Origin of the sequence: Paracoccus everestensis (assembly GCF_021491915.1) — a bacterium.
GTDB lineage: Bacteria > Pseudomonadota > Alphaproteobacteria > Rhodobacterales > Rhodobacteraceae > Paracoccus > Paracoccus everestensis.
Genome location: NZ_CP090836.1, coordinates 673,499 through 787,500 on the forward strand (window position 1 = coordinate 673,499; position 114,002 = coordinate 787,500).

The 114,002-nt window shown below is 65.4% G+C and carries 108 protein-coding genes and 1 tRNA gene (2 of these 109 running past the window's edge); 52 read left to right on the plus strand and 57 right to left on the minus strand.

Features of this window, described 5'->3' with window-relative positions; all coding sequences use genetic code 11:
• On the minus strand, positions 1-364 hold the 5' portion of the coding sequence (gene efp / locus LZ585_RS03385; protein WP_234855043.1) for an elongation factor P. Its footprint begins 200 nt before the window's first position; only the first 364 of its 564 coding nucleotides appear in the window; its start codon is at positions 362-364; the stop codon falls past the left edge of the window.
• Between the two features lie 350 nt (positions 365-714).
• Here efp and LZ585_RS03390 point away from each other — a divergent pair, with 350 nt between their 5' ends.
• Positions 715-1,041 (plus strand): DUF6280 family protein, encoded by a 327-nt coding sequence (locus LZ585_RS03390; RefSeq protein ID WP_042251710.1) that lies wholly within the window; start codon positions 715-717, stop codon positions 1,039-1,041.
• Between the two features lie 51 nt (positions 1,042-1,092).
• Here LZ585_RS03390 and LZ585_RS03395 read toward each other — a convergent pair whose 3' ends face one another.
• Both LZ585_RS03395 and LZ585_RS03400 read right to left on the minus strand, forming a co-directional pair.
• Complete coding sequence (locus LZ585_RS03395) at positions 1,093-2,061, minus strand: 1-phosphofructokinase family hexose kinase (RefSeq protein ID WP_234855044.1); 969 nt, start codon at positions 2,059-2,061, stop codon at positions 1,093-1,095.
• A complete protein-coding gene (locus tag LZ585_RS03400; protein ID WP_234855045.1) occupies positions 2,058-2,465 on the minus strand; it encodes a metallopeptidase family protein in 408 nt (135 codons plus the stop codon). Before LZ585_RS03400 ends, LZ585_RS03395 begins: the two co-directional genes overlap by 4 nt.
• A 79-nt stretch (positions 2,466-2,544) precedes the next feature.
• Here LZ585_RS03400 and gltX point away from each other — a divergent pair, with 79 nt between their 5' ends.
• The 3 genes from gltX to LZ585_RS03415 all read left to right on the plus strand — a co-directional run bounded on the left by gltX (position 2,545) and on the right by LZ585_RS03415 (position 4,827).
• On the plus strand, positions 2,545-3,870 hold the full coding sequence (gene gltX / locus LZ585_RS03405; protein ID WP_234855046.1) for a glutamate--tRNA ligase: 1,326 nt from the start codon (positions 2,545-2,547) through the stop codon (positions 3,868-3,870).
• A 112-nt stretch (positions 3,871-3,982) separates the two neighbouring features.
• Positions 3,983-4,059, plus strand: a tRNA-Met gene (locus LZ585_RS03410).
• Between the two features lie 180 nt (positions 4,060-4,239).
• Positions 4,240-4,827, plus strand: coding sequence for an outer membrane protein (locus LZ585_RS03415; protein ID WP_234855047.1), 588 nt, complete (start codon positions 4,240-4,242; stop codon positions 4,825-4,827).
• A gap of 57 nt (positions 4,828-4,884) precedes the next feature.
• Here LZ585_RS03415 and LZ585_RS03420 read toward each other — a convergent pair whose 3' ends face one another.
• Positions 4,885-5,343, minus strand: a complete 459-nt coding sequence (locus LZ585_RS03420; protein ID WP_234855048.1) for a Fe-S cluster assembly transcriptional regulator IscR — start codon at positions 5,341-5,343, stop codon at positions 4,885-4,887.
• A 164-nt stretch (positions 5,344-5,507) separates the two neighbouring features.
• Here LZ585_RS03420 and LZ585_RS03425 point away from each other — a divergent pair, with 164 nt between their 5' ends.
• A complete protein-coding gene (locus LZ585_RS03425) occupies positions 5,508-6,170 on the plus strand; it encodes an alpha/beta hydrolase (RefSeq protein ID WP_234855049.1) in 663 nt (220 codons plus the stop codon).
• Positions 6,171-6,173: 3 nt separating this feature from the next.
• Complete coding sequence (locus tag LZ585_RS03430) at positions 6,174-7,301, plus strand: HD domain-containing protein (RefSeq protein WP_234855050.1); 1,128 nt, start codon at positions 6,174-6,176, stop codon at positions 7,299-7,301.
• A gap of 3 nt (positions 7,302-7,304) precedes the next feature.
• Here the strand turns inward: LZ585_RS03430 and LZ585_RS03435 are convergent, their stop codons facing one another.
• On the minus strand, positions 7,305-8,450 hold the full coding sequence (locus LZ585_RS03435) for a Hint domain-containing protein (protein ID WP_234855051.1): 1,146 nt from the start codon (positions 8,448-8,450) through the stop codon (positions 7,305-7,307).
• A gap of 235 nt (positions 8,451-8,685) precedes the next feature.
• Here LZ585_RS03435 and LZ585_RS03440 point away from each other — a divergent pair, with 235 nt between their 5' ends.
• The 6 genes from LZ585_RS03440 to folE2 all read left to right on the plus strand — a co-directional run bounded on the left by LZ585_RS03440 (position 8,686) and on the right by folE2 (position 16,784).
• Positions 8,686-9,897 (plus strand): NADP-dependent isocitrate dehydrogenase, encoded by a 1,212-nt coding sequence (locus LZ585_RS03440; protein WP_234855052.1) that lies wholly within the window; start codon positions 8,686-8,688, stop codon positions 9,895-9,897.
• A 146-nt stretch (positions 9,898-10,043) separates the two neighbouring features.
• Complete coding sequence (gene purQ / locus LZ585_RS03445; protein WP_234855053.1) at positions 10,044-10,712, plus strand: phosphoribosylformylglycinamidine synthase subunit PurQ; 669 nt, start codon at positions 10,044-10,046, stop codon at positions 10,710-10,712.
• Positions 10,713-10,880: 168 nt separating this feature from the next.
• Entirely contained in the window at positions 10,881-12,566 is a 1,686-nt protein-coding gene (locus LZ585_RS03450; RefSeq protein WP_234855744.1) for a sensor histidine kinase, read from the plus strand.
• A gap of 22 nt (positions 12,567-12,588) precedes the next feature.
• Complete coding sequence (locus tag LZ585_RS03455; RefSeq protein WP_234855054.1) at positions 12,589-13,914, plus strand: sigma-54-dependent transcriptional regulator; 1,326 nt, start codon at positions 12,589-12,591, stop codon at positions 13,912-13,914.
• 620 nt (positions 13,915-14,534) lie between these two features.
• Positions 14,535-15,722: an O-succinylhomoserine sulfhydrylase gene (metZ, locus tag LZ585_RS03460; protein WP_234855055.1), complete on the plus strand. Its 1,188-nt coding sequence runs from the start codon at positions 14,535-14,537 to the stop codon at positions 15,720-15,722.
• 99 nt (positions 15,723-15,821) lie between these two features.
• Entirely contained in the window at positions 15,822-16,784 is a 963-nt protein-coding gene (gene folE2, locus LZ585_RS03465) for a GTP cyclohydrolase FolE2 (protein WP_234855056.1), read from the plus strand.
• Here the strand turns inward: folE2 and LZ585_RS03470 are convergent.
• The 9 genes from LZ585_RS03470 to LZ585_RS03510 form a co-directional block, all read right to left on the minus strand.
• Positions 16,781-19,108 carry an aldehyde dehydrogenase family protein gene (locus LZ585_RS03470; RefSeq protein WP_234855057.1) on the minus strand — a complete coding sequence of 776 codons (2,328 nt, stop codon included), beginning with the start codon at positions 19,106-19,108 and terminating at the stop codon, positions 16,781-16,783. The genes folE2 and LZ585_RS03470 overlap by 4 nt on opposite strands.
• Positions 19,109-19,116: 8 nt before the next feature.
• The gene (deoC, locus tag LZ585_RS03475; RefSeq protein ID WP_234855058.1) at positions 19,117-20,058 is read right to left on the minus strand and encodes a deoxyribose-phosphate aldolase; all 942 of its coding nucleotides are present in this window, start codon (positions 20,056-20,058) and stop codon (positions 19,117-19,119) included.
• Positions 20,055-20,618, minus strand: a complete 564-nt coding sequence (locus LZ585_RS03480; protein WP_234855059.1) for a DUF1523 family protein — start codon at positions 20,616-20,618, stop codon at positions 20,055-20,057. The genes deoC and LZ585_RS03480 overlap by 4 nt, the downstream gene beginning before the upstream one ends.
• 13 nt (positions 20,619-20,631) lie before the next feature.
• The gene (locus LZ585_RS03485) at positions 20,632-20,913 is read right to left on the minus strand and encodes a hypothetical protein (RefSeq protein ID WP_234855060.1); all 282 of its coding nucleotides are present in this window, start codon (positions 20,911-20,913) and stop codon (positions 20,632-20,634) included.
• A gap of 60 nt (positions 20,914-20,973) precedes the next feature.
• Entirely contained in the window at positions 20,974-23,349 is a 2,376-nt protein-coding gene (locus LZ585_RS03490) for an ATP-dependent helicase (RefSeq protein ID WP_234855061.1), read from the minus strand.
• A 69-nt stretch (positions 23,350-23,418) separates the two neighbouring features.
• Positions 23,419-24,414 (minus strand): ABC transporter permease, encoded by a 996-nt coding sequence (locus LZ585_RS03495; protein ID WP_234855062.1) that lies wholly within the window; start codon positions 24,412-24,414, stop codon positions 23,419-23,421.
• Positions 24,407-25,414: an ABC transporter permease gene (locus tag LZ585_RS03500; protein WP_234855063.1), complete on the minus strand. Its 1,008-nt coding sequence runs from the start codon at positions 25,412-25,414 to the stop codon at positions 24,407-24,409. The genes LZ585_RS03495 and LZ585_RS03500 overlap by 8 nt, the downstream gene beginning before the upstream one ends.
• Positions 25,415-25,433: 19 nt before the next feature.
• Entirely contained in the window at positions 25,434-25,592 is a 159-nt protein-coding gene (locus tag LZ585_RS03505; RefSeq protein ID WP_234855064.1) for a hypothetical protein, read from the minus strand.
• Positions 25,593-25,699: 107 nt separating this feature from the next.
• The gene (locus LZ585_RS03510) at positions 25,700-27,400 is read right to left on the minus strand and encodes a peptide ABC transporter substrate-binding protein (protein ID WP_234855065.1); all 1,701 of its coding nucleotides are present in this window, start codon (positions 27,398-27,400) and stop codon (positions 25,700-25,702) included.
• 255 nt (positions 27,401-27,655) lie between these two features.
• On the opposite strand from LZ585_RS03510, the gene LZ585_RS03515 reads away from it, so the two are divergent.
• The 3 genes from LZ585_RS03515 to purU all read left to right on the plus strand — a co-directional run bounded on the left by LZ585_RS03515 (position 27,656) and on the right by purU (position 31,732).
• Positions 27,656-29,488, plus strand: a complete 1,833-nt coding sequence (locus tag LZ585_RS03515; RefSeq protein WP_234855066.1) for an ABC transporter ATP-binding protein — start codon at positions 27,656-27,658, stop codon at positions 29,486-29,488.
• Positions 29,489-29,563: 75 nt separating this feature from the next.
• Complete coding sequence (locus LZ585_RS03520; RefSeq protein ID WP_234855067.1) at positions 29,564-30,730, plus strand: M20 aminoacylase family protein; 1,167 nt, start codon at positions 29,564-29,566, stop codon at positions 30,728-30,730.
• A 117-nt stretch (positions 30,731-30,847) separates the two neighbouring features.
• Entirely contained in the window at positions 30,848-31,732 is an 885-nt protein-coding gene (purU, locus tag LZ585_RS03525) for a formyltetrahydrofolate deformylase (protein ID WP_234855068.1), read from the plus strand.
• A 103-nt stretch (positions 31,733-31,835) separates the two neighbouring features.
• Here the strand turns inward: purU and LZ585_RS03530 are convergent.
• From LZ585_RS03530 to LZ585_RS03550, 5 genes are all read right to left on the minus strand, one after another.
• A protein-coding gene (locus LZ585_RS03530; RefSeq protein WP_139086627.1) for an IS630 family transposase occupies positions 31,836-32,793 on the minus strand; the annotation gives its coding sequence in 2 pieces (ribosomal slippage) (positions 31,836-32,450 and positions 32,452-32,793; 957 coding nt in all).
• Between the two features lie 238 nt (positions 32,794-33,031).
• Positions 33,032-34,111 (minus strand): BMP family ABC transporter substrate-binding protein, encoded by a 1,080-nt coding sequence (locus tag LZ585_RS03535; protein ID WP_234855069.1) that lies wholly within the window; start codon positions 34,109-34,111, stop codon positions 33,032-33,034.
• 28 nt (positions 34,112-34,139) lie between these two features.
• Positions 34,140-35,030 (minus strand): ABC transporter permease, encoded by an 891-nt coding sequence (locus tag LZ585_RS03540; RefSeq protein ID WP_234855070.1) that lies wholly within the window; start codon positions 35,028-35,030, stop codon positions 34,140-34,142.
• A complete protein-coding gene (locus LZ585_RS03545) occupies positions 35,027-36,103 on the minus strand; it encodes an ABC transporter permease (protein ID WP_234855071.1) in 1,077 nt (358 codons plus the stop codon). The genes LZ585_RS03540 and LZ585_RS03545 overlap by 4 nt, the downstream gene beginning before the upstream one ends.
• Entirely contained in the window at positions 36,100-37,620 is a 1,521-nt protein-coding gene (locus LZ585_RS03550; protein WP_234855072.1) for an ABC transporter ATP-binding protein, read from the minus strand. The genes LZ585_RS03545 and LZ585_RS03550 overlap by 4 nt, the downstream gene beginning before the upstream one ends.
• Positions 37,621-37,717: 97 nt before the next feature.
• On the opposite strand from LZ585_RS03550, the gene dnaE reads away from it, so the two are divergent.
• Genes dnaE through ruvB form a run of 5 tightly spaced genes read left to right on the plus strand, consistent with a single transcriptional unit; the run spans position 37,718 to position 44,370 of the window.
• On the plus strand, positions 37,718-41,188 hold the full coding sequence (dnaE, locus tag LZ585_RS03555) for a DNA polymerase III subunit alpha (protein ID WP_234855073.1): 3,471 nt from the start codon (positions 37,718-37,720) through the stop codon (positions 41,186-41,188).
• Between the two features lie 60 nt (positions 41,189-41,248).
• Positions 41,249-41,746 carry a crossover junction endodeoxyribonuclease RuvC gene (gene ruvC, locus LZ585_RS03560; RefSeq protein ID WP_234855074.1) on the plus strand — a complete coding sequence of 166 codons (498 nt, stop codon included), beginning with the start codon at positions 41,249-41,251 and terminating at the stop codon, positions 41,744-41,746.
• The gene (gene ruvA / locus LZ585_RS03565; protein WP_234855075.1) at positions 41,743-42,429 is read left to right on the plus strand and encodes a Holliday junction branch migration protein RuvA; all 687 of its coding nucleotides are present in this window, start codon (positions 41,743-41,745) and stop codon (positions 42,427-42,429) included. The genes ruvC and ruvA overlap by 4 nt, the downstream gene beginning before the upstream one ends.
• Before the next feature lie 10 nt (positions 42,430-42,439).
• Positions 42,440-43,342, plus strand: coding sequence for a zinc metalloprotease HtpX (gene htpX, locus LZ585_RS03570; RefSeq protein ID WP_234855076.1), 903 nt, complete (start codon positions 42,440-42,442; stop codon positions 43,340-43,342).
• On the plus strand, positions 43,339-44,370 hold the full coding sequence (ruvB, locus tag LZ585_RS03575) for a Holliday junction branch migration DNA helicase RuvB (protein WP_234855077.1): 1,032 nt from the start codon (positions 43,339-43,341) through the stop codon (positions 44,368-44,370). The genes htpX and ruvB overlap by 4 nt, the downstream gene beginning before the upstream one ends.
• Positions 44,371-44,560: 190 nt before the next feature.
• Here the strand turns inward: ruvB and folD are convergent, their stop codons facing one another.
• The 17 genes from folD to tldD all read right to left on the minus strand — a co-directional run bounded on the left by folD (position 44,561) and on the right by tldD (position 63,156).
• A complete protein-coding gene (gene folD / locus LZ585_RS03580; protein ID WP_234855745.1) occupies positions 44,561-45,436 on the minus strand; it encodes a bifunctional methylenetetrahydrofolate dehydrogenase/methenyltetrahydrofolate cyclohydrolase FolD in 876 nt (291 codons plus the stop codon).
• 14 nt (positions 45,437-45,450) lie between these two features.
• Positions 45,451-45,750: a chorismate mutase gene (locus LZ585_RS03585; RefSeq protein ID WP_234855078.1), complete on the minus strand. Its 300-nt coding sequence runs from the start codon at positions 45,748-45,750 to the stop codon at positions 45,451-45,453.
• 95 nt (positions 45,751-45,845) lie between these two features.
• The gene (gene ftsH / locus LZ585_RS03590; protein ID WP_256445644.1) at positions 45,846-47,735 is read right to left on the minus strand and encodes an ATP-dependent zinc metalloprotease FtsH; all 1,890 of its coding nucleotides are present in this window, start codon (positions 47,733-47,735) and stop codon (positions 45,846-45,848) included.
• A gap of 56 nt (positions 47,736-47,791) precedes the next feature.
• Positions 47,792-49,027 carry a tRNA lysidine(34) synthetase TilS gene (gene tilS, locus LZ585_RS03595; RefSeq protein WP_234855079.1) on the minus strand — a complete coding sequence of 412 codons (1,236 nt, stop codon included), beginning with the start codon at positions 49,025-49,027 and terminating at the stop codon, positions 47,792-47,794.
• Between the two features lie 7 nt (positions 49,028-49,034).
• Positions 49,035-49,916 carry a tol-pal system YbgF family protein gene (locus tag LZ585_RS03600; RefSeq protein ID WP_234855080.1) on the minus strand — a complete coding sequence of 294 codons (882 nt, stop codon included), beginning with the start codon at positions 49,914-49,916 and terminating at the stop codon, positions 49,035-49,037.
• Positions 49,913-50,449, minus strand: coding sequence for a peptidoglycan-associated lipoprotein Pal (gene pal / locus LZ585_RS03605; RefSeq protein ID WP_234855081.1), 537 nt, complete (start codon positions 50,447-50,449; stop codon positions 49,913-49,915). Before pal ends, LZ585_RS03600 begins: the two co-directional genes overlap by 4 nt.
• A gap of 25 nt (positions 50,450-50,474) precedes the next feature.
• Positions 50,475-51,791 (minus strand): Tol-Pal system beta propeller repeat protein TolB, encoded by a 1,317-nt coding sequence (gene tolB / locus LZ585_RS03610; protein ID WP_234855747.1) that lies wholly within the window; start codon positions 51,789-51,791, stop codon positions 50,475-50,477.
• 41 nt (positions 51,792-51,832) lie between these two features.
• Positions 51,833-53,746 carry a hypothetical protein gene (locus tag LZ585_RS03615; protein ID WP_234855082.1) on the minus strand — a complete coding sequence of 638 codons (1,914 nt, stop codon included), beginning with the start codon at positions 53,744-53,746 and terminating at the stop codon, positions 51,833-51,835.
• A 4-nt stretch (positions 53,747-53,750) separates the two neighbouring features.
• Positions 53,751-54,206, minus strand: coding sequence for an ExbD/TolR family protein (locus tag LZ585_RS03620; RefSeq protein ID WP_234855083.1), 456 nt, complete (start codon positions 54,204-54,206; stop codon positions 53,751-53,753).
• Position 54,207: 1 nt separating this feature from the next.
• On the minus strand, positions 54,208-54,900 hold the full coding sequence (gene tolQ / locus LZ585_RS03625) for a protein TolQ (protein WP_234855084.1): 693 nt from the start codon (positions 54,898-54,900) through the stop codon (positions 54,208-54,210).
• 145 nt (positions 54,901-55,045) lie between these two features.
• Positions 55,046-55,438, minus strand: a complete 393-nt coding sequence (ybgC, locus tag LZ585_RS03630; protein WP_390625093.1) for a tol-pal system-associated acyl-CoA thioesterase — start codon at positions 55,436-55,438, stop codon at positions 55,046-55,048.
• Entirely contained in the window at positions 55,438-56,013 is a 576-nt protein-coding gene (locus LZ585_RS03635) for a hypothetical protein (protein WP_234855086.1), read from the minus strand. Before LZ585_RS03635 ends, ybgC begins: the two co-directional genes overlap by 1 nt.
• A gap of 98 nt (positions 56,014-56,111) precedes the next feature.
• Positions 56,112-56,738 (minus strand): 3-oxoacid CoA-transferase subunit B, encoded by a 627-nt coding sequence (locus tag LZ585_RS03640; RefSeq protein WP_234855087.1) that lies wholly within the window; start codon positions 56,736-56,738, stop codon positions 56,112-56,114.
• The gene (locus LZ585_RS03645; RefSeq protein WP_234855748.1) at positions 56,738-57,442 is read right to left on the minus strand and encodes a CoA transferase subunit A; all 705 of its coding nucleotides are present in this window, start codon (positions 57,440-57,442) and stop codon (positions 56,738-56,740) included. The genes LZ585_RS03640 and LZ585_RS03645 overlap by 1 nt, the downstream gene beginning before the upstream one ends.
• 327 nt (positions 57,443-57,769) lie before the next feature.
• Positions 57,770-60,445, minus strand: coding sequence for a type I DNA topoisomerase (topA, locus tag LZ585_RS03650; protein WP_234855088.1), 2,676 nt, complete (start codon positions 60,443-60,445; stop codon positions 57,770-57,772).
• A gap of 94 nt (positions 60,446-60,539) precedes the next feature.
• The gene (gene dprA / locus LZ585_RS03655; RefSeq protein ID WP_234855089.1) at positions 60,540-61,628 is read right to left on the minus strand and encodes a DNA-processing protein DprA; all 1,089 of its coding nucleotides are present in this window, start codon (positions 61,626-61,628) and stop codon (positions 60,540-60,542) included.
• Positions 61,629-61,734: 106 nt separating this feature from the next.
• On the minus strand, positions 61,735-63,156 hold the full coding sequence (gene tldD / locus LZ585_RS03660) for a metalloprotease TldD (RefSeq protein WP_234855090.1): 1,422 nt from the start codon (positions 63,154-63,156) through the stop codon (positions 61,735-61,737).
• A gap of 193 nt (positions 63,157-63,349) precedes the next feature.
• Between tldD and coxB the strand changes: the two genes are divergently transcribed.
• From coxB to LZ585_RS03710, 10 genes are all read left to right on the plus strand, one after another.
• On the plus strand, positions 63,350-64,252 hold the full coding sequence (coxB, locus tag LZ585_RS03665; RefSeq protein WP_234855091.1) for a cytochrome c oxidase subunit II: 903 nt from the start codon (positions 63,350-63,352) through the stop codon (positions 64,250-64,252).
• A 40-nt stretch (positions 64,253-64,292) separates the two neighbouring features.
• Positions 64,293-65,213, plus strand: a complete 921-nt coding sequence (gene cyoE, locus LZ585_RS03670) for a heme o synthase (protein WP_234855092.1) — start codon at positions 64,293-64,295, stop codon at positions 65,211-65,213.
• Positions 65,213-65,407, plus strand: a complete 195-nt coding sequence (locus LZ585_RS03675) for a hypothetical protein (protein WP_234855093.1) — start codon at positions 65,213-65,215, stop codon at positions 65,405-65,407. Before cyoE ends, LZ585_RS03675 begins: the two co-directional genes overlap by 1 nt.
• Positions 65,404-65,976, plus strand: a complete 573-nt coding sequence (locus LZ585_RS03680; protein WP_234855094.1) for a cytochrome c oxidase assembly protein — start codon at positions 65,404-65,406, stop codon at positions 65,974-65,976. The genes LZ585_RS03675 and LZ585_RS03680 overlap by 4 nt, the downstream gene beginning before the upstream one ends.
• A 26-nt stretch (positions 65,977-66,002) precedes the next feature.
• Positions 66,003-66,833 carry a cytochrome c oxidase subunit 3 gene (locus LZ585_RS03685; protein ID WP_234855095.1) on the plus strand — a complete coding sequence of 277 codons (831 nt, stop codon included), beginning with the start codon at positions 66,003-66,005 and terminating at the stop codon, positions 66,831-66,833.
• Between the two features lie 71 nt (positions 66,834-66,904).
• Entirely contained in the window at positions 66,905-67,576 is a 672-nt protein-coding gene (locus LZ585_RS03690; protein WP_234855096.1) for an SURF1 family protein, read from the plus strand.
• Positions 67,577-67,586: 10 nt separating this feature from the next.
• Positions 67,587-68,963: a threonine synthase gene (thrC, locus tag LZ585_RS03695; RefSeq protein ID WP_234855097.1), complete on the plus strand. Its 1,377-nt coding sequence runs from the start codon at positions 67,587-67,589 to the stop codon at positions 68,961-68,963.
• Positions 68,960-70,234: a M16 family metallopeptidase gene (locus LZ585_RS03700; protein ID WP_256445646.1), complete on the plus strand. Its 1,275-nt coding sequence runs from the start codon at positions 68,960-68,962 to the stop codon at positions 70,232-70,234. The genes thrC and LZ585_RS03700 overlap by 4 nt, the downstream gene beginning before the upstream one ends.
• Positions 70,234-70,815, plus strand: coding sequence for a GNAT family N-acetyltransferase (locus LZ585_RS03705; RefSeq protein WP_234855098.1), 582 nt, complete (start codon positions 70,234-70,236; stop codon positions 70,813-70,815). Before LZ585_RS03700 ends, LZ585_RS03705 begins: the two co-directional genes overlap by 1 nt.
• A 9-nt stretch (positions 70,816-70,824) precedes the next feature.
• The gene (locus tag LZ585_RS03710; protein WP_234855099.1) at positions 70,825-72,222 is read left to right on the plus strand and encodes an FAD-binding oxidoreductase; all 1,398 of its coding nucleotides are present in this window, start codon (positions 70,825-70,827) and stop codon (positions 72,220-72,222) included.
• Positions 72,223-72,279: 57 nt separating this feature from the next.
• Here LZ585_RS03710 and LZ585_RS03715 read toward each other — a convergent pair whose 3' ends face one another.
• On the minus strand, positions 72,280-72,813 hold the full coding sequence (locus tag LZ585_RS03715; RefSeq protein ID WP_234855100.1) for an adenine phosphoribosyltransferase: 534 nt from the start codon (positions 72,811-72,813) through the stop codon (positions 72,280-72,282).
• On the minus strand, positions 72,810-73,412 hold the full coding sequence (locus LZ585_RS03720) for a flavin reductase family protein (protein WP_234855101.1): 603 nt from the start codon (positions 73,410-73,412) through the stop codon (positions 72,810-72,812). The genes LZ585_RS03715 and LZ585_RS03720 overlap by 4 nt, the downstream gene beginning before the upstream one ends.
• 123 nt (positions 73,413-73,535) lie before the next feature.
• Here LZ585_RS03720 and LZ585_RS03725 point away from each other — a divergent pair, with 123 nt between their 5' ends.
• Positions 73,536-74,141 (plus strand): GNAT family N-acetyltransferase, encoded by a 606-nt coding sequence (locus tag LZ585_RS03725; RefSeq protein ID WP_234855102.1) that lies wholly within the window; start codon positions 73,536-73,538, stop codon positions 74,139-74,141.
• Positions 74,101-74,889 carry an EcsC family protein gene (locus tag LZ585_RS03730; RefSeq protein ID WP_234855103.1) on the plus strand — a complete coding sequence of 263 codons (789 nt, stop codon included), beginning with the start codon at positions 74,101-74,103 and terminating at the stop codon, positions 74,887-74,889. The genes LZ585_RS03725 and LZ585_RS03730 overlap by 41 nt, the downstream gene beginning before the upstream one ends.
• Before the next feature lie 84 nt (positions 74,890-74,973).
• Here LZ585_RS03730 and LZ585_RS03735 read toward each other — a convergent pair whose 3' ends face one another.
• Positions 74,974-76,497 carry an ATP-dependent DNA helicase gene (locus LZ585_RS03735; protein ID WP_234855104.1) on the minus strand — a complete coding sequence of 508 codons (1,524 nt, stop codon included), beginning with the start codon at positions 76,495-76,497 and terminating at the stop codon, positions 74,974-74,976.
• Positions 76,498-76,567: 70 nt separating this feature from the next.
• Complete coding sequence (gene gdhA, locus LZ585_RS03740; RefSeq protein WP_234855105.1) at positions 76,568-77,929, minus strand: NADP-specific glutamate dehydrogenase; 1,362 nt, start codon at positions 77,927-77,929, stop codon at positions 76,568-76,570.
• Positions 77,930-78,105: 176 nt separating this feature from the next.
• On the opposite strand from gdhA, the gene LZ585_RS03745 reads away from it, so the two are divergent.
• Together LZ585_RS03745 and LZ585_RS03750 are read left to right on the plus strand one after the other, a co-directional pair.
• Positions 78,106-78,312, plus strand: coding sequence for a hypothetical protein (locus LZ585_RS03745; RefSeq protein ID WP_234855106.1), 207 nt, complete (start codon positions 78,106-78,108; stop codon positions 78,310-78,312).
• Positions 78,313-78,482: 170 nt separating this feature from the next.
• Complete coding sequence (locus LZ585_RS03750; RefSeq protein WP_234855107.1) at positions 78,483-78,686, plus strand: hypothetical protein; 204 nt, start codon at positions 78,483-78,485, stop codon at positions 78,684-78,686.
• Positions 78,687-78,755: 69 nt separating this feature from the next.
• Here LZ585_RS03750 and ccrA read toward each other — a convergent pair whose 3' ends face one another.
• Positions 78,756-80,048: a crotonyl-CoA carboxylase/reductase gene (gene ccrA / locus LZ585_RS03755; RefSeq protein ID WP_234855108.1), complete on the minus strand. Its 1,293-nt coding sequence runs from the start codon at positions 80,046-80,048 to the stop codon at positions 78,756-78,758.
• 209 nt (positions 80,049-80,257) lie between these two features.
• Here ccrA and LZ585_RS03760 point away from each other — a divergent pair, with 209 nt between their 5' ends.
• Positions 80,258-82,216, plus strand: a complete 1,959-nt coding sequence (locus LZ585_RS03760) for a protein meaA (RefSeq protein WP_234855109.1) — start codon at positions 80,258-80,260, stop codon at positions 82,214-82,216.
• Positions 82,217-82,350: 134 nt separating this feature from the next.
• On the opposite strand, the gene rpmE is transcribed toward LZ585_RS03760, so the two are convergent.
• The 8 genes from rpmE to LZ585_RS03800 form a co-directional block, all read right to left on the minus strand.
• The gene (rpmE, locus tag LZ585_RS03765; protein WP_234855110.1) at positions 82,351-82,572 is read right to left on the minus strand and encodes a 50S ribosomal protein L31; all 222 of its coding nucleotides are present in this window, start codon (positions 82,570-82,572) and stop codon (positions 82,351-82,353) included.
• Positions 82,573-82,583: 11 nt separating this feature from the next.
• Positions 82,584-82,967, minus strand: a complete 384-nt coding sequence (gene rplS / locus LZ585_RS03770; protein WP_234855111.1) for a 50S ribosomal protein L19 — start codon at positions 82,965-82,967, stop codon at positions 82,584-82,586.
• Positions 82,964-83,851 (minus strand): tRNA (guanosine(37)-N1)-methyltransferase TrmD, encoded by an 888-nt coding sequence (gene trmD / locus LZ585_RS03775; protein WP_234855112.1) that lies wholly within the window; start codon positions 83,849-83,851, stop codon positions 82,964-82,966. Before trmD ends, rplS begins: the two co-directional genes overlap by 4 nt.
• A complete protein-coding gene (rimM, locus tag LZ585_RS03780; protein ID WP_234855113.1) occupies positions 83,848-84,348 on the minus strand; it encodes a ribosome maturation factor RimM in 501 nt (166 codons plus the stop codon). The genes trmD and rimM overlap by 4 nt, the downstream gene beginning before the upstream one ends.
• Positions 84,349-84,396: 48 nt before the next feature.
• Positions 84,397-84,753, minus strand: coding sequence for a 30S ribosomal protein S16 (rpsP, locus tag LZ585_RS03785; RefSeq protein ID WP_234855114.1), 357 nt, complete (start codon positions 84,751-84,753; stop codon positions 84,397-84,399).
• A gap of 43 nt (positions 84,754-84,796) precedes the next feature.
• Positions 84,797-85,105: a chorismate mutase gene (locus tag LZ585_RS03790; RefSeq protein ID WP_234855115.1), complete on the minus strand. Its 309-nt coding sequence runs from the start codon at positions 85,103-85,105 to the stop codon at positions 84,797-84,799.
• Positions 85,102-86,598, minus strand: a complete 1,497-nt coding sequence (gene ffh / locus LZ585_RS03795; RefSeq protein ID WP_234855116.1) for a signal recognition particle protein — start codon at positions 86,596-86,598, stop codon at positions 85,102-85,104. The genes LZ585_RS03790 and ffh overlap by 4 nt, the downstream gene beginning before the upstream one ends.
• 177 nt (positions 86,599-86,775) lie before the next feature.
• Positions 86,776-87,363 carry an FMN-dependent NADH-azoreductase gene (locus LZ585_RS03800; protein ID WP_234855117.1) on the minus strand — a complete coding sequence of 196 codons (588 nt, stop codon included), beginning with the start codon at positions 87,361-87,363 and terminating at the stop codon, positions 86,776-86,778.
• Positions 87,364-87,464: 101 nt separating this feature from the next.
• Here LZ585_RS03800 and LZ585_RS03805 point away from each other — a divergent pair, with 101 nt between their 5' ends.
• The 7 genes from LZ585_RS03805 to LZ585_RS03835 all read left to right on the plus strand — a co-directional run bounded on the left by LZ585_RS03805 (position 87,465) and on the right by LZ585_RS03835 (position 95,608).
• Positions 87,465-88,310 carry a LysR family transcriptional regulator gene (locus tag LZ585_RS03805; protein ID WP_234855118.1) on the plus strand — a complete coding sequence of 282 codons (846 nt, stop codon included), beginning with the start codon at positions 87,465-87,467 and terminating at the stop codon, positions 88,308-88,310.
• 55 nt (positions 88,311-88,365) lie between these two features.
• Entirely contained in the window at positions 88,366-88,935 is a 570-nt protein-coding gene (locus LZ585_RS03810; protein WP_234855119.1) for a peroxidase-related enzyme, read from the plus strand.
• Between the two features lie 32 nt (positions 88,936-88,967).
• Entirely contained in the window at positions 88,968-89,852 is an 885-nt protein-coding gene (locus tag LZ585_RS03815) for a DMT family transporter (RefSeq protein WP_234855750.1), read from the plus strand.
• 108 nt (positions 89,853-89,960) lie between these two features.
• Positions 89,961-90,731, plus strand: a complete 771-nt coding sequence (locus tag LZ585_RS03820; protein ID WP_234855120.1) for a division plane positioning ATPase MipZ — start codon at positions 89,961-89,963, stop codon at positions 90,729-90,731.
• A gap of 81 nt (positions 90,732-90,812) precedes the next feature.
• The gene (locus LZ585_RS03825; RefSeq protein WP_234855121.1) at positions 90,813-91,982 is read left to right on the plus strand and encodes an efflux RND transporter periplasmic adaptor subunit; all 1,170 of its coding nucleotides are present in this window, start codon (positions 90,813-90,815) and stop codon (positions 91,980-91,982) included.
• Positions 91,979-95,032 (plus strand): efflux RND transporter permease subunit, encoded by a 3,054-nt coding sequence (locus LZ585_RS03830; RefSeq protein WP_234855122.1) that lies wholly within the window; start codon positions 91,979-91,981, stop codon positions 95,030-95,032. The genes LZ585_RS03825 and LZ585_RS03830 overlap by 4 nt, the downstream gene beginning before the upstream one ends.
• A gap of 57 nt (positions 95,033-95,089) precedes the next feature.
• Complete coding sequence (locus LZ585_RS03835) at positions 95,090-95,608, plus strand: type 1 glutamine amidotransferase domain-containing protein (protein ID WP_234855123.1); 519 nt, start codon at positions 95,090-95,092, stop codon at positions 95,606-95,608.
• A 113-nt stretch (positions 95,609-95,721) separates the two neighbouring features.
• Here the strand turns inward: LZ585_RS03835 and LZ585_RS03840 are convergent, their stop codons facing one another.
• The 7 genes from LZ585_RS03840 to LZ585_RS03870 all read right to left on the minus strand — a co-directional run bounded on the left by LZ585_RS03840 (position 95,722) and on the right by LZ585_RS03870 (position 101,837).
• The gene (locus LZ585_RS03840; protein WP_234855124.1) at positions 95,722-97,080 is read right to left on the minus strand and encodes a pyruvate dehydrogenase complex dihydrolipoamide acetyltransferase; all 1,359 of its coding nucleotides are present in this window, start codon (positions 97,078-97,080) and stop codon (positions 95,722-95,724) included.
• 12 nt (positions 97,081-97,092) lie between these two features.
• Complete coding sequence (locus LZ585_RS03845; RefSeq protein ID WP_234855125.1) at positions 97,093-98,460, minus strand: pyruvate dehydrogenase complex E1 component subunit beta; 1,368 nt, start codon at positions 98,458-98,460, stop codon at positions 97,093-97,095.
• Between the two features lie 15 nt (positions 98,461-98,475).
• Positions 98,476-99,510 carry a pyruvate dehydrogenase (acetyl-transferring) E1 component subunit alpha gene (gene pdhA / locus LZ585_RS03850; RefSeq protein ID WP_234855126.1) on the minus strand — a complete coding sequence of 345 codons (1,035 nt, stop codon included), beginning with the start codon at positions 99,508-99,510 and terminating at the stop codon, positions 98,476-98,478.
• Positions 99,511-99,611: 101 nt separating this feature from the next.
• The gene (locus tag LZ585_RS03855) at positions 99,612-99,905 is read right to left on the minus strand and encodes an FtsB family cell division protein (RefSeq protein WP_234855127.1); all 294 of its coding nucleotides are present in this window, start codon (positions 99,903-99,905) and stop codon (positions 99,612-99,614) included.
• Between the two features lie 65 nt (positions 99,906-99,970).
• Positions 99,971-100,750 carry a 23S rRNA (adenine(2030)-N(6))-methyltransferase RlmJ gene (gene rlmJ, locus LZ585_RS03860; protein ID WP_234855128.1) on the minus strand — a complete coding sequence of 260 codons (780 nt, stop codon included), beginning with the start codon at positions 100,748-100,750 and terminating at the stop codon, positions 99,971-99,973.
• 38 nt (positions 100,751-100,788) lie between these two features.
• Positions 100,789-101,007, minus strand: coding sequence for a hypervirulence associated TUDOR domain-containing protein (locus LZ585_RS03865; RefSeq protein WP_234855129.1), 219 nt, complete (start codon positions 101,005-101,007; stop codon positions 100,789-100,791).
• A 605-nt stretch (positions 101,008-101,612) separates the two neighbouring features.
• Positions 101,613-101,837: a DUF1127 domain-containing protein gene (locus LZ585_RS03870; protein ID WP_234855130.1), complete on the minus strand. Its 225-nt coding sequence runs from the start codon at positions 101,835-101,837 to the stop codon at positions 101,613-101,615.
• A 339-nt stretch (positions 101,838-102,176) separates the two neighbouring features.
• Between LZ585_RS03870 and LZ585_RS03875 the strand changes: the two genes are divergently transcribed.
• From LZ585_RS03875 to murD, 9 genes are all read left to right on the plus strand, one after another.
• Positions 102,177-103,286 (plus strand): Mrp/NBP35 family ATP-binding protein, encoded by a 1,110-nt coding sequence (locus LZ585_RS03875; RefSeq protein WP_234855131.1) that lies wholly within the window; start codon positions 102,177-102,179, stop codon positions 103,284-103,286.
• 614 nt (positions 103,287-103,900) lie between these two features.
• On the plus strand, positions 103,901-104,413 hold the full coding sequence (locus tag LZ585_RS03880; RefSeq protein ID WP_256445647.1) for a division/cell wall cluster transcriptional repressor MraZ: 513 nt from the start codon (positions 103,901-103,903) through the stop codon (positions 104,411-104,413).
• 3 nt (positions 104,414-104,416) lie between these two features.
• Positions 104,417-105,382 (plus strand): 16S rRNA (cytosine(1402)-N(4))-methyltransferase RsmH, encoded by a 966-nt coding sequence (gene rsmH / locus LZ585_RS03885; RefSeq protein ID WP_234855133.1) that lies wholly within the window; start codon positions 104,417-104,419, stop codon positions 105,380-105,382.
• Positions 105,382-105,732, plus strand: coding sequence for a cell division protein FtsL (gene ftsL, locus LZ585_RS03890; protein ID WP_234855134.1), 351 nt, complete (start codon positions 105,382-105,384; stop codon positions 105,730-105,732). The genes rsmH and ftsL overlap by 1 nt, the downstream gene beginning before the upstream one ends.
• A gap of 5 nt (positions 105,733-105,737) precedes the next feature.
• Complete coding sequence (locus tag LZ585_RS03895) at positions 105,738-107,567, plus strand: peptidoglycan D,D-transpeptidase FtsI family protein (RefSeq protein WP_234855135.1); 1,830 nt, start codon at positions 105,738-105,740, stop codon at positions 107,565-107,567.
• A complete protein-coding gene (locus tag LZ585_RS03900; protein WP_234855136.1) occupies positions 107,564-109,063 on the plus strand; it encodes a UDP-N-acetylmuramoyl-L-alanyl-D-glutamate--2,6-diaminopimelate ligase in 1,500 nt (499 codons plus the stop codon). The genes LZ585_RS03895 and LZ585_RS03900 overlap by 4 nt, the downstream gene beginning before the upstream one ends.
• Positions 109,060-110,430 (plus strand): UDP-N-acetylmuramoyl-tripeptide--D-alanyl-D-alanine ligase, encoded by a 1,371-nt coding sequence (locus LZ585_RS03905; protein ID WP_234855137.1) that lies wholly within the window; start codon positions 109,060-109,062, stop codon positions 110,428-110,430. The genes LZ585_RS03900 and LZ585_RS03905 overlap by 4 nt, the downstream gene beginning before the upstream one ends.
• A gap of 16 nt (positions 110,431-110,446) precedes the next feature.
• On the plus strand, positions 110,447-111,529 hold the full coding sequence (mraY, locus tag LZ585_RS03910; protein ID WP_234855138.1) for a phospho-N-acetylmuramoyl-pentapeptide-transferase: 1,083 nt from the start codon (positions 110,447-110,449) through the stop codon (positions 111,527-111,529).
• Positions 111,530-111,603: 74 nt separating this feature from the next.
• Positions 111,604-113,007 (plus strand): UDP-N-acetylmuramoyl-L-alanine--D-glutamate ligase, encoded by a 1,404-nt coding sequence (murD, locus tag LZ585_RS03915; RefSeq protein WP_234855139.1) that lies wholly within the window; start codon positions 111,604-111,606, stop codon positions 113,005-113,007.
• 83 nt (positions 113,008-113,090) lie between these two features.
• On the opposite strand, the gene LZ585_RS03920 is transcribed toward murD, so the two are convergent.
• Complete coding sequence (locus LZ585_RS03920; RefSeq protein WP_234855140.1) at positions 113,091-113,876, minus strand: enoyl-CoA hydratase; 786 nt, start codon at positions 113,874-113,876, stop codon at positions 113,091-113,093.
• Positions 113,877-113,933: 57 nt separating this feature from the next.
• Between LZ585_RS03920 and LZ585_RS03925 the strand changes: the two genes are divergently transcribed.
• Positions 113,934-114,002, plus strand: partial view of a PaaI family thioesterase gene (locus LZ585_RS03925; protein WP_234855141.1) — the start only. The gene runs 357 nt beyond the window's last position; 69 of the gene's 426 nt are visible here — the first part of the coding sequence; it begins with the start codon at positions 113,934-113,936; the stop codon falls past the right edge of the window.

The following is a 114,002-nucleotide window of genomic DNA, read 5'->3' on the forward strand; positions in this document are numbered from 1 at the left end:
CCTCCTCGCCGTAATATTCGATGGTGGCGGTCATGCCGTCCTGCAGGAAGGGGCGGCGGTCGCCCAGCAGGTCGGCGTCCAGTTCCGTCTGCTCAAAGGTTTCGCTGTCCATGAAGACCAGCTTGCCGTCGGATTCATACAGGAACTGCTGATCCTTCTGTTCCAAGCGGACCTGCTCGACCTTGTCTTCGCTGCGGAAACGCTCGTTCAGCTTGCGGCCGTCGCGGAGATTCTTCAGTTCGACCTGGGCGAAGGCGCCGCCCTTGCCGGGCTTCACATGGCTGACCTTCACGGCGGCCCAAAGGCCTCCGTCATGCTCCAGCACATTGCCGGGGCGGATTTCATTGCCGTTGATCTTGGGCATGGAATGCTCTTTGCGGTTCGGGAAAATCGGGCCGTCCATGTTGAACGGCGCTGTGGCGCCCCTATATCGAGGCCTTCGGCAGGAGGCAACCAAAACGGTTTTGCGGTGTTGTCAAGGCGCGGACCCGTACCTAGGGGCGACAATCGCAGGCTGTAATTGCAGATTTCACCTGTTTTTTACACGACATGCATTATGTGCATGGGAGATATGCGGCCAGAGGAATACCGAATCGGCGTCGTTCCGCGTTAAGCAGCGACACCGTCAGAGAAACGGAAACAATAACGATGGGTTGGCATGATGCCGCCCACATGGCTGTTTTGCCCTTGCAGCCCAGAAGATGGACGAATGGTATGCGCGATTTTGTCGACGGATCGGCTTTCAATTTTGAGCAGGGCCAGCGTGCCCGCAAGCTTTTTGCCGCGGTGGTTTTGGCGGCGCTTGATGATGCCATTGCCGATGACAAGAAATATGGCAACGGTCCAGAACAGATTGCCCGTTGGGCGCGGTCGCGTGATGGCCGCGAGGTGCTGTCCTGCGCAGGCATCGACCCCAACGAACGCGTGGTAAAGGGCTTGATGGAATTCGTGTCCAAGGGCGTGCGCACCTCGGTCGCGTTGTCGCGCGAGGAAAGCGAACGCCGCATGGCCGCCGAGGCCGAGGAAGCCGAAGCCGCCTGAGGGCGCTGCGACGGCACCGGAAAGCCGCCCAGTGGGGCGGCTTTTTTCATTTCAAAGCCGCGTGACGATCCGCTCGCCATAGAACCGGTCCACGTCGGCGGCGTGGCACAGTTCGGTGGCGGGCGTCATCACTGCCGCCGATGCGGCTGCCGCGCCCAGGGCCAGGGCCTCTTGGACGGGCCAGTCGCGCGCCATGGCCATGACAAAGCCCGCGACAAAGCTGTCGCCTGCGCCGACCGCGCTGACCACCTTAACCCGTGCCGCCGCCGCGTGCCAGGCGCCGTCAGGCCCGGCAATGACCGACCCATCGGCCCCGCGCGCCACGATCACCGACCGCGCCGCACCGTCCTTGACCAGGCCCGCCGCGAAAGCCGCGCTGTCTTCGCGCGAGGGCAGGGGGCGGCCCGCCAGTTCCTCGGCCTCGTGGCTGTCCATGCGCAGCACGTCGACCGGCGTCGATGATCCCGACAACACCTGCAAGGCCTCGCCCGAGGTATCGACCAGCAGCTTCGCGCCGCTGTTCTTCAACCGCACGGTCAGCATCTGTTCGAACCCCGCCGGCACGCCGGGAGGATTGGACCCCGACACCACGACCCAGCCCCCGGCGCGCGCCCCTTCGGCAATGGCCTGGGTCATGTCGGCCACATGGGCCTTGTGCCATTCGGGACCGGGCAGGACAAAGCGGTATTGCCCGCCGGTGGACCGGTCGGTGACGGCCAGCGATTGCCGCGTCTCGCCCGGGGCGGTCAGGCGGACCAGCGACAGGCCATCCGCCTTCAGCATATCCGCGATGCGCGTCCCCGTGGCTCCGCCAAGCGCCACCATGGCGGTCGATTGGCCGCCCATGTGCTTGATCGCGCGGCTGACATTGATGCCGCCGCCGCCGGGATCCACCACCGGCTTTTCGCAGCGCAGCTTCAGTTCCGGGCGCACCTCGTCCGCGGCCGTGGACAGATCCAGCGCCGGGTTCAGCGTGACCGTCAGGATCGGCGCCTGCCCCTCCGCTGCCTGCACGATCATTCCCACCACCTGTCGATGCCGGCGATGTCGTCGTCGGACCAGCCGAAATGGTGCGCCATCTCGTGCATGACGACATGGGCGACCAGTTCGCCCAGCGTGACGTTCCCGCGCGAGGCCCATTCGTCCAGCAGCGGCCGACGGTAAAGCCAGATGATGTCGGGCTGTGCCGGCTGGTCGGATACCGATTTTTCCGTCAGGGGCACGCCGTCATAGATGCCGGTCAGTTCGAATGGGTCGTCGATCTGCAATTCGTCCAGCACGTCCTCGGGCGGGAATTCAGCCACATGAATGGTGATGTCTTGGGCATGGGTGGCGAATTCGGGGGGCAGGGCGGCCAGTGCGTCGCGCGCCATCGCCTCCATCCGGGCCGCGTCGGGCGCGGTCAGGTCCTTCCAGTCGGTCATCCGCTTCTCCTGCATACCGCCCTGATATGGACAAGAATCACCGCATATGAAAGAGCAAGGCCAACAGGAGAGTTGTGCCATGACCACCACCCGCTTCGCCCCATCCCCCACCGGCCACATCCATGTCGGCAACCTGCGGACCGCGCTGTTCAATTACCTGATCGCGAAAAAGGCCGGGGGAACCTTCATCCTGCGGCTGGACGACACCGACCAGGAACGGTCAAAGGAAGAATATGCCGACGGCATCAAGCGCGACCTGGACTGGCTGGGCCTGCACTGGGACCGGGTAGAGCGCCAGTCGCTGCGTCTTGACCGCTATGCCGAGGCCGCAGACCAGTTGCGCGGGGCAGGGCGGCTGTATGAAGTCTTTGAATCTCCGACCGAACTGGACCTGAAGCGCAAGAAGCAACTGAACATGGGCCGTCCGCCGGTCTATGACCGCGCGGGGCTGAACCTGTCAGACGCCGACAAGGACCGCCTGCGGGCCGAGGGGCGCGAGGGTTACTGGCGCTTCAAGCTGGACCAGGAACGCATCGAATGGCCCGATGGCATCCTGGGCGACATTTCCATCGACGCGGCCAGCGTGTCGGATCCGGTGCTGATCCGGCATGACGGACAGGTGCTGTATACCTTTGCGTCCTCGGTCGACGACACGGATATGGCGGTGACCCATATCGTTCGCGGCGCGGATCATGTGACCAACACCGCCACCCAGATCCAGATCATTCGCGCACTGGGCGGAACGCCGCCCTTCTTTGCCCATCACAGCCTTCTGACCGGCGCGCAGGGCGAGGAATTGTCCAAGCGCATCGGTGCCCTGTCGATCCGCGACCTGCGCGAAGCAGGCGTCGCGCCCGAGGCGCTGCTCTCGATGATGGCACGCCTGGGATCCAGCCAGCCGGTCGAGCTGAAGATGACCCTGGACGACCTGTCCGATGGTTTCGACCTGTCGCACTTCGGTGCCTCGCCCACGAAGTTCGACGCCGAGGATTTGTGGCCGCTGACCCGCGAACGCAACCAGGCGCTGCCCTTCGACGCCGTACAGGACCGGATCAAGGCTCTTGGCGTGCCGGATGAGCTGGGCGAGCGGTTCTGGCGCGTTGCCTCGCAGAACATCACCAGGCTGGAGGATCTGGCCCAGTGGTGGACGATCTTCGCCCAAGGCGCCGAACCGCAGATCGATCCCGAGGATGCCGATTTCATCGCCCAAGCCATGCCCCTGCTGCCGCCGCCGCCCTATACGGACGCAACCTGGGGCGAGTGGACGGCCGCCGTCAAGGATGCCACGGGCCGCAAGGGCAAGGGGCTGTTCATGCCGCTGCGCAAGGCCGTGACGGGCCAGGCCCATGGTCCCGACATGGCGCAGGTGATGCCGTTGTTGCAGGTGGTCAAGGCGCGCGGCTGATCCCATCCTGGCCCCGAAAGCCACGCCGCCCCGCCACGGGCGGCGTTTTCATTTCCAGTCGCGAAAACCGCTTGACGCCCCCCGCCCCCTCGCTTACATCGCGCCCATCTGTGGCGGAGTAGCTCAGCTGGTTAGAGCAGCGGAATCATAATCCGCGTGTCGGGGGTTCAAATCCCTCCTCCGCTACCATTTTCCTGATATTATCCAATAAGCCTGAATCACCGCCCTCGGGCGTTTCTTGTTTTGCATCAATCACTTTTCCGCTAGTGTCGCCCTTCTGCAACAGTTTTTGCACAGTGTGCAAGTTTGCTCTGGCAAAGGCCCCGGCGCGGCCTATCTAGAGGTCACTGACTTAGAAGGAGACTACCCATGAAATTCGTTGCCCTTACGGTTGCTGCCTCGCTGGCCGCCTCGGCTTCTTTCGCTGGCGGCTATGTCGCCCCCGTGGTCGATACCGCGCCCGTTGTGACCCCCGTCGTTCCGGTCCAGGCTGGCCCCGACTGGTCCGGCTTCTATGCCGGTCTGCAGTATGGCCAGGGCAATGCCGAACTGTCGGACAACCTTGGCGACAGCGACTATGACGCCTACGGCCTGCACGCCGGTTACCTGTTCGACTTCGGCCAGGTGATTGCGGGTGCCGAACTGGACTATAACAAGGCCGATCTGGACGACGTGGACGGCGATGCCGACCTGTGGCGCCTGCGTGGCCGTGTCGGCTATGACATGGGCCGGTTCCAGCCCTATGCGACCTTGGGCGCCGCCCGCATCTCGACCGATGATGATGCCGGGGATATTTCGGAAACCGGGATCACCTATGGCCTGGGCGCTGAATACCTGGTCACCGAGAAATTCTCGGTCGGCGCGGAATACAGCCGCAGCGATTTTTCGGATGTGGTGACGGACGGCATCGACCTGGACACTGACCTTGTGCAGGTCCGCGCGTCCTATCGCTTCTGAGACGGCTGAACCTTGTGCCACGACGCGGTCCCGAAAGGGGCCGCGTTTTCCATTGGCTCAGTCGTCAACCACGCTGAGAATGCGTGGCAGCGCAGGGCAGGGCAGCAACTGGTTCTTGGCCACGTCCGCCAGCGAATGGTTGTGCAGGAACACATAGACATGGGCCGACAGGCTTTCCCACAGCCGGTTCGACAAGGTCTGCGCCCGCGATCCCGACACGCCGCCCGATGCGCCCGCGCCGATATGCATGGCGCTGACGGTTTCATCGACCGCTTCCAGGATTTCGGAAATCCGGATGGTTTCGGCTGCCCGGGCCAGCCGGTATCCGCCCCCCGGACCCCGGACCGACGCCACCAGGCCCGCCCGGCGCAGGCGGACGAACAGTTGTTCCAGATAGGGCAGCGAGATGTCCTGGCGGCCCGAAATCTCGGCCAGCGAGGTCAGGTCATCCCCCTTGGCGGTGGCCAGGTCGACAAGCGCGATGATCGCATAGCGCCCCTTGGTGGACAGTTTCATCTGCTGGCTCCCCTCTTGCGGCCGGGTCGGATTGACGACGCGCGCACTGGCGCGCTATGCCCCCATGGCGCGTTTCTTGCGCATTCCGGACCGGCATCCCAGATAGCGGTCTAAGAGCGCCACGCAGATGCGTCAAGAAACCACCGTCATGTCGAAGGAAGACGATGCCAGAGCTGATTTTTCCCGGTCCCGAAGGCCGGCTCGAGGGCCGCTATCACCCGCAGCCGGGCAAGCCCGACGCCCCCCTTGCCATCGTTCTGCACCCGCACCCGCAATATGGCGGGACGATGAACAACCGCGTCGTCTATAACCTCCATTACGCATTCCACAAGCTGGGCTTCACCGTGATGCGCTTCAACTTTCGCGGGGTGGGGCGCAGCCAGGGCGAGTTCGACCAGGGGATCGGCGAATTGTCGGATGCGGCATCGGCCCTGGATTACCTGCAGGCGATGAATCCCAACAGCAAGCATTGCTGGGTCGCGGGCTTCAGCTTCGGCGCTTGGATCGGGATGCAGCTGCTGATGCGCCGCCCGGAAATCACCGGCTTCATCAGCGTGGCGCCCCCCGCCAACATGTATGATTTCAGCTTCCTTGCGCCTTGCCCGTCCTCCGGGCTGATCGTGAACGGCACCGCCGACCGCGTGGCCCCGCCCAAGGACACACATACGCTGGTCAGCAAGCTGCGCGAGCAGAAGGGGATCACCATCACCCACGAGGAAATCGAGGGCGCAGACCACTTCTTCCGCGATGATGAAGCTCACATGAAGCCCATGATCGACCTGGTGCAGGGCTATGTCCGCCGCCGCCTGACCGAAACCACGCGCTGAGCCGTGCCGGACCACATCGCCCGCCAGTTCGACTTTCTGGTCGAATCCGACCGGCTGAAATCAGTCGACCGGGCGAATGTGCTGATGGATCTGTCGCGGCCGGAAAACAGCGCCGAACACAGCTGGCACGTCGCACTGCAAGCCATGACCTTCGGCGCATCCGACCGCGCCATCCAGATGCTGCTGGTCCATGACCTTGTGGAAATCGACGTGGGCGACCAGCCGATCCATCTGGACCATGATGCAGCCGCCCTGGCCGGGGCCGAGGCGCAGGCGGCGGATCGCATCTTCGGCCTGTCGCCCGACCGCGATCGCCTGATGGATTTGTGGCAGGAATTCGAGGCCGGGGCGTCGCCTGATGCCATCATGGCCCGGCGCATGGATCACAGCCAGCCGTTGTTCCAGGTGCTGTCGGCGCCGCGACCGCCGGCCGACCATGTGGTCATTGTCCGCAACAACATGGATGGCGGGCGGGCCGCACGGCTGCGGGACGAATGGCCCGAGATGATGGCCTGGGCCGAGGCCATGCTGGCCGGGAAACCGCTGCCGGGCAACGATCTGTCCCGCCGCCTGCGCTTCCTGGCCGAGGCGGATGCGCTGAAGTCGGTTCTGCGGGCCAACCTGCTGATCGACGGGTCGCGCCGGGAAAACAGCGCCGAACACAGCTGGCACCTGGCGCTCTATGCCCTGGCCTTTGCCGATCTGGCGGGGCCGGGAGTCGATATCGGCCGGGTGATCCGCATGATGCTGATCCACGATCTGGTGGAAATAGACGTGGGCGATGTGCCGCTGCATTCTGCGGCGGGCCAGGCGCATGGATCGCCTGAAATACAGGCGGCCGAGGCACGGGCCGCCCTGCGCATCTTCGGCCTTCTGCCCGATGCCCAGGCGCAGGAGTTTCTGGCGCTCTGGCAGGAATTCGAGGCCGCAGCCAGTCCCGATGCGGTCTTTGCAAAGTCGCTGGACCGCTGCCAGCCGGTGATCCAGAACCTGCTGTCGGGCGGGATCGGCTGGGTGGATTACGGCGTGACCTTTGGCGACATCGAGGCTCGGGTGGGCCGAAAGATCATCCAGGGGGCGCCAGACCTGTGGCACTGGCTGCGTCCCCGGGTGCAGGCCTTCTTCGCCTGAAGGTCAGCTTGCCAGCGGCTTCTGGTTGGCGGCATGACGCGAGGCCAGTTGCCGCGCCTTCTTGCCGGCAACAAAGGGCCGGGCGCCCGGGAAAGCATCGACGGCATCGCGAAGCTGCGGAAACAGCGTGAAAATCTCATGCGCGGCATCGCCAAGTGCCAGCAACGCCTGCGGTCCTGGATAAAGCGATTCGGTTTCCGCCCCGTTCGACACCAGGATCTCATGGGCCTCGAACATCAGGTGGACATAGGTGACGCCGGGGGCGTCCGTCAGGATGTCGATCCCCTCGACCTCGGTCAGGTGCTTGGCGGCGACCAACAGTTCGCGGGCCCCGAACATCCGTGCGGCGATGGCCGACCGGACCAGGACGCGGTGCTGCTGGGACACCAGCAGATCCCGCGTGGGCAGGTTCGGGCCAAGGGAGCCTGCGGCGATGCGCACAGGGGCCAGGGCGGGGTTGGCTGAAATTTCCGGCCCCGTGACAGGACGGGCTCCGATCCAGCGGACGGCCTGCAATCCGTTGTCACGCGTCATCACCAGATCGCCGACCCGGATATCCTCTACCAGGGATTCACCGGCGGCGGTGCGGATCAGCGTCCCGCTGGTAAAGCAGTTGATCGGCAGATCGAAGATCGTCGGCCGGAACGAGATCGTCGCCACATAGGTGTTCTGGCTCAGCGGATCGGCCGACAGGATCTTGACCCCGCGCAGGGCGTCGATGCCGTCCCATTCGCGCAGGGCGTCTTTCGACGGACGAAAGAACATGTCGCCGTTCTTCATCTGGATCAGCACGCCGTCCTGTTCCGACAGACCGCCATCGGGGAAGGCCAGTTGATAGCGGACCGACAGAAAGCCGGTAATGGTGGTGCTGACTGCCTGGCCCGAATGGGGGGCCTGATACGTCATCCGGGAATCCGCGACATCCCGGCCAATGCTGTCGTCGTTATAGGAGGTCGCGAAGGCCTCGACCCGCTTGCCATCGACGGTGATCGTGCGCGTGTCGCCCTTGATCGTTACCGGCTTGATCTGCGCGGTGCCCACGGCGCCATAGCCGGCCATCCGGTCCGCTTCCGCCTCGGTCGAGGGCGTGCCGCTGGTTGCATTGACCTGCGCATGATTGCCAAGCCACATCCATGTGACTGATGCCATGAAAACACCTGATACTCGTAAACACTACCAGGGGTTGATAACACGCATAGGTTGTAAATACATCTACCATTTGCAGTGCGTTTTTATAAAATGTTACACAAAACAGCCGCCTGTCCCGGATCTGCAACACCCCCCCTTATCACGCGACACAATTGCATACCGCTGCATACATTCTTTCCATCCCGATTGTTCCCGGCTATGACGGCAGCCGAATCCAACGCCAAAGGGAATGCCCATGTCGAAGATCAAGGTAGCCAACCCTGTCGTCGAGCTTGACGGCGACGAGATGACTCGGATCATCTGGGACTTCATCAAGCAAAAGCTGATCCTGCCCTATCTGGACGTGGATCTGAAATATTACGACCTGGGGATCGAGGAGCGCGACCGCACCGAGGACCAGATCACCATCGACGCCGCCAACGCCATCAAGCAATACGGCGTGGGCGTGAAATGCGCGACCATCACCCCCGACGAACAGCGCGTCGAGGAGTTCGGCCTGAAGAAGATGTGGAAGTCGCCCAACGGCACGATCCGCAACATCCTGGGCGGCGTGATCTTCCGCGAGCCGATCATCTGCCAGAACGTGCCGCGCCTGGTGCCGCACTGGACCAAGCCCGTGATCGTCGGCCGCCACGCCTTTGGCGACCAGTACAAGGCCACCGACTTCCGCTTCGCGGGCAAGGGCAAGCTGACCATCAAGTTCGTGGGCGAGGATGGCGAGACGATCGAGCACGAGGTCTTCCAGGCGCCGTCGTCGGGCGTGGCGATGGCTATGTACAACCTGGACGATTCGATCCGCGATTTCGCCCGCGCGTCGATGAACTATGGCCTGCAGCGCGGCTTCCCGGTTTACCTGTCCACCAAGAACACCATCCTGAAAGCCTATGACGGCCGCTTCAAGGATATCTTCCAAGAGGTGTTCGACGCGGAATTCGCCGATCAGTTCAAGAAGGCCGGGATCACCTATGAACACCGCCTGATCGACGACATGGTGGCGTCGAACCTGAAATGGTCGGGCGGCTATGTCTGGGCCTGCAAGAACTATGACGGCGACGTGCAGTCGGACACCGTGGCGCAGGGTTTCGGTTCGCTGGGCCTGATGACCAGCGTGCTGATGACGCCCGATGGCAAGACGGTCGAGGCCGAGGCGGCGCATGGCACCGTGACGCGCCATTACCGCGAACACCAGAAGGGCAACCAGACCTCGACCAACTCGATCGCGTCGATCTTTGCCTGGACGGGCGGGCTGAAGCACCGCGCCAAGCTGGATGACAACACCGCGCTGCTGAATTTCGCGCAGACGCTGGAGAAGGTGACGGTCCAGGCGGTGGAGGACGGCCACATGACCAAGGATCTGGCGCTGCTGGTCGGGCCTGACCAGAAATGGCTGACCACCATGGGCTATCTGGAAAAGGTGGACGAATACCTCAACAAGGCGCTGAACTGAGGCGTCATTGCTGAAAAGGGGGCCGGGCATTCGCCCGGCCTTTTTGCCTCCGGCGGGGATATTTGGACCAGGATGAAAGCGCGCCGGTCTTTCAATGAACAACGCGCTGCGCTATGTCGCCCCCATCCCTGGACAGGAGTCGCCCCATGAAAGCCGTTGTCATCACCTTTCCCGGATCGAACTGCGACCGAGACCTGGCCATGGCTTTGGAACAGGCAGGCGCCCAAGTGACGCGCGTCTGGCACAAGGACGACGCCTTGCCCGACGGCACCGATCTGGTGGGCGTGCCGGGCGGCTTTTCCTTTGGGGATTACCTGCGTTGCGGCGCGATCGCCGCGCATTCGCCGATTGCGGGGGCGCTGCGGCGCCATGCCGAACGGGGCGGTTTCATGCTGGGGATCTGCAACGGCTTTCAGGTCCTGACCGAACTGGGCCTGCTGCCTGGCGCCCTGATGCGCAACACCGGGCTGACATTCCTGTGCAAGCCCGCGGTTCTGAATGTCGTGACAACCGACAGCGCCTTCACCGCCGGCTATGACAAGGGTCAGCGGATCGGCATCCCGGTCGCCCATCACGACGGCAATTACCAGATCACCCCCGACGGACTGGCCCGGTTGCAGGACGGGGACCGCATCGCCTTTACCTATGCCCCCGCGATGAACGGGTCGGTCGGCGACATTGCAGGCATCTTGTCGGAAAACCGCCGCGTGCTGGGCATGATGCCGCATCCCGAACGCGCAGCCGATCCGGCGCTTGGCGGCACTGATGGGGCGGCGCTGTTCCGCTGTTTGGTTGACGGGACTGTCAACGCCTGACTTGAGCATGACGGCTTCTCCGCCTAGAGTGCGGCAGTTGTGCAACAGGACCGGGCTTCACAGGTGATCGAGGACAGGGACAGCGTCAGCGCGTCAGAGCGTTCGCGGCCGCGGCTGACCCAACCCGGCAATCCGTGGTGGCTGCGCCTTGCCGTCGCGCTGATCTTCATGCTGGCGATCGTTTCGATCTGGACGACGAATGCCTGGCTGACCACGCGTTTTTCCGAAAACACCCGCGTCCGGTCCGAACTGCGGCTGGCGCTTTACACCGGCAACCTGTTGTCGGAATTGCAGCGCACGGCGGTGGTGCCGCTGCTGCTGGCACGCGATCCGGCCTTGATCGGGTCACTGAACAGCAACGATTTTTCCACCACCTCGGCCCGGCTGATCGCGGCGCAAAAGGAAATCGGCGCGGCCTCGATCCGGCTTCTGGATGCGTCGGGGCGCACAGTGGGGGCGACCGACCGATATCAGCTTGGCAGCAACAACGTGCTGTCGCCCTTTTACGTCGAGGCGCTGCGGTCGCGCGACACGGTCTTTACCTTCGCCAACCAGGGCAGCGGAGGATACGAATTCACCTATTCCCGCGCGGTGGTCGCCGACGGCAGGACGCTGGGGGTGATCGTCGTGGGCGCGGACCTGTCGCGGCTGGAACGGTCCTGGGCGGGCATTTCAGACGCCGTGGCCGTGACCGACAGCGAAGGCCGCATCATCCTGGCGACCGAACCGCGCTGGCGTGGGTTGACCATGCCCGAGGCCCTGGCGGTGCGCGACGCGCCATCCGCCATCCAGCGGGCCTTTCAGGTCACGGCCGACTGGACCGCGCTTCCCATCGACGCCTATGTCCAGGGCCGCGCCGTCATGCAGGCCGAGGCGCGCATCCCCTTTCGCGGCTGGCGCATGATCAGCTTTACCACCTATGCATCCGTCCGCGAACAGGTGAACGCGGTCCTGGCGCTGGAGATCATGGGATTCGCCATCCTGCTGGCCGGGACATTCTATGCCCTGTCGCGCCGGGCACGCAGCCAGTCGGTCGCCTATATGCGCGAATCCGCAGACCTGCGGGCGCTGAACATGCGCCTGACCCGCGAAATCGCCGAACGAGAGCGGATGCAAAAGGAACTGCGGGTCGCCGAACAGACCGTGCAGCAAAGTTCCAAGCTGGCCGCCTTGGGCGAGATGTCTGCGGGCGTCAGCCACGAACTCAACCAGCCGCTGGCCGCGATGAAGACCTATCTGGCGGGCGCGCGGTTGCTGCTGCAGCGCGGCCGGGCCGAGGAGGCGCTGTCCAGTTTCCAGCGGATCGACGATCTGATCGAACGGATGGGCGCGATCACCCGGCAGCTCAAATCCTATGCCCGCAAGGGGGGCGAGGCGGTGGAACCCGTGGACCTGCGCGCTGCCGTCAGCAGCGCCCTGACCATGATGGAGCCGCAGTTGCGCGGCCGCACCATCCGCGTGACCCGCAACCTGCCGCGCCGCCCGGTCATGGTGATGGCCGACCGCATCCGGCTGGAGCAGGTGATCATCAACCTGTTGCGAAACGCGGTGGACGCCGTGCGAGAGCGTCGCGATGCCCGGATCGAGATCACGGTGGAAACCGGCGCCCATGCCCATGTGCTGGTGCGCGACAACGGGCCGGGCATCGCCGATCTGGAAAAGCTGTTCGAGCCGTTCTGGACCACCAAGAAACCGGGCGAGGGGACGGGGCTGGGCCTTGCCATCTCGTCCAGCATCGTGGCCGATTTCGGCGGCCGCCTGACTGCCCATAACGAAGACGAGGGCGCCGTGTTTGCCGTCGAACTGCCCCTGCTGAAGCAGCGGCAGGGCACGCAGCCGCTGGCCGCCGAATGAATGTTCGAGAGAGGAACACACAATGTCCCGCAAATTGAAGATTGCGATTGTCGATGATGAACCAGACATGCGGGAATCCATCAGCCAGTGGCTGGTGCTGTCCGGGTTCGAGACCGAAACCTATCCCAGTGCGGAAGATGCGCTGAAGGTCATCGGGTCCGACTGGCCCGGCATCGTGGTCTCGGATATCCGGATGCCCGGCATGGATGGGATCGCCTTTCTCAAGCGCCTGATGGGGCTGGATTCCGGCCTGCCCGTGATCCTGATCACCGGCCATGGCGACGTGCCCATGGCGGTCGAGGCGATGCGGATCGGCGCCATGGACTTCATGGAAAAGCCCTTCAATCCCGACAAGATGACCGCGCTTGCCAAGAAGGCCACGCAGATGCGGCGCATGACGCTGGACAACCGCGCGCTGCGCCGCGACCTGTCGGAAGGCCAGCAGGTGATGTCCAAGCTCATCGGCACCAGCCCGGTGATGGAACGCCTGCGCGAGGATATCCTGGATCTGGGCCAGGCCGACGGCCATGTGCTGATCGACGGCGAAACGGGCACCGGCAAGACGCTGGTGGCCCATGCCCTGCACGCGGTCGGCCCCCGCGCGTCGCGCAAGTTCGTGCCCGTGTCCTGCGCCGCCTACAGCGACGAGGCGCTGTCGGCCCGCCTGTTCGGCCCGCTGGAGGACGGCATCCCCGCGGTCGAGGAGGCGCGCGGCGGCACCCTGTGCCTGGAGGATATCGAGGCGCTGTCCGAATCGCTGCAAGCGCGCCTGCTGGCCTTTATCAGCGAAGGCGGCAGCCCGGCCGAAACCCGCATCATCGCCATTTCCAATGCCCGGGGCGAGGGCCGCAAGGCCGAGGATTCGCTGCGCCCCGACCTGTTCTATCGCCTGTCCGCGCTGAAGATCACCCTGCCGCCGCTGCGCGCGCGGGGCGAGGACATCCTGTCGCTGTTCACCCGCATGACCGAGCAGTTCTCCGAGGAATACGGCTGCGAGCCGCCGCAGGTTTCGGCGCAGGAAGCCGCGCAGCTTTTGCAGGCCCCCTGGCCCGGCAATATCCGTCAGTTGATCAACGTGGCCGAACGCGCCGTGCTGCAGAACCGGCGCGGGTCGGGATCCATCGCCTCGCTTCTGATGGCGGACGGGGACGACAACCAGCAGGCCACCACGACCGAGGGCAAGCCGCTCAAGGAATATGTCGAAAGCTTTGAGAAGATGCTGATTGACAACACCATGCGCCGCCACAAGGGCAGCATTTCCGGGGTCATGGACGAATTGTGCCTGCCGCGCCGGACGTTGAACGAGAAGATGGCCAAATACGGCCTGCAGCGCGGCGACTATCTTTGAATGTAACAGGGGGCGGATTTCTCCGCCCCCCTGTAGCATTACGGGCCATTACAAAAACAGAAACCGAAATACTCGGCCCAATATTTCCGATCCAAAGGATGACCGGTCAGGTCAGCAAGCTTGTCACCTTTACACGCAAGCGCAGTCGTCCACTGGGTCCGTCGCCGGACCTGCGGGGACTTCGCCGCCACACACCAAATCGGACCTGCCGTCCTGCTTCGTCAATGCCGCACCCTGCACAAGGCTGCGTTCGGAAAGGCTGGAGCCACCGGATGAACGCAACACGGTGTCGGGATATTCGGTTGCATATTCCAACATCGACATCGCGATTTCCGGTCCCTGGTCCAGATCTTTTCCTGTTGCAGTCCAATCGTTGACTGCCCGATCAATTTACTCGTGCGTCATCCATGGCTCAACCTGTCCATTTGGTCAGTTAAGCATATGCTTATTGATATACATCTGATTTTCCAAGAAAATTGCACGGCCTGCAAATATGGATGGACAAAATGGCGTCTTCACTCGCTGCACTTGCATCGGGCGATGCCGGCACGTCCGGGGCATGGCCCTTGCGCCGCAAGCCCGTGGACGCTAACCCGCTGGCGTCAGCACAGGGGCATTTCATGAGCGACAGTTCCGCCAAGGCACCTCACCCGCGCACGCAGGCCGTCCATCACGGCATCCGCCGCAGCCAGTATGGCGAGATGGCCGAGGCGATCTTCCTGACGCAGGGCTTCGTCTATGACAGCGCCGAACAGGCCGAGGCGCGCTTCAAGGGCACCGGCCCGGACGAATTCATCTATGCCCGCTATGGCAACCCCACCAGCCGTATGTTCGAGGATCGCATCGCCGCCCTGGAAGGGACCGAGGATGCCTTTGCCACGGCCAGCGGCATGGCCGCGGTCAACGGCGCGCTGTTTTCCATGTGCAAGCCCGGCGATCACATCGTTGCGGCCCGCGCGCTGTTCGGATCCTGCCTTTATGTCCTTGATCTGCTGGCCCGTTTCGGGGTCGAGGTCACCTATGTGGACGGCACCGACCTGGACCAGTGGCGCGCGGCCCTGCGCCCCGGCACCAGGGCGGCCTTCTTCGAGACCATGTCGAACCCCACGCTGGAGGTGATCGACATCGCCGCCGTCGCCGATCTGGCGCACAAGGTCGGCGCCTTGGTTGTCGCCGACAATGTCTTTGCCACCCCGGTCTTTTCCCGTGCCGCCGATCTGGGCGCCGATGTGATCGTCTACTCCGCGACCAAGCATATCGACGGGGGCGGGCGCGCGCTTGCGGGCGTGATCTGCGGCACCCGCCAGTTCGTGCGAGAGGTGGCCGAGCCCTACCTGAAGCATACCGGCGGCGCGATCAGCCCGTTTCACAGCTGGATCATGCTGAACGGACTGACGACGATGGATCTGCGCGTCCGTGCCCAAGCCGACAGCGCCCTGGCAATCGCCCAGGCGCTGCAAGGCCATCCGGCCCTGTCGCGCGTGATCTATCCGGGCCTGGCCAACCATCCCCAGCACGATTTGGCGATGCGCCAGATGGGGTCGGGCGGCACCATGATCGCCTTCGAGGTCGCGGGCGGCAAGGACGCGGCCTTCGCCGTGCTGAACCGGCTGGGGATCGTCAGCATTTCCAATAACCTGGGCGATGCGAAATCCATTGTGACTCATCCCGCGACCACCACCCATCAGCGCCTGTCCGAGGATGACCGTGCCTATCTAGGCATCACGCCCGGTCTGCTGCGGCTGTCCGTCGGGTTGGAAGATGCGCAGGATCTGATCGACGACCTGCACCAGGCCCTTGGCGCATAAGGGCTGGTCGGCCCCGTTGGCCCGAATGCCGGATTAACGCTTTGGAATCCGCGCCCGAACCCCCATATTATGGCGCGATCCCGCAACAAGGATGCCCACATGACCGAAGCCCGCCCGATGATCCCTGCCTATCCGGCCTTGGCGCGCAGCTATGACGCGGGGTTCCGGGTGGATGACGCCTACAAGGCCGGGCTGCCCGATCTGCAGAACGGTCCTGCCAGCCTGATCATTGGCGCCCGCAAACCGATCCAGCACGTAGGCATCTCGAACTTTCGCCTGCCGATCCGGTACCAGACCCGCGACGGGGGCGAGCTGGCGCTGGAAACCAGCGTGACCGGCACCGTCAGCCTGGAAGCCGATCGCAAGGGCATCAATATGTCCCGGATCATGCGGTCCTTTTATGCCCATTCCGAACATGCCTTCAGCCTCAAGGTGCTGGAGGCTGCGCTGGACGACTACCAGGCCGATCTGGACGCCTATGACGCGCGGATCCAGATGAAGTTCTCTTATCCAATCCGGGTGGATTCGCTGCGATCCGGCCTGTCGGGCTGGCAATATTACGACATCGCGATGGAGGTGCTGGACTTCCATGGTCAGCGCCTGAGGATCATGCATTTCGATTATGTCTATTCGTCGACCTGCCCTTGTTCGCTGGAACTGTCGGAACACGCCCGCGAAACCCGGTCGCGGCTGGCAACGCCGCATTCGCAGCGGTCGATCGCCCGCATTTCGGCGGTGATGCTTGGCCCGGACAAGATCTGGTTCGAGGACATGGTGGAACTCTGCCGCCGCGCCGTGCCGACCGAAACGCAGGTGATGGTCAAGCGCGAGGACGAACAGGCCTTCGCCGAACTCAACGCCTCGAACCCGATCTTTGTCGAGGATGCGGTGCGCGCCTTTGCCCAGCAGATGCTGGCCGATCCGCGCTTTGGCGATTTCCGGGTGGTTGCCAGCCACCAGGAATCGCTGCATTCGCACGACGCGGTCAGCCTGATGACCAGCGGCCCGACCTTTGCTCAGGCATCCCTGGACCCGATGACCTTCGCGGGCCTGCGCGCCTAATAGGCTGCAGACCCGGTGCCTTCGGGCAGCGCGCCATAGGGCAGCCAGATCGTCTTGGTCTGTGTGGCGTGGCGCAGGAAGACCTCTCCCTGCACCTGCGGGCCGGTCCAGTCCCGATGCGCGGGCGCCCAGACGGGCTTGAGGTTGCCGCCTGCTGCCCGTTCCACCGCCGCCAGATCGCCGCCGACCATCCACATCGCCGCCACCTCGTCATGCGCGGCCAGAACCTTGGCCAGATCGTCGCGTGGACCGGTGACGATGTTGACCACGCCCCCCGGCAGATCCGAGGTGTCGAAGACTTGATACAGATCCGTCACCGCTAGCGGATCGTCGGGCGCGGCAAGGGCGATGACGCGGTTGCCCATCGCGATGGCGGGCATGACCAGCGACATGAACGCCGCCAAGGGCTGACTGTTGGGGCAGGCAATGCCCATCACGCCGAAGGGTTCGTTGACGATGTTCAGCAGGTGGCCGGGCTTGGCCTGCACAGTCGCACCGTCGAACTTGTCGGCCCAGGCGGCATAGTGGAAGGCGCGGTCGATGGCGGCTTCGACCTCGGACCGGCTGGTGCGGGCGGCGAATTCATCGGCGCGGGCAGACAGGTTCTCGGCGATGTAATACAGCACCTGCGCGCGGGCATGGCCGCCCATGGCCGCCCATTTGCCCCCCTTGGCGGCGGCCTCGACCGCGTTGCGGATGTCCTTGCGGCTGCCCAGGGGCGCAAGGCCGCCCGGCACGGCATAGCTTGCGCCGCCGTCGGGCCGCTTTTGCGCGCCGCCTATATACAGCTTGGCCGTGCGGTCCAGACCTGAGGCATGGCCCATCCCAGAGGTCGCGGCGACCGGGACTGCGGGGGCCGGTTCGTCCGCCATATCGACCGGCGGCTCGGTCAGGTAGTCCCCCATCCCCACGCGCCCACCCTCGCGGCCAAAGCCGCTTTCGCGATAGCCGCCAAAGGGGGCGGCGGCGTCGAACAGGTTGGCGCAGTTGATCCAGACCACGCCCGCCTTCACCTTGGCCGCGATATCCGTCGCCACTGCGGCGCTTTCCGACCAGATCGAGGCGGCGAGGCCATAGCGCGTGTTGTTGGCCAGTTCGACCGCCTCATCCGCCGTGCGGAAGGTGGACAGCGTGGCGATAGGGCCAAAGATCTCCTGCTCGAAGCCCGGATTGGCAGGGCTGATGTTGCGCAGATAGCCCGGCGCGATGAAGCAGCCGTCCTGCGCCGCGCCGCCGACCAGTTCGGCACCCGCGTCAGTTGCCGCGCGGCAGATCGACAGGATGCGGTCTTTCTGAATGGGATCCACGATGGCGCCCACGTCGGTGGACTTGTCCAGGGGCGATCCGACCCGCAGCCGCGCCATGCGGGCCGACAGCAGGGACTCGAACCGATCTGCCACCCCCTCGGCCACAAGGATCCGCGATCCCGCGCAGCAGACTTGGCCGCCGTTGAACCAGATCGAATCTACCACGCCTTCCACCGCCGCATCCAGGTCGGCGTCGGGCATGACCACGAAGGGCGACTTGCCGCCCAACTCCAGCGTCAGCCGCTTTCCCGTCCCGGCAAGCTGGCCCGCAATGGCGCGCCCCACATCGGTCGAGCCGGTGAAGGCGATCTTGTCCACATCCGCCGCGACAAGGGCCGCGCCGGTGTCGCCGTCGCCGGTGACGATGTTGACGACGCCGGCGGGCAGGCCGATTTCCTGGCAGATCTCGGCAAAGGCAAGCGCGGTCAGGGGCGTGTATTCGGCAGGCTTCAGCACCACCGTATTGCCCGCCGCAAGGGCTGGGGCGATCTTCCAGGCCAGCATCAGCAGCGGAAAGTTCCAGGGGATGATCTGCCCGCAGACGCCGATTGGCCGATGCCCCGGAAAGGCGCTGTCGCGCAGTTCCGCCCAACCCACGTGGTGGTAAAAGTGCCGCGCGACCAGCGGCACGTCGATGTCGCGCGATTCCCGGATCGGCTTGCCGTTATCCAGCGTCTCCAGCACCGACAGGAAGCGTTCGCGTTTCTGCACATGGCGGGCAAGGGCGTAAAGATAGCGCGCCCGCTGCGTCCCGGTCAGCGCCGCCCAGCCGGGCTGTGCCTGCCGCGCCGCCGCAACCGCCGCCGCCACGTCATCCGCCGTGCCCTGCGTCGCCTGTGCCAGAACCTCGACCGTCGCCGGATCGCGGCTGTTGAACAACTGGCCCGGTTCGGTGAAGCTGCCACCGATGAAATGGCCGAATGCGCCGCGCCGCGCCAGCCAGTCGCGCACGGCGCTGCTGTCCTCGACCGAGGGGCCGTATTCCATCGTTTCCATCAATTCGCTCACGCTGGTCATGCGAAACCTCAGGCAATCGCTTGGCGGTAACCGGCGGCATAGCGGCCCGTCACATGGTAGCTGATCTGGCGCTCGATATCGCCCAGAAGGCTGCTGGCGCCGATGCGGAACAGGTCGGGGCGCAGCCAGTCGCGGCCCAGTTCCTCGGCCATCAGCACCTGCCAGTTCAGCGCATCCTTGGCGGTGCGCAACCCGCCTGCGGGCTTGAAGCCCACGACATGGCCGGTCTGGTCGCGATAGTCGCGGATCGCGCGGCACATCACCAGGCTGACGGGCAGGGTGGCGTTCACCCCCTCCTTGCCGGTCGAGGTCTTGATCCAGTCCGCCCCCGCCTGCATCGCGACATGGCTGGCACGCGCCACATTCTCCAGCGATTTCAGGTCGCCCGTGGCCAAGATCGCCTTCATCTTCGCGTCCCCGCAAGCCTCGCGCATGGCGCGAAGCTCGTCGTAAAGCGCCGGCCATTCGCCGCGCAGCACATGGGCGCGGGTGATGACGATGTCGATCTCGTCCGCGCCATGCTCGACCGCATAAAGGATCTCGGCCAGCCGCAGGTTCAGGGGCATCAGCCCTGCAGGAAAGCCGGTGGCGACGCTGGCGACCGGGATGTGGGAATTGCCAAGCGCGCGCTTGGCAGGCGCCACCATCGTGGGATAGACGCAGACCGCGCCCGTGGTCAGGCCGGTGACGCCCATGGCATCAAGCAGGTCGGGTGCGATGGGCTGGCGCGCCTTGGCGCAAAGCCGCGCCACCCGGTCGGGCGTGTCGTCGCCCGCTAGCGTCGTCAGGTCGATGCAGCGCACCGCGTTCAGCAGCCATGCCGCCTGGTGGTCCTTCTTCAGGCTGCGCCGGGCGGGCAGGCTGGCCGCACGGCGTTCGACGGCGGGGGTATTGATGCGGATGTCCGCAAACCCGTCGGTGCGCAGGGCGGTGCCGGGGTTTCGGGTCATGGCTTTTTCCGACGGCCAAAACCGCGTTCCTGGAACTGCGCCCACATCCGCCAAAGCAGCGCCAGCAGCATCAGCAGGACGACGCAGACGATGCTTGCCGCCCAGTTGCGCGGGCGTTCGTCCGGGCCTGCCAGCGTGTCGATGCTGACCGCGTTGGGATAGGTGGACAGGAACGCCATCCGCCAGCCATAGGCGGTGACGCTGACCCATTGCGGGTTGTCGCGGCCCGATTGCAGGTTCGTCGCCTCGGCCTGCAGGTTGGCGCTGTCGTACTTGAAATAGGGAGGCCAAATCCAGCCGGTATCCTCGTTGCGGTAAACGAAGACCTTGCCGTTGGGGCGCACCGTTTCGATGAAGCGCACGTCGCGCTGTCCCGCCGCGTTTTCGACCGTGCCGGTGTTGTCAGAGGCATAGAAGATCGCGTTCGATGCCGTGACCGAGGTCAGGCGGTTATAGGTGTTGGTGATGCGCACCGTGTTCTTGGACGGCAGCGCATAGTCCAGGAACAGGAACACCACCACGCCAAGCAGCACGCCCATCGCGACCTTGAGATAATGCATGAATGTCGCGCCCTTATTGCCAGTTGACCCAATAGATGATGCCCATGATTGCCAGATTGGGCAGAACAAAGACCAGAAGCAACAACCGCGATTTCAGCGTCTTGTCAAAGCCGGTCATGGACCTGCGGACGAACGCGCGGCGCGCAGGGGTGTTCCCCGGCATGGCGGGATGACGGCTGTCCCAGGTTTCCTCCAGCCGTTCGCGGTGCAATGACCGCAAATAGATCCGCAGCAGCAGATAGAACGCCGTTTCGGCGATCAGCAGGAACAGGATCAGGCGGAACAAGGCGGCCAAGGGGGCGGGTCCGATATGATTTCCGGCACGCTAACACCCTGCCGGGCAGGGGACCAGCCGTCAGAACGGAACGTCGTCTGCGCCCACGGGCTGCACATAGGCCGCCTTGATGTTCTTGAAGCCCGCGCCGAATTGGACGGTCAGCGTATCTTCGGCAATGCCCACGATCGTGCCTTCGCCGAACTTGGCATGGGTCACGCGGTCGCCCACGGTGAACTTCGCGGCCGGTTCGGCGTCGATGATGATGGGCGCGCGGTGAACCGGCGCCTTGCGTTCGCCCGCCCGTGTCTGCATCCGCTTCCAGCCGGGCGAGTTATAGACATCGGCCTTGGCTGCGCGTTCGTGCAGCACGTTGACCGGGCCGCCTGCCGCGAATGCCATGGCCGCGCCGTATCCGCCGCCGTAAAGGCCGGGCGGGGTCAGCACCTCGATATGTTCGGGCGGCAGTTCATCGACAAAGCGCGACGGCATGCTGCTTTGCCATTGCCCATACAGCCGCCGGTTGCCCGCAAAGCTGATCGTCGCCAGCCGTTCGGCACGCGTGATGCCGACATAGGCCAGGCGGCGTTCCTCCTCCAACCCCTTGGTGCCGTTCTCGTCCATCGCGCGCTGGCTGGGGAACAGGCCGTCTTCCCAGCCCGGCAAGAAGACAATGGGGAATTCCAGGCCCTTGGCCGCGTGCAGGGTCATGATGCTGACCTGTTCGGCCGCGTCCCCGTCGTCGCGGTCCATGACAAGGGCCACGTGTTCCAGGAAGCCTTGAAGGTTCTCGAATTCCTCGAGCGCCTTGACTAGTTCCTTGAGGTTGTCCAGCCGCCCCGGCGCATCGGGGGTCTTGTCGGCCTGCCACATGGCGGTATAGCCGGATTCGTCCAGAATCCGCTCGGCCAGTTCGACATGGCTCACGCGGTCGTCCAGGGCATCGGCGTGCCAGCGGCCCATGCTTTCCGTGAACTGGCGCATATGGGCTGCGGCCTTGCCGGACAGATCGCCCGCGGACAGCGCAGCAACGGTGCCCTCCAGCAGGGACAGGCCCCGCGCCCGCGCCATGTGCTGAATGGCCTGCAAGCCTTTTTCGCCCAAGCCCCGCTTGGGGGTATTGGCGATGCGTTCGAAAGCCAGGTCGTCGGCGGGGCTGACCACCAGCCGGAAATAGGCCATGGCATCGCGGATTTCCGCGCGTTCATAGAAACGCGGGCCGCCGATCACGCGATAGGGCAGGCCGATCGACATGAAGCGATCCTCGAAGGCGCGCATCTGGTGGGATGCGCGGACCAGGATCGCGATGTCGTTCAGACTGGTGCGGCCGATGCTGGCGCGGTGGCCGCCGTGGAAGGCCTCGATTTCTTCGCCGATCCAGCGGGCCTCGGCCTCGCTGTCCCAATGGCCGATCAGGCGCACCGGCTCTCCGGTCTCGGCATCGGTCCACAGGGTCTTGCCCAGCCGGCCCTGGTTGGCGGCGATCAGGCCCGATGCGGCAGCCAGGATCTGCGGGGTGGACCGATAGTTCTGTTCCAGCCGCACCACCTGGGCACCCGGAAAGTCGTGTTCGAAGCGCAGGATATTGCCGACCTCGGCGCCCCGCCAGCCATAGATCGACTGGTCGTCGTCACCCACGCAGCAGATGTTGCGGTGCCCCTGCGCCAGCAGCCGCAGCCAGAGGTATTGGGCCACGTTGGTGTCCTGGTATTCATCCACCAGGATATAGCGGAACCGGTCCTGCCAGCCGCGCAGCACGTCGGGATGCGCCTGGAACAGCGTCACGCAATGCATCAGCAGATCGCCGAAATCGACGGCGTTCAGCGTCAGCAGCCGATCCTGATAGGCCTTGTAAAGCCGCCCGCCCCAGCCGTCGAAACTGGCAGTCTCGCCCTTGGGCAGGTTCGCCGGGGTCAGGCAGCGGTTCTTCCAGCCGTCGATCAGCCCGGCAAGCTGGCGGGCGGGCCAGCGTTTCTCGTCCAGGTTCTCGGCCTGGATCAGCTGTTTCATCAGACGGATCTGGTCGTCGGTGTCCAGGATGGTGAAGGAGGGCTTCAGATGCACGTCGCCATTGCCGATCAACTCGGCATGGCGGCGCAGGATCTTGACGCTGATGGAATGAAAGGTGCCAAGCCAGGGCATTCCTTCGACCGTCTCGCCTAGCAGGCGGGCGATGCGGTTCCTCATTTCCCGCGCGGCCTTGTTGGTGAAGGTCACGGCCAGGATCTGCCCAGGCCGCGCACGGCCCAGCATCAGCAGATGCGCAATCCGCGTGGTCAGCGCGCGGGTCTTGCCCGTGCCCGCGCCCGCCAGCATCAGCACCGGGCCGTCCAGCGTTTCCACCGCCGCCCGCTGCGCCGGGTTCAACCCGTCCAGATAGGGGGCAGGGCGCGCGGCCATTGCGCGGCGGGACAGCGGGACATCGCCCATATCGTCGGAATCGTCCAAAAGCTCCATCCCGCCAACATAGGCGCAAGGGCAGGGCATGGAAAGCCCGTGTTCTGCCTTCGTTCGTGGCCCTTTGAATTACCGCCCCCGGATCCGCGGATCCATGGCGTCGCGCAGCCCGTCGCCGATATAGTTCACGCACAACACCGTCAGAGAGATGAACAGCCCTGGCAGGATCACCCGCCACGGATACATGATCATCTGGTCCACCGCGTCATAGAGCAGCCGCCCCCAGGTCGGGAAATCCGGCGGAAAGCCCAGGCCCAGGAAGGACAGCGCGCTTTCCGTGATGATCGCCGTGGCGATGCCCAGGGTGCCTGCGACCATGATCGGCGACAGGACATTGGGCAGCACATGGCGCAGGATCATCCGGTGGGCAGGCGTGCCGATGGACTTGGCGGCCAGGATGAATTCGCGTTCCTTCAGGCCCAGCACGTCGCCGCGCACGATGCGGGCGGCCTGCATCCAGCTTGTCGCGCCGATGGCGGACACGATCAGGATGAAGGTGCCCATGGCGGGGCCGAAGGATTGCGACAAGGGTTCGCGGAACAGCGTCACCATCAGCAGCAACAAGGGCAGCAGGGGCAGCGCCAGGAACAGTTCGGTCAGTCGCATCAGGGGTGCGTCCATGCGCCGGAAATATCCCGATACCAGGCCGATCAGGCTTCCCAGGGTGATGGCGATGATCATCGCGGTCAGGCCCACGGCGATGGACACCCGCCCCCCGGCCATCAGCCGTGCTAGCATGTCGCGGCCCAGCTGATCCGTGCCCAGCGGATGGGCGGCGGAAAAGCCGGAATTGCGCGCGCGGATGTCCACATAGGTCGGGTCGAGGGCCCAGATGTAAGGACCGACGGTCACGAACAGGATGGTCCCCACGAACAGCACCAAGGCCACCATGGCACCGCGATGGCTGCGGAACTGGCGCCAGATGTCGCGCCACTGGCTGCGCGTCTCGCCCCCTGCCTGGTGGGGATCGGCCGGGGGCAGGCCCGCGACCACGCCGGCCGAGGCTGCGGTGGCATCCACCGCTTCGGCGGTATCAAGGGCGTGCTGGCGTTCCGGGTCAGTCATAGCGGATCCTCGGGTCAAGGATGCCGTAAAGGATGTCGGCAATCAGGGTGAACAGCACGATCAGGATCGCGAAGATGAAGGTCAGCGTCAGCACCATGGGGATGTCGTTGCCGTGGATCGCGGTGATCAGCAACTGGCCCAGCCCGTTCACCTTGAACACCTGTTCGGTGATGATCGCGCCGCCGAAGACGGCGGGCAGGCCAAGCGCGATCACGGTGATGACCGGGATCAGGCTGTTCCTCAGCACGTGCTTCAGCACCACGGTCCTTTCCGACAATCCCTTGGCGCGGGCGGTGCGGACGTAATCCTGGCTCAGGTTGTCCAGCATGGAGGCACGCATGAAGCGGCTGATCTGGGCCGCGTTATACAGCGCCAGCACTGTCACCGGCATGACCATCTGCCGCACCTGCGCCCAGAAGCTGTCCCAGTCGCGCACCTGCAAGGTGGTGTCATACACGGACGGGAACCATTGCAGCTTGACCCCGAAGATGATGATCAGCACCACGCCCGTGAAGAAGGTGGGCATGGAAAAGCCGATCATCGACACAAAGGTGCCAAGCTGGTCGAACCAGGAATACTGCTTGTAGGCCGAGATGATGCCGATGGGCAGCGCGATCAGGATCCCCACCAGATAGCTGAATCCCACCACCGTCAGCGTCTGCGGCACGCGCTGCGCGATCACGTCGAAGACCGGGCTGCGCGACTGGAAGCTGATGATCCGCTGCATCCCGGCACTGAACTGGGTGCCGAACACGCTGTCGAACCAATACAGCGGCTCGACCCAGAAGAACTGCTTCAGCCACAGGACATAGCGGATGTACCAGGCCTGCCCCAGGCCAAGCGCCTCTCGCATCCGTTCCTTGACCTCGGGCGGGACGGTCAGCGGCACGTCGCCCAGGGGATCGCCGGGCGATGCTTCCAGCAGCATGAAGATCACGAACGAGATGAACAACAGCGTCGGGATCGCCAGCAGCAGGCGGCGGATGGTGAATGTCAGCATCGCAGGCCTCCAGGAAATGTCATTCGGCGCGGCACGGATCGGCGATGGTCCACTGGCTGCCTTTCCACCCATGGGGCGGGACGCCCGCCAGAAAACCGGATGCGGAATCCATGTCCTTGGCGCCGGTGGACAGGAACGGGTTCAGCACCGACGCGCCCTGCCGAAACAGCAAGCGCAATCCGGGGCGGGCGCGGCCATCGTCAGCGCCGGGACCAGAGCTTTCTTCACGTTCAACCCTTGCCTTGATGAATTCGGCCCCGCGACGGATCGCGGGGCCGGTCGGGATTACTGGACGCGGGTCCAGTCGGCAACGTTCCACAGTTCCGAATCCCAGGCGTTCATGACGACTCCGCCCAGGCTGTTGGAATGGGCCGAGGCCGTGCCGCGATAGATCAGCGGAATGATCGCGTTGCTGTCCTTGGTCAGCATATCGTTCAGCCGCCGGCCCATCTCGGCGCGCGCTGCCGGATCGACGGTCCGGCTCAGCTCGGCCATCAACTCGTCATAGGCCGGGTCGCAATAGCGGCTGATGTTTTCGCCCTGCCACTGGTTCGCGGGGCTGGGGGCCTTGTCGCAGGTCCATTTGGCCAGATAGGGCGCGGGGTTCCCGCCCTCGAAGTTGTCGGCATACATCTCCACGTCGGCATAGAATTTCTGCAGCGTGTCGGGCGAGCCGGGATCGGTCCCGAAGAAGACCGAGGCATCGACGGTCTTCAGTTCCGTCTCGATCCCGATTTCCGACCACCACTGCTTGATCAGCGCCTGGAAATCTTGGCGCACCGCGTTGACCGAGGTCTGGAACACCATCTTCAACTGCACGCCGTCCTTTTCGCGCACGCCGCTGCCGCCCACGGTCCAGCCTGCTTCCTCGAGCAGCGCCTTGGCACCCTCGATGTCCTGGGTCAGGCATTCCTCGTTGGTCGAGGCCCAGGCCTCGGGTGCCGGGACATAGTTGCAGGTGGGCTGGCCCGCCGCGCCATAGCCGATTTCCGTCAGAAGCTGGCGGTCGATGGCCATCGACAGCGCCTTGCGCACCGCCGGGTCGGTCAGGAAGGGATGGGGATGGGCATTCGTCGAACGCTCGCCTTCGGGATGGGACGACGAGGGGTCCGTCAGGTTCACGTGGATCCGTTCCACCAGGCTGCCAAAGGCCGCGCTGACCTTGCCCCGGCCCATCTGCTCCATCCCGGCGATCACGTCGGGGGCAAGCTGGGTGTTCCAGGCGTAATCGTATTCGCCGGTTTCCAGAACCGCCCGCGCCGCCGCCGCCGCATCGCCGCCGCCCTTGATGGTGGCGGTCGCGAAGGCGGGCTTCATCGCGTCGCGGTATTCGGGGTTCGCCTCGAAGGTGATCACGTCATTGGTCAGGAACTGCGTGACGCGGAACGGGCCGGTGCCGATCGGATTGAAGTTCTGGTCCGTGCAGGTCGGCGCATTGGCGCCCATGCAGTTTTCGAACTGCGCCTTCTGGATGATCGGCCCGTTCGCGCCGACAAAGGCCGAATAGGGATCGGGCATTGCTTCCTTGAAGGTGATCTTGACCGTCAGGTCATCGACCGCCTCGATCTTGTCGATCCCCTCGAACTTGGCAAGCTGCGAACAGCCACCCTCGGGGTCCATGCAGTACTGGCCTGAAAACACCACGTCGGCAGCCGTGACGGGCGTGCCGTCGGACCATTTCAACCCGTCCTGCAGTTTCCAGGTGACCGATTTCAGATCCTCGGCGATGCCGCCGTTTTCCAGCGTCGGGATTTCGGCTGCCAGGCGGGGGACATGCTCGCCCTCGGGGCTCATGCTGGCCAGCGGCTCCAGCACCATGCTGGACGCGATCAGTTCCTTGGTGCCCCCCGAAAGATAGGGGTTCATCGTGGACGGCGCCTGCCACATGATGATGTTCAGCGCGCCGTCGCTGCCCCGTTCGGCCATGGCGGCGGGCGCCAGGGCCAGGGTGGCGACCGCGCTCATCAGCATTGTCTTCAGCTTCATCAATCTCTCCTGTCGGAAGGTGCAACCGCGGGCGCGGCCGGGGATGTCTGTTGCCCTTGTCAGGCTTATGTCGTTGTTTCCCTTGGTATGCCGGGGGATCGTTGCGGTTCCCGGGCCCTGCGGAATGGCATCAGTTTCAATCGAAGCCCCTTTGGAAAGCAAGTCCTATCGCGTGACAGGGCGGCGGTTCTTTCGCCTTTGACTTTCCGCCGAGGGTGACTAGCCTTGCCCGGTGACCATGCCGGGGGCGATCTGATGCTGGATGACAAACCGCTTGTTTCCATTGAGAAACTTCGGGTCGAGTTCGAAACCGGCGATGGCGTCGTGGTGGGCGTCAAGGATATCAGCTTTGCCATCAACCCGGGCGAATGCGTCTGCGTCGTGGGCGAGTCCGGGTCGGGCAAGTCGGTCAGTTCGCTATCCCTGATGCGGCTGGTGGAATTCGGCGGTGGCACGATCACGGGCGGGCGGCTGATGTTCGACAGCGGCGACGGGCGCCAGATCGACCTGGCCCAACAATCATCCCCCGCGATGCGCGACATTCGCGGCAACCAGATCGGCATGATCTTCCAGGAACCGATGACGGCGCTGAACCCGGTCTTTACCGTGGGCGACCAGCTGACCGAAGGGCTGATGGTCCATCGCAACATGACCAAGGCCCAGGCTCGTGCCCGCGCCTTGGAAATCCTGCGCCAGGTCCGCATCCCCGAACCCGAGCGCCGGCTGGACCAGTATCCCCACGAATTGTCGGGCGGGATGCGCCAGCGGGTCGTGATCGCCATCGCCATGGCCTGCGAGCCGCGCCTGCTGATCTGCGACGAACCCACGACCGCCCTGGACGTGACCATCCAGGCAGAAATCCTGGCGCTGATCGACCGGTTGAAGCGCGAAAAGCAGATCGCGGTGCTGTTCATCACCCATGACATGGCGGTGGTGGCGCAGATGGCCGACCGCGTGGTCGTCATGTATCGCGGCCAGAAGGTCGAGGAAGGCCCCGTCGCCGAGGTCTTCGAGAACCCCAGGGAAGATTATACCAGGATGCTGCTGGCCGCCGTGCCGCGCCTGGGGGAAATGACCGGCAAGCCCGCCCCCGAACGGATGCGCCTGATGCGCGACGGCACCCTGTCGGCGCCCGAGCCGATCATCGTCAAGGATCCCAAGCCCCTGCTGACGGTGAGGAACCTGACCACGCGCTTTGCCGTCAAGGGCGGGCTTTTGCGCCGCACCACAGCCCGCGTCCACGCGGTCGAGGATGTCAGCTTTACCATCAACGCGGGCGAAACCCTGTCGCTGGTTGGCGAATCCGGCTGCGGGAAATCCACCTGCGGGCGGTCTCTCTTGCGGCTGGTCGAACCGGATTCGGGAAAGGTCGATCTGGGCGGCACCGACATTCTGGCGCTGTCCCCGCGCGATCTGCGCCGCGCGCGCCGCGACATGCAGATGATCTTCCAGGATCCCTTTGCCAGCCTCGATCCGCATATGAAGCTCTATGACCAGGTGGCCGAGCCGTTGGAGAATTACGGCATCGGCAGCCGGTCCGAACGCCGCGACAAGATCGCCGCATTGTTCGACCGGGTGGAACTGCCCCGCAGCTTCATGCGCCGTTACCCGCACGAGATGTCGGGCGGCCAGCGCCAGCGCATCGCCATCGCCCGCGCGCTTGCCCTGAACCCCAAGCTGATCATCGCGGACGAGGCCGTGTCGGCGCTGGACGTGTCGGTGCAGGCGCAGGTGCTGAACCTGCTGATGGAGTTGCAGCAGGATCTGGGCATCTCGATGCTGTTCATCAGCCATGACATGGCTGTGGTCGAACGCGTCAGCCACCATGTCGGCGTGATGTATCTGGGCCGCATCGTGGAAATGGGCACCCGTGCCCAAGTGTTCGAGAACCCGCAACACAATTACACCCGGCAGTTGATGGCCGCCGTGCCGGTGGCTGATCCGCGCCAGAAGAAGATCAGCGAGGATCTGAACTTCAAGCCCATCCCCTCGCCCATCCATCCCGTCGATTACCAGGCAGCGCCCTCGGTGTATCGCGAGGTCGCGCCGGGTCACAAGGTTCTGGTCGAACCGGCGACCCATCACTAGGGTCAAACCCCCGAAACCTGAGCTTGCAGATCATGCAGAATGGGTTCACCCTGTCCCCGCTGAAGGAGACCGTTCATGCCCGTCAAAAACCGATTTGCCGAACTTCTGCCTGAAATCACCGCATGGCGCCGCGATTTCCACGAACATCCTGAACTGCTGTATGACGTTCACCGCACCGCAGGCCGGGTGGCCGAATTACTGCGCGGCTTCGGCTGCGACGAGGTGGTCGAGGGCGTGGGCCGGACCGGCGTCGTGGGCGTCATCAAGGGCAGAACCGACAGCCGGGGCCGCGTGATCGGCCTGCGCGCCGACATGGACGCCCTGCCGATCATCGAGCAGACGGGATTGGGTTACGCGTCGAAAACGCCGGGCAAGATGCACGCCTGCGGCCATGACGGCCATACCGCGATGCTGCTGGGCGCCGCGAAATACCTGGCCGAGACGCGCAACTTCGACGGAACCGCCGTGGTGATCTTCCAGCCCGCCGAGGAAGGCGGGGCAGGGGGCGAGGCGATGGTGCTGGACGGTCTGGTCAGCCGCTGGAACATCCAGGAATTCTACGGGATGCACAATATGCCGGGAATGCCGGTGGGCAGCTTCTCGATCAAGCCGGGGGCCATGATGGCGGCGGCGGACCAGTTCGACATCATCGTGACGGGAAAGGGCGGCCATGCCGCCAAGCCCCATGAATGCATCGACACCACGCTGACCGCCGCCCAGATCATCGTGGCCCTGCAATCGGTGGTCGCGCGCAACATCGATCCGCTGAAGAACGCAGTGATCTCGGTCTGCGTCGTGTCCACGGATTCGACCGCCCATAACGTGATTCCGCAGGTGGTCAAGCTGAAGGGCACGGCCCGAAGCCTGGATCCGGGCGTCCGCGACCAGTTGGAAGAGGGCATCACCCGCGTTGCCACCAACATCGCCGCCGCCATGGGAGCCACGGCGCAGGTGGATTATCAGCGCGGCTATCCGGTCACGATGAACGACGACCAGGCGACCGTCTGGGCCGCCGACGTAGCGCGAGAGATCGCGGGCGACGTGAACATGGATATGCAGCCGATGATGGGCGGAGAGGATTTCAGCTATATGCTGAACGAAAAGCCCGGCGCCTATATCTTCGTGGGCAACGGCGACACGGCGATGGTCCACCACCCCGCCTATAACTTCAACGACGATGCGATCCCGGCGGGATCAAGCTGGTATGCAGGCATGGTCGAACAGCGGATGCCCGCCGCCTGATCATTCCTTGCTGCCGGGGATGTCGCAGCTATCCCCGGCAGTGTCGGAAATGCGATTGTCATTCCGCTGCAATCGTCCGAAATGCTGTCAATCCTGACAGCCGAGAAAGCGGACCCCATGAAAAGCTATACGCTGCGCGTCACCTGCGCCTCGACCCGCGGGATCGTGGCGGCCATCTCGGGCTATCTGGCCGGGCACGACTGCAACATCACCGACAGCGCGCAGTTCGATGACACGGAAACCGGCCGTTTCTTCATGCGCGTCAGCTTCCGATCCGAAGGAACGGCAGCCCTGGGCCAGTTGCAGCAGGGCATCGCACCCATCGCCGAACGCTTCGGAATGGAGGCCGAGTTCAGCGACGACGCTGTGAAGAAGAAAGTCGTCATCATGGTCAGCCGTTTCGGGCACTGCCTGAACGACCTTTTGTATCGCTGGCGGATCGGCGCGCTGCCCATCGACATCGTGGCGGTGATTTCCAACCACATGGATTACCAAAAGGTCGTGGTGAACCATGACCTGCCCTATTACTGCGTCAACGTGACCAAGGAAAACAAGGCTCAGGCCGAGGCCGAGCAGATGCGCATTGTCCGCGACGCTGGCGCGGAGCTGATCGTGCTGGCGCGATATATGCAGGTGCTGTCGGATCAGATGTGCCAGGCCATGTCGGGGCGGATCATCAACATCCACCATTCGTTCCTGCCGTCGTTCAAGGGCGCCAACCCCTACAAGCAGGCCTACGAGCGCGGCGTGAAGCTGATCGGGGCGACCAGCCATTACGTGACCGCCGACCTGGACGAAGGCCCGATCATCGAACAGGACACCGTGCGCGTCACACACGCCCAGTCGCCGGGCGACTATGTGTCGCTGGGCCGCGATGTCGAGGCGCAGGTTCTGGCCCGCGCCGTCCACGCCCATATCCACGGGCGCGTCTTCTTGAACGGCGACAAGACCGTGGTCTTCCCCCCGTCGCCCGGCAGCTATGTCAGCGAACGGATGGGATAAGTTGAAGGGGGCTTTGCGCCCCCGTCACGCTGACGCGCGACTCCCCCGCAGGATATTTCAGCCAAGGCAAAGCGGCGAAACCTTTTCTTAGAGCGCGTTGCGTCTAATCGGTTTCATATCCGGCGGCTTTGAAGAAATTGTAGCATTCCTCATCGGTGAAAAGATCGCAGACCTGCCCGACGGCGTGCCAGAGAGCCTCGTAGGTTCGCGCGGCGGCTCTCCGGATCAGGGCCTTGAGCTTTGCGAAGGCCATCTCGATCGGGTTCAGATCCGGACTGTAGGGAGGCAAGAACAAGAACCACGCGCCAACGGCGCTCATAGTCGCCGCTGCCTTGGGACTCTTGTGCGATGACAGGTTATCCAGAATGATCACATCGCCGGGTCGCAGTGTCGGGGCCAGTTGGGTTTCGACATAGAGCTCGAACAGTTCGCGGTTCATGGCACCGTCGATCACCCAGGGCGCATCCAGCCGGTCATGGCGCAGGGCGGCGATGAAGGTCTGGGTGTTCCAGTGGCCGAAGGGCGCATGGTCGACAAGGCGCGCGCCTTTTGGAGACCATCCGGTGGTCTTGGCCATGTTCGTCTTCAGCGACGTCTCGTCGATGAAACCAAGGCGCGTCAACGCGCTGCGCATGAACGGTTGGCGTCGTGTGATCCAGATATGGCGTGCCTGCCGGATCTCAGGCCGCTTCTGCTCGAGGGCTTGCAGGTCTTTTTTTGTGTGTCAGCCCGAGACCGCGCAAAAACCGCCAAACCGAGACACGGTGAATGGCGATGCCGTGATGATCCGCAAGTTCGCCGACCAGGTCGTTCAGCGTCAGATCGGGCTTCGCCTTCATGCGCGCGGTGATCCAGTCCCCCACACCAACCAATTTGCCATGACCACCACCATGGCCTTGGGCACGCGGAGCTAACCCGCCCGTCTCGCGCTTCAGGATCACCATGTCGTTGACGAACTTCACCGAAACCCGGAACCGCGCAGCGGCTGAACGGTGCGAGTTCCCTTCCTCCACAAACGCCACAACGCGCTCTCGGAGCGCCATAGGATGCGGTCTGCCCATATCATCCCTCCACCTGTCATGCAGGCAGGGAATCACAGATCAAGCCACAGGGGTATCCTGAATCGGGAAAGCCGCAATACGCTCTAATCCGTCTGCGTTATCAGAGGCTTACGGTACAGGCGGGGACGCCGATGACCGTCCAAGGCAAAGCGCCCCGGTTCCTTTCGGAATCGGGGCGTCATGGCTTTTGCCTTGGTCGAGATATCCCGGGGGACCGGGGGCAGCGCCCCCGGCTTTCTTATTGCGGCAGTTCCGCGTTGATCCCTTCCACGAAGAAGTTCATCCCCGACAGTTCCTCGTCCGTGGCCACCTGACCCTCGGCCAGCCAGGCCGAACCGTCCGCCTTGTTCAGCGGGCCGGTGAAGGGGTGGTATTCGCCTGCGCCGATATTGTCGCGCAGGGTCTCGGCCTCGGCCTTGACTTCGGCGGGGACAGCCTCGGTGATCTCGCCGATGGCAACGATGCCGTCGCCGATGCCGCCCCAGACGGCCTCGGGCTGCCATGTGCCGTCCAGGACGCGGCCCACGCTTTTGACGTAATGCGCAGCCCAGTTGTTATAGACCGAGGACACCCGCGGTGTCGGCGCGAAGGATGCCATGTCGGCGGCCTGGCCAAAGCCGATCTTGCCCTGTTGCTGCAACTGCGCCAGCGGCGCGGTCGAGTTGGTGTGCTGCAGGATCACGTCCACGCCTTCGGCCATCAGGGCGTTGGCGGCGTCGGCCTCCTTGGCGGGGTCGAACCAGGTATAGGCCCAGACCACGCGCATCTCGACGTCCGGGTTCACCTTCTTGGCGTGGATATAGGCCGAGTTGATGCCCTGGATCACCTCGGGGATCGGAAAGGTCGCAATATAGCCGATCTTGTTCGACTGGGTCATGCGGCCCGCGATGGTCCCGGTGACGGCCCGGCCCTCATAGAAGCGGCCGTCATAGGTACCCACGTTCTCGGTGCGCTTGTAGCCGGTGTTGTGTTCGAACTTGATGTCGGGGAACTTGGCCGCGACGTTGATGACCGCGTCCATATAGCCGAAGCTGGTCGCATAGATCACGTCGTTGCCCGCAAGCGCCAACTGGGTCAGCGCGCGTTCGGCATCGACGCCTTCCGGGACGCTTTCCAGATAGGTGGTTTCCACCCGGTCGCCGAATTCCTCCTCGACCGCAAGGCGGCCCTGGTCGTGCTGATAGGTCCAGCCGCCGTCACTGACCGGGCCGACATAGATGAAGCCGACCTTCAGCGGCTCGTCTTGGGCCCAGGCGGGCAGGGCAAGGCTGATCGTCGTCATGGCGGCGACGCTGGCGATAAGCTGTCTGCGGTTCATGTGTTCCCTCTCTGATGAACCCGGCGCATCAGCGCAGGGCGTGAAAATCCTGCCCCAGCGATCCGGGGGCGGTGCCGCCCGCGCGGCGGCTGAATTTTTGGCGCGCCGAAATCGCCACCAGCACGATGATCGTGGCCAGATAGGGCGCCATCGACAGCAGTTGCACCGGCACCCGCACGCCTGCCGCCTGCAGGCGCAGTTGCAGCACGGTGACGCCGCCGAAAAGCCAGGCTCCGGCCAGAACGCCCGGTGCCGTCCAGTTGGAAAAGACCACGATGGCAAGCGCGATCCAGCCCGCGCCGGCGGTCATCCCTTCGGTCCATTGCAGCACGGTCGCGACCGAGATGAAGGCCCCGCCGATCCCCGCCATGGCCCCGCCAAAGGCGATTGCGGCAAGGCGCACCCGCCGCACGTCATAGCCAAGCGCATGGGCCGCGTCGTGGTTTTCCCCCACGCCGCGCAGGATCAGCCCTGCGCGCGACCGGTTCAGGAACCACCAGATCGCGGGCACCATCGCCAGCCCCAGCCAGACGATCCAGTTGAGGCCCAGCGGCCCGGCGGTCATCGTGGGTGCCCTCACCCCCTCGACCGGCTTGCCGAACAGCGCGGCAAGGCCCAAGCCGAACAGGGTCAGCGCCAAGCCGGATGCGACCTGGTTCGACATCAGGAACTGCGTCAGGATCGTGAAGGGCAGGGCGACCAGTGCCCCCGCCAGCGCCGCCACGGCAAAGCCAAGGAAGGCATTGCCGCTGTAATAGGCAGTGGCAAAGCCCGACAGGGCGCCCACGATCATCATCCCCTCGACCCCGAGGTTCAGGACGCCCGCGCGTTCTACGACCAGTTCGCCCAAGGCGGCGAACAGGATCGGGGTCGATGCGGACAGAAGCAGCAGGAACAGGGCTATGGGGTCGATCATCATGCCGTGGCCCTTCTGGTGATGCGGTAACGGGTCAACAGGTCGAAGCCCAGAAGGAAGAACAGAAGCATCCCCTGGAAGACCTGCACGGTCGCGGCGGGCAGGTTCATCGTCAGCTGCGCCAATTCCCCGCCGATATAGGTCAATGCCAGCAGCAGCCCCGCCAGCAGGATGCCCACGGGGTGCAACCGGCCCAGGAAGGCCACGATGATCGCGGTGAAGCCATAGCCGACGCCGACCTTGTCGGTGATCTGGCCCGCCGGGCCCGCGACCTCGAACAGTCCCGCCATCCCGGCAAGCGCGCCCGAGAGGCCCAGGCAGAAGGCCACCAGCGTCTGGGGCTTCACGCCAGCAAAGCGCGCGGCGCGGGGGGCGATGCCTGCCGCGCGGATGTGGAAGCCACGGATATGGCGCGACATCAGGAACCATGTCGCCAGCACGGCTGCGGCGGCCGCGACCACGCCCCAATGCGCGCCGGTCCCGGCGATCAGTTCCGGGTTCGAGGCGGCGGGATATTGCTGCAGGTTGCGCGATCCAGGCATCCCGAAGCCCTCGGGGTTTTTCATTGGCCCGAAGGCCATCCAGGCGGCGATGCGCTGCGCGACATAGACCAGCATCAGCGACACCAGGATCTCGGACGCGCCGAACCAGTTGCGCAGCAGGGCCGGGATCATGCCCCAGGCCCAGCCGCCCAGTGCGCCCGCGATCACCATGGCGGGGAAGATCCACATCTCGGGCGCGGGATAGGCGGCAAGGGCGACGGCGGCGCCGGTGATGGCGCCGATGATGTATTGCCCCTCGGCCCCGATGTTCCAGATGCCTGCGCGAAAGCCCACGGCAAGGCCCGAGGCGATCAGGATCAGGGGCGCGGCCTTGACCAGAAGCTGGGGGCGGGAATAGCCGGCGGCAGGCCCGAACAGCGGATCCCAGAAGATGGTGCGGATCGCGGCCACCGGGTCATAGCCCATGATCGCGAACAAAAGCCCGCCCGCCAGCATTGTGGCCACCACCGCCATGACCGGAGTCGCGATCTGCCAGAGGGCCGAGGTTTCAGTGCGCGGGACAAGGCGGATCATAGGTGGGCCACCTCCATCCCGTGGGCGCCGCCCAGCATCAGGCCGATCTGGTCCAGGGTCAGCCCATCTGTTGGGACGGGGGCGGAAAGGCGGCCTTCGTTCAGCGCGCAGAAACGGTCGGAAAGTTCCAATATCTCGTCCAGGTCTTGGGAAATCACGATCACGCCCGCGCCCTTGCTCGCCAGATCCAGCAGCGACTGGCGCACGGCTGCGGCAGCGCCCGCATCGACACCCCAGGTGGGCTGGTTCACCACCAGCACGCGGGGGGCCTGCATCACCTCTCGGCCGATGACGAATTTCTGCAGGTTGCCGCCGGAAAGGGCCTTGGCGGCGGTGCCGGGGCTGGGGGTGCGGACGTCAAAGGCGCGGATCACGTCCTGCGCAAAGGCACGGGCGGCGGCGCGGTCGATCAGCCCCATGCGGACCAACCCCTTGCGCGCGCCCGCCGTCAGCAGGGTGTTGTCGGTCAGGCTGAAGTCGGGAACGGCGGCGTGGCCCAACCGATCTTCGGGTGCGGCCAGAAGGCCCGCACAGCGCCGCGCCTCGGGGCCGAGGCGGGACAGGTCGGCCCCTTCCAGCAGGATCGTGCCGGGTGCGCTGCGCATCTCGCCCGACAGGGCCGCCAGCAATTCGTCCTGGCCGTTGCCCGCGACCCCGCCGATGCCCAGGATCTCGCCCGCGCGCAGGGTCAGGGCGACGGATTTGAGCGCCGTGCCTTCCGCCGTGGGGGCGGGCAGGGACAAGCCCTTGACCTGCAACAGGACCTCGCCCGCTTGCCGTCCGCTGCGATCGATGGGGCGCATTTCGCCGCCCACCATCATCGCGGCTAGCGTCCGGGCCGAATGGGCGCGCGGATCGCAACTGTCCACCACCCGGCCATGGCGCAGGATCGTGGCGCGGTCGCAATGGGTGCGGATTTCTTCCAGCTTGTGGCTGATGTACAGGATCGCGGTGCCCTGGTCCGCCAGCTTGCGCAGGGTCGCGAACAGCAGTTCGGCCTCTTGCGGGGTCAGGACGCTGGTCGGTTCGTCCATGATCAGCAGGCGCGGGTTCTGCAGCAGGCAGCGGATGATTTCCACCCGCTGGCGTTCGCCCGCGGACAGGGTGACGACGCGGCGCGCGGGGTTCAGGGGCAGGCCGAAGTCGTGGCTAACCTGCGCGATCCGGGCGGACAGCTCGCGCCGGGGCGGCGGGTTCTCCATCCCAAGGGCGATGTTTTCCGCGACCGTCAGGGCGTCGAACAGCGAAAAATGCTGGAACACCATCGCCACGCCGGCCGACCGTGCGGCGCGGGGGTCAGTCGGCTGGTGCGGCTGCCCGTTCAGCAGCATTTCCCCATCGTCCGGGCGGATCAGGCCATAGATCATCTTGACCAGCGTCGATTTGCCCGCGCCGTTTTCGCCCAGCAGGGCGTGGATTTCCCCCGTTGCGACCGCAAAGGACACATCGTCATTGGCGCGGACGCCGGGATAGGATTTGCCGATCCCCCTGGCCCGGAAAACTGCCGCGTCGGTCAAACTTTGTCCCCTTGGTCAAATCCTTACCCATGCTTATCGCGCAAGTGACGCCAAGGGCAATTGCGCTGTTTCGGCAGGTTGCGATAGATGTCTGACCATGCCCGCGAAAAATCCCCGATTCATCCATCTCCGCACACATTCCGAACATTCGCTGCTGGAAGGTGCCATTCCTGTGGGCAAGCTGCCCGGTCTGGCCGCGGATGCGGGGATGCCCGCCGTGGCGCTGACCGACACGAACGCCATGTTCGCGGCGCTGGAATTCAGCGTGAAGGCGATGGACAAGGGCGTCCAGCCGATCATCGGCTGCCAGATCACCCTGCAGGACGGGGCGACGGGGCCGGTGGTCCTTCTGGTGCAGAATCAGGCAGGCTGGCTGAACCTGATGGCGCTGTCGTCCTGTCTTTACCTGCGCGACGGCGGCGCGCTGCCCCATGTCACCGTCGATGAACTGTGCAAGCACGCCGAGGGCCTGATCTGCCTGACCGGCGGTCCGACTGGGCCGCTGGCCTGCCTGATCGCCCAAGGGCAGCGCGACAAGGCCGATGCCCTGGCCGACCGGCTGGCCGCGGCCTTTCCGACCCGGCTTTATGTCGAACTCCAGCGCCACCCTGGCGAGAACGGCCAACTGATGCCCGCCGAGGCCGCGTCCGAGGCCGGGCTGATCGAGCTGGCCTATGCGAAGTCGCTGCCGCTGGTCGCCACGAACGACGTTTATTTCCCCAAGGCCTCGATGTTCGAGGCCCATGACGCGCTGATCTGCATCGCCGAAAAGGCCTATGTGGACCAGTCCCAGCCCCGCCGCCGCCTGACGCCGCAGCATTACTTCAAGTCGGCCGAGGAAATGGCCGTGCTGTTCGCCGACCTGCCCGAAGCCCTGGACAACACCGTCGAGATCGCCCGCCGCTGCGCCTTTGCCGTCAAGAAGCACGCCCCGATCCTGCCCAGATTCGCGGATGACGAGGTCAGCGAATTGCGCCGCCAGGCCCGCGAAGGGCTGGAACGGCGGCTGAAGGTCATTTCCCATGCAGTAAGCGTCCAGGAATACCACGACCGCCTGGATTTCGAACTGGGCATCATCGAGCAGATGGGTTTCCCCGGCTATTTCCTGATCGTGGCGGACTTCATCGGCTGGGCGAAGCAGCACGACATCCCGGTGGGGCCGGGGCGGGGGTCGGGCGCGGGGTCGCTGGTGGCCTATGCCCTGTCGATCACGGACCTGGATCCGCTGCGCTATTCGCTGCTGTTCGAACGCTTCCTGAACCCGGAACGCGTGTCCATGCCCGACTTCGACATCGACTTCTGCATGGACCGGCGCGAGGAAGTGATCCGCTATGTCCAGGGCAAATACGGGGCCGACAAGGTGGGCCAGATCATCACCTTTGGTGCGCTGCTGTCAAAGGCCGCCGTACGCGACGTGGGCCGCGTGTTGCAGATGCCCTTCGGCCAGGTGGACCGCCTGTCCAAGATGATCCCCCTGGAAGGCGTGAAGCCCGTCAGCATCGCCAAGGCCCGCGCGGACGAACCCCGCCTGCGCGAAGCCGCCAAGGAGGAGGTCGTCAAGCGCCTGCTGGATTATGCCGAGCAGCTTGAAGGGCTGTACCGCAACGCCTCCACCCATGCGGCGGGCGTGGTGATCGGCGACCGGCCGCTGGACCAGCTTGTGCCGCTGTACCGCGACCCGGCCTCGGACATGCCGGCCACGCAGTTCAACATGAAATGGGTCGAGGCCGCCGGGCTGGTCAAGTTCGACTTCCTGGGCCTCAAGACGCTGACGGTGATCCAGAACGCGGTGGACCTGATCAATGGCGGCGGGCGTCCGCTGCACGTCGCGGCGGACGGGCGGGTGCTTTACGATCCGGCGCCGGGGACGGAGAACCAGATCAACCTGATCCCCCTGGACGACAAGGCGACCTATGACCTGTTTGCCAGCGCCAAGACGGTTGCGGTGTTCCAGGTGGAATCCAGCGGCATGATGGACGCGCTCCGGCGCATGAAGCCCACCTGCATCGAGGACATCGTGGCGCTTGTGGCGCTGTATCGTCCCGGCCCGATGGAGAACATCCCGACCTATTGCGAGGTCAAGAACGGGCTGCGGGAACTGGAATCGCTCCATCCCAGCATCGACCCCATCCTGGCGGAAACCCAGGGCATCGTCGTCTATCAGGAACAGGTGATGCAGATCGCGCAGGTCATGGCGGGATACAGCCTTGGCGGCGCCGACCTGTTGCGCCGCGCGATGGGCAAGAAGATCGCCAGCGAGATGGCCAAGGAGCGTCCGAAGTTCGTCGATGGCGCGGTGGCAAACGGGGTGGATCCCAAGAAGGCGGGCGAGGTTTTCGACCTGCTGGAGAAATTCGCCAACTATGGCTTCAACAAGTCGCACGCGGCGGCCTATGCCGTGGTCAGTTATCAGACCGCTTGGCTCAAGGCGAACCACCCGGTCGAGTTCATGGCCGCAGTGATGAACTGCGACATCCACCTGACCGACAAGCTGGCGATCTACAAGCGCGAATGCGACCGTATGAGCATTGCCATCGTGCCGCCTTGCGTGAACCGATCTGCCCCCACCTTCAGCGTGCGCGAAGGCCGCATCCATTACGCGCTGGGCGCGCTGAAGGGCGTCGGCGTCGAGGCGATGAAGCTGATCCACGAGGCCCGCGGCGACCTGCCCTTCCGCGACATCCATGACCTTGCACGCCGCGTGGACATGAAGCGCGTGGGCAAGCGCCCACTGGAAATGCTGGCCCGCGCGGGCGCCTTCGACGTGCTGGACGACAACCGCGCCCGCGTGGTCAAGGGTCTGGACGCGCTGTGCGCCTGGTCGGCGGCGGTGCAGGACCAGGCGGCCTCCAGCCAGACCTCGCTGTTCGGCGGGGGCGAGGATCTGCCGCCACCGCGCGCGCCCATCACCGGCGTCTGGCTGCCCACCGAAAAGCTGGCCGAGGAACACAAGGCCGTGGGTTTCTATCTGTCGGGCCATCCCCTGGACGATTACTTGCCCGCCTTGAAGCGCAAGAAGGTGATGACCCTGGCCGAGATCAGCCAGGAGGCCTTGGGCGGCCCATTGGTCGCCAGCATCGCGGGCACGGTCGCCGCGCGCATGGAACGCAAGTCCGCCAAGGGCACGCCATACGCCTTTGTCAGCCTGTCCGACCCGACCGGACTTTACGAGGTGACTGTATTCTCCGACCTGCTGACCGCCTCCCGCGATCGGCTGGAGCCGGGACAGAACGTGGTCTTGCAGGTCAAGGTCGAACCCTCGGGCGACGGGGTCAAGATGCTGGCGAATTCGGTCGCAGCCATGGAGGACGTGGTGGCCGACGCGGGCGCCGGCTGCCTTGCGGTCGAGATGCAGGGCGCCGACACCATCGCGCGCATCGCCGAAACCCTGGCCCGCATCCGGACCGAGATCACGGTTCCCGCCCGGTCGCGCGGCCCCGTCCTGTTGCGCATCCGCGAAGGCGACGAGGTGATCGAGATCGAGGTGGCGAACGACGCCCCTCTGACCACGCCCGCCCGCCAGGCCCTGCGCGCGGTCCCCGGCGTTTTGGACGTGGTCGAGGAATAGGCCCCTAGGCAAATGTTCGCCTTTCGTGCTAGTCCTGTGAAAACGGAAAAAGAGGCGGGCATGAGGGTTCTGGGCATTGATCCGGGTTTGCGGAACATGGGCTGGGGCGTGATCCAGGTCGACGGATCGCGCTTGCGTCATGTGGCGAACGGAGTGATCCAGACCGATGCGGGCGATCTGGGGGTGCGGCTTTTGCAGCTTTACCGCGGATTGACGGCAGTGATCGCAGCCCATGCCCCTGACGCCGCGGCGGTCGAGCAGACCTTCGTGAACAAGGATGCCGTGGGCACGCTGAAGCTGGGACAGGCGCGGGGCATCGCCCTCTTGGCCCCGGCCGAAGCTGGGCTTGCTATCGGCGAATACGCCCCCAACGCCGTCAAGAAGACCGTCGTGGGTGTGGGCCACGCAGGCAAGGAACAGGTGCAGCACATGGTCAAGGTCCAGCTTCCCGGCGTTACCTTCGACAGCGCGGACGCTGCCGACGCCCTAGCCATTGCCATCTGCCACGCCCGCCACCTTCAAGGCCGTAGCCTACGCATCGTGGAGCGGTCCGCATGATCGGGCGCATCGCCGGGATCATCCTGCACCGGGCGCGCGATCATGTCCTGATCGACGTGCGCGGCGTGGGCTATATTGTCCATGTCAGCGACCGCACCGCCGCCAGCCTGCCGCCGGTAGGGCAGGCGGTGGCCCTTTATACCGACCTGATGGTGCGAGAGGATCTGCTGCAACTGTTCGGCTTCCCCTCGATGCTGGAAAAGGAATGGCACCGTCTGCTGACGGGCGTGCAGGGGGTCGGCGCCAAGGTGTCGCTGGCGATCCTCAGCACGCTGGGGGCCGAGGGGCTGGGCCGGGCCATTGCCCTGGGCGACTGGGCCTCGGTCCGGCGGGCTAACGGGGTGGGACCAAAGCTTGCCCAGCGGGTGGTGCTGGAACTGAAGGACAAGGCGCCCTCGATCATGGCGCTTGGCGGGACGCTGAGCGTGGACATGGGCGTCCCGGCGGTCGATACCGATGCCGTCATCGAACCCACAGGCGCCCCCGCTGCCAGGCCTGCCGCGCCGTCCGATGCCATGCTTGCCGCCCGCGCCACCGCCGACGCGCTGTCGGCCCTTGCCAATCTGGGCTATGCTGCCAGCGAGGCGGCCCAGGCCGTGGCCGAGGCGCAGGCGCGGGAACCCACGGCCCAAACCCCTGCGTTGATCCGCGCGGCGCTGCGTCTGCTGGCGCCAAAGGAATAAGGGGGCGCTGATGCACGGGAACGCAAAGGTCTTCATGCTGATGGCCGCCATGACCGCCCTGGTCATGGCGCTTGGCTGGATGCTGGGCGGGCAGGGGGGCGCGGTGATCGCGCTGCTGCTGGCCGGCGGGATGAACGTCTTTTCCTGGTGGAACAGCGACAAGATGGTCCTGCGCCAGCAGGGCGCGGTCGAACTGTCGCCGGGGCAGGGCGGCGATCTGTACCGCATGACCGCCGAACTGGCCCGACGGGCGGACCTGCCCATGCCCAAGCTGTATCTGCTGCCGACCGACCAGCCGAACGCCTTTGCCACCGGCCGCAATCCCGAGAATTCGGCCGTCGCGGTGACCCAAGGGCTGGTCCGCACCCTGTCGCGCGATGAAATTGCGGGCGTGATCGCGCATGAACTGGCCCATATCAAGCACCGCGACACGCTGACGATGACCGTCACGGCGACCATGGCGGGGGCCATTGCGATGATGGGCAACATGATGCTGTTCACCGGCGGACGCGACGACCGGGGCGGCGGCCTGGGCGCGATCCTGGCGATGATCTTCGCGCCCCTGGCCGCGATGATGGTGCAGATGGCGATTTCGCGCGCGCGGGAATTCGAGGCCGATGCCACGGGTGCGCAGATCAGCGGCCAGCCGCAGGCGCTGGCCTCGGCGCTTGCGAAGATCTCGCAGATGGCGGGGCGCACGCTGAACATCCCTGCGGAAAAGAATCCGGCGGCGGCGTCCATGTTCATCGTCAACCCGTTGGGCGGGCTGCGCATGGACCGCCTGTTCGCCACCCATCCCGCGACCGAGGATCGGATCGCCCGGCTGATGGCGATTGATGGCGGCACCCGCGAACGCCCCTCGTCCATCCCGCGCAGCGGGGGGCAGGACGACGGCCCTTGGGGGCGCGGATGATTCAGCCCGACCCGACCCTGCGCCCCGAACCGATGGACGGCGAATCGGAAGACCGCGCCCTGCGGCCGCAGATGCTGTCCGAATTCGTGGGCCAGGCCGAGGCGCGCGCCAACCTGCGCGTCTTCATCGAAAGCGCAAAGATGCGCGGCAAGGCGATGGACCACACGCTGTTCTTCGGCCCGCCGGGATTGGGCAAGACCACCTTGGCGCAGATCATGGCGCGCGAACTGGGCGTGAACTTCCGCATGACATCCGGGCCGGTCTTGGCGCGGGCAGGGGATCTGGCGGCGATCCTGACCAATCTGGAAGCCCGCGACGTGCTGTTCATCGACGAAATCCACCGCATGAACCCGGCGGTCGAGGAGATCCTGTATCCGGCGCTGGAGGATTTCGAACTGGATCTGGTGATCGGCGAAGGCCCTGCGGCGCGAACCGTGCGGATCGAGTTGCAGCCCTTTACCCTGGTGGGCGCGACGACGCGGCTGGGCCTGCTGACCACGCCTCTGCGCGACCGTTTCGGCATCCCGACGCGGCTGGAGTTCTATACCATCGCCGAACTGGATCTGATCGTGCAGCGCGGCGCGCGGTTGATGGGCATCCAGGCCGACCCCGACGGGACGCGCGAAATTGCCCGTCGTGCCCGCGGGACGCCCCGGATTGCCGGGCGGCTGCTGCGCCGGGTTGTGGACTTCGCCCTGGTCGAAGGCGACGGCCGGTTGACACGCGAAATCGCGGATACAGCCCTGACCAGGCTTGGCGTGGACGACCTGGGCCTGGATGGCGCGGACCGGCGTTACCTGATGCAGATGGCCGACCATTATGGCGGCGGTCCGGTGGGGGTCGAGACGCTGTCGGCAGCCCTGTCCGAAAGCCGCGACGCGATCGAGGAGGTGATCGAGCCTTATCTGCTGCAGCAAGGCCTGATCGCCCGAACCCCGCGCGGGCGGCAGTTGACGGCAGGCGCCTGGCGGCATCTGGGGCTGGCCGCCCCGGCATCGCCTTCGCAGGCCAGCCTGTTCGACGGCTGACATGGCAAGGGGGCTTTGCCCCCCTTCCCTACGGGACTCCCCCAGGATATTTGCGGTCCAATGCAAAAGGAACACGCCCCATCCCGGACAGGGTCATGGGCGTCCCTGCCTGTACCGTAAGGCCGGGATGCCGCCGAAGAATCGAGAAATCGCTTGCGCGGCTGCTAGGGACAGAAAATATCCTGCTGCCTCAGGGCGTCAATCCGTCGGGGTCGGCAAGGCCGTTGGCGCGGGCGGTTGCGGTCAGGGTGTTTGCCAGCAGGCAGGCGATGGTCATCGGGCCGACACCGCCCGGAACCGGGGTGATCGCGCCTGCAACCTGACTTGCGGCATCGAAATCCACATCGCCCACCAGGCCGTCGTCGCTGCGGTTGATGCCCACGTCGATGACCGTGGCGCCGCGCTTGATCCAGTCACCCGCCACGAAGTTTGCCCGACCCACGGCGGCCACCACGATATCGGCCTGACGGCACAGGTCGGGCAGGTTTGCCGTGCGCGAATGGGCCACCGTTACCGTTGCGCTGTCGCGCAAAAGCAGTTGGGCCATGGGCTTGCCGACAATGTTGCTGCGCCCGATCACAAGGGCGTTCTTGCCCGACAGGCTGCCCAGGTGATCGCGCAGCAACATCAGGCAACCCAGCGGCGTGCAGGGCACCATCGCCTTTTGCCCCGTCGCCAGACGCCCGACATTCAGGATATGGAAGCCGTCCACGTCCTTGGCAGGGTCGATCGCGTTGATGACCGCCGCCTCGTCCATGTGCCGGGGCAGGGGCAACTGGACCAGGATGCCGTTCACGGCCGGATCGGCATTCAGACGGGCGATCAGCGCCAGCAGGTCGGTCTGCGAGGTTTCGGCAGGAAGGCGGTGTTCCCAGGAATTCATGCCGACTTCGTGGGTCATCTTGCCCTTGGACCGGACATAAACCTGGCTTGCCGGATCCTCGCCCACCAGCACCACGGCCAAGCCGGGGGTGATGCCCCGAGCCTTCATCGTTGCCACCTGCGCGGCGATGCGGCTGCGCAGGTCGGCTGCAAAGGCCTTGCCGTCGATCAGTTTGGCGGTGATGGGCAGGGATGCGGTCACGGGCGGTCTCCGTTCAGAAAGCGATCTTCCTGCGCAATGGCAGCTTCGACCAGTTGCCGCCAGATATTCTGGATCAGCGCGGGATCCAGTCCGCGCGATGCGGCATGGCGGCCTGCATTTGCGACAACTTCCTCGACCCGGTCGTCGATGCGGGCGGGAAGGCCGATCCGTTCCTTGATCCGGGCCGCCTGAGCGATCAGGGCGTGGCGCCGCGCCAGAAGCGTGATCAGCTGTTCGTCCACCGCGTCGATATGGCTGCGCAGCGTTGCCATGTCCGAAATGTCGTCGATCTGCATCGGACCCTCCATTCAATGGGCAGGGGGATGCACCGGGCCGCATCGAGGTGCAAGACGTAAAGAAAACCCCGGCGCGTTGGCCGGGGCTTTGGGTGTCATGCGGGGGCGGGATCGCCGCCCGGAGCAGGCTTGCCCGCCTTGGGGATCGCCGTGACCGAAGGGATCAGGCTGCTGGGCGTGTCGTCGTCGCCGCCAAGCGGTTCGCCCCGCAGGATCTTGCCGATCTCCTCGCCCGTCAGGGTTTCATATTCCAGAAGGCCCTGGGCCATGCGTTCGAATTCGGCCTCTTTCTCGACCAGGATGCGATAGGCTTCCTGATAGGCTTCCTCAATCAGGTCGCGGACCTCCTGTTCGATCAGCTCCTTGGTCGCCGCCGAAATCGAGAAGCCCCCGGTCGAGCCGTTATAGCCCTCGTGCGCCTCGGCATAATCGATATTGCCGACCTTGTCGGACATACCCCACCGCATCACCATGGCACGGGCCAACTGGCTGGCCTGCTGGATGTCTCCGGCGGGGCCGTTCGACACGCCTTCCTCGCCATACTTGATGATCTCGGCGGCCTTGCCGGCCATGGTCATGGTCAGCTTCTGCTTGGCCTCGTCCTTGTGGAAGTTCAGGCGGTCCATTTCGGGCAGGGACACCACCATCCCCAAGGCGCCGCCGCGCGGGATGATCGTCGCCTTGTAGACCGGGTCGCACTTGGGCAGCGACAGGCCGACCACGGCGTGACCGGCCTCGTGATAGGCGGTCTTTTCCTTCTGCTCGGGCGTCAGGACCATGCTGCGGCGTTCGACGCCCAGCATTACCTTGTCCTTGGCATTCTCGAAATCTTCCATGCTGACAAAGCGGCGCCCGATACGGGCGGCCGTCAAGGCAGCCTCGTTCACCAAGTTCATCAGGTCGGCACCCGAAAAGCCAGGCGTGCCGCGCGCGATGATTCGCAGGTCCACGTCGGGGCCGACGGGCACCTTGCGGGCATGGACCGACAGGATCTTCTCGCGGCCCTTGATGTCGGGGTTGGGTACGTGGATCTGGCGGTCGAACCGGCCGGGACGCAGCAGGGCCGGGTCCAGCACGTCGCGGCGGTTGGTCGCGGCGACGATGATGATGCCTTCGTTCGCCTCAAACCCGTCCATTTCGACCAGCAACTGGTTCAGCGTCTGTTCGCGTTCGTCGTTGCCGCCGCCGATCCCCACGCCGCGCGCGCGGCCAACCGCGTCGATCTCGTCGATGAAGACAATGCAGGGGGCGGATTTCTTGGCCTGCTCGAACATATCGCGGACGCGGGACGCACCGACGCCCACGAACATTTCCACGAAATCGGACCCCGAGATGGTGAAGAAGGGCACACCAGCCTCGCCCGCGATGGCGCGGGCCAGCAGCGTTTTACCCGTGCCCGGAGGGCCGACCAGCAGCGCGCCTTTCGGGATCTTGCCGCCCAGGCGGCTGAATTTCTGCGGATTGCGAAGGAATTCGACGATTTCCTCCAGTTCTTCCTTGGCCTCGTCGATGCCCGCCACGTCGTCAAAGGTGACGCGGCCATGCTTTTCGGTCAGCAGCTTGGCGCGCGACTTGCCAAAGCCCATCGCGCCGCCTTTGCCGCCGCCCTGCATCCGGTTCATGAAGAAGATCCAGACCCCGATCAGCAGGATAAAGGGCAGCCAGACGCCCAGCAGCGACATGAAGCCCGATTGCTGCTGGGGCGTGACCTTCACATCGACGCTTTTGGCGATCAGGCGGTCGGCGATATCCTCGCCCTGGGGGCGGATGGTGGCATACTGGTTGCCATCCGTGCCGGTGACGGCCAGTTCCTCGCCATCGATGGTAACGGCGGCGATCTGGTCGTTATCGACCCGCTGGATGAAGTCGGAATAGCTGATCTGCCGGCTGTTCATGGTCGTCGCGCCGTCGCTGAACAGATTGAACAGCGCCAGGATCATCAGAAACAGGACGACCCAAAAGGCCAGGTTGCGTGCATTGCCCAAATTGGACCTCCGGCGGAAAGCGGTTTGGCTTGAAAATAGGGATTATCGGCGCAGGTTCAATGCGCCATGACAAGCCTGCGGAAATCTGACGCATCCCGGACCGGCCGCAGGTCATAGGGCGCCATCGGTCGGATCAGGGGTGCGGCCACCAGACGGTCGCCTTCCCAGACAGCAGGGCTGGCGGCAGCCTCGTCCCGGGCAAGGCCCGCCAGGCGCCACTTGACCCGGGCGACCTGGCCCAGGCCAAGTGCCGCGACGTGCTGCCCGGGCTTCAGGCCGCTGATCTGCCAGCGATTGTCCCAGATGCCGTCAAGGGCGTCGGGCGCGCGCAGGGCGGCAGCGGTTTCGCGAAACAAGCGGATGCGGTCGCCCGAAGGTTCGATCAGCGCACCGTCCAGCGTGACCCGGTGGCCCGTGGCAATGGCCTTCAGCGCGTGCAGCACGGTATTGCGGCGGGCCGGGTAATCGGCCCCGGTGATCCAGCGGCAGGCTGCCACGATCAGGCGGCGCCGAATTTCGGACGGGGCATCGCCATAAGCGCGGCGAGGCAGGGTCAGGCTGCCGTCCCGGGCCACGGCTTCGCGCGCCGCATGGGCCGCGTAGTGGGACAGGGCGTCCCGCGCCTCGTGGATATGATTGGCGGCACGGGCCAGGGCGGGGACATCCAGGCCCATGGCGTCGATGGCCTTGCGAATGCGAATGCGGTCGAAGTCGTCGTTGTCGTTGCTGGGATCGTCGATCCAGCCGATGTCGCGCGCGCGCAGCCAGTCGCGCAGATCCTTGCGTCCCGCCCCCAGCATCGGGCGAAGCCAGCGGATGCCGAAGCGGTCGCGCCATTCCGCCATGGAGGCAAGCCCGTCAATGCCCGATCCCCGCGCCAGCCGCATCAGCAAGGTTTCGGCCTGGTCGTCCGCCGTGTGGCCAAGCGCCACGGCAGAAAGGTTGTTGCGCTGCGCCCAGCCTGACAAAAGCCGCAGCCGGGCGTCGCGGGCATTGGCCATCAGATTGCCGGTTTCCGTGCCGCGCTGCCACAGCAGCGTGGCATGGGGCAGACCCAGAGCACGCGCGGCCCGGGAAACCTGCCGCGCCTCGGCGGCGCTTTCCGGCCGAAGACCGTGATCGACGGTGGCAACCATGATCCGGCGGCCACGCGCCCATTCGGCGACCATGTGCATCAGGGCGACAGAATCGCCCCCCCCCGAGATCGCGATTCCCATGGCGGGCAAGTCGCCCGCCAACCGGTCCAGCGCGGCGTGAATGCAAAAGGCCGGATCGGCGGGGGGCAGGGTCATGGCCGCGCTATTGGTATTCGGCCAAATCGCCCCCGGGATCGGCGGCATCGGCGGCCGGCAGGGCGCCCAAGTCGTTGCTGCCGCAAGCAAGCCGGCTCAGCCGAGTCTCGGCCTCGGTCGCAAAGGGGGATTCGGGAAAGCGGGCAGGGATCTCGGCCAGATACAGGCAGGCCGCAGTTGCATCCCCGTTGCCCTCGATCATCCGGGCGATGCCCAACAGGCTTTCGGCGGCGCGCGGGCCATCGGGATCGGCTGCAAAGCCTTCCAGCCAGGCGGCCGCGGCGCCTTGGGTGTCGCCTGCGCTGTCCAGGGCCGCGCCTCGCAGGAACAGCGCCTCGGCGGTCAGGGTGCCGCCGGCATGGGTCTGGGCAACCGCGCCGAACATATCGGCGGCCCGGCGGAAATCGCCGCTGGCCATGACCTGGCGGGCGGCATCGAAATCGGCCTGTTCGCCCACGGATGCGGGCTTGCCGCTTTGGGGGGGCGTTTGCGGCGCGGTCGGCCCACCCGTCACGCGCCCGGGCTGCGGCGTGGTCAGGGCGGACAAGTCGCAGGTTTCGTCCATCTCGCACAGGCGGAATTCGAGGTCGGCGATGCGGCGCTGGCTATCGGCCGTGATGCGGTCGATGCGGTTTCCCAACTGCTCGGTCCGGTCTGTCAGCCGCGCCAGGCGCTGTTCCATCGCGTTCATGCGGTCGATGGCGGCATCCCCGCCTGCCGCCTGAAAGCCCTCTGCCCCCGATGCGACCAGTTCGGACCGCAGCGATTGCAACTGGCCGCGAACCTCGGTCAGTTCGGCCCGCAGATCGGCCAGCGTCGGCTCCTCGGCAAAGGCAGGCCAGGCCACCGTCACGGCCAGGGCGGCTGCGGCGATGGCGCGGATGATCACGATCCGGCCCCCGTGGCGCTGACCACAGTCACGGCGCGGCGGTTGTTGGCATAGCAGGCCTCGTCCGAGCAGACCTCTCGGGGGCGTTCCTTGCCAAAGCTCAGCGTGCGCAACCGGTCCGAGGCCACTCCCTGCGCGATCAGGTATTCCTGGACCGAACTGGCCCGGCGCGCGCCAAGGGCCAGGTTGTATTCGCGGGTGCCGGTTTCCTCGGCATGGCCCTGGACCACGGCAGTGAAATTCGTGTGGCGGTTCAGCCACTCGGCCTGGCGGGCCAGGATGCCGCGCGCCTCGGCCGTCAGGGCGGTCTGGTTCGCCGCGAACAGCACCGTATTGCCGACGGTGGTGTTGAAATACTGCGCCGTCGCCTCGGCCCCCAGGGTGCCGCCGGCCAGATCGCCCTGATACAGCGCGCCCCCGTCGGCGCTGGCATAGGGGTCCATCACGGTCTGCGTGACCGGCGGCGCGGGCTGCGCGCAGGCGGCAAGGGACAGCAGCAGAACAACGGCAGCGGGCTTTTTCCAGGCGATCATCGGGCTATCCTTCCGGCGCGGTGCTTCAAGGCATCAACGGACCCCAAGAGGGATCCGAGGCGGCAAAGTCAAGGCTCAGCGGTCGCATATTGCGCCCGGTGATGTCTACCGAATGCAGCTTGGGCTGGCCGTTCCCGCCCGGCGCGACCCGCGTGAACATCACGACGCGGCCATTGGGCGCCCAGGTCGGGGACTCGTCAAGGAAAGATCCGGTCAAGGTCTTTTCGCCCGACCCATCTGTCCGCATCGTGGCGATGTGAAACTGGTTGCCGACCTGCTTGGTGAATGCGATCAGGTCGCCCTTGGGCGACCAGGCGGGCGATCCGTAACGCCCGTCGCCAAAGCTGATCCGTGTCGGCTCGCCCCCGTTCACGCCCACGACATACAGCTGCGGATTGCCCGAGCGGTCGGATTCGAACACGATCCGCTGCCCGTCGGGGCTGAAGCTGGGGGCAGTGTCGATGGCGGGCGACTGCACCAGCGCCCGTTGCGCGCCCGATGCCGCATCCATCAGCCAGATGTCGGTATTGCCGCCCTGTTCGCGGGAATAAGCGATCCAGCGTCCATCCGGGCTGAACCGGGGCGAGAACGCCATGCTGTTTGCGTCCTGCGTCAGCGCGCGGGACGCAACCGTCGCCACCTCCATCACGCGGATTTGCGGAAAGCCGCTGTCAAAGCTGGTGTAAACCAGCCGCCGCCCGTCGCGCGAAAATTGCGGCGCCAGCACCAGGGACGAACTGTCGGTCATCCACAGAATGTTCTGGCCGTCGTAATCCATCACCCCGATGCGCTTGATCCGCGCGTCCTTGGGACCGGTTTCCTGCACAAAGGCCACGCGGCTGTCGAAATAGGGCTGTTCCCCGGTCAGCCGGGCATAGATCTGGTCGGCGATCTTGTGCGCGGCGCGGCGCCAATCGCCCGCACGGGCGTCGAACTGCATCCCGTCGCCCTGCGCCTGGCCTGCATAAACGTCGAACAGTCGGAACTTGACGCTGATCGCATCGCCCGCCTGCGTCACCTCGGCCGCGACAAGCGCCTGAGCGTTGACCGCGCGCCAGTCCTCGTAGGCGATCGCCTCGCCAAAGCTGCCAGGGCGGGCGACCTGCGCATCGCGCGGGATTTCCCGGAACAGGCCCGTGCCGGTCAGGTCGGCCGCCACCACGTCGCGGATACGCCCCGCCACCTCGGCATCGCCGTGAAAGGCAGGGATGGCGATCGCCATCGGTTCGGTCACGCCGTCGGTGATCTCGATCTTCAAGGGCCCGTCTTGAGCCAGGGCGGGCAGGGCGGTCGATGCGGCGGCAAGGGCCATCGACAGAGTCAGGGTCAGCGTCCGAAGCATCATATCCTCATCATCCTTGCGACGGGGCCGGGAATCCGGCCTCAGTCAAATCCGATTCCGTCGGGGCGAAACTCGACCACGACATCGCGCCACCGGCTGTATTTGTCCAAGGGCAGCGGAAAGCCCGCGCCCCCGCACATCATAATCGCGCGCCGGGCCACTTGAAAGGCATGGTCCGCCCCGGCCTCGGATCCGCCGTGGTGACCCGCGACCCGCAGGCTGGCCTCGATGGGGCGGCCATCGGCGGTCATGCTGAAGGCGACCGAGACGGACATCCCCGAGGCTTCGACCGACAGCGCGCCCTCGTTCCAGCATTGGCGCAGCGCGGTGCGAAAGGCGTCCCGTTCGGCCAGCGACAAGGGCTGGGCCTGGGACAGGCCGGACATATCGATGCCGTCCAGCGGCGTCGGGCGAATGGTGGACGGGGCAAGCTGCATCGGTTCGGCAAGATTGCCCTGCGTGGCATCAGCGCTGTCGCCTGCACCCGCCATCGCCCCCGCCAGGGCCGCGGCCAGGGGATCCTGCGTGGCCGAGGCGCCGGAGCCGCCGTCGATCATCTGGCTATTGCCACCCACGGCATCCCCGGTCGAGGCGGTGTCGGTCCCGTCCGCCCCGGCCGTGCCATCCTGTGCCTCGCGCAGCGCATCTTCCAGGTCCTGCTGGCGCGCGGCCTCGGCAGCGGCCTGTTCCCCGGCCTCGCGCTCGGCTGCAAGCCGGCGCTGCTCTGCTTCCCGTTCTGCTTCCCGTTCTGCGGCCTCGGCAGCGGCCCGACGTTCTTCCTCGGCCTCGCGCTCCGCTTCGGCCCGACGTTCTTCCTCGGCGGCCCGTTCCGCCTCGGCCTGGCGCTCGGCCTCGGCCCTCCGATCAGCGTCAGCCCGTCGCTCGGCTTCTGCCTGGCGTTCGGCCTCGGCCTGCCGCGCCTCCTCGGCCAGACGCTCGGCTTCCCGTTCCTCTGCCGCACGCCGTTCGGCTTGCTCTGCCTCGCGGGCCGCAGCCTCACGGCGTTCCTCGGCCTCGCGTTCGGCATTGGCCGCGCGGCGTTCTTCCTCGGCGCGGGCCTCCGCCGCGCGCTGTTCCTGCGCGTCGCGTTCAGCCTGTTCCGCAGCTTCACGACGTTCGGCCGCCGCGCGGCGCCGAGCCTCGGCCTGCTCGGCATCGGCTTGCCTTTCCGCCTCGGCCTGCCGCTCGGCCTCCTCGGCTGCGGCCTGTTCGGCCCGCCGCGCTTCCTGGGCGGCCTCGCGTTCTGCGGTCAGGCGGCGTCCAGCGGCCTCGGCCGCGGCTTCGGCCGCAGCCTCGGCGGCACGGGCAGCCTCGGCGGCGGCCTGGCGTTCAGCCTCTTGCCGGGCCAGACGGGCGTTGCGCTGTTCGATCAATCCTTCGGGCCGCACGCGGGGCAGGGCCGACCGGTCCAAGGCCAGTTCGGATCGCGGCGCAACCGGTTGGGCGGCCTGATCGGCCGCTGGCGCATCGGGGCGGGCCGGTTGCGTATTCGTCACCGGCACATCCGGTGCAGCCGGCGTGTCAGGCGCGGCATCGTCCGACGCCTGGCTGCCGGCAAGCGCGCCAAGATCGGTGGCCACGGCCACGGGATCACGGCGGGCGAAATCGGACAGGTCGGGCTGGTCTTCCGACCGATCGGGCAGGGCCAGATCCTGCGCGGCAGCCTCGGCATCGGGGGGGCTGGCGGCGGCGGGCGCCTGTGCGGCGTCCCCGTCAGCCACGGGCGCGGGCAGCGCGGCCACAGCCGTCGCATCGCGTCCGACCGGGCCTGCACCCCGTGACGCGGCGGCAAGCGCCTCGAACTCGGCGCCGCTCATGGTGGCCACCTCGGTCGTGCGCAGCGGGGTCGAGGGTTGGGGGCGCAAGAACACCCCGCCCAGGATCGCCCACAGGATCAAGGCGCCATGCGCCGATCCCGAAACCCACCACCCGATGCGGCCCTCGCGGTCCTCCATCGCCCTATCCGTCCATCCTTGGCCCGCCGGTATCCGTCACCAGCACGATATCGGACAGCCCCGCCGCGTTCAGCGCGCCCATCACCTGCACCACGCGGGCATAGGGGATCGCGCCATCCGCGCGCAGGAACACCCGCTGGCTTTCGCGCCCGGCCAGGATTTCGCGCAGCCGGGTGACGATCTGGTCCTGCGCCACCGGCGCATCCATCAGCATCACGTCGCCATCGGCGGGGATCGAGATGACCAGTGGCTCCTCGGGCTCCGTGGGCACGGCGGTGGCGGCGGTCTGCGGCAGGTTCAGCGGCACGCCCGCCGTCATCAGGGGCGCGGCCACCATGAAGATCACCAGCAGCACCAGCATCACGTCCACAAAGGGCGTGACGTTGATTTCCGACATCGGCGCATTGCGCCTGCGTCCCCGGCCCTTGCGGCTGACCCGCTTGACGACGGCGCCCGACATCCTAGGCCTCGTCCATCTGGCGCGAGAGCAGGGTCGAGAATTCGTCGGCGAAGGCTTCCCAGTTCCCGGTCACGCGTTCCGCGTCGCCCGAAAGCTTGTTGTAGAAAACGACCGCCGGGATCGCGGCCAGCAGGCCCAGGGCGGTTGCCAGCAGCGCCTCGGCAATGCCGGGGGCCACGACGGCCAGACTGGTGTCTTGGGACATAGCGATGCCCTCGAACGCCGTCTTGATGCCCCAGACGGTGCCGAACAGCCCGATGAAGGGCGCGGTGGATCCAACGGTCGCGAGGAAGGACAGGCCCCGAAACAGACGCGATTCCTCGCGCTGGATGGCCACGTTCATGGCGCGGTCGATGCGGGCCGTGCCGCCGGGGATCAGCGCGCCATCGTCGCGGTGGCTGCGCCGCCATTCGGTCATGCCCGCGGCGAAGATGCGTTCCGACGCGCCCGAGGGCCGGTCGCCAAGGCGGTCATACAGGTCGTCCAAGGGTTCGCCCGACCAAAAGCTGCGATCGAAGCGGGCGGCTTCCTTTCGGGCCTGCGCAAAGGCAAGGAATTTCTGGATGATGATTGCCCAGGCCCAGACCGACGCGACGATCAGCAGCACCATCACCACCTGCACCGTCAGCGAGGCGCGCGCAAACAGCGCCATCAACGAGAAATCAAGGGCCTGCGCGGCCTGGATCGGTTCCATCTTCACTGCCTTTTCGTCGTGATCCATTGCGGACCTGACCGGCTTCCCGGTCGGTTTGCAGGCCTTCTAGCGCCTTCCTAGCAAAGGTTGCAGCCCCTTGCCGCAACACAATGCCGTCACTTTCAGACAGTGCGGCCCATACGCCTCACCCGGCCGCCAAGGCAGCCGCCAAGGTTCTTGGCAGCCGCGCGGGGCGGCCCCCGGCGTCCAGGCAGGCCAGCGTCACCCGCGCCGTGAACAGCAGATCATCCCCGCGCCGGACGGCCTGTTCCACGACGATCCGCGCGGCGGTCATATGCGAAAGCACCGTTTCCACCGTCAGAAGGTCGTCGAAACGGGCAGGGCGCAGATAGTCCGCCTCGACCCGGCGAACGGCAAAGACATGGCCGCTGGCAACCTTCAGCGCAACCTGGTCGATGCCCCTGTCGCGCAGCCATTCCGACCGTCCGCGCTCGATGAATTTCAGGTAATTCGCATAATAGACGATCCCGGCAAGGTCGGTATCCTCGTAATAAACGCGGACGGACAGTGCGTGCATCAAACGTCCCCCATCCTTGCCGCCAGCCGCAAAGCATGGACCCGGTCCACTGCCGCAACCGGCAGGACCGGATCATAAGCCCCCCGGATCAGCGCCGCCATGGCGGGCGAAGGCGCGATGTCGCGCGCGAATGTCAGCGCGCAGCGCATGAACAGCGCTTCGGCCAACTGCCCCGGATGGCTGTCGGCCAGCCGGCCGCCCATGCGCAGGAACCCCAGGCAGGCGCGGATGCCGCCGTTGGCGTCAAAGCGGAACATTCGGTATTGATCGGCATCGGCACGGGTCAGGCGGTCGGGCAGGTCCGGCGCGTCGGTCAGCCGGCCCAGGTCGGGAATGTCCGCCAGATCCGGCCAATCGCGGACAAAGAACAGCATCAGGTTCGCGCCCATGTCAGGATCCGCATCCGTCAACGGATGCCGCGCATGGGCAAAGCCCGCCCGGATCGCGCCGCGAAAGATGTTCAGGCTTTCATCGGCCAGGCCAAAGATCACCGGCGCCACCGGCCGTCCCCATCGGGCGCAAAGGAATGTTCCGTCAGGACGCGTGAACAGCGCGGCGATTTCATCACTGGTCATGCCTCGCCCTTCATCTTCTTCATGCAAATATCCTGGGGGAGTCGCCGGAACGGCGACGGGGGCAAGGCCCCCGGCGACATTTCCCAAAGGGCGGCGGTTCAGTCGACGATCGTTGCTTCGGTAGCTTTGCGCAGTTCGTCCTCGGTCACGCCTTCCGCGCATTCGACGATCTTCAGTCCACCGGGCACCACGTCCAGCACGCCCAGGTTGGTGATGATGCGGTCCACCACGCCCTTGCCGGTCAGGGGCAGGGTGCATTCGCGCAGCACCTTCGACTCGCCAGCCTTGTTGGTGTGGTCCATGACCACGATCACCCGGCCCACGCCCGCGACCAGATCCATGGCGCCGCCCATGCCCTTGACCAGCTTGCCAGGGATCATCCAGTTCGCCAGATCGCCATTCTCGGCCACTTCCATGGCGCCCAAGATCGCAGCCGCGATCTTGCCGCCCCGGATCATGCCAAAGCTGGTCGCGCTGTCGAAATAGGCGGTGCGGTTCAGTTCCGTGATGGTCTGCTTGCCCGCATTGATCAGGTCGGGATCTTCGTCGCCCTCGAATGGGAAGGGTCCCATCCCCAGCATCCCGTTTTCGGATTGCAACGTGATGTCCTTGTCGCCCACATAGTTGGCGACCAGCGTCGGAATGCCGATGCCGAGGTTCACGTACCAGCCGTCTTCCAGTTCCTGCGCCGCACGCGCGGCCATCTGGTTGCGGTCCCAAGCCATCACGCGGTCTCCTTCTTGCGGGTGGTGCGCTGCTCGATGCGCTTCTCATGCTGGCCCTGCACGATCCGGTGGACATAGATGCCGGGCAGGTGGATCATGTCGGGGTCCAGCGATCCCCGCGGGACGATCTCCTCGACCTCGGCCACGCAGACGCGGCCGCACATCGCGGCGGGCGGGTTGAAGTTGCGCGCGGTCTTGCGGAACACCAGGTTGCCGGTGTCGTCGGCTTTCCAGGCCTTTACGATGGACAGATCCGCCACGATGCCGCGTTCCAGGATGTAATCCTGGCCGTCGAAGGTCTTGACCTCCTTGCCCTCGGCAATAACGGTGCCGACGCCGGTCTTGGTGTAAAAGCCCGGAATGCCGCAGCCGCCGGCGCGCATCCGTTCGGCCAGCGTGCCTTGGGGATTAAACTCCAGTTCCAGTTCGCCCGACAGGTACTGGCGCATGAATTCGGCGTTTTCCCCGACATAGCTGCTGATCATCTTCCTGATCTGCCGGGTTTGCAGCAGCACCCCCAGGCCAAAGTCATCGACGCCGCAGTTGTTGGATGCGACCGTCAGATCCTTGGTGCCCGCATCGCGGATAGCCGCGATCAGCAGTTCGGGGATCCCGCAAAGGCCAAAGCCTCCGGCGGCGATGAACATCCCGTCATGCAGCAGCCCCTCCAATGCGTCGCTTGCCGTGGCATAGACCTTTTTCATCATCCCTCCCCCAAAATGACCGTGCTGCAGATTTGTCGCTTGCGTATCGGGCCAAGTCAATGCGGCGGTGCAGCATGACCGGCCTTGCGCCTTTACCCCGCTGATCGTCGAGGTTTCATCCTGGCAAACGACCGACCACAGGTGGACCCGGTAGCTGCGTCAGATGCCATATCGTCGGGACTGCCTTTCCCTTGTCGCATACGGAAGGCGTTCTGCACGCCACAGGCCTGCAATTGCAGGCGGCTGCACTGGCAGCAATGTTCCTGCCCGGCAGCCTTCATGGCCGGGGCGAGGCTGCCAGCCGTTTTTGGCCAAAGCAGCCGAGGTCTAGCCTCCGGCCGCCTTTTTCGTCGCCTTCTTGGCCGGGGCCTTCTTTGCCGCAGGTTTCTTTGCGGCGGCCTTGGCCTTGGGCGCGGCCTTCTTCTTGGCGGGCGACTTGCCGGCCTTGGCCGCGATCAGTTCAAGCGCCTGTTCAACCGTCAGATCCTCGGGCGACACATCGCGGGGCAGGGTGGCGTTCACCTTTTCCCATTTCACATAAGGACCATAGCGCCCGTTCATCACCTGGATCGCGCCGCCGCCCGGATGATCGCCCAACTCGCGCAAGGGTGCCGCGGCAGCGGCGCGGCCACGCGTCTGCTTGGCGGCCAGAACCTCGACCGCGCGGTTCATGCCAATGGTGAAGACCTCGTCCACATCGGGAAGGTTCGCGTATTTCGACCCGTGCTTTACATAGGGGCCAAAGCGGCCGATCCCGGCCTCGATCAACTCGCCGTCCTCGGGATGGGGGCCAATCGGGCGAGGCAGCGACAAAAGCTGCACCGCGCGGTCCAGATCCAGCGTTGCCGGGTTCCAGCCCTTGGGGATCGAGGAGCGGGCGGGCTTGGGGTTATCCTCGGTCGCCTCGCCCCGCTGGACATAGGGACCAAAGCGCCCGGTCTTGAGGCTGATCAGGACACCGTCATCCTCGCCCAGGATGCGGTCGCCCACGGCCTCCTCTCCGTCGGGGGCGGAAATGGGTCGGGTATATCGGCATTCGGGATAATTGGTGCAGCCGATAAAGGCGCCGCCCGACCGCGCGGTCTTAAGGTTCAGCCGTCCCTTGCCGCAGAGCGGGCATTCTCGCGGATCGCCGCCATCCGCACGCGGAGGGTAGAGGTGCGGGGCGAGCGCGTCGTCGATGGCGTCCAGAACCTCGGTGATGCGCAGTTCCGACGTGCCTTCAAGCGCCTTTGAAAAATCTTTCCAGAACCGCCCCAGCACCTCGCGCCACAACAGGTCGCCCGCGCTGATCTCGTCCAGTTCGTTTTCCAGATTTGCGGTGAAATCATGGCTGACATAGCGCGGGAAATACTTGGTCAGGAAAACCGTGACCAAGCGGCCCTTGTCCTCGGGGATCAGGCGGTTCTTGTCCTTGCGGACATATTCACGGTCCTGGATCGTGGTGACGATGCTGGCATAGGTGGACGGGCGCCCGATGCCCAGCTCCTCCATGCGCTTGACCAGCGTCGCCTCGGTATAGCGGGGGGGCGGCTGGGTGAAGTGCTGTCGGGCGGCCACGGCGGCGCTGTCGTTCAGCAGCAACCCCGGCGCGGATCGCTGTCCGGCAGGGGCGACGGGAACCGGATCGTCCTTTTCGCGGGCCTTGGCGAAATCGGCCTCGAAGGCCTTGCCGACCAGCAGGGCCGTCTCGCCCTGCTGGATCGCGGGCAGGCGGGCGCTGTCCTCGCCGTCATCGTCGTCGCGGCCCTGGTCATAAACGCGCAGGAAGCCGTCGAACAGGATCACCTGGCCGGTCGCGCGCAGGCCGACCTGGTTGTCGGGGCTGGCGATGTCCACCGTGGTGCGCTCCATGCGTGCGGCTTCCATCTGGCTGGCGATAGTGCGCTTCCAGATCAGGTCATAAAGCTTGCGCTGGTCGTCCGCCGAAACCTTCAGCCGGTCGGGCGACAGCATCATGTCGGTGGGCCGGATGCATTCATGCGCTTCCTGCGCGTTCTTGGCCTTGTTCTTGTACATCCGCGGGCTGGAGGGGACATATTTGTCGCCAAACTTGGCGCGGATCGCGTCGCGCGCGGCATGGACCGCCTCGGGCGCCATGTCGATGCCGTCGGTGCGCATATAGGTGATCAGCCCTGCCTCATACAGCCGCTGGGCCGCCGACATACAGGCCTTGGCGCCCATGCCCAGCTTGCGGCTGGCTTCCTGCTGCAGGGTCGAGGTCATGAAGGGCGGCCAGGGGTTCCGCGTCGCGGGCTTGGCGGCAACGCCCGTCACGCGCAGGTCGCGGCTGGCCACGGCGCTGACCGCCATTGCGGCCTTTTCCGCCGTAGGCAGGTCGAAGCGGTCCAGCTTCGCACCCGCCAGCGATACCAGCGTCGCATCGTATTCCGCACCGCCCGGCGTCGCGAGGCGCGCATGGACCGACCAGTATTCGCGGGCTTTGAAGGCCTCGATCTCCATCTCGCGGTCAACGATCAGGCGCAGGCAGACCGACTGCACCCGGCCCGCCGATTTCGCGCCCGGCAGCTTGCGCCACAGGACCGGGGACAGGTTGAAGCCCACCAAGTAATCCAGCGCGCGCCGGGCCAGATAGGCATCGACCAACGGCTGGTCGATCTGGCGCGGATTCGCCATCGCCTCGGTCACGGCAGATTTGGTGATGGCGTTAAAGGTGACGCGGCTGACCCCGCTGCCTTTTTTCAGCGCGGGCTGCAGGGCTTCCAGAAGATGCCATGAAATTGCCTCGCCCTCTCGGTCGGGGTCGGTGGCCAGGATCAGGTTTTGGTCATCCTTCAGCGCGTCCTTGATGGCCTTGAGGTGCTTGCGGCTGTCGGCCGCGACCTCCCATTTCATGGCGAAATCGTCGTTGGGGTCGACGCTGCCGTCCTTGGGCGGCAGGTCGCGGACATGACCAAACGAGGCCAGGACGCGATAGTCGCCGCCGAGGTATTTTTCGATGGTCTTGGCCTTGGCCGGGGATTCCACGACGACGACGGGCATTGTTACCTCAGGGGACCTTGCGATGGGGCGGCAACATGGGTGCGGTCCCTGCCAGTGTCAACCGGGCGCCTTCATCCGCCGCGTGTGCCGATCATCAGCCAAGCGCCAGCCGTCCGCCCGGCACGCGCAGCAGCCGGCCCTGCAGTTCCAGCGACAGGATCGCCGCATTGGCCGCAGCGGCGGGCAGGCCCAGGTCGCGGATCACGTCGTTTTCATCCGAAGGCGATGGGCTGAGACGAGAGATGATCCGCGCCTCGATCTCTCCGGGCTCGGCGGGTTCGGGTGGTGTCGCGGGGCTGGGGGCAGGGGTCGCATCCGCCATGCCCATGGGTTCCGCCTCGCGGCCGAGGGCGGTGCAGACATCGGCTGAATTGCGCACCAGAACCGCGCCGTCGCGGATCAACTGGTTGCAGCCGCCGGCGCGGGCGTCCATCGGGTGACCGGGAACGGCCATCACCTCGCGCCCCTGATCCAGCGCGTTTTTCGCTGTGATCAAGGTGCCCGACCGATGCGCGGCCTCGATCACGACAACCGCCTGCGACAGACCGGACACGATGCGGTTGCGGGTGGGGAAATGGCGGGCCTGGGGTTCGGTACCCGGCGGCTGTTCGGATACAAGCGCACCCCTTTCCGCAATCTGCGCGGCCAGAACGACGTTCTCGGCGGGATAGATCACGTCCACGCCCCCCGCCATCACGGCGATGGTTCCCGTGGGTAAGGCGGCGTTGTGGGCGGCGGTGTCGATGCCGCGCGCTAGGCCCGCAACGATGGTATGCCCGGCCTCTCCTAGGCCCGCCGCCATGCCGCGCGCCATGCGCAGCCCCAGGGACGAGGCGTTGCGCGCGCCGATCACGGCCACGGGGTTGCGCGACAGCCATGCCGGATCGCCGCGCAGCCACAGGATTGGCGGAGCGCCGTCGATGTCCAGCAATGCAGTGGGATAGAGGGGCGAATCGCAACGGATCAGGCGGGCACCTGCCTTGCGGCCTGCTGCTAGCTCGGCCGCGGCCACGCCTTCGGGGCAGGCTTCGTAACTGGCGATGCCCGCTGCCGCCGCGATGTCGGGCAGGGCAACCAGTGCCGCCCGTGCGCTGCCATGTTCAGCCACCAGCCGGTGATAGGTTGCCGGTCCCACGCGCCGGGACCGGATCAGGCGCAGGACCGTCAGGTCGTCGTCCGCCATCTGGCTGCGCCTGTCAAAAGGAAGATGCCCGGTATCCATGCTGCCTCCGGCCCTTGTCCGGGAATCAGCATAACCCCGAAGGCGTTAACAACTGGTTAGCGGCCTTTTACGCAGCCGAGCCGCCGACTGTCAGTCCGCCGATCAGCAGCGTCGGCTGGCCCACGCCCACCGGCACCCACTGGCCCTGCTTGCCGCAGTTCCCGATCCCGGGATCCAGGGCCATGTCATTGCCGATGGCGCGGATTTGCTGCAGCGCGGTCGCCCCGTCGCCGATCAGCGTGGCGCCCCGGATGGAATCGCCGACAACGCCGTTCTTGACGCTGTAAGCCTCGGTGCAACTGAACACGAACTTGCCGTTGGTGATGTCCACCTGGCCCCCGCCAAAGCCCACCGCATAGATGCCGTCGCGCAGATCGGCCAGGATCGCCGCCGGATCAGCGTCGCCGCCGGGCATGAAGGTGTTGGTCATGCGCGGCATCGGCGCATGGGCAAAGCTTTGACGCCGCCCGTTGCCCGTGGGTTCGACCCCCATCAGCCGCGCGTTCTGGCGGTCCTGCAAATAGCCCACGAGGATCCCGTCCTCGATCAACACGTTGCGGGCGGGAGGCATTCCTTCGTCGTCCACGCTGATGGAACCGCGCCGGTCGGGGATGGTGCCGTCGTCGATGACCATCACACCCGGTGCTGCGACACGTTGTCCCATCAGCCCGGCAAAGGCCGAGGCCTTCTTGCGGTTGAAATCGCCTTCCAGCCCATGGCCCACGGCCTCGTGCAGCAGGATGCCGGGCCAGCCGGGGCCAAGAACCACGTCCATCACGCCCGCAGGCGCAGGGACAGAGCGCAGGTTGACCAGGGCGATGCGCAGCGCCTCGTCCACGGCGGGTTGCCAGTGGGCCGGATCCATCAGCCCGGCCAGGGACACGCGCCCACCGCCGCCATGACCGCCGGATTCGCGGCGGTCGTTGTTTTCCACGATCACGCTGACGTTCAGCCGCGCCATCGGACGGATATCGGTGACAAGCCCGCCTTCGGGCCGCAGGATCGCCACCTGCTGCAAGGACGACCCCAGGGCAACCGTCACCTGGACCACGCGCGGATCGCGGGACCGGGCGTAATCGTCGATCTCGCGCAGCAAGGCGATCCGGGTGGCGAAGGGGATCCCCTCGGCGGGGTCGGCGGCCATGTACAGAGGCTGGACCTGCATGGGCGCGGCGGGGGCCAGGATGCCGCCGCCCTGTCCCACGGCCAAGCGCGCGGTTTCGGCCGCGCGGCGCAGCGCGGGTTCCGAAATCTCGGTCGAATGGGCATAGCCCGTCACCTCGCCCCGGACAGCGCGCAGGCCGAAGCCCTGTTCGGCGGTATAGCCTGAATTGCGCAGCCGCCCGTCGTCGAAGACCAGCGATTCAGACACGGAATGTTCCAGGAACAGTTCCCCGTCCTCGGCCCCTGCGGTGGCATCGCGCAGGATCGCCAGGGCACGGTCGCGGTCCAGGTGGGTGGCGAAGGGATCAAAGGGGGTTCGGGTCATGGCGGGACGTCGTCTTTCTGTCAGCGGCGCAAGGGCCGGGACCGCCCGAACCTTGGGATTTTGCGAAGGCAAGCTTATGTATCACTTGCCCGTAGGGACGAGATATGGTCATAGAACGGTCAGTGTTAAAGGAAAAGGGGCGGTCTTGGGGCGCCCCTGCGGTCGCGCGGCCGCGCCAAGATAACGGGATGGGATGATGGCAAAAGCGATGATTCGCCGTGCAGTCGCGGCAGCGTCCGGGCTTGCGTTGGCAGGAATGACAGCCGGTTCGGCCTTGGCGCAGGACGTTCTGGGCGAACTGCCGGTGATCGGCAAGCCCGAGGCGCGCGGCGTGAATTTCCAGCCCGCCGCGACCGAGCTTGCGCGGGACCAGCAATGGCTGGACCATTTCGTGCTGATCATCATCACCGTGGTCACGGTCGTGGTATGCGGGCTGCTGTTGTTCGCGATCCTGCGGTTCAACCGCCGCGCGAACCCGGTCCCGGCCAAGTTCACCCACAATACCCCGCTGGAGGTTGCCTGGACGCTGGTGCCGGTGCTGATCCTGGTGGCCATTGGCGCCTTTTCGCTGCCGGTGCTGTTTCGCAGCCAGGAAATGCCGGCCGATCCCGACGTGGTGATCAAGGCGATCGGGAACCAGTGGTACTGGTCCTACGAATATCCCGAAAACGGCATCAGCTTCGATTCGATCATGCTGACCAAGGAAGAATTGCCCGAATACGGCTATGCCGAGGATGAATACCTGCTGGCCACCGATACCGCCGTGGTTGTTCCCGTGGGGCAGACCGTGCTGTTGCAGGTGACCGCGAACGACGTGATCCACAGCTGGACGATCCCGGCCTTTGCCGTAAAGCAGGACGCAGTTCCGGGCCGGATCGCGCAGGCCTGGTTCAACGTCGAACAGGAAGGCGTTTACTTCGGCCAGTGCAGCGAATTGTGCGGCATCAACCACGCCTATATGCCGATCGTCGTGAAGGCGGTAAGCCCCGAAGTCTATGCCGCCTGGGTCGCCGAACAGGGCGGCACCCTGGAAGGGGTTGCGGAAACCGCCGCAGCCGATCCTGCAACGTCCGTGACGCTGGCCAAGGCCGACTGAACGTCGGCCGGACCAGCAACACAGCCAGACTGAAGAAGCGATGACCGACATCAACGCATATGAAGGCACTACCCCCGAGGCCGAGTTCCGCGATTTCGTCGCGCTGCTCAAGCCGCGGGTGATGTCGCTGGTCGTCTTTACGGCCTTTGTGGGCTTGTGGGTCGCGCCGGTCGATGTGCATCCCTTTATTGCTTTCTGCTCGGTCCTGTTCATCGCGCTTGGCGGCGGTGCGTCCGGCGCGCTGAATATGTGGTATGATGCCGATATCGACGCAGTGATGCGCCGCACCCAGGGCCGCCCCATCCCGGCGGGCCGGATCGAGGGCGGGGCGGCGCTGTCGCTGGGCCTCATCCTGTCGGGCTTTGCGGTGATGATGCTGGGGCTGGCGGCGAACTGGTTCGCGGCAGCCTTCCTGGCCTTCACGATCTTCTTCTATGCCGTGGTTTATACGATCTGGCTGAAACGCTGGACGCCGCAGAACATCGTCATCGGCGGTGCGGCGGGGGCTTTTCCCCCGATGATCGGCTGGGCCTGCGCCACCGGCGGGATCAGCATCGAATCCCTGCTGATGTTCGCGCTGATCTTCTTCTGGACGCCGCCGCATTTCTGGGCGCTCGCGCTGTTCATGAAGTCCGACTATCACGAGGCCAAGGTGCCGATGCTGACGGTCACGCATGGCCGCCCGGCCACGCGGCGCCACATCTTTGCCTATACGCTGGTGCTGGCGCCCTTCGCGGTCTGGCTGGGTCTGACCTCGATCGGCGGGCCGGTCTATCTGGCCGCATCAGTCGTGCTGAACGCATTGTTCATCCGGGGCGGCTGGCTGATCCTGCGCCGCGAGGAAGCCGCAGCCGTGGCGGATGGATATGCCGTCGAAAAGCGCGTCTTCAAGCTGTCGCTTTATTACCTGTTCCTGCATTTCGTGGCGTTGCTGGTCCAGAACGCAATGGGGGGCTGGTAATGGCGCTGAACACCGAACACGAAATTCACAGGCGGCGCCGGTCCCGCAATGTCGGGCTGGGGCTGGTCCTGGTCGCCTTTGTTGCCCTTGTCTTTGGCCTGACTGTGGTCAAGGTCCAGCAGGGCGACCTGATGGAGGCCTATGACCACCAGCCGCGCGTATCCGAACTGCCGCTTGAGGAGCCGGTGAAATGAGCCGGATGTCCCCCGAAAAGAAGACCGTTGTCGGGCTGCTGGGCGTCGTCATGACGATGGGCGCGCTCGCCTGGGCGGCGGTGCCGTTCTATGACTGGTTCTGCCGCGTCACCGGCTTTGGCGGCACCACCCAGGTCGCTCAGGCCGCGCCGGACCAGGCCTTGGATGAAACCGTCCGCATCCGCTTTGACGCGAATGTGGACAAGAATCTGGGGTGGACCTTCCGTCCCATGCAGACCAGCATGGAACTGAAGATCGGTGAAAACGGCCTCGCCTTCTATGAGGCGGTCAATAATTCGGACGTGCCCGTCACCGGCACCGCCAGCTATAACGTCGCGCCGGAAGTGTCGGGCTATTACTTCAGCAAGATCGAGTGTTTCTGCTTTACCGAGCAAACCTTGCAGCCGGGCGAACGGATCGAGATGCCGGTCAGCTTTTATGTCGATCCCGAACTGGTCAACGACCGCGACGCAAGCTGGGTCAGGGACATCACCCTGTCCTATACCTTCCACCGGACCGAGCCTGTGCAGGCGGCGCTTGACGCTGCACCGGCCGATAACGTCAACTGAATACAAGAAGCCGACGGGGACCGCTCATGGCGCACGCAAAGAACCACGATTACCATATCCTTCCGCCGTCGATCTGGCCCTTCGTCGCCGCCATCTCGGCCTTCCTGATGCTGTACGGCGCGGTTGGCTGGATGCACGCGGGCGAAGTGCACCTGCTGGGCATTCCGGTCAACGGTCCCTGGCTGGCCCTGATCGGATTGGCGGGGGTGCTGTATGTCATGTACAGCTGGTGGGCGGATGTGGTTCGCGAAAGCCAATCGGGCGATCACACCCCGGTTGTCCGTATCGGCCTGCAATACGGCTTCATCCTGTTCATCATTTCTGAGGCGATGTTCTTCGTCGCCTGGTTCTGGAACTTCATCAAGAATGCGATGTATCCCATGGGGCCGGAAAGCCCGATCAAGGACGGCGTCTGGCCGCCCGAGGGTATCGTCACCTTTGATCCTTGGCACCTGCCCTTCATCAACACGCTGATCCTGCTGCTGTCGGGTGTGGCCGTGACCTGGGCGCACCATGCGCTTGTCCATGACAACGACCGCAAGACGACCATCAACGGTCTGATTGTTGCGGTGATCCTGGGCGTCGTCTTTTCGATCCTGCAAGCTTATGAATACAGCCACGCGGCCTTTGGGCTGGCCGATACGTCCTATGCCAGCGCCTTTTATCTGGCGACGGGGTTCCACGGCTTTCACGTCATCATCGGGACGATCTTCCTGGCGGTCTGCCTGCTGCGCATGATGAACGGCCAGATGAGCCAGGAAAAGCACGTCGGCTTCGAGGCGGCGGCCTGGTACTGGCACTTCGTCGATGTGGTCTGGCTGTTTCTGTTTGCCGTGGTCTATATCTGGGGCAGCTGATCCCCGTCTTTTTGGAAACGCGACGCGCGGGGATGGCCCCGCGCGTTTTTCTTTGCCCTGGCTTTATCCTCATGCGCCGCATCCTGTTTCCCCTGATCCTTGGCATCGTCGGCTGCGCGATCCTGATCCAGCTTGGCCTGTGGCAATTGCGCCGGATGGAGTGGAAGGAAGGCCTGCTGGACCAGGTCGAGGCGGGCATCCAGGCCGACCCCGTGCCCTTGCCCGCCGCAATCGACCCGTCGATGAAATACTTGCCCGTCACCGTCACCGGCACCACGACGGGGGCGGAAATCGACGTGCTGTCCCATACCAAGGAACAGGGCGGCGGCTATCAGGTCGTGTCGCGCTTCATCACCGTTGATGGCCGTGCGATCATGCTGGACCGGGGCTTCGTACCGCAGGAATTGCGCCATGTCGAACGCGGCGCCGTGCGGCTGGCTGTTCGCGGCAACCTGCACTGGCCCGACGAAAAGGGCAGCGCCACGCCCGAACCGAACCTGGACGAGAACATCTGGTTTGCCCGCGACGTGCCCGCCATGGCCGAGGTGCTGGAAACCGAACCCGTCCTGGTCGTCGCAAGCTTTGTCGAGGGCGACGCGCAGGGGATCGAACCCATCCCCGTCGCCGTCGAAGGGATCCCCAACAACCATCTGTCCTATGCCGTCCAATGGTTCCTGATCGCGGCAACCTGGGCAGGGATGACACTCGGCCTGATCTGGCGTATCAGGCAGCGGAAATACTGAGGGAATACGGATGCGCTACGTCTCGACGCGGGGTCAGGCCCCGGTTCTGAACTTCGAAGGGGCGATGCTGTCCGGTCTTGCCCGCGACGGCGGATTGTACCTGCCCGAGACGATTCCAGCCTCTGGCGGCCTGAACGAACTGGACGGCCTGCCTTACGACGAAGTCGCTTTCCGCGTGATCCGTCCCTTTACCGGCGACAGTTTCACGGACGCCGAATTGCGCGGCGCCATCGACCGCGCCTATGCGCGCATCGAACACACGGCCAAGGCGCCGCTGCGCCAGCTTGCCCCTGGCCATCACCTGCTGGAACTGTTCCACGGGCCAACGCTGGCCTTCAAGGACTTCGCGATGCAGCTGATCGCGCAACTGTTCGAGATTGCGTTGAAGCGGTCGGGACAGCGCATCACCATCGTCGGCGCGACATCGGGCGACACGGGATCTGCGGCCATCGAGGCCTTCAAGGGCATCGACAACGTGGACGTGTTCATCATGTTCCCCCATGGCCGCGTCAGCGAGGTGCAGCGCCGCCAGATGACCACGCCCGATGCCGCCAACATCCACGCGCTTGCCGTGACTGGTCATTTCGACGACTGCCAGGCGCGGCTAAAGGATCTGTTCAACGACCACGCCTTCCGCGACCACGTGGGGCTTGCGGGCGTCAACAGCATCAACTGGGCGCGCGTGGTGGCCCAGATCGTCTATTACTTCACGGCCTGCGCTAGCCTGGGAATGCGCGATACCGATTTCACCGTGCCCACTGGCAATTTCGGCGACATCTTCGCGGGATCCATTGCCCGGGCCATGGGCCTGCCGATCCGCCGGCTGATCGTGGCCACGAACCAGAACGACATCCTGCACCGCGCGCTGACCACGGGCGAATACCGGGTGGGCACGGTCGAGCCTTCGATCAGCCCGTCCATGGACATCCAGGTCAGTTCCAACTTCGAACGCGCGCTGTATCTGGCCTATGGCGGCGACACGGCGGCAGTTTCGCAACTGATGGACGAACTGCGCCAAGGCGGCTTCACCATCAGCCAGGGCGCGTTGCAAGCCCTGCGCGAGCAATACCTGTCGGGCCGCGTGTCCGAGGATGAAACCTTGGCAATGATCCGCACCATCCGCGCGGAAACGGGCGAGATCCTGTGCCCCCACAGCGCCGTGGGCGTGGCCGTCGCGCGCCAGCACATCGAACCCGGCGTGCCCATGGTAACGCTGGCCACGGCCCATCCGGCCAAGTTCCCCGATGCGGTGGAAGCCGCCATCGGGGTCCGGCCCTCCTTGCCGCCGCATATGGCGACCCTCTTCGATCTGCCCGAACGCGTCACGCGGGTTGAAAACGACGCGCAGGCGCTTAAGTCGCTGATCCTTGACCGGAGAACCCAGTGAACCAAGACCCGACCCCGCAGATCACCACCCTGCCCAACGGATTGCGCGTTGCCACGCGCCTGATGCCGGGGCTGCATTCCACCGCCTTGGGCATCTGGGTCAATGCAGGGGGGCGCAACGAACGTCCCGAACAGAACGGCATCGCGCATTTCCTGGAACACATGGCCTTCAAGGGCACCGCGACGCGCACGGCCTTGCAGATCGCCGAGGCCATCGAGGATGTGGGCGGCTATATCAACGCCTATACCTCGCGCGATGCGACGGCCTATTACGTCCGGGTGCTGGAAGACGATGTCGACCTGGCCTTTGACGTGATGTCCGACATCGTGCTGAATCCGGTCTTCGACGAACGCGAGATCGAGGTCGAGCGCGGTGTGATCCTCCAGGAAATCGGGCAGTCCATGGACACGCCCGACGACATCATCTTCGACTGGCTGCAAGAGGCCGCCTATCCCAACCAGCCGATGGGCCGCACGATCCTTGGCCCCGCCGAACGGGTCAGCAGCTTCGGCCGCGCCGATCTGGCGGGCTTTGTCGCCGAAAATTATGGTCCCAGCCAGATGATCGTGGCGGCGGCGGGTGCCATCGATCACGACCGCATCGTCCGGCTGGCCGAACGTGCCTTCGGGCATCTGTCGCCGGTGGTCCAGGCACCGCGAGAGGCTGCGCGCTGGCAGGGGCTGGAAACCCGCAAGATCAAGAAGCTGGAACAGGCCCATTTCGCCTTGGCGCTTGAAGGGCCGGGCTATCTGGCGCCCGATTTCTATGCCGCGCAGATCTTTTCCTCGGCGCTTGGCGGGGGAATGTCGTCCCGCCTGTTCCAGAAGATCCGCGAGGAGCGGGGCTTGTGCTATACCATCTTCGCGCAGTCGGGGTTTCATGACGATACGGGGATGCTGACCATCTATGCCGGGACGGGGGCCGAGGATCTGGCCGATCTGTCCACCCTGACCATCGACGAGGTGAAGCGCGCCGCCGAAGATATGTCCGAGGCCGAGGTGGCCCGCGCCAAGGCGCAATTGCGCGCAAGCCTGCTGATGTCGCTGGAAAGCCCGTCGTCCCAGGCCGAGCGCATGGCGCGGACGCTGGCCATCTGGGGCCGGGTGCCCGACGCGGCCGAGGTCGCCGACCGCATCGCCGCCGTGACGGTGGCCGAGGTGCGCGCCCATGCCGAAGCCCTGATCGGGCAGGCCAGGCCTGCGCTTGCGCTTTACGGCCCGGTCAAGGCCGCGCCCGCGCGGGACGCCCTGGCCGAAAGGCTTGCCGCCTGATGTTCCTGCGCGCGCGGCCCGTAAGGTTGGAAACCGAACGGATCGTGCTGCGCTTGCCTGCCCATGGCGATTTTCACGCTTGGACATCCCTGCGCCAATCCAGCCGCGATTTCCTGACGCGGTGGGAACCGGTCTGGTCCCCCGACCACCTGACGCGCAAAAGCTTCGTGAACCGCGTTTATTGGGCGGCCCGCGCCAGCCGTGGCGGCACCGCGCTGCCCTTGTTCCTGGTCCGCCGCGACGGCGTGCTGCTGGGCGCGATCACGCTGGACAATATCCGCCGCGGCCCCGCGCAATCGGGCACCATCGGTTATTGGATCGGCCAGGATTTTGCCCGGCAGGGATACATGAGAGAGGCGATCGGCGTCCTGGTCCACCACGCCTTCACCGCCCTTGACCTAAGCCGCATCGAGGCTGCCTGCCTGCCGGAAAATGTCGCATCCCGGGGCGTTCTGGAAGGATCCGGCTTCAAATACGAAGGCGTCGCCCAAAGCTTTCTCCAGATCGACGGGCGGTGGCGCAACCATGTGCTTTACGCCAACCTGCGCGGCGACCGGCGCGGCCGCACTGATGCCCGATGAGGGAACACCATGTTGAATGATGCGACCGAGTCGCTTGCCCGCCTGCTGCCCCAGGGCGTGGTGCGCGAAATCGCGCCGGCCTATCTGGAAGAACCGCGCGGACGCTACAAGGGCCGGGCGGGGCTGGTCGCCGCCCCCCGCACGGTCGAGGAGGTCGCGGCCATCATCCGCGCCTGCGCCGAGGCTCGGGTGCCCATCGTCCCGCGCGGCGGCGGCACGGGCCTTGTGGGCGGGCAGGTCATGCCTGACGGCGCCATGCCCCTGCTTCTATCACTCGAACGCATGAACCGGGTCCGGGCCATTTACCCCGAGGAAGGCGTGATCCTGGCCGAGGCGGGCGCCACCCTGCAACAGGTCCGCGAGGCTGCCTCAGGAGTGGGGCGGCAGTTCCCGCTGGCCCTTGCTTCGCAAGGATCGGCGCAGATCGGCGGAGTGCTGGCGACCAATGCGGGCGGGGTGAACGTGCTGCGTTACGGCAATGCCCGCACCCTCTGCCTGGGGGTCGAGGCGGTCCTGCCGCAGGGCCAGGTCATGCACGACCTCAAGCGGCTGCGTAAGGACAACACCGGCTATGACATCCGCGACCTGCTGATCGGGGCGGAAGGCACATTGGGGATCATCACCGCCGCGTCGCTGGTCCTGGCCCCCGTGCCTGCGGAAAGCGGCGTCGCCATGCTGGTCGTGGAATCGCCCGAAGCCGCGCTGACCCTGCTGTCCCTGGCGCAGGCGCGCATGGCGGGGGGCGTGACGGCCTTTGAACTGATCGCGGGCCAGGGGCTGCGCTTTCTGGATGCGGCATTCCCGGACCTGCGCCAGCCCTTCGCGGATCGCCCCGACTGGCTCGTCCTGATCGAGGTGGGCCTGCCGGCTGGACTTTCGGCCGATGACGCGCTTGAAGGACTGTTCACCGACGCCGCCGAGGCGGGCCTTGTCAGCGACGGCGTGATCGCGCAATCCGGCCAGCAAGCCGCCGATCTGTGGACCATCCGCGAGACGATCCCGGACGCCAACCGCCACATCGGCGCCATCGCCAGCCACGACATCAGCCTGCCCTTGTCGGAAATCGCCCGCTTCATCCACGATGCCACGGCCATGCTGGCGGACCGTGCAGACCTGCGCATCAACTGCTTTGGCCACCTGGGCGATGGCAACCTGCACTTCAACCTGTTCCCTGCGGCGGGGAAGGCGCGGAACGCCTATGACGGCATTCGCACCGGCCTGTCGCGCGCGGTCCACGAGATGGTAGTCGCGCGCGGCGGGTCGTTTTCGGCGGAACACGGGGTCGGGCGGCTAAAGGCGGCGGAACTGGGGGAATGGGGCGATCCCGCGCGCCTGGCGGCAATGCGCGCGATCAAGGATGCCCTCGACCCGGCGGGAATCATGAATCCAGGTGTGATCCTGGCGTAGGGTGCGTGCTTGCACGCACCGCCTGAAGGTCAACAAGGGTGCGTGAAATCACGCACCCTACGTCCCTTCGAAGGCACAAAGCGCATGAACTTCATGCCCCATCCCTTCCAGAACCTTTCGCCCGCCCAGATCCGGCAGGTCGATCACAAAGGCGCAACCCACCACCTTGGCCCCCATTCTTTCGCACAGGCTGATCCCCGCCGCCGCCGTGCCGCCGGTGGCCAGCAGGTCGTCCACGATCAGCACCCGCTCGCCCGGCTTCAAGGCGTCGTCATGGACCTCGACCACGGCCTCGCCATATTCCAGTTGATAGGCTTGGCTGATCACCGCGCCCGGCAGCTTGCCTTTTTTGCGGATCGGAACAAAGCCGGTGGAGAGTTGGTGCGCCACCGCGCCCCCCAGGATAAAGCCCCGCGCCTCCAGCCCCACGACCTTGTCGATCCGCGCCCCCGCATAGGGGGCCAGCAACTGGTCGACCGCGATGCGAAACCCGCGGGCGTCGGCGAACAGCGTGGTCACGTCGCGGAACAGGATCCCTTCATGCGGGAAATCGGCGATGGTGCGGATATAATCCTTGACGTTCAGGCTCATGCAGGGCGTTCCATTTCGAACAACTCGGTCACGGCGGCATAATCGCGATAGCCCAGCCGCGCAATCCAGCCGCCTGCCGCGCGCGGATCGAAGCGGCCGTCCACCACACAATCGTCGCGGATATGCACGCCTGTCACCACACCCAAGACGACGAAATTCGCCTCGCCCGCCAAGGGAACCACACGGGTCAGGCGGCATTCCAGGGCGGCGGCGGCGCCCGCCACGCGCGGGCAGGCGATCGTTTCGCATTCCGCGGCCTCGATCCCGGCGGCTTGGAATTCGTCGATCCCGGCGGGCAGGGGGGCCGAGGACGCGTTCACCTGGTCGCGCAAATCGCCTGTCGCGATGTTCACGCAGAACACACCCGTTTCGATGATCTGCGCCACGCTGTCCTTGGTGCCGTTGCGGTCCGGTTTCGCACTGGTGGACGCAAACATCACCTGCGGCGGAACATAGGCCACGGCATTGAAAAAGGAATAGGGCGCCAGATTGTCGCCCGCCGTTCCGCGCGTGGAGATCCAGCCGATGGGACGCGGCGCGACAAGGGCGTTGAAGGGGTTATGGGGCAGCCCGTGGCCGTTTTCGGGGCGGTAGAACATCGCGGGCCTCCTGTGATTTGCGCCCATAACCTGCCATCAGCCGGGTCGCGCCGCAATGGCCCGAGGATTGTTTCATCATCTGCAAGCCCATGCTAAGGGGCGCAAAGACCCCCAGGAGGCGCGATGTACGAAATCTGCCCCGAGACACCCGCCGACGAAGCCGAGGTCGAGGGGCTTTACGACCTGTGCTTCGCGCCGGGGCGGACTGCGCTGTCGTCATACCGGCTGCGGGACGGGGTGCCCAGGGTTTCTGACCTGTGCCTGGTGCTGCGCGACGGATCGAACACGCTGATGGCGGCAATCCGGTTCTGGCCGGCGCGGGTGGGGGAATGGCCCGTGCTGCTGCTGGGGCCGATCGCCGTGCATCCGACCGCCCAGGGCGAGGGGCTGGGGGGGCTGCTGATGCGCGACAGCCTGGCGCGGGCGCGCACCCTGGGCTGGGACCGGGTACTGCTGGTGGGCGACGCGCCTTATTACAGCCGCTTCGGTTTCGCGCGGCTGGACGATGTGGTCATGCCGCCACCGACCAACCCCGCGCGCGTGCTTGGGCTGGAACTTCGTCCCGGCGCCTGGGTTGATGTGACAGGGCCGGTGACGCGCGAAACCACGCCCGATATCGGGAAAATGTCGCGCGGCGCCAATGCCCTGTCGGCCTGCGTCACGGTCGACCACCCCAGAGAGGATACCGATGCCCACCAATCAGCAACTGGTGCTTCCGCCGATCAATGATCCCTCGGTCCATGCCCAGGTCGACCGCCTGGCGCGGCGTTACCTGGATGCGGGCGGGCTGGGGATGGAGGTGATGACCGTCGTGGGCAACAGCGCCGAGGGGCTGATCGAAAAGCTGCCCGCCTTTGTGCGCAACCGGATGGACCGCATCACCCGCGCGGCGCTGAACCGGGCCTTTGCGGCGGCCACAACCTCGCGCCGCATGGTGCGCGACCGGGGGGACTGGTTCAACCGCATGGCCTCGACCGTCAGCGGTGCGGCTGGAGGGGTGGGCGGCTTTGCAGGAGCGATGATCGAACTGCCCTTCACGATCACGCTGCTGCTGCGCGCGATGCTGGACATCGCCGTCGAACATGGCCTTGACCCCGACAGCGAGGAGGTGCGGATGGAATGCCTGCGCATCTTCGCCGCCGCCGGACCCATGGCCGAGGATGACACGACCGACCTGGGCCTGCTGGCCGCACGGATGTCGGTCACCGGCCAGACGGTGCAGGGCCTGATCAGCAAGGTCGCGCCGCGCTTGTCGGTGTCGATGGGGCAGAAGCTGGCCGCCCAGGCCGCGCCGATCTTTGGCGCCGTGGTGGGGGCGTCGATCAACTATACCTTCACGCGCTATTACCAGGAACTGGCCCGCGTGCATTTCGGCATCATGCGCCTGTCCCACGAAACCGGCATCCCCAGGGAAGCCTTGGTCGAGGCATTGCGCCTGTCCATCGAACGCCTGGATCACCGCCGGGCGGCACGCTGATCCGGCTTTTACCTTGGTGAAAATATCCTCGGGGGGTCCGGGGGGCGAAGCGCCCCCGGCCATCGCGGGACGCAAAATCCAGCGTCAGTCTTCCTCGGCTGCCAATTCCATCGCGACCGGCGCGTCCAGGTCGTCCGTTCCCAGCGGCGCCGATGGACGGGCCAGCCGGGCCTTCGTGATCCAGAACAACCGTTCCTGCGCCCGCGTGATCGCGACATAGGCCAGGCGCTTCCAAAGGGGAATCCCTGCCTCGTTGCGGTTCGACCAGGCGGCCGCGCTGATGTCGGGACCAAAGACCTGGACTTCGGGCCATTGCGATCCTTGCGACTTGTGGATCGTCACCGCAGCACCATGCAGGAAGGTCGCGCCCATCCGGGCGGCAAAGGGGATAAAGGGCTCCTCTTCGTCCGGCAACTCGATCTTGACGATGCTGGCGGCGGACAGGCGCGGATCCTCGGCACCGATGACGTGCAGGCGCGAAAAGCCGGGCTTGCGGCCAGGGCCGAGGTATACCACCTGCGCACCCTTGATCAGCCCGCGCGCCTCCAGGTCGATGCGCTTCTTCCGGTGCTTCAGGGGCAGTTCCAGCCCATCGCAGATCAGCGGCTCTCCGGGCAGCAGCGCATCGCCGGGCGCGCCAAAGGCCGCGCGAAATGCCGTGATCAGCCGGATGCGCGTGGCATTGCGCCAGACCAGGACCGGGCTGCGCGCCATCAGGTCGCTTTCCGCGCGTTCGGCCCAGACCACCCGGTCGTCATGGCGTGCGGCGGCGCGGATCAGGCTTTCAAAACCGTCAAAGGACAGGGCGTCGTCAGACAGCGCATGGGCCAGATCCAGGATCGGGCTGTCGTCGGCTTGGCGGTGGACGCGGTTGAGAACCAGCCGTTGCGACGGGGCCAGCTTCTCGAACACCATCTCGCCCGACTGGCCCACGGGGGCAAGCTGCGCCGGATCGCCGAACAGCACCAGCAGCGGAAAGATCTCTCGCAGATCGTCGAACTGCTTTTCGTCCAGCATGGACGCCTCGTCGATCAGCCCCACGTCCAGGGCATCCTCGCGCCGTTTCCAGCCGCGGATGAAATCCGATCCGCGCAGCCCCGCCGCCGCAAGGGCGCCGGGGATCGAGGCGTGCTGGTCGTGAAACGCCTTGGCCCGGTCCAGGGCCAGATCGGTCATGCCCTCGACGACGGGGCGGTCGCCGGTGCCGGTCAGCCATTCCGCCAGCTTTTCGTATTCGGGATCGTAAACGGGGGTGTAAAGGATCCGGTGGATCGTCGTGGCGGGAACGCCGCGCATCCGCAGCACGAAGGCCGCCTTGTTGGTGGGCGCCAGGATCGCCACGCTGCGCCGGTCCTTGCGGCGGCGGCCTTCGTAATCGCCGCTGACAACCTCGACCCCGGCATCGCGCAGGGCCTTGGTCATCTGCGACAAAAGCAGCGTCTTGCCCGATCCGGCCTTGCCGATCACGGCCAGGACGCGACCCTTGCCCGGCTGGGGCGGATGCAGTTCCCTGGCGATCATGTCGATGCCTGCCGCACCAAAGGCGTCGGTCAGGGCATCCCAGGCATCGGCCTGGTCGGCGGACAGGATGGGGGCGGGCATGGTCATGGGCCGGTCATAGCCCGCCCTTGGGGAAAAGCGAAGGCACCATGACGGCGCCCTCGCGGTTTGCATCCAGTCAGATCACCCCAAAGGCCAGCATCGGTTCGGCCACGCGGACAAAGCCCGCGATGTTCGCCCCGATCACATAGTCGCCCGGCGCGCCGTATTCGTCCGCCGTGACATAGCAGGCGTCGTGGATGTCGCGCATGATTTCGGCCAGCCTTGCCTCGGTCTTTTCGAAGGACCAACGGTCGCGCGAGGCGTTCTGCTGCATTTCCAGGGCCGAGGTGGCGACGCCGCCCGCGTTTGCCGCCTTGCCCGGGCCAAAGCAGACGCCCGCCTGTTGAAAGGCGCGGATCGCCTCGGGGGTCGAGGGCATGTTGGCGCCTTCGCCCACGGCCATGACGCCGTTCTGGATCAGCTTTCTTGCGTCCCGGCCGGTCAGTTCGTTCTGGGTAGCCGAGGGCATGGCGACCTGGCAAGGCACGTCCCAGATCACGCCGTCGCCGGATTTGACGAAGTAGACCCCGTTTCCTTCGCCCTTCAGGCGCAGGTAATCGGAAATGCGGCCACGGCGGATTTCCTTGATTTCCTTGACCAGAGCCAGATCCAAGCCCCCTTCGTCCACGATATAGCCGCTGCTGTCGGAGCAGGCGATCACCTTGCCGCCATAAGATTGGACCTTCTCGATGGTGTAAACGGCGACATTGCCCGAACCGGACACCACAACCGTCTTGCCGTCGAAATCCTCGCCCTTGGTTTGCAGCATGGCGCGGGTGAAATAGGTGTTTCCGTAACCCGTCGCCTCTTTCCGGGCCAGCGATCCGCCATAGAACAGGCCCTTGCCGGTCAGCACGCCCGCCTCGTACCGGTTGGTCAGGCGCTTGTACTGACCGAACATATAGCCGATCTCTCGGGCGCCGACGCCGATGTCGCCTGCCGGCACGTCGGTGTATTCGCCCAGGTGGCGATACAGTTCGGTCATGAAGGACTGGCAGAACCGCATGATTTCCGCGTCTGACCGGCCCTTGGGGTCAAAGTCGGATCCACCCTTGCCGCCGCCGATGGGCAGGCCGGTCAGCGCGTTCTTGAAGGTCTGCTCGAAGCCCAGGAATTTGATGATCCCGACATTCACCGACGGATGGAACCGCAGGCCGCCCTTGTATGGTCCCATGGCGGAATTGAACTGGACGCGGAAGCCGCGGTTGATCTGGACGCGATTCTGGTCGTCGGTCCAGGGCACGCGGAAGATGATCTGGCGTTCGGGTTCGCAAATCCGCTCGATCAGGGCATTGTCCAGGTATTCGGGATGCTTTGCCACCACCCGTCCCAGGCTTTCCAGCACCTCGCGCACGGCTTGGTGGAACTCGGCCTCACCGGCATTGCGCCGGACGACCTCGTCATAGATGGGGGTCAGCTTGTCGTCGATCTGGACCATGTCCACTGTCCTTTCTTCATTCCGACAGCGGGGTTAGCCGTAATCTTGTGCAAGTTGAATGGGCAGGCACGACATAAACAGGCAAAATATGCATGGTTCAGGCAAAAACAGGAAAGCCCCCTGCAACTTTTCCCGCAGTGTCGCGTGTATGAGGGATCGTCGAAAAGGAACGCGCGATGATCGAACTGTTCTTTGTGACCTGCCTGATCAGCGACCCGCAGCGCTGCACCGAACACAGCCTGCTGTTCGAGGAACGCAACGGGGTGCATACCTGCATGCTGGAGAGCCAGAACGAATTGGCGCGGTGGGTCGCCGCCCATCCCGACGACCATGTGGTCGAATGGAAATGCCGAAAGCCCGAGGCAGGCGATACCCGGATCTGACTGACGTTCGGATTGCCAGGACCTTTATGGATCGCCTGATGCGCATCCAAATTTTCCATGATGTCAGAACGATATCCTCGATTCACGGCGCAATCACGCCGGGATGAGAATCATGTCCTCAGCCCGTATGTCAGCGGGCGCCTCGTGGCAGAGTGGAAAAGGAGGATGTGATGATTGAACTGCTGTTTGTAAGTTGCCTGTCAGCCGATCCTGCCAGTTGCCAGAATCGCAGCCTGGTCTTTATTGAGACGAACCTGATGGCCTGCATGGTGCATGGCCAGCAGGTCATGGCGCGATGGATCGACAGCCATCCCAAGGAAACCGTGCGGGAATGGGAATGCCGCATGGTCGACCGGCGCAAGGCCGAGATCTGATCGCCGGTCGCGCCGCGGCAGAACAGGACAAAGGGGCCGACCAGCAGCCCCTTTGTCCCAACAGCAAGCCTACAGGCTGCGCCGGGCTTCCAACGCATCCTCGAAGGTGCGCAGGCCCGTGGTGGGCGCCTGAACCAGCACGGACATATTGCCCGGCTTGTGCTGGTTCCTCATCATCTTCACATGGGCCTGCGGGATCTCGGCCCAAGGGAAGACCTCGGACATGCAGGGATCCAGGCGACGTTCCAGCATCAGCTTGTTGGCGGAGCTTGCCTGTTTCAGATGCGCGAAATGGCTGCCTTGGATACGCTTCTGGTGCATCCACAGGTAACGTACGTCGAAGGTGCAGTTGAAGCCCGTGGTGCCCGCGCAGATCACCACCATGCCGCCCTTCTTGCAGACAAAGGTGCTGACGGGGAAAGTCGCCTCGCCCGGGTGTTCGAAGACGATATCGACATTGTTGCCCTTGCCGGTGATGTCCCAGATGGCCTTGCCGAACTTGCGGACCTCGTTGAACCAGTCCTTGTATTCGGGCGTGTTCACGGTGGGCAACTGGCCCCAGCAGTTGAATTCCTTGCGATTGATGACGCCCTTGGCGCCCAGGCCCATCACGAAGTCGCGCTTGTCTTCCTCGGAGATGACGCCGATGGCATTGCCGCCCGCCGCGTTGATCAACTGGATCGCATAGGATCCAAGCCCACCCGAGGCGCCCCAGACCAGCACGTTCATGCCGGGCTTCAGCTCATGCGGTTCATGCCCGAACAGCATCCGGTATGCGGTGGCCAGCGTCAGGGTATAGCAGGCCGATTCCTCCCAGGTCAGGTGGCGCGGGCGGGGCATCAACTGCTGGGACTGGACACGGGTGAACTGGGCAAAGCTGCCGTCGGGGGTCTCGTAGCCCCAGATGCGCTGCGTGGGTGAATACATCGGGTCGCCGCCGTTGCATTCCTCGTCGTCGCCGTCGTCCTGGTTGCAGTGGATCACGACCTCGTCGCCGACCTTCCAGCGCTTCACCTTATCGCCCACAGCCCAGACGATCCCCGAGGCATCAGATCCCGCGATATGATACGGCTGCTTGTGAACGTCGAACATGCTGATCGGCACGCCCAGGCCCGCCCAGATGCCGTTATAGTTGACGCCCGCCGCCATCACCAGGACCAGCACCTCGTTGCTGTCGATGGCGGGCGTGTCCACGACCTCCAACTGCATGGCCTGGTCGGGTTCGCCCTGGCGTTCGCGGCGGATCGCCCAGGCGTGCATCCTTGCCGGCACATGGCCTAGGGGCGGCATCTCTCCGATGTCGTAGAGATCCTTCACGGCGGCATCATAAGGTGCGATCGGGGTGGGGGAGTCGAGGGCCATCAGCTTCTCCTTCACATCTGCTGCGGCGCAGAATCGCCGCCTGTCTGGCGCAATTGGTAAGATCGGATGCGCAACATTGCAATAAGCTGAACCAGAAATCAGCAATAAAATGTCTGACTCGCTGCATCATTGCCGCGCTGCGGCGAATTGACGGCGCATATTTGTTTCGGTATCGCTTTCAGGACCGAAAGATTGTTGCGAGGTGCCGCATGGCTCAGAAAGACAAACCCTGGCTGTTCCGCACCTATGCAGGGCATTCCACGGCGGAAAAGTCGAACGCGCTGTATCGCGGCAATCTGGCCAAGGGGCAGACGGGCCTGTCGGTGGCCTTCGACCTGCCGACCCAGACCGGATATGACAGCGATCATGTGCTGGCACGGGGCGAGGTCGGCAAGGTCGGCGTGCCGATCTGCCATCTGGGCGACATGCGGGCGCTGTTCGACCAGATCCCGCTGGAGCAGATGAACACCTCGATGACGATCAACGCGACGGCCCCCTGGCTGTTGTCGCTGTATATCGCGGTGGCCGAGGAACAGGGCGCGGACATCGCGGCCTTGCAGGGCACCGTCCAGAACGACCTGATCAAGGAATACCTGTCGCGCGGCACCTATATCTGCCCCCCCAAGCCGTCCTTGGCGATGATCACGGATGTGGCGGCCTATACCCGGGAACACCTGCCCAAGTGGAACCCGATGAATGTCTGTTCCTATCACCTCCAGGAAGCCGGAGCCACGCCGCAGCAGGAACTGGCCTATGCCCTGGCGACCGCCATTGCCGTGCTGGACGACCTGAAAGGCAAGGTCCCGCCCGAGAGTTTCCCGGACATGGTGGGCCGCATCAGCTTTTTCGTGAACGCGGGCATCCGCTTCGTAACCGAGATGTGCAAGATGCGGGCGTTTACGGAACTGTGGGACGAGATCACGCAGGATCGATATGGCATCGCGGATGAGAAATACCGCCGCTTCCGCTATGGCGTGCAGGTCAACAGCCTGGGGCTGACCGAACAGCAGCCTGAAAACAACGTGTATCGCATCCTGCTGGAAATGCTGGCCGTCACGTTGTCGAAGAACGCCCGGGCGCGGGCCGTACAGCTTCCCGCCTGGAACGAGGCCCTGGGCCTGCCGCGCCCCTGGGATCAGCAATGGTCGCTGCGGATGCAGCAGATCGTCGCCTATGAAACCGACCTGCTGGAATATGGCGACCTGTTCGACGGCAACCCGGTCATCGCCGCCAAGGTCGAGGAACTGAAGGCAGGCGCGCGGGATGAATTGCGCCTGCTGGACGACATGGGCGGGGCGATCGCGGCCATCGACTACATGAAGGCGCGGCTGGTCGAATCGAACGCGGAACGGCTGGGCCGGATCGAGAGCAACGAAACCGTCGTGGTCGGCGTGAATCGCTGGCAACAGGGAGAGCCTTCGCCGCTGGTGGCAGGGGACGGCGGAATCATGGTGGTCGATCCCGCGGTGGAACAGGACCAGATCGCCCGGCTGCAAGCCTGGCGCGCGGCGCGGGACGAAGGCGCGGTGCAACTGGCGCTGGGTGCCTTGCGCGATGCGGCGCGGCGGGGCGAGAACGTGATGCCCCATTCCATCGCCGCCGCCAAGGCAGGGGCCACGACCGGCGAATGGGCGGGCATCATGCGGCAGGTCCATGGTGAATATCGCGGTCCGACCGGGGTATCGGCAAGCCCGTCGAACCGGACCGAGGGACTGGAGGATATTCGCGACGCCGTGGATGCCGTCAGCGCCCGCTTGGGCCGGCGGCTGAAATTCGTGGTCGGCAAGCCGGGGTTGGACGGTCATTCCAACGGCGCCGAACAGATCGCCTTCCGCGCCCGCGACTGCGGCATGGACATCACCTATGAAGGCATCCGGCTGACGCCCGAGCAGATCGTGGCGCGCGCACAAGAGGAGGATGCCCATGTCGTCGGACTGTCGATCCTGTCGGGCAGCCACCTGCCGCTGATCGAGGATCTGATGGCCCGCATCCGCGCGGCGGGATTGGACCATGTTCCGGTAATCGTGGGCGGCATCATCCCGGATGAGGATGCAGCGCGCCTGCGGGCGATGGGCGTGGCGCGGGTCTATACGCCCAAGGATTTCCAGTTGAACGCGATCATGATGGATATCGTCGCGCTGGTGGAGCCTGGCGCCGAGGCTGCGTGACGCCAGGTTTTCATCCTGGTCCAAATATCCCGGGGGAGTCCCGCAGGGACGGGGGCAGCGCCCCCGCTTTCATGGGAAAACAAAAAACGCCGCCCCGTGGGGGCGGCGATTCGCAACTCCGGGGGCAGGGCTGATCAGAAGCCCAGGCCCGCGTATTTCGACTTGAACTTCGATACGCGGCCGCCGGTGTCCATCAGCTTGGCCGAACCGCCGGTCCAGGCCGGGTGCACCGTGGGGTCGATGTCCAGCGTCATGGTCTGGCCTTCCGCACCCCAGGTCGAACGGGTTTGATAGGTGGTGCCATCGGTCATCTTGATCTCGATGGCGTGGTAATCGGGATGGATATCTTTTTTCATCGGAAGGATCCTCAGGCTTTCGCGTCGGACAGCGGACGATAGTTGGTTTTCTCGACGATACGGGCCGATTTGCCGCGACGGTCGCGCAGGTAATACAGCTTGGCGCGGCGGACCTTGCCCCGGCGCACGACCTCGATCGAATCGATGTTGGTCGAATACAGCGGGAAGACGCGTTCCACGCCTTCGCCAAAGCTGATCTTGCGCACGGTAAAGCTGGCCGCGATCGTGGCGCCGCCCTTGCGCGAGATGCAGACGCCTTCATACATCTGGACGCGCGACCGCGTGCCTTCGGTCACTTTGTAGCCGACGCGAATGGTGTCGCCGGCCCGGAAATCCGGGATAGATTTGCCAAGCTGGGCGATTTGCTCGGCTTCGAGTTCTGCGATCAGGTTCATCGCCTGGGTTCCTTGTCATGCTCGCGGTGGTTCCGCGATTGGTCTGATGCGCCCGAGAGCTGTCGGTCCTTTGCCGGGTCCATACCGTCCTGGTATGCCCGCCACAGGTCGGGGCGGCGTTGCTTTGTCAGCCTTTCGGCCTCACCGGCCCTCCAACGATGAATGGCCGCGTGATTGCCGGACAGCAGAACCTCCGGTATCTCGCGGCCTTCCCACTGGGCGGGCTTCGTGAACTGGGGGGCCTCAAGCAGACCCCTGTTGCCGATGGAAAAGGATTCCTCGGCCAGAGAGTCGTGATTCCCCAGCACGCGCGGTATAAGGCGAACGGTCGCGTCGATCAAGACCTGAGCGGCGATCTCTCCTCCGGTCAGGACATAGTCGCCGATGCTGATTTCCTCGATGTCATGGGCATCCAGCACGCGCTGGTCCACGCCCTCGAACCGCCCGCAGATCAGGGTGACGCCGTTGCCCTGGGCCAGGACGCGGGCGCGGGCCTGGGTCAGGGGCGCGCCGCGCGGGGACATATAGATCACCGGGCGCGGCGGGCCCTGGCGGGCTTCTCGCAGGGCGGCGTCCAGCACGTCGGCCCGGATCACCATGCCCGCGCCGCCGCCTGCGGGCGTGTCATCGACATTGCGGTGGCGGCCGATGCCGAAATCGCGCAGGGGAATGGTGCGCAGGTTCCACAACCCCTGCGCCAAGGCCTTGCCGGTCAGCGACAGGCCCAGGATGCCGGGAAAGGCTTCGGGGAACAGGGTGACGATGCTGGCGGTCCAGGCGCCCTGCACCTGCGGCTCTGCCATCAACTCGCGCGGGCGCCGGCTGGCGGTAATGGACAGGCGGCCATGGGATTTCGGTTCGGGGGATTTGGGGGCGTCGGTCATTCGTCGTCGGCCGGGGGATCGGCCACGATGCGCCGCGCGCTCAAATCGACCGTGGGGACGACGGCGCGGGTGAAGGGCAGCAGCAGCACATCCTTGCCGCCCACGACCTCCAAAATGTCGCCCGCACCGTGGTCGAAGATCGCGCGGACCCGGCCCAGCACGACGCCGCCGGTATCGACGACCTCAAGCCCGATCAGGTCGGCATGGTAGAATTCATCATCGGGCAGCGAGGGCAGGGCGGATCGCGGTGCCCAGAGGGTAACGCCCCGCAAGGCCTCGGCATCCTCCCGGGTGGCCACGCCTGACAGGCGCGCGCCAAGACCGCCGGTGACGGGGTGGGTCAGCTTGACGGAAAAGCTGCGCTTGCCGTCTTCGGTCGTCAGGGGACCATAGGTCGCGATATCGGCGGGTTCGGAACAAAAGCTTTTCAGCCGCACCTCGCCCCGGACCCCGAAGGCCCCGGCGATTGCGCCGACGCAGATGCGGTCTTGTGTCATGCGGCCCTCGTGGAAAGCAAAGGGCGGGGTTGCCCCCGCCCGTCGTGATTATTCGGCCTCGGCCGGGGCAGCGGCTTTCGCGGCCTTTTCGTCGGCACGCGCCTTGGCTTTCTTGCCGGGCTCGCCCTTCTTCAGGTTGGAACGGTCGGCTTTCTCGCGGACTCCGGCGGCTTCCAGGAAGCGGGCCACGCGGTCGGTCGGTTGCGCGCCTTGGTCCAGCCAATGCTTGGCGCGGTCCAGATCCAGCTTGATACGGTCTTCGCTGTCTTTCGCCAGCAGCGGGTTATAGGTGCCCAGCTTTTCCAGGAAGCGGCCGTCGCGCGGCATCCGCGAATCGGACACGACGATGGCGTAATGCGGGCGCTTCTTGCTGCCGCCACGGGCCAGACGGATTTTCGTTGCCATTGGGTTTCTCCTTGTAATGGCGGGTTTGGCGGGGATCCCGCCGTCAGGATTGAAAGGTCTCGTGATGCCGGATCACTTCGGCAATCACGAAGTTCAGCAGTTTGCGCGCAAAGTCCGGGTCCAGGTCGGCCTCGCGCGCGAGGCGTTCCAGCCGCTCGATCTGCTGCGCTTCGCGGGCAGGGTCGGACGGCGGAAGATCGTGTTCGGCCTTGAGGCGGCCGACGGATTGGGTGTGCTTGAAGCGTTCGGCCAGCGTATAGACCAGGATCGCGTCCAGCCGGTCGATGCTGGCGCGGTGGTCGCGCAACAGGGCCGCGGCACGGGCGACGGGATCGGCAGGGGTGTCCATCATTTCTTCCCGAACATCCCCGACAAGCCGCCCGGCAGCCCGGCCTTGCCCAGCTGACCGCCAAGGCCGCGCGGATCCTGCAGCATCTTCTGCGCCTCGGCCATCTTGGCGGGGTCGAAGTTTTCCAGGTCGGGCAGCCCGCCGCCCTTGCCGGTCATGGCGCGCATGGCCTGCTTCAGCATCCCGCCCTTGCCCATCTTGCCCAGCTTCTTCATCGTGTCGGCCATCTGCTTCTGCATCTTCAGCAGCTTGTTCAGTTCCGACACTTCCATGCCCGCACCCGCCGCGATCCGCTTCTTGCGGCTGGCCTGCAGCATATCGGGATTGGCGCGTTCCTTTTTGGTCATCGAATTGATCAGCGCGATCTGGCGGGTGATCGCCTTGTCGTCCATGCCCGCAGCCTCGGCCTGCTTGGCCATCTTGGCCATGCCGGGCATCATGCCCATGATGGACTGCATCCCGCCCATCTTCTGCATCTGTTCAAGCTGGCCTTTCAGGTCGTTCATGTTGAACAGACCCTTCTGGAAGCGCTTCATCATGCGCTCGGCCTGCTCGACCTCCAGCACCTGCTGGGCCTTCTCGACCAGGGCCACGATGTCGCCCATGCCCAGGATCCGGCCCGCGACGCGCTGCGCGTCGAAGGTTTCGAGCGCGTCCATCTTTTCGCCCAGGCCCACGAAGCGGATCGGCTTGCCGGTGATGGCGCGCATCGACAGGGCCGCACCGCCGCGCCCGTCGCCGTCCATCCGGGTCAGGACCACGCCCGAGATGCCGACCTTGCCGTCGAACTCGGTCGCGACGTTCACCGCGTCCTGGCCGGTCAGGCCATCGACGACCAGCAGCGTCTCGCGCGGCTGGGCGATGTCGCGGACGGCCTGAACCTCGTCCATCAGCTGCTGGTCGATATGCAGGCGTCCGGCGGTGTCCAGCATCACCACGTCATAGCCGCCAAGCGACGCCTGCTGCTTGGCGCGGCTTGCGATCTGGGTCGCGGTCTGGCCCGGCACGATGGGCAGGGTATCGACGCCGATCTGGGTTCCCAGGATCGCCAACTGCTCCATCGCGGCGGGACGGTTGGTGTCGAGCGACGCCATCAGCACGCGCTTCTTCTCGCGGTCCTTCAGGCGCAGCGCCAGTTTCGCGGTCGTGGTGGTTTTCCCCGAGCCCTGCAACCCAACCATCAGGATCGGCGCGGGCGGGTTGTCGATGCGGAGCGCGTCGGGCGCGTCGTCGCCCTGCAGGGTCTTGATCAGCTCGTCATGGACGATCTTGACGACCTGCTGGCCCGGCGTGATCGACTTGGTGACGGAAGACCCGGTGGCCTTGGATGTGACGGCCTTGACGAAGTTGCGCGCGACGGGCAGCGAAACGTCAGCTTCCAGCAGGGCCACGCGGACCTCGCGCATGGCGGCGGTCACGTCATCCTCGGTCAGGGCGCCCTGCTTGGTCAGCCGGTCGAAGACGCCGCCCAAACGGTCGGAAAGGTTCTCGAACATCGCCGGGCCTCCTTCGGTCCAAAGCACATTTGCCCCCGTGGGCGCGACGCGCTGACGGGGGGCGATCCCCGCGCGTGACGGGGACCGGAAGGTCAATCCTTCCGGGAATCCAGGGGCTGATACGAAAAAACGGCCTGCGAGTCAACGCAGGCCGTGGAACTTGTTACAGGGACAGTCTCAGGCGGCCAGCTTTTCCAGCGCCTCCTGTGCGCGGGCCATGCCCGCGTCGCGATCCATCGCCAGCCGGTCGGCGGCGACGAACTCGACATCGGTGATGCCCATGAAGCCCAGGATGAAGCGCAGATACCCCGAGGCATGATCGAACTCAGACCCGATGGGCGTGCCAGCCGCGCTGTAGGCGACGATGGCGCGCTTGCCCTTCAGCAGGCCTTCCGGGCCTTCGGCGGTATAGCGGAAGGATTTTCCGGCCCGCGCGATCTGGTCCAACCAGTTCTTCAGTTGCGCGGTCAGGGTGAAGTTATAGATCGGCAGGCCGATCACCAGGACATCGGCCGCCTGAACCTCGGCCAGATAGGCGTCCGAGGTGGCGATCAGCGCCTGCTGATCCGGCGTGGGGTTTTCCGGGGCCATGCGAACGGCTGCGAACCAGTCGGTGTCGATGGCGGGCACGCCCTTGTTCAGGTCGCGATAGGTGACGGTCGCGTCGGGATTTGCGGCTGTCAGCTTGGCCACGATGTCGGCGGTCAGCTTGCGAGACACGGAAGCCTCGCCGGTAATCGCGCTGTCGATGTGCAGGATGTTCATGGGGGAGGGTCCGTTCAGGTTTGGTGCGTTGATGTTGATTTAGGGCTGGCCCGGGACGATTGAAATGGCGATAAGCGCGCAATGTCTGTGCGGGGATGCACATGAGCATCGACAGTTGGGACGACCTTCGCATCGCGCTTGCCGTGGCGCGCGCCGGCACGGTCAGCGCGGCCGCCGAGGCCCTGGGCGTCCACCACGCCACCGTCATCCGCCGCATCGACGGGCTGGAAGGACAGCTTGGCGTCAAGCTGTTCCAGCGTCACCCGCGCGGCTATGCCCTGACCGAGCCGGGGCAGGCCATGCTGAAGGTCGCGGGCGATGCCGATGAACGCTTTGCCCAGCTTGCCGCGCAGATCGCGGGCGGGGGCGACCGGATCGAAGGCGAACTGGTCGTCACATCCCTGCCGGAACTGGCCGATCTGGTCATGCCCCGGCTGATCCGGCTGATGCGCCAGCACCCCGGCCTTCGCATCAACTATGCCACCGATACGCGCCTGTTCCGCCTGGACGCCGGAGAGGCGCATGTGGCGATCCGCGCAGGCAGCCAGCCGACCGAGCCGGATTATGTCGTCCGCCCCATGGGCACGTTGCGCCACCCGATCTATGCCGCGCCCGAATACCTCGCCACGCATGGCGAGGTGACGGACATCGCGGGACACCCGCTTGCCCTGATGGGTCCGCAGGCCCGCAACGCGCCACTGATGGTCTGGCTGCGCGACAGGATCGACCCAGCCCAAGTCGTCCTGACCGCCAGCGACGAGACCGCGCGCGAGGCGGCGATCCGCGCGGGCCTGGCCATCGGTCCCCTGTCGCCGTCGCGGGCCGAGGGGCTGGTCGAGGTGATGGCCTTGCCCGAATGGGAATCGCGGCTGTGGCTGGTCACCCATGTCGATCTGAACCGCAGCCCCAAGGTGCAGGCGGCGATTGCCGCCTTGCGCGACCCGTGACCCCTTCACAGTCTGCAAGCGGTCAGCCAAGGTGCCGGGCAAGGAGGAACCTGCCATGAGCCATCCCATCAGCCGCTTTCCCGTGCCCGACCTTGCGACCCTGCCCCAGGATATGCAGGACGCGATCGCCAAGGTCGCCGAAAAGTCGGGCTTCGTGCCGAACGTGTTTCTGGCGCTTGCCCATCGGCCCGACGAATTCCGAGCCTTCTTCGCTTATCACCAGGCGCTGATGGACAAGGACGTGGGCCTGACCAAGGCAGAGCGGGAAATGATCGTGGTCGCGGTCAGCGGCATCAACAACTGCCAGTATTGCGTGGTGGCCCATGGCGCGATCCTGCGCATCCGGGCCAAGGATCCGCTGATCGCCGATCAGGTCGCCGTCAACTGGCGCAAGGCGGATCTGACCGACCGGCAGCGGGCGATGCTGGCCTATGCCGAGAAGGTGACAGTGGCGGCCTTTCAGATCGGGGATGCGGACCATCAGACGCTGCGTGACGCGGGCTTCGATGCAGACGAGATTTGGGATATCGGCGCCATCGCGGCCTTTTTCGGTATGTCGAACCGGATGGCCAATGCCGGGGATTTTCGCGCCAACGACGAATTCTATATGCTGGGCCGCGGGTGACGCGATCCGATGCCCTGCGCGGCCATGCGGCCATGCTGCTGTTCTCGGCCTTGGTCGCGGGGTCGTTTTCGCTGGGCGTCCGGGCCGCGAACCTGATCGACCCGGCGGCGATCACGGTCGCGCGCTTTGTCATCGCGGCGGGCGTCCTGGCCGGGATCGCGCTCCTGGTGCCGGGGCGGGGCAGGCCGGGCGCGCTGTTGCAGGCGCCTTGGCGATACCTTCTGCTGGGCGGGGCCTTTGCCGGATATTTCGTGCTGATGTTCGAAGGGTTGAAGACCGCCCCGGCCGTTTCGGCAAGCGCGGTCTTCACGCTGACCCCGATCATGGCGGCGGGCTTTGGCTGGTGGCTGTTGCGCCAGCGGATGACCGGCCATCTGGCTGCGGCCCTGGCGCTTGGCGGGGCGGGGGCGTTGTGGGTGATCTTTCGCGGCGACCTTGATGCCCTGATGCGGCTGGACATCGGGCGGGGCGAGGCGATCTATTTCGCGGGCTGCGCGCTGCACGCCCTTTACACGCCGCTGGTCCGCAAGCTGAACCGGGGCGAGGGGCCGCTGATCTCGAGCCTTGGCACGCTGATCGCGGGCGGGATGCTGACCGCCGTCTGGGGATGGGGGGCGCTGACTGCGACCGCCTGGGGCCAATTGCCCGGCATCGTCTGGATCACCATCTTCTATGTCGCGGTCTTTGCCAGCGCCTTTACCACCATGTTGGTCCAATACGCGGCCCTGCGCCTGCCCTCGGCCAAGGTCATGGCCTATACCTATCTGACGCCCTTGTGGGTGATCCTGCTGGAGGCCGCGGTTGGCAAGGGAATGCCCGGCGTCGTGGTGGTGCCGGGGATCGCCGCCACGCTGGGGGCCTTGGCGCTGCTTCTGAAATCGGATGAACCGGCACGCGGCCCCGTGCGCGCAAGCTGACCCGCGGCCTTCGCGCACCACTGCCGCGATGATTGCGGGGCGGCGCTTTTCTTCGCATGGCGACCCCGCTAGGTTTTGCGCGACCGAGGTGACCGGCAAGGGGCGGCTGTGGCGCATATCATCGTTGTGGGCAACGAAAAGGGCGGGTCGGGCAAGTCCACCACCTCGATGCATGTGGCGACGGCCCTGGCCCGCATGGGCCACCGCGTGGGCGGGCTGGATCTGGACGTGCGCCAGCGCAGCTTTGGCCGCTACCTGGAAAACCGCGCCCATTTCCTGCAGCGCGAAGGGCTGGATCTGCCCATGCCGGTCATCGGCACCCTGGCGGAAGGCAGCGACCCCTTGTCCCCCGCCCTGACCGTGCTTGAAGCCGATTGCGATTTCATCCTGCTGGACTGTCCTGGATCGCATACCAAGCTCAGCCAGATGGCCCATACGCTGGCCGATACGCTTATTACCCCGATGAACGACAGCTTTGTCGATTTCGACCTGCTGGCGCGGCTGTCGCCCGAGGGCAAGATCCTCGGCCCCTCGATCTATGCCGAAATGGTCTGGGCGGCCCGGCAGATGCGCGCCCAGGCGGGGGCGGGGCCGATCGACTGGCTGGTGCTGCGCAACCGGCTGGGCACGCAGCAGATGCACAACAAGCGCAAGGTCGGCGGCGCGTTGCAGGCGTTGTCCAAGCGCATCGGATTCCGCGTGGCGCCCGGGTTTTCCGAACGGGTGATCTTTCGCGAACTGTTCCCGCGCGGCCTGACGCTGCTGGATCTGAAGGACATCGGCACCGAACAGCTGTCCATGTCCAACATCGCCGCGCGCCAGGAACTGCGCGACCTGATCGCGGAACTGAAGTTGCCGGGGGTGGCGGTCAACTTCTAGGCAGGGGCGACGGGACGCGTTGTTGCCGCCGGATTCCGTGACTATGTTGTGCTGCCAGCCATCGGGATAGCAGCCAGACCCATGCGCCTTATTGCCGTTTTTCTTGTTGCCATCGCCTTTCCGCTGGCCGCTTCGGCCAACGAACCCGCATCCGCGTCCGAAGCCCCCCTGCGCGTCGCGCCATCCGTCACCGTCGAGGCCGCGACCGTGACCGAGGTCCGGGCCCGCGTGCCCGTGTCGGGCAGCATCGTCGCGCGGCAACTGGTGCAGGTCTTTCCCCAGGTCTCGGGCTATGAGATCACCGAAATCCTGGCCGAGGCGGGCGACACCGTGTCCAAGGGCCAGGTGCTGGCCCGGCTGTCCGCTGATACGCTGTCGGCGCAGCGCGAACAGGCCGAGGCGGAATATCTGCGGGCCGAGGCGGGCGTCGGCCAGGCGCAAAGCATCATCGACAGCGCAGCGGCCTCTCTGACGCAGGCCCAGTCCATCTTGCAGCGGGTGCAGCAGTTGCGCGAAGGCGGCACGGCCGCGCAATCCAGCCTGGATGATGCCATCGCGGCCGAGGCGAATGCCCGGGCGCAGGCGGCATCCGCGGCCGACGGGCTGGCAGTCGCGCGCGCCGCCCTGGCGCAGGCCGAGGCCGCGCGGCGCATCGCCCAACTGAACCTGGACCGCGCGCAGATCACCGCCCTGGTGGCGGGCGTGGTCGTGGCCCGCAATGCCGAATTGGGCGCCTTGGCCGGCGGGGGGGGCGATCCGCTGTTCACCCTGCTTGCCGACGGCGCGGTCGAGATGTCGGCCGAGGTGATCGAAACCGCGCTGGCCCGCCTGAAGGTCGGCGATCCGGCAGAAATCACCGTCGCGGGCACGGGCATGGTGGCCGGAACGGTGCGGCTGACGCCCGCCTCGGTCGATCCGGCGACGCGGCTGGGGGTGATGCGGATCACGCTGGACAAGGCGGACGGCGTCAGGATCGGCCAGTTCGCCAGCGGCTGGGTCGTCACCGACCGGCGTCAGGCCGTGACGGTGCCTGCCGGTGCGGTTCTGGCGGACAGCACCGGCGAACGCGTTCAGGTTGTCCGGGACGGCGTGGTCGAAACCCGCCCGGTCCGCGCGGGCCTGCTGTGGGATGGACGGCGCGAGATCGCCGAAGGACTGGTTCCCGGCGAACAGGTGATCGTCCAGGCGGGGGCATTCTTCCGCACCGGCGATCAGGTCCGGCCGGTCGTGGCACAGGGGGAAGGACCGTGAATTTTTCCACCCTGTCGATCCGCCATCCTGTCCCGCCCATCGCGGTCTTTCTGGTGCTGGTGATCGTCGGGCTGTACAGCTTCAGCCGCCTTCCGGTCACGGCCATGCCCAACATCGACCTGCCCATCGTGCAGGTCACCATCGACCAGCCGGGCGCCGCGCCGTCCGAACTGACCACCCAGGTCATCCAGCCGGTCGAGGACAGCATCGCATCCGTCACCGGCGTCCGGCACATCACATCCACGGCGACGGACAGCACGGCGGCGCTTGTCGTGGAATTCGAACTGGAAACCGACAGCGACCGTGCCGTCAATGACGTGAAGGACGCGGTGTCCAACGTCCGCCAGCAATTGCCCGAAAGCATCAGCGAACCGCTGGTGCGGCGGCTGGACGTGACGGGGATGCCGATCCTGACCTATGCCGTCAGCGATCCCACGCAATCCATCGAGGCCTTGTCGAAATTTGTCGATGACGTGATCGGGCGCGAACTGTCCACCGTTCCAGGCGTCGGTCAGACGACGCGGATCGGCGGGGCCGCGCGCGAGATCAAGGTGGAACTGGATCCCGACCGGCTGCTGGCCCATGGCCTGACGGCGGCCGACGTGTCGAACCAGTTGCGGGCGCGCAATATCGACCTGGGCGGCGGGCGGGGCGATCTGGCGGGACGCGAGTATTCGATCCGCGCCCTGGGTGGGGCGGACACTGTCGCGCAGCTTGCCGCCACGCCTATTTCCATTGCCGACGGGCGCACGATCAGGCTGGACCAGTTGGGCCAGGTGATCGACGGCCCGGCCGAGGAACGCAGCTTTGCGCTGCTGGACGGCCAGCCGGTCGTGGCCTTCGGCATCTATCGCACGACCGGGGCCTCTGACCTGGCGGCGGGGGACGGGGCCAAGGAACGGTTGGCCCAGATCGGCGAACGGTTCCCGAACGCCCGGATCACCCTGATCGACGACGCCACGACCTATACCGAGGCCAGCTATCACAGCGCAATGGAAACGCTGTACGAAGGCGCGGCCCTGGCGGTGGTCGTGGTCTTTCTGTTCCTGAGGAACTGGCGCGCGACGCTGGTGGCCGCCGTAGCGCTGCCCTTGTCGATCATCCCGACCTTTTTCGTGATGCAGTGGCTGGGCTTCACGCTGAACGGCATCAGCCTGCTGGGCATCACCCTTGTCACCGGCATCCTGGTCGATGACGCTATCGTCGAGATCGAGAATATCGTCCGCCACATCGGCATGGGCGTGCCGCCCTACGAGGCCAGCGAGGAGGCCGCGAACGAGATCGGCCTGACCGTGATCGCGATCAGCTTTTCCATTGTCGCGGTCTTTGCGCCGGTCAGCTTCATGGGCGGCATTCCGGGTCAATATTTCAAGCAGTTCGGGCTGACGGTCGCGGTGTCGGTCCTGTTTTCGCTGCTGGTGGCGCGGATCATCACGCCGATGATGGCGGCCTATCTGATGCGCGGCACGGTCCACGGCACGGATGAACGCGACGGCTTCGTGATGCGCGCCCTGATGCGCGTGGTGGGCTGGACCATGCGTCATCGTGGGCTGACGCTGTTGACGGGCGGGGCGATCTTCGCAGGCTCGATCTATTCCGCGACGCTGCTGCCGACCGAATTCATTCCTGTCTCGGACATCGGCCGCAGCCAGATCGAGGTCGAACTGCCCCCCGGCGCCACGATCGACAACACCGAGGACGCTGCCCGCAGTCTGTCCGCCCGCATCGACGAGGTGCCCGAGGTGCAGTCGGTCTTTGTCTATAGCGACGGGTCAGACGGGACCGAGGCGCGGGTGATGATCAACTATGGCAAGAAGGAAACCCGCGAGCGGTCACAGTTCGTGCTGGAGGAGGAGTTGAAGAACCGCCTGTCGGACACGCCCGACATGCGGATCAACTTCCAGAACGAAAACGGCCAGAACGACCTGACCATCAACGTCCTGGGCGCGACCGAGGAGGGCGCGGCGCTGGCCGCCGAACGGCTGGCGGCGGCGATGTCGGAATTGCCCTCGCTGGAAAGCGTCTCCACCACGGCCAGCCTGCAACGCCCCGAAATCCAGATCACACCGCGCGCGGATGTAGCGGCGCAACTGGGGGTATCGGCCAGCGACATGGCGACGACGCTGCGCGTGGCGACGCTGGGCGATGTCGAATCGAACCTGGCCAAGTTCAACGCGGGGGACGAACAGATCCCCATCGTCGTGCGCCTGAACCCGGACGCCCGCGCCGACCTGATGGTGGTGCAGAACCTGCGCGTGAATTCATCGTCCGGGCAGGTGCCGCTGGGGGCCGTGGCCGATGTGAAGCTATCCGCCGGCGCGACCGAAATCGGGCGATACGACCGCCAGTTCCAGACCACGGTCAGCGCGAACCTGGCCGATGGGCAACTGCTTGGCCCCGTCAGCGCCCAGGTGACGCAGTTGCAGGAACGGATCGAACTGCCACCCGGCACGCGGATCCAGCCATCCGGCGACGCCGAGATCATGGGAGAGGTCTTTGGCGCCTTCGGCATCGCCATGGGTGCGGGGGTGATGCTGGTCTATGTCGTGCTGGTGCTGTTGTTCCACAACTTCATCACGCCGGTGACGATCCTGATGTCCCTGCCGCTGGCCATCGGGGGCGCGATCCTGGCGCTGTTCATCACCGGCAATTCGATCAGCATGGCGGTTGTCATCGGCTTTTTGATGCTGATGGGGATCGTCACCAAGAACTCCATCATGCTGGTGGAGTTCGCGCTGTCCGCAATCGAACGCGGCGTGGTCAAGCGCGACGCGATCCTGGATGCGGTCCACAAGCGCGCACGCCCCATTGTCATGACCACCATCGCCATGAGCGCGGGGATGATCCCCTCGGCGCTGGCAACCGGCGAGGGCGGCGAATTCCGCGCGCCCATGGCGATTGCGGTGATCGGGGGGCTTTTGCTGTCCACCATCCTGTCGCTGCTGTTCGTGCCCGCGCTGTTCTCGTTGATCCATGGCGCAGAGGGGCGGCTTTCCGGGTGGGTAAGTCGGCGGATCGGGCTGAACCGGCCCCGCCAGCCGGCGGAATAGGGCGGAACTTCACCGGGCGCATCGCATTGGGTGGGCTGATGCGAAAGGAGGCCATTCATGGCAAAGGTTCTGATCATGGCGTCGGACGGGTTCGAACAGTCCGAACTGTTCGTGCCACTTGAAAAGCTGAAGAATGGGGGCCACCACGTCGATATCGCCGCACCCGAGGCAGGCGAGATCACTGCCTGGGACAAGGACGACTGGGGCAAGTCCGTGACCGCGAACATGGCGATTTCGGACGTGGATGCAGCAGATTACGATGCCTTGGTGCTGCCCGGCGGCGTGATCAACCCCGACAACCTGCGCACCGACAAGACAGCCATCGCCCTGATCCGCAGCTTCGCCGATGCCGGAAAGCCTGTCGCCGCGATCTGCCACGCCCCTTGGCTGCTGGCCGAAGCCGGTCTGGCGCAGGGGCGGCGGCTGACCAGCTTTGAGTCGATCCGTACCGACATGAAGAATGCCGGGGCCGAGGTGGTGGAGGAAAAGGTCGTGGTGGACCGGGGCATCATCACCAGCCGCAAGCCGGATGACCTGGATGCATTCGTGGGCGCCATCGAGGATGTGTTGCGCTGAATTGCGTCCCGCGAGCGCCGGGGGCGCTTCGCCCCCCGGACCCCCCGAGGATATTTTTCTGATGAAGAAAGGGCGCCTTGCCGGGCGCCCCTTCGATGTGCCCGGTCTGGGATTTAGGCCAGCATCCCCATCGGGTTTTCCAGATGGTTGACGATGGCCTCCAACAGTTGTGCGCCGAGGGCACCATCAATGACCCGGTGATCGACAGACAGGGTCATGGACATGACGTTGCGCACCACGACCTCGCCCTTTTCCACGACAGGGGTCTGGATGCCCGCGCCCACGGCCAGGATCGCGCCGTGAGGGGGGTTGATCACGGCGTCGAAGTTCTCGATCCCGAACATCCCGAGGTTCGAGATCGCAAAGCTGCCGCCCTGGTATTCATGGGGGGCAAGCTTTTTCGTCTTGGCGCGGTTTGCCAGATCCTTCATCTCGGCCGACAGGGCTGACAGGGTTTTCTGGTGCGCGTCCTTCAGGACGGGCGTGAACAGCCCCCCTTCGATCGCGACGGCCACGGCCACGTCCGACGGCTTCAGCTTCAGGATCCGGTCCCCGGCCCAGACGGCATTGGCATCGGGCACCTGTTGCAGCGCCAGGGCGCAAGCCTTGATGATGAAGTCGTTGACCGACAGCTTCACGCCCCGCGATTCAAGCTGCTTGTTCAGCATGGCGCGGAACGTCATCAACTCGTCCAGCTTGGCAGACCGGCGCAGATAGAAATGCGGGATGGTCTGCTTGGCCTCGGACAGCCGGGCGGCGATGGTGCGGCGCATCCCGTCCAGCGGCATTTCCGTCGTCTCGCGATCCGCATACATTTTGAGGATGGTGTCGGCGGAAGGTGCTTTTGGTGCCTGTGCCGCAGGGGCCGGAGTCGTGGTCGGGGCCGCAGTAGGCGCGGTGGCGGAAACTGCGGCGGGCTTGACGGCGCCGGGCTTTGCCCCCTCGACATCGGCTTTCACGATCCGGCCGCGCGGGCCGGTGCCGGTGATGCCCGACAGGTCGATGCCCTTTTCGGCGGCGATGCGACGGGCCAGGGGCGACGCGAAGACGCGGTTCCCGCCGGCTGCCTTGTCGGGCGCGGCCTTTGCGGGCGATGCGTCGCCTGCGACCGGGGCGCCGATGGGATCGCCATAGCCCTTTTCGGCGGCAGCCTTTTCCTCGGCAGCAATGGGCGCGGCGGCAGGGGCCGTAGCAGCAGGGGCAGGGCTGGACGCGGCTGACGCGTCCTCGCCTTCCTCCAGCAGCACGGCGATGGGGGTGTTGACCTTGACCCCCGCGCTGCCCTCGGTGATCAGCAGCTTGCCGATGGTGCCTTCATCGACGGCCTCGAACTCCATCGTGGCCTTGTCGGTCTCGATCTCGGCGATGATGTCGCCGGACTTGACGGCATCGCCTTCCTTCACCAGCCATTTGGCCAGCGTCCCTTCCTCCATCGTGGGGGACAGCGCGGGCATCAGGATTTCTGTCGGCATAACGCGTTCCCCTTAGCGGTAGGTGACTTTCTTGACTGCCTCGACGACCTCGGCAGAGGTGATCAGGGCCAGTTTTTCCAGGTTGGCGGCGTAAGGCATGGGCACGTCCTTGCCGGTGCAGTTGATCACCGGCGCGTCCAGGTAATCGAAGGCGTTTTCCATGATATAGGCCGACAGGTGGTTGCCGATGGATCCGACGGGGAAACCTTCCTCGACCGTCACCACGCGGTTGGTCTTCTTCACCGATTCGATGATCGTGGCATAGTCGATGGGGCGCAGGGTGCGCAGGTCGATCACCTCGGCCTCGATCCCCTCCTGGGCCAGCTTGTCGGCGGCTTCAAGCGAATGGGCCATGCCGATGCCGAAGCTGATGATCGTCACGTCCTTGCCTGTGCGCGCGATGCGGGCCTTGCCGAAGGGGATGGTGAAGTCCGGCAGGTCCGGCACTTCGAAGGACCGGCCATAGAGGATCTCGTTTTCCAGGAAGATGACCGGGTTCGGATCGCGGATCGCCTGCTTCATCAACCCTTTCGCATCCGCTGCGCTGTAGGGCATCACCACCTTGAGGCCGGGGATCGAGGAATACCAGGCCGCGTAATCCTGACTGTGCTGGGCACCGACGCGGGCGGCGGCGCCGTTCGGGCCGCGGAACACGATGGGGCAGCCCATCTGGCCGCCCGACATATACAGGGTCTTGGCGGCCGAGTTGATGATGTGGTCCATCGCCTGCATGGAGAAGTTGAAGGTCATGAACTCGACGATGGGGCGCAGGCCGGCCAGGGCGGCGCCGGTGCCGATGCCCGCGAAGCCGATCTCGCTGATGGGGGTGTCCACCACGCGGCGCGGGCCGAACCGGTCCAGCAACCCTTGGCTGATCTTGTAGGCGCCCTGGTATTCGCCGACTTCCTCGCCCATCAGGAAGACGGTTTCGTCGCGCTCCATTTCCTCGGCCATGGCCTCGCGCAGGGCTTCCCGCACGGTCATGGTCTTCATCTTGGTGCCTTCCGGCCAGTCCGGGCTGCGGTCTGGTTCGGGGGTCTTGACCTGTTCGACAGCGGAGGCGGCCGGGGCTTCGGATTTTGCCTCGGCCGGGGCGGCGGCGGCAGGTGCCTCGGCCTTCACGTCGTCGGTGGATTCGCCTTCCTCGATCAGGACGGCGATGGGGGTGTTCACCTTGACCCCTTGCGAGCCTTCGGCAATCAGGATCTTGCCCAGGATGCCCTCATCCACGGCCTCGAATTCCATGGTCGCCTTGTCGGTCTCGATCTCGGCGATGATGTCGCCGGATTTGACCGCGTCGCCTTCCTTCTTCAGCCATTTCGCCAGCGTGCCCTCCTCCATCGTGGGGGACAGGGCGGGCATCAGGATTTCAGTAGCCATTCGTTCAACCCTCCCTCAGGCAACTTCTTCGGCGCTGCCCTGGGGCAGGTCTTCGGCGTAAATGTCGGTCCACAGTTCTTCCAGCGCCGGTTCCGGGCTTTCCTTGGCGAACTCGGCGGAATCGTTCACGATGTCCTTGATGTCCTTGTCGATGGCCTTCAGGTCGTCTTCGGACACGTGGCGCCCTTGCAGCAGCAGTTCGCGGACGTGTTCAATGGCATCGCGTTCGTCGCGCATCTTCTGGACTTCCTCGCGCGTGCGGTACTTCGCCGGGTCCGACATCGAATGGCCGCGATAGCGATAGGTCATCACCTCAAGGATGTAAGGTCCCTTGCCCGCCCGGCAGTGGGCGACGGCCTTTTCGCCCGCCGCCTTGACCGCCAGCACGTCCATGCCATCCACCTGTTCGCCCGGGATGCCAAAAGCCTCGCCCCGCCCGAACAGCGTGTTGGACCGGGTGGACCGCTTCATCGAGGTGCCCATGGCATACTGGTTGTTCTCGATCACGAAGATCACCGGCAGATCCCACAGCACGGCCATGTTGTAGGTTTCGTAAACCTGGCCCTGATTCGCGGCGCCATCGCCGAAATAGGCGAATGTCACATTGTCATTGCCCAGGTATTTGTCGGCGAACGCCAGGCCTGCGCCCAGCGGCACCTGGGCTGCCACGATGCCGTGGCCGCCATAGAAATGCTTTTCGCGGCTGAACATGTGCATCGAGCCGCCCTTGCCCTTGGAGTATCCCCCCTCGCGCCCGGTCAGTTCGGCCATCACGCCGCGCGCTTCCATCCCGCAGGCAAGCATATGCCCGTGATCGCGATACGAGGTGATGCGCTTGTCGCCTTCCTTCGTGGCCGCTTCCAGGCCGACGACGACCGCTTCCTGGCCGATATACAGGTGGCAGAATCCGCCGATCAGGCCCATGCCGTAAAGCTGGCCCGCCTTTTCCTCGAACCGGCGGATCAGCAGCATGTCGCGGTAATATTGCAGCAGTTCGTCGCGGGACACGTTGGGTTGCGTCTCGGCGGCGGAAGCAGGCTTCCTGGCCATGCGGGGGTTCCTTCCTTGGATGCGCGGTCAGAATAGTTCAGCGTTAAACTATCCGTAGCGCATCGAAATGGGGCGTGCAATCCGCGAACGAAACGTGTTGTTCAGCGCAGGATCACCTCGTCCGCGCGGATCAGGCCCAGCATTTCGCGGGCACGTTCGTCCAGAAGATCAAGGTCCAGATACTCATCCGACATCCGCCGGGTCAGGTTCTGCATCTCTTGCACCTCTGCCTTCAGCCGGTCGCGTTCGGCGGCCAGTTCCAAGGTTTCCGCCTCGACCTGGATGCGGCGCAGGATGCCCGAGGGGCCTTGCACGGCGGCAAACGCGAAATACAGGCCCAGGGCGACGGCCAGGGCCAAAAGAACAGTGGCGCTGATGGAAAGACGCTGCGACATGGAAAGGCCGTTTCGGTTGGACGGGTGGATCATGCCACAGCGCCGGGGGCGGGGGAATCCCCCGGTTACGCATTGCGGCGGAAGATGGCGTCCAGGCGCGCGGCTTCGTCCACCAGGCCAAAGGGGGCGTTCAGCATCCACAGGCCCGACCCGATCATCGAGTGGCCGGGTCGGGCGGGTGGAAACCTCACCTCGGATCGCAGGGCGCCGGGGTGGGCGGCGGTCAGCGCGTCCAGCATCGGCAGGTGGCGGTTATCGGTCAGAATCGGATACCACAGCGCAATGACGCCCACGTTCCATTTGCGCGCAATCAACCCGATCTGACGGGGGATCGCCGTGTAATCCGTCTTCACCTCGTAACTGGGGTCGATCAGGATCAGCCCGCGCCGGGGGGTCGGCGGGCAGATCGCCTGCGCCATCTGGAACCCGTCCTGCCGATGCAAAGCGGCAAAGGCCGCCACATGGGTCAAGGCGTCGTATTCGCCAGGGTGCAGTTCCGCCAGATGCGCGGAATCCCCCCGGCGCAGGAAATGCGCGGCGATCAGCGGCGATCCCGGATAGGCCTGCGGGCCGTAACTGCGCCGGACCTGTGCCAGGGTGCCCAGAAGGGGGTGATCGGGGGGCAGCCAGCCTTCGGCCTCGGCCCGCTGAATGCCGGCGCGGGCTTCGCCGGTCTTGGCGGCCTCGGCCCCGTCCAGCCGGTAAAGCCCGCGTCCGGCATGGGTTTCCAGATAGGACAACGGCTTGTCCTTGCGGGTCAGGTAATCCAGGGCGACGGCCAGCAGCGCGTGCTTGTGCAAGTCGGCCAGGTTTCCCGCGTGATAGGCGTGTTGGTAACTGAGCATGGACGGGCCTTAGCCCGCCGGGGTTGGCGGGAAAAGGCTTATGTCGCCTTGCGCAGTTCGGAATGGCTTTTCAGCACCCGGTCACCGTCATCCTGTTCGATCAGGTAGGCGGGGTTTTCCGTGTCGGCGTTCCGCTTGACCTTGGCGCCCTTGATGGTGCGCTCGACCGGGTCGCTGAAGGATTCGGCAACCTTGCCCGTGGCGGTTCCCTTGCCCCAATCCCATTCGACCTTTGATCCGACACGGAATTTAGTCATGACCGTCTCCCTTTTCGCTGCCGCGACAACGCGGGCGTGGGGGCGGGGTTTCGATGGCTGGAATGAAAAGCGGCGGCGCCCAGGGAGGAGGAGGGGCGCCGCCGCGGAACGCTGGCCCAGGGAGGAGGGAGGGCCGCGTTTAGAGTGCGGCACGGCCAGGGAGGAGAAGGGCCGTTGCCGCCAACGACCGGACCAATGGGAGGAGGGGTCCGTCGCATGGGATGCCGCAAATGAGGCGGCTATGTGGAGGCGGCAGCACCCAGGGAGGAGGAGGGGTGCTGCCGCGGAACGCTGGCCCAAGGAGGAGGGAGGGGCCGCGTTTGGGGTGCGGCACGGCCAGGGAGGAGAAGGGCCGTTGCCGCCAACGACCGGACCAATGGGAGGAGGGGTCCGTCGCATGGGATGCCGCGAAACAGGGCGGCTATGTCAGGGTTGCGGCGACCCCCATGAGGGAGGAGGAAGGGGGCCGCCGCCTGTCGCAGGAAACCCCATGGAGGAGAAAGGGTTCCTGCGCTGTCTTGGGGCGGCATCCTCGCAAGGGGGAGGAGGAGAGGATGCCGCCAGTTCCGTGCCCCAGGGAGGAGGGGGGCCGGAAAGGGTGTGTCTTACTTCGCGCCCCAGGCGGCTTCATGGGCCAGGCGACCGATCATCGCGCGGTTGATGCCCAGGTCGGCCAGGTTGCGGTTGGTCAGCACGTTCAGTTCACGCACCGTCTGGCGATAGATCGCACGGCGGGCACGGTTTTCCTGCATGTGCTGGATCGCGGCCATCAAACGGCCGGCAATGCCAGTGCTGGCGGCGGCGTTGTGAGTGTGGGCGATAGCAGCCATGATTGTATTCCTTGATCTTGCGTCTTCGGCATCTGCGCCCTGCCCGGATGGCTTGGCGCCTTTCGATGAACCCAAGATGGCGCTAATGCTGCGGCTGCACAATGGATCGCTTCGGATTGCTGCCATGCAGCAATTGCATGACTTGCCGGTCAACCCTTGGGATTGCTGTTAATAACCATGACAGAACTGTGACAGTAAAACTGCGTTAGCGATCACGCTGCGCTGCAAAAATATGCGGATCGCGAACTGGGACAGTCATGTTGCCGCATATTGCGGCGGGTGGTTGATGCCGCAGCCTTGGTGGACCATGTTTGCATCGAAATCAAAACAGGTCGTGACATGTCCGTGAACCGCGAAGCTGCCCTTAGGGAAATCTCTGACATCGTTCTGCCGGACGGCCGGACCCTGGAAAAAGCTGACTTGGTGCGGGCTTTTTCCGTCGATGGCGATACCGTCAGATTCGTGCTGGAGGTGGCGGACGCGGGTGTTGCGCGCAGCATGGCCCCGGTCGAGGCCGAAGCCAAGCGGCGGCTGGAGGCCATGCCGGGCGTGGGCAAGGTCCAGATCGTCATGACGGCCCCTGCCGGCAAGTCCGCGCCTGCGCAGCCCGCGCCTGCGCAGCCCGTGCGCAGTTCCGGTGCGGCGCCCTCCTTGCAGATCGGGCGCCACCCGACCGCGCAGGCTGGACCCCAGCCGATTCCCGGCGTGAAAAGCATCATCGCCATCGGGTCGGGCAAGGGCGGCGTGGGCAAGTCCACCGTCACGTCTAATCTGGCGGTTGCGCTTGCGCGTGCGGGACGCCGGGTGGGGCTGCTGGACGCAGATATCTATGGCCCCTCGCAGCCGCGCATGATGGGCATATCCGGCCGTCCCGCCAGCCCCGACGGCCAGCATATCGAACCGCTGCACGCCCATGGCGTCACCGTCATGTCCATCGGCCTGATGCTGAAGGAAGGCGAGGCGGTCGTCTGGCGCGGTCCCATGCTGATGGGCGCCATGCAGCAGATGCTGCAACAGGTGAACTGGGGCGAACTGGACGCGCTGCTGATCGATTTGCCCCCCGGCACGGGCGACGTGCAGCTGAGCCTGTGCCAGAAGGCCGCCGTCACCGGGGCCATCATCGTGTCCACCCCCCAGGATGTGGCGCTGCTGGATGCCCGGCGCGCCATCGACATGTTCAACAAGCTGAAGGCCCCCGTCCTGGGCCTAGTCGAGAATATGTCCACCTATGTTTGTCCCAATTGCGGCCATGAGGCGCATCTGTTCGGCCATGGCGGCGTGGCGGCCGAGGCGCGGCAACTGGGCCTGCCGTTCCTGGGTGAACTGCCCCTGGAACTGGATGTCCGCCTTGCGGGCGATTCGGGGCGGCCCGTGGCGCTTGGCGAAGGGGCGACCGCGCAGGCTTATGCCCGGCTTGCCGACCGGCTGATCCGGGATGGCATTGCCTGATTCCCTGACGGCTGGGAAAAGGCGGGAATGACAAGGCGGCACCGCCGATGGCAGGCCCAGGCTGCCAGATCACGCTGTCGTGATCCGCTGTGAGGGGCTTGCCCTGCATTTCCGCTTTTTTGTGGATAAGTCGCAACAGCTCTGCGCGTAACCGGACAGGACAAGTCCTTGGATAAGCGCAGACAACAAAAATCAATCTTCGATATCTTGCGGAGAATCGAGGCTTGGCGCTCAAGAGTTTGGGTTTCAAGCCGATTCGTGGCAGGCTTGCCACAGGGCGCGATAAACCGCCGTTCGCGGTTTGGCTCCCTCACCGGGCGCAGAATTCCATTGCTTCCCATGAATTCCCATGTCACAACCTGATCACGAAGACGGGCAGTAAAGGGGCACCCAAGACCCCAAGGCGAAGCAGGCTTTCATACAGGCGTCCGTTTTCCAACAAAGCCGTCCGCAGGCACGAGCAGCACCTCCCCCAGGTGGCGCCTGACAAGGACGGAACCCCGAAAAAGGGGCAAAACGTGGGAACGAGGGCGGCGGATCGGGCAGTGGCAGCAGCCCGGTCCGCCCTTTCATTTCGCGCAGGCGAAAGGGGCGGGCAGTGAGGCAGGACCAAGGTGGCGCGGAAATTCAGAGGCACTGAATCCGTCAAGGTCGATGGCAAGGGTCGAATGTCGATTCCGGCCCGGCTGCGCCGCGTGTTCGATGCCGGAGATCCTGCCTTTGCCACAGCCAATACAGGGCGCACGCAGCTGGTCGCCGTTTACGGTCCCGACTGGTGGAACTGGATCGAGCTTTACACCATCGACGCCATTGAGGAAATCGACGAGCAGATCGACAAGCTGACGCGCGGCAGCCCGCAGCGCCGCTGGCTGGAAATGCTGATGAACGGCCAGTCCACCGATCTGGAAATCGACCGCGAGGGTCGGCTGGTCCTGCCCCAGAAGCTGCGCGAAAAGCTGGGCTTTACAGAAGGCGCCGAGACGATCTTCGAATCGCGTGGCGATTATATCCAGGTTTATCACCCCGACACGCGTCCCAAGGACGTCGCGGCCTTGGAGGATTTCACGGCCCAGCACGGTCCCGAATTCGATCCCCGGTCCTTCCTGGACCAGATGGACGAGGGCTAGGCCGTGGCGGATCCGCATATTCCCGTTCTGCTGGCCCCTTTGTTGCGCGCGGTGGCGCCTGTGTCCGGCACTTGGCTGGACGGCACCTTCGGCGCGGGCGGATACGCGCGCGGCCTGCTGGAGGCGGGTGCCGGGCGGGTAATCGGCGTGGACCGCGATCCCTTGGCCTTTCACATGGCGGCACCCTGGGCTGGCGAATACGGCGACCGGCTGCGTCTGGTCGAGGGGACGTTTTCCGATCTGGATCAACTTGCGGGCGAATCGCTGGACGGCGTGGTGCTGGACCTGGGCGTCAGTTCGATGCAGCTGGATCTGGCCGAACGGGGCTTTTCCTTTTTGCGCGACGGCCCACTGGATATGCGGATGGACCAGGCCGGGCCTTCCGCCGCCGATCTGCTGAACGGTGCGGACGAATCGGTGATCGCCGACGTGCTGTATCATTACGGCGAGGAACGCGCCGCCCGCCGCATCGCCCGCGCCATCGTTGCAGCCCGCCCCCTGACCCGCACGGCACAGTTAGCCGAGGTGGTGTCATCCTGCCTGCCGCGCCCCAAGCCCGGCCAGAGCCATCCGGCGACCCGCAGCTTCCAGGCGATCCGCATCTGGGTGAACGACGAGTTCCGGCAACTGGTCGATGGCCTGTCGGCGGCCGAGCGTGCCTTGAAGCCCGGCGGCAAGCTGGCCGTGGTCAGCTTTCATTCGCTGGAAGATCGGATCGTCAAACGCTTCATGCAGGCGCGGTCGAACAGCGCCGGCGGCGGCAGTCGCTATGCCCCCGTGCAGGACATGGCGCCCGCCGCCTTTGCCATGCCCTTCCGCCGCGCCATCGGTCCCGACCCGGACGAGGAATCGGCCAACCCGCGTGCCCGGTCCGCCTTGCTGCGCGTGGCCGTCCGCACCGATGCCCCCGCCGGTGACGTGGATGCGGATGCCTTGGCGATGCCGCGCCTGCCAAAGGGGGGACATTGATGCGTCCCCTGACCTATCTGGCCTGCGCGCTGCTGGTCATGGGCCTGGCCTTCTGGGCTTATCGCGAAAACTACCGCACCCAGGCTGCCTTGGGCGAGATGAGCCAGATCCAGCGGGAAATCGCAGGATTGAGAGAGGATCTGGGCGTCTTGCGCGCCGAATGGGCCTATCTGAACCGCCCCGAACGGCTGCGCGAACTGGTGGATCTGAATTTTGACCGCCTGCAACTGATCCCGCGGGAAGCGGGGCAGGCGGTGGGTCTGGGCCATATCGACTATCCCAAGCCGCCCGCGCCGCCGGAATCCGACCCCCAAGCCGTTCCCGGCGACGCCGCCGCCCCCCAGGAGTGACCGTGATGATCCGCATCCCCCTGCGCCCCCTGGCCAAGATCCTCCGCGCCCGCGAGCGGGGCGAAAACCCCGACGACATCGAGACCGAAAACCGCCGCCAGCGGCATGAGGCTGTCCAGGACAAGGCCCGCCGCCGGGCCGAGGGGCGGCTGGCACTGATGGCAAGCTGTTTTGTCCTGGCCTTCGGCGTGGTGGGGGTCCGCATGGGCACCCTGGCGTCAAGCGATCCGATCGAGCCGCAAAGCGAGGTGATGTCGGCCCAGATAGTCTCGCAGCGCGCCGATATCACCGACCGGCAGGGCCGCGTGCTGGCGACGAACCTGCTGACCCATTCGCTTTATGCCCATCCCCACCAGATGGTAGATCCGGTCGGCGCGGCGAACGAGTTGGCGCGCATCTTTCCCGACCTGGATGCTGCCGACCTGACCAAGGACTTCACCGGCAGCCGCAAGTTCATGTGGATCAAGCGCAAGATGTCGCCCGAACAGATGCAGGCGGTCCATGACATCGGCGAACCCGGCCTGCTGTTCGGCCCGCGAGAGATGCGCGTTTATCCCAATGGCCATATTGCCAGCCATATCCTGGGCGGGTCCGGCTTCGGCAACGAAGGCGTTAACAGCGCCGAGGTTCTGGGCGTCGCGGGCGTGGAAAAGGCCTTTGACGGCTGGCTGCGCGATCCTGCGAACGACGGCGCGCCCTTGCAGCTGTCCATCGACCTTTCCGTGCAATCCGCAATGGAGCAGGTCTTGGCGTCGGGCATGGAGGTGATGAGCGCGAAGGGCGCCACCGGCATCCTGATGGAAATCGCGACGGGCGAGATCCTGGCCATGGCCAGCCTGCCGGATTTCGACCCGAACGACCGGCCCCGCCCCTTGCTGAAGGGCGATCCGTCCGACAGCCCGTTGTTCAACCGCGCGGTGCAGGGACAATACGAACTCGGATCGACCTTCAAGATCTTCCCGGTCGCGCAGGCGCTCGATCTGCAGATCATCAATCCCAACAGCGGCATCAACACCACGACGCCGATGCGCATTGGCAAATACCGGATCAGCGACTTTTCTAACTATGGCGCGCAATTGTCGGCAACGGACGTGATCGTCAAGTCCTCGAACGTGGGCACGGTTCGGATCGCGCAGATGATCGGCGTAGAGCGGCAAAAGGATTTCCTGCAAAAGCTGGGCTTCTTCGAACCCCTGCCGATCGAGATGGTCGAGGCCCCGACCGGCAAGCCGCTGGTCCCGACCCGCTGGCCCGCCGTGACTGCGGCCACCGTGTCATTTGGCCACGGCCTTGCCGCAAGCCCGCTGCATCTGGCCGCGGCCTATGCCACCGTTGCCAATGGCGGCGTGAAGGTGACCCCCACCCTGATCCACGGCCGCACCCGGCCCGAAGGCGCACGGATCCTGTCGGAACGCGCCGCCGCCCGCGCGGTGGATATGCTGCGCCAGGTCGTCACGCGCGGCACCGCCAAGCAGGCCGAGGTGGAAGGCTATGAGGTTGCGGGCAAGACCGGCACCGCCGACAAGCCCCGTCCGTCCGGCGGTTATTACGACAACAAGGTGGTCTCGACCTTTGCATCGGTCTTTCCGGCCAGCGCCCCAAAATACGTGATGATCGTGACGCTGGACGAACCGTCCGTGACCGGGCCGGGCGGGGAAAGCCGCACGGCAGGGGCGACCGCCGCCCCTGTCGCCTCGGCCATCATCAGGCGCCTGGCGCCGCTGGTCGGGCTGGAACCCGTTACCGACGAAAACCTGCCGGTCATCGAGCCGCGCTTTGCGCCCCGTGTTGAATCGCAACCGGGCGATGAGCTAAAGGTCGTCGCAAATAAATGACGGGTAGAATTGTGGGGCAAGGCAGGAAAACGCTGTCGCAGCTTGGGCTGCGGGCAAGGGACGGGCGCGACCCGGACATCACCGGGTTGTCGCTGGACAGCCGCACAGTAAAGCCCGGACATCTGTTCGCGGCACTTCCGGGATCGGCGGTCCATGGCGCGGACTTCATTCCCTATGCCCTGCGCATGGAGGCAGGCGCGGTCCTGACCGACCGCCTGGGTGCTGAAATGGCCGCAGAGGCCCTGTCGGGCTGGAACGGCGCCGTTGTCGTGGCCGAGGATGCGCGCGGCGCCCTGGCCGGTGCCGCAGCCCTGTGGTTCGAGGCACAGCCCGATCATGTGGTCGCCGTTACCGGCACATCCGGCAAGACCAGCGTCGCCAGCTTTACCCGCCAGATCTGGCAGCACCTGGGCCACAAGGCCGTCAGCCTGGGCACGATGGGGGTCGAAGGCGATCACCAGGCCAAGCTGGCCCACACCACCCCCGACCCCCTGACCCTGCACCGTATTCTGGCCGAGGCCGCGCAGGCAGGCGTCACCCATGCCGCGATGGAGGCGTCCAGCCACGGGCTGGACCAGCGCCGCCTGGACGGCGTCCGGATCGAGGCCGGGGTCTTCACCAACTTCAGCCAGGATCACCTGGATTACCACGCGGGCTTTGATGAATACTTTGCGGCCAAGGCGCTGCTGTTCAATCACATCCTGGAAGACGGCGCGGCGGCGGTCATCAATATCGACAGCGAACGCGGGCGGCAGATGCTGGACATCGCCACGGATCGCGGACTGGCGGTCACGACGGTCGGCAATGGCGAAAACGCCATGCTGCGGATCCTCGGCCAACGCTATGACGCGACCGGGCAGGATCTGCGGTTTTCGCTGATGGGCCAGCCGTATCTGGTCCGCCTGCCGCTGATCGGCGGGTTCCAGGCGGAAAACGTGCTGGCGGCCATGGGGCTGGTGCTGGCTGCGGGCGATCCTGCCGACAAGGTGCTGCGTGCCCTGCCCAACCTGCACACCGTGCGCGGGCGGATGCAGCTTGTGGCCCAACGCGAAAACGGCGCGACGGTCTTTGTCGATTACGCCCACAAGCCCGGCGCGGTCGTGGCTGCGCTGCAATCTTTGCGCCCCCACGTCATGGGCCGCATCGTCTGCGTGATCGGCGCGGGCGGCGACCGCGACCGGGGCAAGCGCCCCCTGATGGGGCACGCCGCGCGCGACTTTGCCGATGTGGTGATCGTCACCGACGACAACCCCCGGACCGAGGATCCTGCCGCCATCCGCGCCGCCGTCATGGAAGGCGCAGGGCCGGATGCCACCGAAGTGGCTGACCGGGCCGAGGCGATCCTGCGCGGCGTCGATGCGCTGCTGCCGGGCGACGCGCTCTTGATCTGCGGCAAGGGACACGAAACCGGCCAGATCATCGGCACCGACGTTTATCCCTTTGACGATGCCGAACAGGCATCCGTGGCGGTTGCTGCACTGGACGGCAAGATATGACCCTGTGGACAGCCGAGGAAGCCGCCGCCGCGACAGGCGGGCGGGCGCAGGGCGATTGGGCGGCCTCGGGCGTGTCCATCGACACGCGCACCATCCAGCCGGGCGATCTGTTCGTTGCCCTGACGGACGCACGCAACGGCCATGACTTCGTGGTGCAGGCGTTGGACAAGGGCGCCTCAGCGGCCTTGGTCAGCCGGATCCCGGACGGGGTGGCCTCGAACGCGCCGCTGTTGATCGTGCCGGACGTGCTTGCTGCGCTGGAAGGGCTGGGCCGCGCGGGTCGCAAGCGCATGACCGGCAAGGTCGTCGCAATCACCGGATCGGTCGGAAAGACCTCGACCAAGGACATGGCCCGCGTGGCGCTGACCGGGCAGGGGCGCATCCACGCGGCCGAGGCCAGCTATAACAATCACTGGGGCGTGCCGCTGACCCTGGCGCGGATGCCCCGCCACACCGATTTCGCCATCATCGAAATCGGCATGAACCATCCGGGCGAAATCGCGCCCCTGTCCCGCCTGGCCCGCCCCCACGTCGCGATGATCACCACCGTTGCAGCCGCCCATCTGGAAGCCTTTGGCGCCATCGAGGGCATCGCCCGCGAGAAGGGGGCGATCTTCGAGGGACTGGAACCCATCGGCCACGCCATCATCCCCGAGGATTTGCCGGTCACGCAAATCCTGCGCGATTGCGCGGATGCCGCGGGGGCACTCGTGATGGGCTTTGGCCGCGACGGCCAAGCCAAGTTGATGCAGGCCAAGACCGATGACGGCACGCTGAAATGCCGCGCAAGGATCAGCGGCGAGACACTGGATTTCACCCTTCAAACCACCGGCAGTCATTTCGCGCTGAACGCGGTGGGCGTTCTGGCCGCGCTTGCCGCCGCTGGCGCGGATGTAAAAGAGGCCGCCATGCGCCTGGGCGACTGGCTGCCGCCCAAGGGACGCGGTGCAGTGGAAGACCTGGCGGGCCTGCGCCTGATCGACGACGCTTATAACGCCAACCCGACCTCGTTGTCGGCGGGCCTTGCCACGCTGGCTGCATTGGGAGGCGGGCGCAGGGTCGCGATCCTGGGCGATATGCTGGAACTGGGTGCGGACGAGATCCCGATGCACCGGGACATGGCCCATGACCCGTCTATGGCGCAGGTTGATCTGGTCCACAGCGCCGGTCCCCGGATGCGCCACCTGCACGACGCCCTGCCGCCTGCCAAGCGCGGGGTCTGGGCGGAAACCGCCGAGGAATTGGCGGCCCGCGCGGGGGACTTGGTGGCGCCTGGCGATGTCGTGCTGGTGAAGGGGTCGAAGTCCTCGAAGATTTCGACGGTTGTCGACGCCTTGCGCCGTGCGGCGCAAGATTCGATGTTTTGACGGCAAGGAATAACGGATGCTTTTCTGGCTCAGCGGCCTGTCCGAAGGGGGCGACCTTTTCAACCTGTTCCGCTATATCACGTTCCGGGCGGGGGCGGCTTTCTTCACCGCGCTGATCTTCGGCTTCATCTTCGGGCGCCCGCTGATCAACTATCTGCGCCGGGTCCAGAAAAAGGGCCAGCCGATCCGCGACGACGGTCCCGAAAGCCATTTCGTCAAGGCGGGCACGCCCACGATGGGCGGCATCCTGATCCTGTCGGCGCTGTTCTTTTCCACGCTTCTCTGGGCGCGGCTGGACAATGGCTATGTCTGGATCGTTCTTGTGGTCACGGCGGGTTACGCTGCGATCGGATTTGCCGACGACTATGCCAAGGTCAGCAAGCAGAACACAAAGGGCGTTTCGGGCCGGGTGCGGATGGGCCTGGGCCTGGTCCTGGCATTTGTCGCCGCAGCCTGGGCGATGTGGCTGCATCCGACGGCGCTGTCCGGGCAACTGGCGCTGCCTGTCTTCAAGGACGTGCTGGTGAACCTGTGGTGGTTCTTCATTCCCTTCGGAATGCTGGTGATCGTGGGGGCCGCCAATGCGGTGAACCTGACGGACGGGCTGGACGGGCTGGCGATCATGCCGGTGATGATCGCCGCAGGCACGCTGGGCGTCATCGCCTATACCGTGGGCCGGGTGGACTTCACCGACTACCTGGGCGTCCACCATGTCCCCGGCACGGGCGAAATCCTGATCTTCGTGTCCGCCCTGATCGGCGGCGGGCTGGGCTTCCTGTGGTACAACGCCCCCCCGGCCGCCGTCTTCATGGGCGATACCGGGTCGCTAGCGCTTGGCGGCGCGCTTGGCGCCATTGCGGTCGTGACCAAGCACGAGATCGTCCTTGCCATCGTCGGCGGGCTGTTCGTGGTCGAGGCGCTGTCGGTCATCATCCAGGTCGCCTATTTCAAGCGCACCGGGCGCCGGGTCTTCCTGATGGCCCCGATCCACCATCATTTCGAGAAGAAGGGCTGGGGCGAGGCGCAGATCGTCATCCGCTTCTGGATCATTGCGCTGATCCTCGCGCTGATCGGGCTTGCGACGTTGAAACTGCGCTGATCTTTGTCTTGGCATAAATATCCCGCGGGGGTCCGGGGGCGCGAAGCCCCCGGCCGCGACATCAGGAGCATTCCATGATCCCGGTTCAAGGCGTCGAAGGACAAACCATTGCCGTTCTAGGCCTTGGCCGATCCGGCAAGGCCACTGCCGCGGCCCTGGCGGCGGGCGGCGCCACGGTCGTTGCCTGGGACGACGGCGTCGATACCCGAGAGGCTGCGGCCGCCGATGGCCTGACCATTGCCGACCTGACCCGCGCCGATGCCTGGACGGGCGTAGCGGCGCTGATCACCAGCCCCGGCATTCCGCATCTTTACCCCAGGCCCCATCCGGTGATCGCCAAGGCCTATGCCATGGGGATTCCGGTGGACAACGACATCGGCCTGTTCTTCCGCAGCTATGCAACCGAAGATTGGGAAGGCTTCGACCGCGCCCCTCGCGTGATCGCCGTGACCGGATCGAACGGCAAATCGACCACCACGGCGCTGATCCATCACATCCTGTCCGAAGCGGGGCGCCCGACGCAGATGGGCGGCAATATCGGCACCGGCGTGCTGTCCCTGGAACCCGCGATCGACGGAGAGGTGGTGGTGCTGGAACTGTCCAGCTATCAAACGGACCTTGCCCGCGCGCTGACGCCCGATGTTGCGGTCTTCACCAATCTGTCGCCTGACCACCTGGACCGCCACGGCGGTCCCGGGGGATATTTCGCGGCCAAGCGGCGTCTGTTTACCGAAGGCGGACCAGACCGTGCCGTGATCGGCGTCGACGAGGTCGAGGGGCTTTACCTGGCGAACCAGTTGTCGATGGGACCAGCGGACGACCGGGTGATCCGGATATCAGCCGGACAAAAGCTTGACGGGGGGGCGTGGTCGGTCTTTGCGCGCAAGGGGCATCTGGCCGAATACCGCAAGGGGCGGCAGGCGGCATCCATCGACCTGCGCGCCATCCAGGGCCTGCCGGGCGCGCATAATCACCAGAATGCCTGTGCCGCCTATGCCGCCTGCCGGGCCGTGGGACTGGCGCCGCGCGACATCGAGGCCGCGTTCCACAGCTTTGCCGGTCTGCCGCACCGCAGCCAGACCGTGGCCGAAATAGGAGGCGTGCGTTACGTCAATGATTCCAAGGCCACCAATGTCGATGCCGCCGCCAAGGCGCTGCAAGCCTTTGACCGGATCCGGTGGATTGCCGGGGGTCTGGGGAAAGAGGGCGGCATCGCCGCGCTGGCACCCCATCTGGGGCGCGTGACCAAGGCTTATCTGATCGGCCATTCCGCGCGCGACTTTGCCCTCGAGATTGGCCAGACCCCCTACGAGATCGTCGAGACGATGGAAGCTGCCGTCGCCCGCGCCGTGTCCGAGGCCCAGCCGGGTGAAACCGTGCTGCTGGCCCCTGCCGCCGCCAGCTTCGACCAGTATCCGAATTTCGAGAAGCGGGGCGAGCATTTCACCGAACTGGTGAAAGCGGTGGCTTCCCGCTGACGGCAAGCGGGGCAGGGGGCTTTCAGCCCCCTCGGCCGCAAGCGGCCTCACCCCCGAGGATATTTAGGCCAAGGTAAAGCCTGTCATGCCCAGCCTGGCGGGCGCTTGTCCAGGAATGCGGCCATGCCTTCGGCGGTATCGGGCAGCAGGATGTTCTGGCACATGGCCTCGCCTGCCATGGCATAGGCATCCCCCACCCCAAGCCGCATCTGTTCGTGGAAGGCGCGCTTCCCCAGGCGGATCGCGGCCGGCAGCTTGGCGGCGATGGTCGCGGCCATCTGCATGGTGGCATCGGTCAAGGCATCCGGCGCGGCGATGCGGTTGACCAGGCCCAGCTGCAAGGCGCGAGATGCATCGATGAACTCGCCCGTCACCAGCATCTCGAATGCAGCCCGGGGCGGGATGGCGCGGGTCAGGGCGACCATGGGCGTCGAGCAGAACAGCCCGATGTTCACGCCGTTGACGCCAAAGCGCGCGGTTTGGGATGCCAAGGCCATGTCGCATGATGCGACCAGCTGGCATCCCGCAGCCGTGGCGATGCCCTGAACCTCGGCAATGACCGGCTGGGGCAGGGCGGGGAGCCGTTGCATCATCCGCGCGCAACTGTCGAACAGGTCGGCAAAGGCGGCGCCCCCGCCATCCGCGCCATCGCGCGCCGCCTGCATCTGGCGCAGGTCGTGGCCCGCGCAGAACGCCTTGCCCGTCGCGGCAAGCACAACCACGCGGACATCCTTGTCATCCGCGATCCTGTCCAGTTCCGCCGTCAGTGCCGCGATCATCTCGACCGACAGAGCGTTGTAGTTGCCAGGACTGTTCAGCGTCACCCGCGCGACATGGCCATCATCTTGCCGCAGGATCAGGTCTGCCATCTTGATCTCTCCCCCTGTTTGCCGAAAGCCTATGCCGCGACAAGCGAAGGGGAAAGCATGGATATCGTGATGGACGCGCAGGCGCTGAACGCCTTTCTGGCCAGCGACTTTCCGCAGGTGGCGAAT

Bases quoted from the DNA above. Each gene is read 5' to 3' on its own strand.
- LZ585_RS03390 (WP_042251710.1), top strand. From the start codon at position 715: ATGCGCGATTTTGTCGACGGATCGGCTTTCAATTTTGAGCAGGGCCAG.
- LZ585_RS03395 (WP_234855044.1), bottom strand. From the start codon at position 2,061: ATGATCGTGCAGGCAGCGGAGGGGCAGGCGCCGATCCTGACGGTCACG.
- LZ585_RS03400 (WP_234855045.1), bottom strand. From the start codon at position 2,465: ATGACCGACTGGAAGGACCTGACCGCGCCCGACGCGGCCCGGATGGAG.
- gltX (WP_234855046.1), top strand. From the start codon at position 2,545: ATGACCACCACCCGCTTCGCCCCATCCCCCACCGGCCACATCCATGTC.
- LZ585_RS03415 (WP_234855047.1), top strand. From the start codon at position 4,240: ATGAAATTCGTTGCCCTTACGGTTGCTGCCTCGCTGGCCGCCTCGGCT.
- LZ585_RS03420 (WP_234855048.1), bottom strand. From the start codon at position 5,343: ATGAAACTGTCCACCAAGGGGCGCTATGCGATCATCGCGCTTGTCGAC.
- LZ585_RS03425 (WP_234855049.1), top strand. From the start codon at position 5,508: ATGCCAGAGCTGATTTTTCCCGGTCCCGAAGGCCGGCTCGAGGGCCGC.
- LZ585_RS03435 (WP_234855051.1), bottom strand. From the start codon at position 8,450: ATGGCATCAGTCACATGGATGTGGCTTGGCAATCATGCGCAGGTCAAT.
- LZ585_RS03440 (WP_234855052.1), top strand. From the start codon at position 8,686: ATGTCGAAGATCAAGGTAGCCAACCCTGTCGTCGAGCTTGACGGCGAC.
- purQ (WP_234855053.1), top strand. From the start codon at position 10,044: ATGAAAGCCGTTGTCATCACCTTTCCCGGATCGAACTGCGACCGAGAC.
- LZ585_RS03450 (WP_234855744.1), top strand. From the start codon at position 10,881: ATGCTGGCGATCGTTTCGATCTGGACGACGAATGCCTGGCTGACCACG.
- LZ585_RS03455 (WP_234855054.1), top strand. From the start codon at position 12,589: ATGTCCCGCAAATTGAAGATTGCGATTGTCGATGATGAACCAGACATG.
- metZ (WP_234855055.1), top strand. From the start codon at position 14,535: ATGAGCGACAGTTCCGCCAAGGCACCTCACCCGCGCACGCAGGCCGTC.
- folE2 (WP_234855056.1), top strand. From the start codon at position 15,822: ATGACCGAAGCCCGCCCGATGATCCCTGCCTATCCGGCCTTGGCGCGC.
- LZ585_RS03470 (WP_234855057.1), bottom strand. From the start codon at position 19,108: ATGACCAGCGTGAGCGAATTGATGGAAACGATGGAATACGGCCCCTCG.
- deoC (WP_234855058.1), bottom strand. From the start codon at position 20,058: ATGACCCGAAACCCCGGCACCGCCCTGCGCACCGACGGGTTTGCGGAC.
- LZ585_RS03480 (WP_234855059.1), bottom strand. From the start codon at position 20,618: ATGCATTATCTCAAGGTCGCGATGGGCGTGCTGCTTGGCGTGGTGGTG.
- LZ585_RS03490 (WP_234855061.1), bottom strand. From the start codon at position 23,349: ATGGAGCTTTTGGACGATTCCGACGATATGGGCGATGTCCCGCTGTCC.
- LZ585_RS03495 (WP_234855062.1), bottom strand. From the start codon at position 24,414: ATGACTGACCCGGAACGCCAGCACGCCCTTGATACCGCCGAAGCGGTG.
- LZ585_RS03500 (WP_234855063.1), bottom strand. From the start codon at position 25,414: ATGCTGACATTCACCATCCGCCGCCTGCTGCTGGCGATCCCGACGCTG.
- LZ585_RS03510 (WP_234855065.1), bottom strand. From the start codon at position 27,400: ATGAAGCTGAAGACAATGCTGATGAGCGCGGTCGCCACCCTGGCCCTG.
- LZ585_RS03515 (WP_234855066.1), top strand. From the start codon at position 27,656: ATGCTGGATGACAAACCGCTTGTTTCCATTGAGAAACTTCGGGTCGAG.
- LZ585_RS03520 (WP_234855067.1), top strand. From the start codon at position 29,564: ATGCCCGTCAAAAACCGATTTGCCGAACTTCTGCCTGAAATCACCGCA.
- purU (WP_234855068.1), top strand. From the start codon at position 30,848: ATGAAAAGCTATACGCTGCGCGTCACCTGCGCCTCGACCCGCGGGATC.
- LZ585_RS03535 (WP_234855069.1), bottom strand. From the start codon at position 34,111: ATGAACCGCAGACAGCTTATCGCCAGCGTCGCCGCCATGACGACGATC.
- LZ585_RS03540 (WP_234855070.1), bottom strand. From the start codon at position 35,030: ATGATGATCGACCCCATAGCCCTGTTCCTGCTGCTTCTGTCCGCATCG.
- LZ585_RS03545 (WP_234855071.1), bottom strand. From the start codon at position 36,103: ATGATCCGCCTTGTCCCGCGCACTGAAACCTCGGCCCTCTGGCAGATC.
- dnaE (WP_234855073.1), top strand. From the start codon at position 37,718: ATGCCCGCGAAAAATCCCCGATTCATCCATCTCCGCACACATTCCGAA.
- ruvC (WP_234855074.1), top strand. From the start codon at position 41,249: ATGAGGGTTCTGGGCATTGATCCGGGTTTGCGGAACATGGGCTGGGGC.
- ruvA (WP_234855075.1), top strand. From the start codon at position 41,743: ATGATCGGGCGCATCGCCGGGATCATCCTGCACCGGGCGCGCGATCAT.
- htpX (WP_234855076.1), top strand. From the start codon at position 42,440: ATGCACGGGAACGCAAAGGTCTTCATGCTGATGGCCGCCATGACCGCC.
- ruvB (WP_234855077.1), top strand. From the start codon at position 43,339: ATGATTCAGCCCGACCCGACCCTGCGCCCCGAACCGATGGACGGCGAA.
- LZ585_RS03585 (WP_234855078.1), bottom strand. From the start codon at position 45,750: ATGCAGATCGACGACATTTCGGACATGGCAACGCTGCGCAGCCATATC.
- tilS (WP_234855079.1), bottom strand. From the start codon at position 49,027: ATGACCCTGCCCCCCGCCGATCCGGCCTTTTGCATTCACGCCGCGCTG.
- pal (WP_234855081.1), bottom strand. From the start codon at position 50,449: ATGATCGCCTGGAAAAAGCCCGCTGCCGTTGTTCTGCTGCTGTCCCTT.
- tolB (WP_234855747.1), bottom strand. From the start codon at position 51,791: ATGCTTCGGACGCTGACCCTGACTCTGTCGATGGCCCTTGCCGCCGCA.
- LZ585_RS03615 (WP_234855082.1), bottom strand. From the start codon at position 53,746: ATGGAGGACCGCGAGGGCCGCATCGGGTGGTGGGTTTCGGGATCGGCG.
- LZ585_RS03620 (WP_234855083.1), bottom strand. From the start codon at position 54,206: ATGTCGGGCGCCGTCGTCAAGCGGGTCAGCCGCAAGGGCCGGGGACGC.
- tolQ (WP_234855084.1), bottom strand. From the start codon at position 54,900: ATGGAACCGATCCAGGCCGCGCAGGCCCTTGATTTCTCGTTGATGGCG.
- ybgC (WP_390625093.1), bottom strand. From the start codon at position 55,438: ATGCACGCACTGTCCGTCCGCGTTTATTACGAGGATACCGACCTTGCC.
- LZ585_RS03635 (WP_234855086.1), bottom strand. From the start codon at position 56,013: ATGACCAGTGATGAAATCGCCGCGCTGTTCACGCGTCCTGACGGAACA.
- LZ585_RS03640 (WP_234855087.1), bottom strand. From the start codon at position 56,738: ATGGCTTGGGACCGCAACCAGATGGCCGCGCGTGCGGCGCAGGAACTG.
- LZ585_RS03645 (WP_234855748.1), bottom strand. From the start codon at position 57,442: ATGAAAAAGGTCTATGCCACGGCAAGCGACGCATTGGAGGGGCTGCTG.
- topA (WP_234855088.1), bottom strand. From the start codon at position 60,445: ATGCCCGTCGTCGTCGTGGAATCCCCGGCCAAGGCCAAGACCATCGAA.
- dprA (WP_234855089.1), bottom strand. From the start codon at position 61,628: ATGGCGGACGACGACCTGACGGTCCTGCGCCTGATCCGGTCCCGGCGC.
- tldD (WP_234855090.1), bottom strand. From the start codon at position 63,156: ATGACCCGAACCCCCTTTGATCCCTTCGCCACCCACCTGGACCGCGAC.
- coxB (WP_234855091.1), top strand. From the start codon at position 63,350: ATGATGGCAAAAGCGATGATTCGCCGTGCAGTCGCGGCAGCGTCCGGG.
- cyoE (WP_234855092.1), top strand. From the start codon at position 64,293: ATGACCGACATCAACGCATATGAAGGCACTACCCCCGAGGCCGAGTTC.
- LZ585_RS03675 (WP_234855093.1), top strand. From the start codon at position 65,213: ATGGCGCTGAACACCGAACACGAAATTCACAGGCGGCGCCGGTCCCGC.
- LZ585_RS03680 (WP_234855094.1), top strand. From the start codon at position 65,404: ATGAGCCGGATGTCCCCCGAAAAGAAGACCGTTGTCGGGCTGCTGGGC.
- LZ585_RS03685 (WP_234855095.1), top strand. From the start codon at position 66,003: ATGGCGCACGCAAAGAACCACGATTACCATATCCTTCCGCCGTCGATC.
- LZ585_RS03690 (WP_234855096.1), top strand. From the start codon at position 66,905: ATGCGCCGCATCCTGTTTCCCCTGATCCTTGGCATCGTCGGCTGCGCG.
- thrC (WP_234855097.1), top strand. From the start codon at position 67,587: ATGCGCTACGTCTCGACGCGGGGTCAGGCCCCGGTTCTGAACTTCGAA.
- LZ585_RS03705 (WP_234855098.1), top strand. From the start codon at position 70,234: ATGTTCCTGCGCGCGCGGCCCGTAAGGTTGGAAACCGAACGGATCGTG.
- LZ585_RS03710 (WP_234855099.1), top strand. From the start codon at position 70,825: ATGTTGAATGATGCGACCGAGTCGCTTGCCCGCCTGCTGCCCCAGGGC.
- LZ585_RS03715 (WP_234855100.1), bottom strand. From the start codon at position 72,813: ATGAGCCTGAACGTCAAGGATTATATCCGCACCATCGCCGATTTCCCG.
- LZ585_RS03720 (WP_234855101.1), bottom strand. From the start codon at position 73,412: ATGTTCTACCGCCCCGAAAACGGCCACGGGCTGCCCCATAACCCCTTC.
- LZ585_RS03725 (WP_234855102.1), top strand. From the start codon at position 73,536: ATGTACGAAATCTGCCCCGAGACACCCGCCGACGAAGCCGAGGTCGAG.
- LZ585_RS03730 (WP_234855103.1), top strand. From the start codon at position 74,101: ATGCCCACCAATCAGCAACTGGTGCTTCCGCCGATCAATGATCCCTCG.
- LZ585_RS03735 (WP_234855104.1), bottom strand. From the start codon at position 76,497: ATGACCATGCCCGCCCCCATCCTGTCCGCCGACCAGGCCGATGCCTGG.
- gdhA (WP_234855105.1), bottom strand. From the start codon at position 77,929: ATGGTCCAGATCGACGACAAGCTGACCCCCATCTATGACGAGGTCGTC.
- LZ585_RS03745 (WP_234855106.1), top strand. From the start codon at position 78,106: ATGATCGAACTGTTCTTTGTGACCTGCCTGATCAGCGACCCGCAGCGC.
- LZ585_RS03750 (WP_234855107.1), top strand. From the start codon at position 78,483: ATGATTGAACTGCTGTTTGTAAGTTGCCTGTCAGCCGATCCTGCCAGT.
- ccrA (WP_234855108.1), bottom strand. From the start codon at position 80,048: ATGGCCCTCGACTCCCCCACCCCGATCGCACCTTATGATGCCGCCGTG.
- LZ585_RS03760 (WP_234855109.1), top strand. From the start codon at position 80,258: ATGGCTCAGAAAGACAAACCCTGGCTGTTCCGCACCTATGCAGGGCAT.
- rpmE (WP_234855110.1), bottom strand. From the start codon at position 82,572: ATGAAAAAAGATATCCATCCCGATTACCACGCCATCGAGATCAAGATG.
- rplS (WP_234855111.1), bottom strand. From the start codon at position 82,967: ATGAACCTGATCGCAGAACTCGAAGCCGAGCAAATCGCCCAGCTTGGC.
- trmD (WP_234855112.1), bottom strand. From the start codon at position 83,851: ATGACCGACGCCCCCAAATCCCCCGAACCGAAATCCCATGGCCGCCTG.
- rimM (WP_234855113.1), bottom strand. From the start codon at position 84,348: ATGACACAAGACCGCATCTGCGTCGGCGCAATCGCCGGGGCCTTCGGG.
- rpsP (WP_234855114.1), bottom strand. From the start codon at position 84,753: ATGGCAACGAAAATCCGTCTGGCCCGTGGCGGCAGCAAGAAGCGCCCG.
- LZ585_RS03790 (WP_234855115.1), bottom strand. From the start codon at position 85,105: ATGATGGACACCCCTGCCGATCCCGTCGCCCGTGCCGCGGCCCTGTTG.
- ffh (WP_234855116.1), bottom strand. From the start codon at position 86,598: ATGTTCGAGAACCTTTCCGACCGTTTGGGCGGCGTCTTCGACCGGCTG.
- LZ585_RS03800 (WP_234855117.1), bottom strand. From the start codon at position 87,363: ATGAACATCCTGCACATCGACAGCGCGATTACCGGCGAGGCTTCCGTG.
- LZ585_RS03805 (WP_234855118.1), top strand. From the start codon at position 87,465: ATGAGCATCGACAGTTGGGACGACCTTCGCATCGCGCTTGCCGTGGCG.
- LZ585_RS03810 (WP_234855119.1), top strand. From the start codon at position 88,366: ATGAGCCATCCCATCAGCCGCTTTCCCGTGCCCGACCTTGCGACCCTG.
- LZ585_RS03815 (WP_234855750.1), top strand. From the start codon at position 88,968: ATGCTGCTGTTCTCGGCCTTGGTCGCGGGGTCGTTTTCGCTGGGCGTC.
- LZ585_RS03825 (WP_234855121.1), top strand. From the start codon at position 90,813: ATGCGCCTTATTGCCGTTTTTCTTGTTGCCATCGCCTTTCCGCTGGCC.
- LZ585_RS03835 (WP_234855123.1), top strand. From the start codon at position 95,090: ATGGCAAAGGTTCTGATCATGGCGTCGGACGGGTTCGAACAGTCCGAA.
- LZ585_RS03840 (WP_234855124.1), bottom strand. From the start codon at position 97,080: ATGCCGACAGAAATCCTGATGCCCGCGCTGTCCCCCACGATGGAGGAA.
- LZ585_RS03845 (WP_234855125.1), bottom strand. From the start codon at position 98,460: ATGGCTACTGAAATCCTGATGCCCGCCCTGTCCCCCACGATGGAGGAG.
- pdhA (WP_234855126.1), bottom strand. From the start codon at position 99,510: ATGGCCAGGAAGCCTGCTTCCGCCGCCGAGACGCAACCCAACGTGTCC.
- LZ585_RS03855 (WP_234855127.1), bottom strand. From the start codon at position 99,905: ATGTCGCAGCGTCTTTCCATCAGCGCCACTGTTCTTTTGGCCCTGGCC.
- rlmJ (WP_234855128.1), bottom strand. From the start codon at position 100,750: ATGCTCAGTTACCAACACGCCTATCACGCGGGAAACCTGGCCGACTTG.
- LZ585_RS03865 (WP_234855129.1), bottom strand. From the start codon at position 101,007: ATGACTAAATTCCGTGTCGGATCAAAGGTCGAATGGGATTGGGGCAAG.
- LZ585_RS03870 (WP_234855130.1), bottom strand. From the start codon at position 101,837: ATGGCTGCTATCGCCCACACTCACAACGCCGCCGCCAGCACTGGCATT.
- LZ585_RS03875 (WP_234855131.1), top strand. From the start codon at position 102,177: ATGTCCGTGAACCGCGAAGCTGCCCTTAGGGAAATCTCTGACATCGTT.
- ftsL (WP_234855134.1), top strand. From the start codon at position 105,382: ATGCGTCCCCTGACCTATCTGGCCTGCGCGCTGCTGGTCATGGGCCTG.
- LZ585_RS03895 (WP_234855135.1), top strand. From the start codon at position 105,738: ATGATCCGCATCCCCCTGCGCCCCCTGGCCAAGATCCTCCGCGCCCGC.
- LZ585_RS03900 (WP_234855136.1), top strand. From the start codon at position 107,564: ATGACGGGTAGAATTGTGGGGCAAGGCAGGAAAACGCTGTCGCAGCTT.
- LZ585_RS03905 (WP_234855137.1), top strand. From the start codon at position 109,060: ATGACCCTGTGGACAGCCGAGGAAGCCGCCGCCGCGACAGGCGGGCGG.
- mraY (WP_234855138.1), top strand. From the start codon at position 110,447: ATGCTTTTCTGGCTCAGCGGCCTGTCCGAAGGGGGCGACCTTTTCAAC.
- murD (WP_234855139.1), top strand. From the start codon at position 111,604: ATGATCCCGGTTCAAGGCGTCGAAGGACAAACCATTGCCGTTCTAGGC.
- LZ585_RS03920 (WP_234855140.1), bottom strand. From the start codon at position 113,876: ATGGCAGACCTGATCCTGCGGCAAGATGATGGCCATGTCGCGCGGGTG.